The 115,343-nt window shown below is 36.2% G+C and carries 106 protein-coding genes and 2 pseudogenes (1 of these 108 only partly in view); 71 read left to right on the forward strand and 37 right to left on the reverse strand.

Translation table 11 applies throughout. The features are described 5' to 3' along the window. Window positions 1-421, reverse strand: partial view of a cation-translocating P-type ATPase gene (locus OE105_RS01000; RefSeq protein ID WP_275420884.1) — the start only. Its footprint begins 2,255 nt before the window's first position; 421 of the gene's 2,676 nt are visible here — the first part of the coding sequence; the start codon lies at window positions 419-421; its stop codon lies off the left edge, out of view. A 291-nt stretch (window positions 422-712) separates the two neighbouring features. On the opposite strand from OE105_RS01000, the gene OE105_RS01005 reads away from it, so the two are divergent. From OE105_RS01005 to OE105_RS01015, 3 genes are read left to right on the forward strand one after another with little or no spacing between them, the layout of a single operon-like run. Further along, the gene (locus OE105_RS01005) at window positions 713-937 is read left to right on the forward strand and encodes a FeoA family protein (protein WP_275420886.1); all 225 of its coding nucleotides are present in this window, start codon (window positions 713-715) and stop codon (window positions 935-937) included. Continuing rightward, entirely contained in the window at window positions 937-2,940 is a 2,004-nt protein-coding gene (gene feoB, locus OE105_RS01010) for a ferrous iron transport protein B (RefSeq protein ID WP_275420887.1), read from the forward strand. The genes OE105_RS01005 and feoB overlap by 1 nt, the downstream gene beginning before the upstream one ends. Window positions 2,941-2,999: 59 nt before the next feature. Further along, window positions 3,000-3,176 (forward strand): FeoB-associated Cys-rich membrane protein, encoded by a 177-nt coding sequence (locus OE105_RS01015; RefSeq protein ID WP_420842555.1) that lies wholly within the window; start codon window positions 3,000-3,002, stop codon window positions 3,174-3,176. A 223-nt stretch (window positions 3,177-3,399) separates the two neighbouring features. Here the strand turns inward: OE105_RS01015 and OE105_RS01020 are convergent, their stop codons facing one another. Continuing rightward, entirely contained in the window at window positions 3,400-4,836 is a 1,437-nt protein-coding gene (locus OE105_RS01020; protein ID WP_275420888.1) for an amidase, read from the reverse strand. 159 nt (window positions 4,837-4,995) lie between these two features. On the opposite strand from OE105_RS01020, the gene OE105_RS01025 reads away from it, so the two are divergent. The 5 genes from OE105_RS01025 (at window position 4,996) to OE105_RS01045 (ending at window position 10,127) form a co-directional block, all read left to right on the forward strand. Beyond that, window positions 4,996-6,180 (forward strand): M20 family metallopeptidase, encoded by a 1,185-nt coding sequence (locus OE105_RS01025; RefSeq protein WP_275420889.1) that lies wholly within the window; start codon window positions 4,996-4,998, stop codon window positions 6,178-6,180. A gap of 27 nt (window positions 6,181-6,207) precedes the next feature. Continuing rightward, window positions 6,208-6,984: a transporter substrate-binding domain-containing protein gene (locus OE105_RS01030; protein ID WP_275420890.1), complete on the forward strand. Its 777-nt coding sequence runs from the start codon at window positions 6,208-6,210 to the stop codon at window positions 6,982-6,984. Window positions 6,985-7,094: 110 nt separating this feature from the next. After that, window positions 7,095-7,763 (forward strand): amino acid ABC transporter permease, encoded by a 669-nt coding sequence (locus OE105_RS01035; RefSeq protein ID WP_275420891.1) that lies wholly within the window; start codon window positions 7,095-7,097, stop codon window positions 7,761-7,763. Further along, window positions 7,747-8,469, forward strand: coding sequence for an amino acid ABC transporter ATP-binding protein (locus OE105_RS01040; protein WP_275420892.1), 723 nt, complete (start codon window positions 7,747-7,749; stop codon window positions 8,467-8,469). The genes OE105_RS01035 and OE105_RS01040 overlap by 17 nt, the downstream gene beginning before the upstream one ends. Before the next feature lie 443 nt (window positions 8,470-8,912). Continuing rightward, the gene (locus OE105_RS01045; RefSeq protein WP_275420893.1) at window positions 8,913-10,127 is read left to right on the forward strand and encodes a DUF819 family protein; all 1,215 of its coding nucleotides are present in this window, start codon (window positions 8,913-8,915) and stop codon (window positions 10,125-10,127) included. A 107-nt stretch (window positions 10,128-10,234) separates the two neighbouring features. Here OE105_RS01045 and pflA read toward each other — a convergent pair whose 3' ends face one another. Both pflA and pflB read right to left on the reverse strand, forming a co-directional pair. Continuing rightward, on the reverse strand, window positions 10,235-10,972 hold the full coding sequence (pflA, locus tag OE105_RS01050) for a pyruvate formate-lyase-activating protein (protein WP_275420894.1): 738 nt from the start codon (window positions 10,970-10,972) through the stop codon (window positions 10,235-10,237). Between the two features lie 97 nt (window positions 10,973-11,069). Beyond that, a complete protein-coding gene (gene pflB / locus OE105_RS01055) occupies window positions 11,070-13,298 on the reverse strand; it encodes a formate C-acetyltransferase (protein ID WP_275420896.1) in 2,229 nt (742 codons plus the stop codon). 427 nt (window positions 13,299-13,725) lie between these two features. Here pflB and OE105_RS01060 point away from each other — a divergent pair, with 427 nt between their 5' ends. Next, window positions 13,726-15,066 carry an oligosaccharide flippase family protein gene (locus OE105_RS01060; protein WP_275420897.1) on the forward strand — a complete coding sequence of 447 codons (1,341 nt, stop codon included), beginning with the start codon at window positions 13,726-13,728 and terminating at the stop codon, window positions 15,064-15,066. A gap of 363 nt (window positions 15,067-15,429) precedes the next feature. On the opposite strand, the gene OE105_RS01065 is transcribed toward OE105_RS01060, so the two are convergent. After that, on the reverse strand, window positions 15,430-15,753 hold the full coding sequence (locus OE105_RS01065; protein ID WP_275420898.1) for a YbjQ family protein: 324 nt from the start codon (window positions 15,751-15,753) through the stop codon (window positions 15,430-15,432). 164 nt (window positions 15,754-15,917) lie between these two features. Further along, window positions 15,918-17,162, reverse strand: a complete 1,245-nt coding sequence (locus tag OE105_RS01070; protein WP_275420899.1) for an aminopeptidase — start codon at window positions 17,160-17,162, stop codon at window positions 15,918-15,920. A 474-nt stretch (window positions 17,163-17,636) separates the two neighbouring features. On the opposite strand from OE105_RS01070, the gene OE105_RS01075 reads away from it, so the two are divergent. From OE105_RS01075 to OE105_RS01095, 5 genes are all read left to right on the forward strand, one after another. After that, window positions 17,637-18,434 (forward strand): sugar phosphate isomerase/epimerase family protein, encoded by a 798-nt coding sequence (locus OE105_RS01075; protein ID WP_275420900.1) that lies wholly within the window; start codon window positions 17,637-17,639, stop codon window positions 18,432-18,434. Then, window positions 18,431-19,243 carry a 5'/3'-nucleotidase SurE gene (surE, locus tag OE105_RS01080; protein WP_275420901.1) on the forward strand — a complete coding sequence of 271 codons (813 nt, stop codon included), beginning with the start codon at window positions 18,431-18,433 and terminating at the stop codon, window positions 19,241-19,243. The genes OE105_RS01075 and surE overlap by 4 nt, the downstream gene beginning before the upstream one ends. After that, window positions 19,236-20,279 (forward strand): ABC transporter substrate-binding protein, encoded by a 1,044-nt coding sequence (locus OE105_RS01085; RefSeq protein ID WP_275420902.1) that lies wholly within the window; start codon window positions 19,236-19,238, stop codon window positions 20,277-20,279. Before surE ends, OE105_RS01085 begins: the two co-directional genes overlap by 8 nt. A 245-nt stretch (window positions 20,280-20,524) precedes the next feature. After that, on the forward strand, window positions 20,525-22,051 hold the full coding sequence (locus OE105_RS01090; protein WP_275420903.1) for an ABC transporter permease: 1,527 nt from the start codon (window positions 20,525-20,527) through the stop codon (window positions 22,049-22,051). Then, window positions 22,038-23,108: an ABC transporter ATP-binding protein gene (locus tag OE105_RS01095; protein WP_275420904.1), complete on the forward strand. Its 1,071-nt coding sequence runs from the start codon at window positions 22,038-22,040 to the stop codon at window positions 23,106-23,108. The genes OE105_RS01090 and OE105_RS01095 overlap by 14 nt, the downstream gene beginning before the upstream one ends. A 543-nt stretch (window positions 23,109-23,651) precedes the next feature. Here OE105_RS01095 and OE105_RS01100 read toward each other — a convergent pair. Continuing rightward, window positions 23,652-25,016, reverse strand: coding sequence for an alanine/glycine:cation symporter family protein (locus OE105_RS01100; RefSeq protein ID WP_476729661.1), 1,365 nt, complete (start codon window positions 25,014-25,016; stop codon window positions 23,652-23,654). A 560-nt stretch (window positions 25,017-25,576) separates the two neighbouring features. Further along, window positions 25,577-25,900, reverse strand: a complete 324-nt coding sequence (locus tag OE105_RS01105) for an XRE family transcriptional regulator (RefSeq protein ID WP_275420906.1) — start codon at window positions 25,898-25,900, stop codon at window positions 25,577-25,579. Between the two features lie 530 nt (window positions 25,901-26,430). Here OE105_RS01105 and OE105_RS01110 point away from each other — a divergent pair. Then, the gene (locus tag OE105_RS01110) at window positions 26,431-26,652 is read left to right on the forward strand and encodes an anti-repressor SinI family protein (RefSeq protein WP_275420907.1); all 222 of its coding nucleotides are present in this window, start codon (window positions 26,431-26,433) and stop codon (window positions 26,650-26,652) included. A gap of 29 nt (window positions 26,653-26,681) precedes the next feature. On the opposite strand, the gene OE105_RS01115 is transcribed toward OE105_RS01110, so the two are convergent. Continuing rightward, the gene (locus tag OE105_RS01115; protein ID WP_275420908.1) at window positions 26,682-27,008 is read right to left on the reverse strand and encodes a helix-turn-helix domain-containing protein; all 327 of its coding nucleotides are present in this window, start codon (window positions 27,006-27,008) and stop codon (window positions 26,682-26,684) included. Window positions 27,009-27,260: 252 nt separating this feature from the next. Between OE105_RS01115 and map the strand changes: the two genes are divergently transcribed. After that, window positions 27,261-28,019, forward strand: coding sequence for a type I methionyl aminopeptidase (gene map / locus OE105_RS01120; RefSeq protein ID WP_275420909.1), 759 nt, complete (start codon window positions 27,261-27,263; stop codon window positions 28,017-28,019). Window positions 28,020-28,276: 257 nt separating this feature from the next. Here map and OE105_RS01125 read toward each other — a convergent pair whose 3' ends face one another. Continuing rightward, window positions 28,277-28,471 carry a DUF1128 family protein gene (locus OE105_RS01125; protein ID WP_275420910.1) on the reverse strand — a complete coding sequence of 65 codons (195 nt, stop codon included), beginning with the start codon at window positions 28,469-28,471 and terminating at the stop codon, window positions 28,277-28,279. A gap of 214 nt (window positions 28,472-28,685) precedes the next feature. Between OE105_RS01125 and OE105_RS01130 the strand changes: the two genes are divergently transcribed. From OE105_RS01130 to OE105_RS01140, 3 genes are read left to right on the forward strand one after another with little or no spacing between them, the layout of a single operon-like run. After that, complete coding sequence (locus OE105_RS01130; RefSeq protein WP_275420911.1) at window positions 28,686-29,162, forward strand: low molecular weight protein-tyrosine-phosphatase; 477 nt, start codon at window positions 28,686-28,688, stop codon at window positions 29,160-29,162. Window positions 29,163-29,174: 12 nt separating this feature from the next. Further along, window positions 29,175-29,519, forward strand: a complete 345-nt coding sequence (locus OE105_RS01135; protein WP_275420912.1) for a hypothetical protein — start codon at window positions 29,175-29,177, stop codon at window positions 29,517-29,519. Next, a complete protein-coding gene (locus OE105_RS01140; protein ID WP_275420913.1) occupies window positions 29,500-30,354 on the forward strand; it encodes a YihY/virulence factor BrkB family protein in 855 nt (284 codons plus the stop codon). Before OE105_RS01135 ends, OE105_RS01140 begins: the two co-directional genes overlap by 20 nt. Window positions 30,355-30,486: 132 nt before the next feature. Here OE105_RS01140 and OE105_RS01145 read toward each other — a convergent pair whose 3' ends face one another. After that, window positions 30,487-32,364, reverse strand: a complete 1,878-nt coding sequence (locus tag OE105_RS01145) for a heavy metal translocating P-type ATPase (protein WP_275422062.1) — start codon at window positions 32,362-32,364, stop codon at window positions 30,487-30,489. 872 nt (window positions 32,365-33,236) lie between these two features. On the opposite strand from OE105_RS01145, the gene OE105_RS01150 reads away from it, so the two are divergent. From OE105_RS01150 to OE105_RS01200, 11 genes are all read left to right on the forward strand, one after another. Next, window positions 33,237-33,983 carry a YfkD family protein gene (locus tag OE105_RS01150; protein ID WP_420842583.1) on the forward strand — a complete coding sequence of 249 codons (747 nt, stop codon included), beginning with the start codon at window positions 33,237-33,239 and terminating at the stop codon, window positions 33,981-33,983. Window positions 33,984-34,078: 95 nt separating this feature from the next. After that, window positions 34,079-34,246, forward strand: coding sequence for an SE1561 family protein (locus OE105_RS01155; RefSeq protein WP_275420915.1), 168 nt, complete (start codon window positions 34,079-34,081; stop codon window positions 34,244-34,246). A 470-nt stretch (window positions 34,247-34,716) separates the two neighbouring features. Then, window positions 34,717-35,622 (forward strand): hypothetical protein, encoded by a 906-nt coding sequence (locus OE105_RS01160; RefSeq protein ID WP_275420916.1) that lies wholly within the window; start codon window positions 34,717-34,719, stop codon window positions 35,620-35,622. 77 nt (window positions 35,623-35,699) lie between these two features. Then, on the forward strand, window positions 35,700-36,500 hold the full coding sequence (pdaA, locus tag OE105_RS01165) for a delta-lactam-biosynthetic de-N-acetylase (protein WP_420842556.1): 801 nt from the start codon (window positions 35,700-35,702) through the stop codon (window positions 36,498-36,500). Between the two features lie 128 nt (window positions 36,501-36,628). Further along, entirely contained in the window at window positions 36,629-38,008 is a 1,380-nt protein-coding gene (gene rlmD / locus OE105_RS01170; RefSeq protein WP_275420917.1) for a 23S rRNA (uracil(1939)-C(5))-methyltransferase RlmD, read from the forward strand. A 276-nt stretch (window positions 38,009-38,284) separates the two neighbouring features. Then, the gene (locus tag OE105_RS01175) at window positions 38,285-38,824 is read left to right on the forward strand and encodes a hypothetical protein (RefSeq protein WP_275420918.1); all 540 of its coding nucleotides are present in this window, start codon (window positions 38,285-38,287) and stop codon (window positions 38,822-38,824) included. Window positions 38,825-39,162: 338 nt separating this feature from the next. Further along, window positions 39,163-39,984 carry a hypothetical protein gene (locus OE105_RS01180; RefSeq protein WP_275420919.1) on the forward strand — a complete coding sequence of 274 codons (822 nt, stop codon included), beginning with the start codon at window positions 39,163-39,165 and terminating at the stop codon, window positions 39,982-39,984. A gap of 121 nt (window positions 39,985-40,105) precedes the next feature. Then, window positions 40,106-40,951, forward strand: coding sequence for an Nmad3 family putative nucleotide modification protein (locus OE105_RS01185; protein ID WP_275420920.1), 846 nt, complete (start codon window positions 40,106-40,108; stop codon window positions 40,949-40,951). Between the two features lie 89 nt (window positions 40,952-41,040). After that, on the forward strand, window positions 41,041-41,187 hold the full coding sequence (locus tag OE105_RS01190; RefSeq protein WP_275420921.1) for a hypothetical protein: 147 nt from the start codon (window positions 41,041-41,043) through the stop codon (window positions 41,185-41,187). A gap of 111 nt (window positions 41,188-41,298) precedes the next feature. After that, window positions 41,299-42,048 carry a copper homeostasis protein CutC gene (locus tag OE105_RS01195; protein ID WP_275420922.1) on the forward strand — a complete coding sequence of 250 codons (750 nt, stop codon included), beginning with the start codon at window positions 41,299-41,301 and terminating at the stop codon, window positions 42,046-42,048. 730 nt (window positions 42,049-42,778) lie between these two features. Then, window positions 42,779-43,333, forward strand: coding sequence for a DUF4871 domain-containing protein (locus OE105_RS01200; protein WP_275420923.1), 555 nt, complete (start codon window positions 42,779-42,781; stop codon window positions 43,331-43,333). A 363-nt stretch (window positions 43,334-43,696) separates the two neighbouring features. Here the strand turns inward: OE105_RS01200 and OE105_RS01205 are convergent, their stop codons facing one another. From OE105_RS01205 to OE105_RS01235, 7 genes and pseudogenes are all read right to left on the reverse strand, one after another. Beyond that, entirely contained in the window at window positions 43,697-43,876 is a 180-nt protein-coding gene (locus OE105_RS01205) for a hypothetical protein (protein ID WP_275420924.1), read from the reverse strand. Window positions 43,877-44,037: 161 nt separating this feature from the next. Then, window positions 44,038-44,220 (reverse strand): annotated as a pseudogene (locus OE105_RS01210) (IS1595 family transposase); the annotation flags it as partial. A gap of 65 nt (window positions 44,221-44,285) precedes the next feature. Further along, window positions 44,286-44,975, reverse strand: a pseudogene (gene istB / locus OE105_RS01215) (IS21-like element helper ATPase IstB). A gap of 71 nt (window positions 44,976-45,046) precedes the next feature. Beyond that, window positions 45,047-45,724, reverse strand: coding sequence for a Mu transposase domain-containing protein (locus OE105_RS01220; RefSeq protein ID WP_275420925.1), 678 nt, complete (start codon window positions 45,722-45,724; stop codon window positions 45,047-45,049). A 27-nt stretch (window positions 45,725-45,751) separates the two neighbouring features. Continuing rightward, complete coding sequence (locus tag OE105_RS01225; RefSeq protein WP_275420926.1) at window positions 45,752-46,054, reverse strand: hypothetical protein; 303 nt, start codon at window positions 46,052-46,054, stop codon at window positions 45,752-45,754. A gap of 58 nt (window positions 46,055-46,112) precedes the next feature. Further along, window positions 46,113-46,622, reverse strand: a complete 510-nt coding sequence (locus tag OE105_RS01230) for a hypothetical protein (RefSeq protein ID WP_275420927.1) — start codon at window positions 46,620-46,622, stop codon at window positions 46,113-46,115. A 65-nt stretch (window positions 46,623-46,687) separates the two neighbouring features. Next, entirely contained in the window at window positions 46,688-47,239 is a 552-nt protein-coding gene (locus tag OE105_RS01235; RefSeq protein ID WP_275420928.1) for a tyrosine-type recombinase/integrase, read from the reverse strand. A 53-nt stretch (window positions 47,240-47,292) separates the two neighbouring features. On the opposite strand from OE105_RS01235, the gene OE105_RS01240 reads away from it, so the two are divergent. From OE105_RS01240 to OE105_RS01280, 9 genes are all read left to right on the forward strand, one after another. Next, the gene (locus tag OE105_RS01240; RefSeq protein WP_275420929.1) at window positions 47,293-47,487 is read left to right on the forward strand and encodes a tyrosine-type recombinase/integrase; all 195 of its coding nucleotides are present in this window, start codon (window positions 47,293-47,295) and stop codon (window positions 47,485-47,487) included. 528 nt (window positions 47,488-48,015) lie between these two features. Beyond that, window positions 48,016-48,897 (forward strand): ABC transporter ATP-binding protein, encoded by an 882-nt coding sequence (locus tag OE105_RS01245; protein ID WP_275420930.1) that lies wholly within the window; start codon window positions 48,016-48,018, stop codon window positions 48,895-48,897. Further along, window positions 48,894-49,994, forward strand: a complete 1,101-nt coding sequence (locus tag OE105_RS01250) for an ABC transporter permease (protein ID WP_275420931.1) — start codon at window positions 48,894-48,896, stop codon at window positions 49,992-49,994. Before OE105_RS01245 ends, OE105_RS01250 begins: the two co-directional genes overlap by 4 nt. Before the next feature lies 1 nt (window position 49,995). Further along, on the forward strand, window positions 49,996-51,291 hold the full coding sequence (locus tag OE105_RS01255) for an ABC-2 family transporter permease (RefSeq protein ID WP_275420932.1): 1,296 nt from the start codon (window positions 49,996-49,998) through the stop codon (window positions 51,289-51,291). Window positions 51,292-51,362: 71 nt separating this feature from the next. Next, the gene (locus tag OE105_RS01260; RefSeq protein ID WP_275420933.1) at window positions 51,363-51,680 is read left to right on the forward strand and encodes a hypothetical protein; all 318 of its coding nucleotides are present in this window, start codon (window positions 51,363-51,365) and stop codon (window positions 51,678-51,680) included. 50 nt (window positions 51,681-51,730) lie between these two features. Next, entirely contained in the window at window positions 51,731-52,633 is a 903-nt protein-coding gene (locus tag OE105_RS01265; RefSeq protein WP_275420934.1) for an ABC transporter ATP-binding protein, read from the forward strand. Continuing rightward, complete coding sequence (locus OE105_RS01270; protein WP_275420935.1) at window positions 52,623-55,169, forward strand: ABC transporter permease subunit; 2,547 nt, start codon at window positions 52,623-52,625, stop codon at window positions 55,167-55,169. The genes OE105_RS01265 and OE105_RS01270 overlap by 11 nt, the downstream gene beginning before the upstream one ends. A 656-nt stretch (window positions 55,170-55,825) precedes the next feature. Further along, window positions 55,826-56,887, forward strand: coding sequence for a GIY-YIG domain-containing protein (locus tag OE105_RS01275; protein ID WP_275420936.1), 1,062 nt, complete (start codon window positions 55,826-55,828; stop codon window positions 56,885-56,887). A gap of 155 nt (window positions 56,888-57,042) precedes the next feature. After that, window positions 57,043-57,819, forward strand: a complete 777-nt coding sequence (locus OE105_RS01280) for a helix-turn-helix domain-containing protein (protein ID WP_275420937.1) — start codon at window positions 57,043-57,045, stop codon at window positions 57,817-57,819. 367 nt (window positions 57,820-58,186) lie between these two features. On the opposite strand, the gene ahpF is transcribed toward OE105_RS01280, so the two are convergent. Both ahpF and ahpC read right to left on the reverse strand, forming a co-directional pair. Beyond that, window positions 58,187-59,719 (reverse strand): alkyl hydroperoxide reductase subunit F, encoded by a 1,533-nt coding sequence (ahpF, locus tag OE105_RS01285; RefSeq protein ID WP_275420938.1) that lies wholly within the window; start codon window positions 59,717-59,719, stop codon window positions 58,187-58,189. Between the two features lie 14 nt (window positions 59,720-59,733). Beyond that, window positions 59,734-60,297, reverse strand: a complete 564-nt coding sequence (gene ahpC / locus OE105_RS01290; protein WP_275420939.1) for an alkyl hydroperoxide reductase subunit C — start codon at window positions 60,295-60,297, stop codon at window positions 59,734-59,736. 487 nt (window positions 60,298-60,784) lie between these two features. On the opposite strand from ahpC, the gene OE105_RS01295 reads away from it, so the two are divergent. Further along, window positions 60,785-61,432 carry a hypothetical protein gene (locus OE105_RS01295; protein WP_275420940.1) on the forward strand — a complete coding sequence of 216 codons (648 nt, stop codon included), beginning with the start codon at window positions 60,785-60,787 and terminating at the stop codon, window positions 61,430-61,432. 304 nt (window positions 61,433-61,736) lie between these two features. Here OE105_RS01295 and OE105_RS01300 read toward each other — a convergent pair whose 3' ends face one another. After that, window positions 61,737-62,309, reverse strand: coding sequence for a histidine phosphatase family protein (locus OE105_RS01300; RefSeq protein ID WP_275420941.1), 573 nt, complete (start codon window positions 62,307-62,309; stop codon window positions 61,737-61,739). A gap of 637 nt (window positions 62,310-62,946) precedes the next feature. Here OE105_RS01300 and OE105_RS01305 point away from each other — a divergent pair. The 9 genes from OE105_RS01305 (at window position 62,947) to OE105_RS01345 (ending at window position 73,463) form a co-directional block, all read left to right on the forward strand. Continuing rightward, window positions 62,947-64,074 (forward strand): polysaccharide deacetylase family protein, encoded by a 1,128-nt coding sequence (locus OE105_RS01305; RefSeq protein WP_275420942.1) that lies wholly within the window; start codon window positions 62,947-62,949, stop codon window positions 64,072-64,074. 449 nt (window positions 64,075-64,523) lie between these two features. Beyond that, complete coding sequence (nfsA, locus tag OE105_RS01310) at window positions 64,524-65,258, forward strand: oxygen-insensitive NADPH nitroreductase (RefSeq protein WP_275420943.1); 735 nt, start codon at window positions 64,524-64,526, stop codon at window positions 65,256-65,258. 243 nt (window positions 65,259-65,501) lie between these two features. Then, complete coding sequence (locus tag OE105_RS01315) at window positions 65,502-65,654, forward strand: hypothetical protein (RefSeq protein ID WP_275420944.1); 153 nt, start codon at window positions 65,502-65,504, stop codon at window positions 65,652-65,654. Between the two features lie 272 nt (window positions 65,655-65,926). Beyond that, window positions 65,927-66,502, forward strand: a complete 576-nt coding sequence (locus OE105_RS01320) for a glutathione peroxidase (protein WP_275420945.1) — start codon at window positions 65,927-65,929, stop codon at window positions 66,500-66,502. Window positions 66,503-66,913: 411 nt separating this feature from the next. After that, entirely contained in the window at window positions 66,914-67,786 is an 873-nt protein-coding gene (locus OE105_RS01325; protein WP_275420946.1) for a methyl-accepting chemotaxis protein, read from the forward strand. Window positions 67,787-67,800: 14 nt separating this feature from the next. Beyond that, window positions 67,801-69,252 carry an aldehyde dehydrogenase family protein gene (locus OE105_RS01330; protein WP_275420947.1) on the forward strand — a complete coding sequence of 484 codons (1,452 nt, stop codon included), beginning with the start codon at window positions 67,801-67,803 and terminating at the stop codon, window positions 69,250-69,252. An 835-nt stretch (window positions 69,253-70,087) separates the two neighbouring features. Further along, the gene (locus tag OE105_RS01335) at window positions 70,088-71,479 is read left to right on the forward strand and encodes an MATE family efflux transporter (RefSeq protein WP_275416738.1); all 1,392 of its coding nucleotides are present in this window, start codon (window positions 70,088-70,090) and stop codon (window positions 71,477-71,479) included. 453 nt (window positions 71,480-71,932) lie between these two features. After that, window positions 71,933-72,694 (forward strand): gamma-glutamylcyclotransferase family protein, encoded by a 762-nt coding sequence (locus tag OE105_RS01340; RefSeq protein ID WP_275420948.1) that lies wholly within the window; start codon window positions 71,933-71,935, stop codon window positions 72,692-72,694. A gap of 592 nt (window positions 72,695-73,286) precedes the next feature. Continuing rightward, window positions 73,287-73,463 carry a hypothetical protein gene (locus OE105_RS01345; RefSeq protein ID WP_275420949.1) on the forward strand — a complete coding sequence of 59 codons (177 nt, stop codon included), beginning with the start codon at window positions 73,287-73,289 and terminating at the stop codon, window positions 73,461-73,463. Between the two features lie 481 nt (window positions 73,464-73,944). On the opposite strand, the gene OE105_RS01350 is transcribed toward OE105_RS01345, so the two are convergent. Together OE105_RS01350 and OE105_RS01355 are read right to left on the reverse strand one after the other, a co-directional pair. Then, on the reverse strand, window positions 73,945-74,304 hold the full coding sequence (locus OE105_RS01350; protein ID WP_275420950.1) for a type II toxin-antitoxin system RelE family toxin: 360 nt from the start codon (window positions 74,302-74,304) through the stop codon (window positions 73,945-73,947). 25 nt (window positions 74,305-74,329) lie between these two features. Next, window positions 74,330-74,719: a hypothetical protein gene (locus tag OE105_RS01355; RefSeq protein WP_275420951.1), complete on the reverse strand. Its 390-nt coding sequence runs from the start codon at window positions 74,717-74,719 to the stop codon at window positions 74,330-74,332. Between the two features lie 402 nt (window positions 74,720-75,121). Between OE105_RS01355 and OE105_RS01360 the strand changes: the two genes are divergently transcribed. The 6 genes from OE105_RS01360 to OE105_RS01385 all read left to right on the forward strand — a co-directional run bounded on the left by OE105_RS01360 (window position 75,122) and on the right by OE105_RS01385 (window position 83,332). Further along, on the forward strand, window positions 75,122-75,718 hold the full coding sequence (locus OE105_RS01360; protein ID WP_275420952.1) for a restriction endonuclease subunit S: 597 nt from the start codon (window positions 75,122-75,124) through the stop codon (window positions 75,716-75,718). Continuing rightward, on the forward strand, window positions 75,718-77,247 hold the full coding sequence (locus OE105_RS01365) for a type I restriction-modification system subunit M (RefSeq protein WP_275420953.1): 1,530 nt from the start codon (window positions 75,718-75,720) through the stop codon (window positions 77,245-77,247). Before OE105_RS01360 ends, OE105_RS01365 begins: the two co-directional genes overlap by 1 nt. 9 nt (window positions 77,248-77,256) lie before the next feature. Continuing rightward, on the forward strand, window positions 77,257-78,495 hold the full coding sequence (locus OE105_RS01370; protein ID WP_275420954.1) for a restriction endonuclease subunit S: 1,239 nt from the start codon (window positions 77,257-77,259) through the stop codon (window positions 78,493-78,495). Window positions 78,496-78,538: 43 nt separating this feature from the next. Next, window positions 78,539-81,646 (forward strand): type I restriction endonuclease subunit R, encoded by a 3,108-nt coding sequence (locus tag OE105_RS01375; RefSeq protein WP_275420955.1) that lies wholly within the window; start codon window positions 78,539-78,541, stop codon window positions 81,644-81,646. 12 nt (window positions 81,647-81,658) lie between these two features. Beyond that, window positions 81,659-82,384, forward strand: coding sequence for a M48 family metallopeptidase (locus OE105_RS01380; protein WP_275420956.1), 726 nt, complete (start codon window positions 81,659-81,661; stop codon window positions 82,382-82,384). 249 nt (window positions 82,385-82,633) lie between these two features. Further along, the gene (locus tag OE105_RS01385; RefSeq protein WP_275420957.1) at window positions 82,634-83,332 is read left to right on the forward strand and encodes a HEPN domain-containing protein; all 699 of its coding nucleotides are present in this window, start codon (window positions 82,634-82,636) and stop codon (window positions 83,330-83,332) included. A 111-nt stretch (window positions 83,333-83,443) separates the two neighbouring features. Here OE105_RS01385 and istB (OE105_RS01390) read toward each other — a convergent pair whose 3' ends face one another. After that, window positions 83,444-84,166: an IS21-like element helper ATPase IstB gene (istB, locus tag OE105_RS01390; RefSeq protein WP_275416613.1), complete on the reverse strand. Its 723-nt coding sequence runs from the start codon at window positions 84,164-84,166 to the stop codon at window positions 83,444-83,446. Continuing rightward, window positions 84,159-85,673: an IS21 family transposase gene (gene istA / locus OE105_RS01395; protein ID WP_275420958.1), complete on the reverse strand. Its 1,515-nt coding sequence runs from the start codon at window positions 85,671-85,673 to the stop codon at window positions 84,159-84,161. Before istA ends, istB (OE105_RS01390) begins: the two co-directional genes overlap by 8 nt. 469 nt (window positions 85,674-86,142) lie before the next feature. On the opposite strand from istA, the gene OE105_RS01400 reads away from it, so the two are divergent. From OE105_RS01400 to OE105_RS01425, 6 genes are all read left to right on the forward strand, one after another. Then, window positions 86,143-87,369, forward strand: coding sequence for an RNA-directed DNA polymerase (locus OE105_RS01400; RefSeq protein ID WP_275420959.1), 1,227 nt, complete (start codon window positions 86,143-86,145; stop codon window positions 87,367-87,369). A gap of 575 nt (window positions 87,370-87,944) precedes the next feature. Then, on the forward strand, window positions 87,945-88,700 hold the full coding sequence (locus OE105_RS01405; protein ID WP_275420960.1) for a helix-turn-helix domain-containing protein: 756 nt from the start codon (window positions 87,945-87,947) through the stop codon (window positions 88,698-88,700). Window positions 88,701-89,171: 471 nt separating this feature from the next. Next, window positions 89,172-89,588 (forward strand): hypothetical protein, encoded by a 417-nt coding sequence (locus OE105_RS01410; RefSeq protein ID WP_275420961.1) that lies wholly within the window; start codon window positions 89,172-89,174, stop codon window positions 89,586-89,588. 312 nt (window positions 89,589-89,900) lie between these two features. Continuing rightward, on the forward strand, window positions 89,901-90,299 hold the full coding sequence (gene tnpA / locus OE105_RS01415; RefSeq protein WP_275420962.1) for an IS200/IS605 family transposase: 399 nt from the start codon (window positions 89,901-89,903) through the stop codon (window positions 90,297-90,299). A 12-nt stretch (window positions 90,300-90,311) separates the two neighbouring features. Then, complete coding sequence (locus tag OE105_RS01420; protein ID WP_275420963.1) at window positions 90,312-91,421, forward strand: RNA-guided endonuclease InsQ/TnpB family protein; 1,110 nt, start codon at window positions 90,312-90,314, stop codon at window positions 91,419-91,421. A gap of 109 nt (window positions 91,422-91,530) precedes the next feature. After that, complete coding sequence (locus tag OE105_RS01425; RefSeq protein WP_275420964.1) at window positions 91,531-91,653, forward strand: hypothetical protein; 123 nt, start codon at window positions 91,531-91,533, stop codon at window positions 91,651-91,653. Window positions 91,654-91,842: 189 nt separating this feature from the next. Here OE105_RS01425 and OE105_RS01430 read toward each other — a convergent pair whose 3' ends face one another. Continuing rightward, entirely contained in the window at window positions 91,843-92,028 is a 186-nt protein-coding gene (locus OE105_RS01430; RefSeq protein ID WP_275420965.1) for a hypothetical protein, read from the reverse strand. Window positions 92,029-92,198: 170 nt separating this feature from the next. Between OE105_RS01430 and OE105_RS01435 the strand changes: the two genes are divergently transcribed. Together OE105_RS01435 and OE105_RS01440 are read left to right on the forward strand one after the other, a co-directional pair. Next, entirely contained in the window at window positions 92,199-93,074 is an 876-nt protein-coding gene (locus OE105_RS01435) for a YitT family protein (RefSeq protein ID WP_275420966.1), read from the forward strand. 903 nt (window positions 93,075-93,977) lie between these two features. Next, entirely contained in the window at window positions 93,978-94,421 is a 444-nt protein-coding gene (locus tag OE105_RS01440; RefSeq protein ID WP_275420967.1) for a hypothetical protein, read from the forward strand. Between the two features lie 93 nt (window positions 94,422-94,514). Here the strand turns inward: OE105_RS01440 and OE105_RS01445 are convergent, their stop codons facing one another. From OE105_RS01445 to OE105_RS01485, 9 genes are all read right to left on the reverse strand, one after another. Then, window positions 94,515-95,270, reverse strand: coding sequence for a prepilin peptidase (locus OE105_RS01445; RefSeq protein ID WP_275420968.1), 756 nt, complete (start codon window positions 95,268-95,270; stop codon window positions 94,515-94,517). Between the two features lie 104 nt (window positions 95,271-95,374). Continuing rightward, window positions 95,375-96,049 carry a hypothetical protein gene (locus tag OE105_RS01450; protein WP_275420969.1) on the reverse strand — a complete coding sequence of 225 codons (675 nt, stop codon included), beginning with the start codon at window positions 96,047-96,049 and terminating at the stop codon, window positions 95,375-95,377. Further along, window positions 96,042-96,632, reverse strand: a complete 591-nt coding sequence (locus tag OE105_RS01455) for a PilN domain-containing protein (RefSeq protein WP_275420971.1) — start codon at window positions 96,630-96,632, stop codon at window positions 96,042-96,044. The genes OE105_RS01450 and OE105_RS01455 overlap by 8 nt, the downstream gene beginning before the upstream one ends. Beyond that, window positions 96,629-97,615, reverse strand: a complete 987-nt coding sequence (pilM, locus tag OE105_RS01460; protein WP_275420972.1) for a type IV pilus biogenesis protein PilM — start codon at window positions 97,613-97,615, stop codon at window positions 96,629-96,631. Before pilM ends, OE105_RS01455 begins: the two co-directional genes overlap by 4 nt. A gap of 252 nt (window positions 97,616-97,867) precedes the next feature. Next, entirely contained in the window at window positions 97,868-98,341 is a 474-nt protein-coding gene (locus OE105_RS01465; RefSeq protein ID WP_275420973.1) for a type II secretion system protein, read from the reverse strand. A 188-nt stretch (window positions 98,342-98,529) separates the two neighbouring features. Further along, window positions 98,530-99,735, reverse strand: coding sequence for a type II secretion system F family protein (locus OE105_RS01470; protein ID WP_275420974.1), 1,206 nt, complete (start codon window positions 99,733-99,735; stop codon window positions 98,530-98,532). After that, a complete protein-coding gene (locus OE105_RS01475) occupies window positions 99,722-100,774 on the reverse strand; it encodes a type IV pilus twitching motility protein PilT (protein ID WP_275420975.1) in 1,053 nt (350 codons plus the stop codon). The genes OE105_RS01470 and OE105_RS01475 overlap by 14 nt, the downstream gene beginning before the upstream one ends. 12 nt (window positions 100,775-100,786) lie before the next feature. Further along, window positions 100,787-102,439, reverse strand: coding sequence for a GspE/PulE family protein (locus OE105_RS01480; protein ID WP_275420976.1), 1,653 nt, complete (start codon window positions 102,437-102,439; stop codon window positions 100,787-100,789). A gap of 68 nt (window positions 102,440-102,507) precedes the next feature. After that, window positions 102,508-103,809, reverse strand: a complete 1,302-nt coding sequence (locus OE105_RS01485; RefSeq protein ID WP_275420977.1) for a VanW family protein — start codon at window positions 103,807-103,809, stop codon at window positions 102,508-102,510. Between the two features lie 346 nt (window positions 103,810-104,155). On the opposite strand from OE105_RS01485, the gene OE105_RS01490 reads away from it, so the two are divergent. The 8 genes from OE105_RS01490 (at window position 104,156) to OE105_RS01525 (ending at window position 111,759) form a co-directional block, all read left to right on the forward strand. Continuing rightward, window positions 104,156-104,590, forward strand: coding sequence for a type IV pilus modification PilV family protein (locus OE105_RS01490; RefSeq protein ID WP_275420978.1), 435 nt, complete (start codon window positions 104,156-104,158; stop codon window positions 104,588-104,590). Further along, complete coding sequence (locus tag OE105_RS01495) at window positions 104,574-105,080, forward strand: PulJ/GspJ family protein (RefSeq protein WP_275420979.1); 507 nt, start codon at window positions 104,574-104,576, stop codon at window positions 105,078-105,080. Before OE105_RS01490 ends, OE105_RS01495 begins: the two co-directional genes overlap by 17 nt. Continuing rightward, window positions 105,081-106,880 carry a hypothetical protein gene (locus tag OE105_RS01500; RefSeq protein WP_275420980.1) on the forward strand — a complete coding sequence of 600 codons (1,800 nt, stop codon included), beginning with the start codon at window positions 105,081-105,083 and terminating at the stop codon, window positions 106,878-106,880. It abuts the gene before it with no gap. Between the two features lie 387 nt (window positions 106,881-107,267). Continuing rightward, window positions 107,268-107,939 (forward strand): PspA/IM30 family protein, encoded by a 672-nt coding sequence (locus OE105_RS01505; RefSeq protein ID WP_275420981.1) that lies wholly within the window; start codon window positions 107,268-107,270, stop codon window positions 107,937-107,939. 85 nt (window positions 107,940-108,024) lie between these two features. Next, a complete protein-coding gene (locus OE105_RS01510; protein ID WP_275420982.1) occupies window positions 108,025-109,050 on the forward strand; it encodes a TFIIB-type zinc ribbon-containing protein in 1,026 nt (341 codons plus the stop codon). Next, window positions 109,047-109,802 (forward strand): TPM domain-containing protein, encoded by a 756-nt coding sequence (locus OE105_RS01515; protein ID WP_275420983.1) that lies wholly within the window; start codon window positions 109,047-109,049, stop codon window positions 109,800-109,802. The genes OE105_RS01510 and OE105_RS01515 overlap by 4 nt, the downstream gene beginning before the upstream one ends. A gap of 126 nt (window positions 109,803-109,928) precedes the next feature. After that, window positions 109,929-110,918 (forward strand): SPFH domain-containing protein, encoded by a 990-nt coding sequence (locus OE105_RS01520; protein WP_275420984.1) that lies wholly within the window; start codon window positions 109,929-109,931, stop codon window positions 110,916-110,918. Window positions 110,919-111,066: 148 nt separating this feature from the next. Continuing rightward, entirely contained in the window at window positions 111,067-111,759 is a 693-nt protein-coding gene (locus OE105_RS01525) for an aspartate/glutamate racemase family protein (RefSeq protein ID WP_275420985.1), read from the forward strand. A 193-nt stretch (window positions 111,760-111,952) separates the two neighbouring features. Here OE105_RS01525 and OE105_RS01530 read toward each other — a convergent pair whose 3' ends face one another. Both OE105_RS01530 and OE105_RS01535 read right to left on the reverse strand, forming a co-directional pair. Next, window positions 111,953-114,550: an ABC transporter permease gene (locus tag OE105_RS01530; RefSeq protein ID WP_275420986.1), complete on the reverse strand. Its 2,598-nt coding sequence runs from the start codon at window positions 114,548-114,550 to the stop codon at window positions 111,953-111,955. Further along, entirely contained in the window at window positions 114,547-115,230 is a 684-nt protein-coding gene (locus OE105_RS01535; RefSeq protein ID WP_275420987.1) for an ABC transporter ATP-binding protein, read from the reverse strand. The genes OE105_RS01530 and OE105_RS01535 overlap by 4 nt, the downstream gene beginning before the upstream one ends. Window positions 115,231-115,343: the final 113 nt, after the last annotated feature.

Raw genomic sequence — 115,343 nt, forward strand, 5'->3', positions numbered from 1 at the left:
TTAAAATAATATCACCTGGAACGACTTCCTCTGATGGAATTTCTTTAATTTCTCCGTCCCTTCGAACAATCGCTTTTGGAGAGGACATTTTTTTCAGCTCTTCTAAAGCCTTTTCTGCCTTCGACTCTTGGACAACTCCAATCACGGCATTTAAGGCGACGACAAGTAAAATAATGATCGCATCCGTTACCTCACCGACAAAGGCAGAAATAACAGATGCGGCGATTAAAATCCAAATTAATAAACTGTTAATTTGTTCCCATAATTTTTTCCAAATGGAAGCTCTTTTCTGTTCTTCAAATTGATTTGGCCCGTATGTTTCCAAACGTTTCTTCGCTTCCTCGGAAGATAATCCCTTACGTAGGTCCGTTTGTAGTTCGGTTTTGATTTCGTCAATGGTTTTGGAGTACCAAAGTGACAACAGCTATCCCTATCCTTTCATGTTTTGAAATTTTCTTTAAAAACCTTACAAATACTATTAAAAAGGAAAAAAAAGGTGATTTCAAGATGTTTTCCTGATTTGTAAATGAATTCACAAAAATAGTATCTGTAGCAACAGGGTCAAATACTCATATAGGAAAGAGTTACCAGATGAAAGGGGAATGTTTCCAATTTGTTCAACTTTTTTATATAGGAAATATGATGGAAATGTATTATAATAAAATTGCTAATTGAAAATGATTATCATTAGAGAAAAAGAGGAGATTTCCCAATGGTCTTAACAGATTTAAAACAAGGACAAAGCGCAACGATTCAAAACATTTCATCACTAGATCAAGTGGTAAAAAAAAGATTAACCGATTTCGGCTTTCACGTCGGTTCAAAAATACAATATAAACGATCGATGCCCTTTGGGGGACCCTTTGTGATCGAAACGAAGGGACAATCGATCGCCATACGAAAAAAAGATGCAGGAAAGATTGAAGTGAACTTGTGATGACAAAAATCGCATTAATTGGTAATCCAAATACAGGGAAAACATCTTTGTTTAATGAATTGACCGGATCTTATGAGTATGTGGGGAATTGGAGCGGTGTAACAGTCGAACAAAAAATCGGGAGAATCCGGAACAATAAACGAATAATAATCATCGATTTACCTGGTGTATACTCCCTTTCCCCAATTTCGAAAGATGAAGAAGTGGTCAGTACCTTTTTTATAAACCAATCCTTTACAGGTGTTTTAAATATTGTGGATGCCTCCCAATTGGAGCGAAATTTGCATTTAACCATTCAACTGTTGGAATATGGAAAGCCACTGATCGTTGCTTTAAATATGATGGATGTCGCTCAAAGGCGTGGCATTCATATTGATGTTTACCAACTGTCTAAGCAATTGGGCGTTTCCGTCGTTCCGATTGTTGCAAGAACTGGGGATGGTTGCCAAGAATTAGTGGAAGAAGTCGATGGATTAAAGGGTCACAATCGACGGAATTTTACTATTGATTACGGTGAAGTTGTAGAACGGGGGATTCAAAAGATATCTGAACTGCTGGATAAAAATCCGACCCATTGTCCGTATGCCCGTTGGTTAGCTATTCAATTTTTCGAAGGAAATCCAGTGGTGAAATCCTATATCGAGCAATCCGTCGATCTGGAAGAGTTAAAGGAAATTATGGAAGAGGTTGCTGGAAAAATCGATAGCCCACTTTCGGAGTATATTTATACCGTTCGTAGTGAAAAAATCGAAAAAATCGTAAGCTCCACATTATCAAAAACTCGGAATCAAGCGGAGACCCTTTCAGAGAAAATCGATCGGTTCGTAACGAATCAATATTTAGGAATTCCCATTTTTTTGCTGTTCATGTACCTTGTGTTTATGATCACTTTCAATTGGGTCGGTTTCCCATTATCCGATCTTTTGGATGCCTTTTTCTCGGGCCCGTTAACCGATTGGCTGAAAATGACATTAACCGCTATCGGTGCGTCCCAATTCTTACACAATTTAATTTTGGAAGGCATCGTGCCTGGTGTCAGTGGGGTTCTCGTTTTTGTCCCGCAAATTTTTTTGCTCTTTTTCTTTATTTCTCTTCTGGAAGATTCGGGATATATGGCAAGGGCAGCTGTCGTTATGGACCGTCTGATGGAAAAAATTGGTTTAAATGGAAAAGCATTTATTCCGATGATTATCGGTTTCGGTTGCAATGTTCCAGGAATTATGGGGACGAGAATGATTGAACAGCCAAAGGAAAGATTATTGACGGTTCTTTTAACACCGTTAATGTCCTGTTCGGCTAGATTACCAATTTATGCCCTTTTTGCAGGAACCTTTTTTGTGAAACATCAGGCGACAGTAGTTTTCTCGTTATATGTTCTCGGAATCGTGATCGCTTTTCTTTTGGCAAAAATCTTTTCTAAAACGATTGTAAAAAATGAACCGAGCTTGTTTGTGATCGAGTTGCCTCCGTATCGTATTCCACACTTTTTGACCCTTTGGCGAAGCACATGGGATAAAGGAAAGGGATTCGTGAAAAAGGCAGGTACCTTTATCTTTGCTGGTTCCGTCGTTATATGGCTATTGACCGTAATTGGAACGAAAGGGTTTTTTGTTGAAATGGAAAATAGCTTTTTAGCGATGATCGGTGGGGTGTTTGCACCAATTTTCGCGCCTTTAGGCTTTGGTACTTGGCAGGCGGGTGCATCCCTTTTGACTGGATTTTTGGCAAAGGAATCGATCGTAGCGACGATGAATATTATCTATCATGTTCCGGATATGGATCAGTTACAAGGTATGGTTGCACAAAGTTTTACACCATTATCCGCCTATAGTTTCCTCGTTTTTGTTTTACTATATTTACCTTGTTTAGCGACCGTTGCGACGATTAAGAAGGAGACGGGCTCAGTCAAATGGACAAGTTTTGCAGTTCTTTACCCATTGGTTATTGCCTATTTCGTATCTTTCATCGTGTATCAAGGAGGAAAAATACTCGGCCTTGGTTAGCGAATGTTCGCTCAATGTATTTTCATTTCATAGATCCGTGGGTATTTTGAGAATTTAGTATGCGGAAAGTAGTGAGGGCGATGTTGATCGATTTCCTTTTAGGGGGTGCCATTTTTAGTTATGCTATTTGGGCCCTTGTTAAACATATTAAAAAAACAAAAGCGGGTAAATGTGCTTCCTGTGCCTTGAAAGATTATTGTCAATCATCATGTATTCACGATTTGAATAAGAAATAACGAAAAGCTGTTCTTTTTTCTTTTGGAACAGCTTTTTCTACTGGGTTGAAAGTGAATAAAGGATGAGTAACATCGAAAAGAAGAGTCATTTGATGTTTGTCGATGGATGGGTTGTTTTTAAAATGTATATGGTGGAAAAAAGTTAAAGGTTGGAACCACCTGTTCAAACATTTGTGAGCTTCTTTTTGCTTTATAACCGTTTTTTTGGAAAATGTGCGATAATCTATTTTAATGCCCGCTTGTATCCTCGAGTGTTTGCCTCCACCCATTTCCCAAGTTGAAATATTGCATCCTCATTTCCAACAGCACTGATGATTTGAATACCAATTGGAAGTCCTGAATCATCCTCGCTAACAGGTATGGTTAAGGAAGGAAGTCCCCAAGTATTTGCATATGCGACAAAGGGAATATATGTTAAAAATTTCTTGAAAATGGAAAACAATTCCCAATATAGTTTTCCGTGGGGTAAAGCGGTTGTATGATAAACGGGTAAAATTAATATGCGATTTTCTAAGTAGGAATCAACAACCTTTTCACCGCGGTCAATTTTTTCATTTATTTCTTCTATCTCCCTTTTATTCGGCCGGTAAAAATTTGCTCCAAAAAGAGCCCAAGAAAGGTAAGGATGGAACTCTGAGGATTTAAACAATTGCTCCTTTAAAAATTCGAGTAAAGGGCTTTTCCTTTTTCCTTCGAAGGCGATTTCTTTATTGTTTTCTCCACCGTCGATCGACATAATCAGTTGCCATAGTCGAGCTGATTCACGAAAAAAGGGCGGTTCTTCATCTAAAATAACGAGATCGTCGGAAAGGATTTTTTTCACCTGTTCTAAGGCGGCTTTTGTCATTTCATCAACGGGATAAACTAGATGATTGATCGGAATAACAGCGGAAAAACTGGATAACTCTTTAGCAGGGGACGGATTATCCCTAATAATGGAATGGATTAGTTCCGCATCCCGTACCGACTTGGCAATCGCGCCGATACCAAGCATTCGCTCTTGTTGAGGAATGGATATGTACGGAAATGATCCTATTTGGGATACTTGCCTATTTCCACTTTTAAATCCGACGGTTCCGTTGAAATGGCTAGGAAATCGGATGGAACCGCCAATGTCAGAACCAATTCCTACCGCTGCTCCGCCTGCTGCAATTAATGCGCCTTCTCCTCCACTGGATCCTCCGGCTGTTCTGTCCAAGGACCAAGGATTATTCGTCCGTCCATACAGTTTATTATCCGTTTCTTGGCAAAAACATAGTGCTGGTGTATTTGTTTTTCCGAGAATAATCGCCCCTTCCTTTTTTAACCTTTTGACTACCTCCGCATCTTCTTTTGCAATTTCATTTTTTCTCGATACGAGTCCCCCGGTCGTTTTCATCCCTTTAACGTCAAAAGATTCCTTTATACTAATCGGAACACCGAATAGTTTACCTTCAAATATTCCTTTTTGAATTTGTTCGTCCACTTGTTTTGCTTCTTGTAATGCTCGATCGAATCGTTCTTCTGTCAGACAGTTGAGGGATGGTTGAATGGCTTTTAATCGAGAAATGTATGTGCGGATAGCAAGCTGTGATGAAATTTGTTTATGTTTTATTTTTTCAGCGAGGGTAGTTGCATCCATATCTAAAATTTCATCTTGCCGAACCTCTTCAACTTCCAAAAATTACACTCCTTCCTATTCTTTTTTATCCTTTCATTTCTTCATAAAAGAGAGAAATCCTCTTTTTTTAAAAAAAATTTGACTAAAGGGTTGTATTGCGAAAGAATAAGTGGTATAAATATACATATATTTTTATAAATATACAACAAGGGTGATGGAATGAAGGATAAAATACGATTTTACTTGGAAAATATTATGGGAGAATTATTCGGATTATGCAAATATATGTATAAACATCCAGAGTTAGGTGATCGGGAATTCGAATCGTCCAAACGATTAGCCAATTTCCTTCGTGAAAACGGGTTTTCGATTGAATGGGGAATTGTCGGTCGGGATACCGCCTTTCGAGCTGAATTTTCTGGATCAAAACGAGGACCAACGATTTGTTTTTTGGCAGAATACGATGCTCTCCCTGGAGTCGGTCACGGTTGTGGTCATAATTTAATCGGTACGATCAGCACGGGGGCGGGAATTATTTTAAGTAAATTTTTGTCAGAGATAGGTGGCAAAGTAGTTGTATTGGGCACGCCTGCGGAAGAAACGAACGGAGCCAAAGTACCGATGGCAGAACAGGGAATTTTCGATGATATCGATGTGGCAATGATGGTTCATCCGAGTGATGAATCGTATATGAGTGGGGATTCTTTAGCGATGGATGCGTTGCAATTTACATTTTTCGGAAAATCCGCCCATGCAGCAGCTGCACCGGAAAAGGGGATAAACGCCTTAGATAGTGTAATCCTCCTATTTAATGGGATCAATGCTCTTCGTGAACATTTACCAGCTGATGTGAAAATTCATGGGATTATTAACGAAGGGGGAAGGGCAGCTAATATCGTTCCGGATTTAGCATCCGCTCAATTTTATATTCGTGCAAGTACACGTGCGGTTTTGAATCCGGTGGTAGAAAAAGTGAAGAATATTGCTAGAGGATCCGCGTTGATGACTGGTGCAAGACTGGAAATATCAAACTATGAATTAAGTTACGACAATATGGTGACAAATCAACATTTATCGAAGGTTTTTACAAAACATTTGTCAGAAATCAGTTCGAAACCAATCCATCCACCAAAACAGGAATACGGTTCTCTTGATATGGGAAATGTTAGTCAAGTCGTTCCTGCTATTCATCCATATATCGGATTAAATCACCCTGGCTTGGTCGCCCATACGAAAGAATTTGCTGATCGAACCGTTACAGAACATGGACGTCAAGCGTTAATGGAAGGAGCCCTTGCATTAGCATATACCGGATATGATTGCTTAACAGATTCGAAATTAATGCGTGCCATTCAAGAGGAGTTTTTAACAAACAAAAATAGATGGGAGAACAATTGTTTATAAAAAATAGAAAGTTAGGGGGAAATAAAAATGAAAAAATTGATTGGAATAATGTTTACGATACTAACGATGATGGTTATTTTAACCGGATGTGGAGGAGGAACTGAAAATAATACAGGAGATTCCTCTAAGGAGAAAAAGGTACTAAAAATGGCGACTTCCGCCGATTTTCCACCTTTCGAATCGTACAATGAAGAAGGGGAATTTGTCGGATTCGATATCGATTTAGCCCAAGCGATTGCCGATGAATTAGGATATGAATTGGAAATTCAAGATATGAAGTTTGATGGACTAATCGGTGCGTTGCAAAGTAATCGGGTCGATATCGTATTAGCTGGGATGAGTGCTACGGAAGAGCGAAAGAAAAATGTGGATTTCTCAATCGAATACCACCGTTCAGGGGAAATGTTTTTAACAAATGCAGATAAGCCAGTTACTAGTTTAGAAGAATTAGAAGGAAAATTGGTCGGTGTACAATTGGGAACGATTCAAGAAGAAGGTGCTGACGTACTGAAAGAAGAATACAGCTTTGAGGTAAAAAAGGTAGATAGTGCGGCGGTTCTCGTTCAAGAATTACTGTCTGGCAGGGTTGATGTCATTTACATGGATAAACAAGTGGCAACCGGCTATATGGAAGAACACGGTTTAGCAGGCTTTGATGATCCGACGACAAGTTCTCCAGGAATGGCCATTGCATTTCCAAAGGGAAGTGATCTTGTCGAAAAAGTAAACGACATTTTGCAAACATTCCAAGAAAACGGGAAGTTGGATGAGTTGAAAGATAAATGGGAATTAGAAGAGGGTTGAGGGGACGGTTCCTTCGTCCCACTGGGTCGAGGTTCCGGTTCTTTTTGGGTCGAGGTTCCGGTTCCTTTGTCCCACAATTAAAATAGAAAATCGAATTGAGGTGAATTGGCATGAATTTGGATTTTTCCCAAATCGTGCCTTTTATTCCTTTTTTATTAAAAGGAATTGGTGCGACTTTACAATTTGTGAGCATTTCTATATTATTAGGGTTTATTTTAGGGACGCTTCTAGCTCTCTGCAAAATTACGAATATTCGTCTGTTAAAAATATTTGCTAACGTTTATACGTCAATATTCCGGGGAACACCTTTGATTTTGCAATTATGGATTATTTATTTTGCGGTTCCTCAATTAACGGGATATGACATTCCAGAATATTTAACTGCGATTTTAGCCTTCGGACTGAATTCGGCAGCTTACGTTTCAGAAATTATTCGGGCGGGAATTATGGCTGTTGACAGAGGTCAGATGGAAGCGGCAATGGCTTTAGGAATCCCGTACAGACCGATGATGTTGAATATCATTTTACCCCAGGCGATAAAAAATATTTTACCCGCCCTTGTAAACGAGTTTATTACGTTGACGAAGGAATCGGCTATTGTTTCAACAATCGGTTATCTCGACTTAATGAGAAGGGCGCAAATTATCGGTGCTCAAATTTATCGGAACTTTGAAGCACTCTTCCTTGCAGGGGTAATCTATTGGGTCATGGTTTATATTTTGACGAAAATCGGTGAGCTGGTTGAACGGAGGCTGAGACAAAGTGATACACATTCATGATTTAACAAAAGTGTTCGGAAAAAATACGGTTTTAAATAAGGTAACGACTTCGATTGATAAAGGGGAAGTCGTGACGATCATCGGTCCATCTGGTTCAGGAAAATCAACCTTATTACGTTGTATCAATTTACTTGAAAAACCAACTTCAGGAACAATACGGATTGGCAACGTAACGATTACCGATCCGAAAACGAATATTATGGAAGTTCGAAAAAACATTGGGATGGTGTTTCAACAATTTAATTTATTCCCCCATATGACTGTTTTAGAAAATATTACCTACGCACCCCAAAAGGTGAAACATATTCAAAGGGCAGAAGCGGAACAAAAGGCGAGGGAATTATTAAATAAGGTCGGCTTATTGGACAAGGAAAAGGCGTATCCGAATCAGTTATCCGGTGGACAAAAACAAAGGGTTGCCATTGCCCGTGCACTAGCGATGGAACCGGAAATTATGCTTTTTGATGAGCCAACATCCGCCCTTGATCCGGAAATGGTTAAAGAAGTATTAGATGTAATGAAAGATTTGGTCGAACTTGGTATGACGATGGTCGTCGTTACCCATGAAATGAATTTTGCGAAAGAAGTGGCGGATCGTGTAATATTTTTAGATAACGGGGTATTGATAGAGGAAGGAAACCCACAGGATTTTTTCAATCAGCCAAAAACGGAACGGGCAAAACTTTTTTTATCAAAAATTTTATAAACGAAAGTTGCCGGTATTTTAAATATCGGCATTTTTTATATGGCAGGGTTTATTTTGTGGGAAACTGGATTTTTGACGACACGATTTAAATACTGAGAAGATTTACTTAGGGTCAAAAAAAATTTAAAATATTTTTGAACGGGTATGATCGATTGAAACAATGGATAATGCGTGAAAATTCATATTTTTATATGTATAAAAGCATTTAAATTAACCGTATAAAATCAATTTGAGATTAGTACATTTTCTTTTATTAGAGGAAAAAAAGCGGCCGGAAAAATAGTGTATATTAAGAAATTTTCAATTATAATGATAAATGATTGATCATATGGGTTGTGACCTCCACCTTTGAATTAATTATGTTTTCATCGAAGGGAACTGCTAACTTAAAATTATGATTCTATTATTTTATAAATCTTGAAAAAAGGAAGGTGATTTTAAAAATGAATACTCTCATTCAACCGGATGATACGTGGTTGTTATGGGCATTTCTCGCTGGATGGGCAGCAATAAGTATTTATTTGGAACAAAGGTACCAATGGGCAGCGAAAATATCCGGTGCAGTAATCGCTTTGTTAGGTGCTCTTGTATTGGCGAATTTACACATTATACCAACGGAGGCACCTGCATATGATGCGGTGTGGTCCTATGTCGTACCTCTAGCAATTCCGTTGTTGTTATTTCAAACGAATTTGAGGAAAATATGGGTTGAAAGTGAAAGGCTTTTAGTCCTATTTTTAATTAGCTCGATTGGTACCGTAATAGGCGTATATTTATCTTTTATTGGTTTAAAAAACGCGGTCAAATCTTTAGATAAAATTGGGGCGATTATGACAGGTTCATATATCGGAGGTGGGGTAAATTTCGCCGCTCTTTCTGCAAAGTTTGAAGTCCCCGGTGAGTTGGTATCCGCTGCAGTCGTTGCAGATAATTTAATGATGGCCCTATATTTTTTCGTTTTAATGGTCATTCCAGCAATTGGCTTTTTCCGAAATCGTTTTCAAACTCCATATATCGACGAATTGGAAAAGCGTGTAGGTGACAATCGAGAAACACAGGCGGCATCTTACTGGAAACCAAAAGAAATTTCTTTGAAAGATATTGCAGCATCATTTGGGACGGCCTTTGTTCTTGTTGCGATTTCCTTTAAACTGGCTGATATTTTTGATGAGCTTATTCCTTCGGGAGAAAATGCATCGTTTGTCTTAAATGTGTCCAATGGGATCTTCGGTGACCGGTACTTGATGCTTACGACAATAACTATTATCGTCGTATCTGTCTTTTCTCGCTTTTTCGAAAGACTGAACGGAACTCAAGAGTTTGGTACTTTTTTAATTTATTTATTTTTCGTTGTCATTGGAGTTCCAGCATCTATTCCTGAACTAATAAAAAATGCTCCTTTACTTCTCTTATTTGTGTTTATTATTGTGTTAATGAATATGATCGTCACCTTTGGGGTTGGAAAATTGTTGAAATTTGATTTAGAGGAAATGATTCTTGCTAGCAATGCAAATATCGGTGGACCGACAACTGCTGCAGCGATGGCGATTGCCAAGGGATGGACACGACTGATTGTACCGATATTACTAGTTGGAACTCTCGGATATATTATCGGCAATTATATCGGATCGATGATGGGCTATATTTTGGGTGAATAAAAGTGGGTCAAGGGACGGTTCCTTTGACCCATTGCTTTTAGTGAACCAATAAAACCGGAACCTTGACCCATTCTTCCAAAAAATGGTGGGCCAAAAGAACCGTCCCCTTAACTCAGGGCACGGTTTAGTATTATTTTTGCATTTTCCACCCGGTCGTTCGTCGGTGGTTCAACTCCTTTTAATTTGTATTCGAGTCCGAGGCTTTCCCATTTATAAACACCGAGTTTATGGTAAGGAAGTACTTCGATTTTCTTTACATTCTCTAATGTTTTAATAAAATCGGCAAGGCGGGTCAAATCTTCATCAAAGTCGGTTAAACCGGGTACGAGGACGTGACGGACCCAAACGGGAATATTTTTTTCAGACAAATAACGGGCAAAGTCGAGTATATGTTCATTAGACATGCCTGTGATCAATTTATGCTTTTCATTGTCGATATGTTTTAAATCAAGTAAAATTAAATCCGTGTATTCCAATAGTTCATCTAATTTTTCGATAAATTCCGGACGCCGATTAAACGGACCACCTGAAGAATCAATTGTCGTATGAATTCCGAGTTTTTTACATTCCTTAAACAATTCGATTAAAAAATCGATTTGTAACAAAGGCTCGCCGCCACTTACTGTAATTCCTCCCCCAGATGCTTGAAAAAAGGGAAGATAACTTTCTACATCGTGCATGATTTCCTCAACTGTCATTTCTTTTCCTTCGGTTCTTTTCCATGTATCCGGATTGTGACAATATTGACAACGTAAAAGACAACCTTGGGTAAAGAGTACGTATCGTAAACCGGGACCGTCAACGGCTCCAAATGATTCAATCGAATGAATTCGTCCTTTTACCATGTTTAACCCTCCTTGCTTTAAATAAAAACAAGGGAAAAGGGGGATTGTACCACCTTTTCCCCAATTTGTAGTAAAAATACTAGTCGATCCGTTTTATTTACATCGATTCGTGGAACGTACGATTGATTACGTCGATTTGTTGTTCACGAGTCAATTTAATGAAGTTAACAGCATATCCGGAAACACGAATTGTTAATTGAGGATATTTTTCCGGATGATCCATCGCATCTAACAATGTTTCACGGTTCAGTACGTTTACGTTAATATGATGGGCACGTTTTGCCATATAACCGTCCAACATACCAGCAAGGTTGGAAATTTGTGTATCATCTTCCCGACCTAATGCTTTAGGGGTAATCGTGAACGTGTTGGAAATACCGTCTAAAGCATATTCATACGGTAATTTTGCAACAGACGAAAGGGAAGCAAGGGCACCGTGGGTATCGCGACCATGTAATGGGTTCGCACCTGGTGCAAATGGTTCACCTGCACGACGACCGTCTGGTGTGTTACCAGTTTTCTTACCGTATACGACGTTGGAAGTAATCGTTAATACGGATTGAGTTGGCAAGGAATTACGATACGTTTTATGTTTCCTAATTTTTCTCATAAATTCTTTTACGAGATATACTGCAAGTTCATCGGCCCGGTCATCATTGTTTCCGTATTTCGGATAATCACCTTCAATTTCGTAATCGACAGCAAGACCGTTTTCATCACGAATGGTTTTTACTTTCGCATATTTAATGGCACTTAAGGAATCTGCGGCAACGGATAATCCGGCAATTCCACAAGCCATTGTGCGAAGAACTTCCCGGTCGTGTAATGCCATTTCTAATCGTTCATAAGAGTATTTATCATGCATATAGTGAATGATATTAAGGGTATTTACATATAATTCAGCAAGCCAATCCATCATCCGATCGTATTTTTCCATTACTTCATCGAAATCGAGATATTCGGAAGTGATCGGTTGATATGCTGGACCTACTTGAACTTTTAGTTTTTCGTCTACACCGCCGTTGATGGCGTACAATAAAGCTTTTGCAAGGTTGGCACGGGCTCCGAAAAATTGCATTTGTTTTCCGATTCTCATTGCCGAAACACAGCAAGCAATTCCGTAGTCATCCCCGTAAAATTCTTTCATTAAGTCGTCGTTTTCATATTGAATAGCACTGGACTTAATGGACATTTTTGCTGCATATTTCTTGAAGTTTTCCGGTAATTGGGTAGACCATAAAATCGTTAAGTTCGGTTCTGGAGCTGGTCCTAGGTTGTCTAATGTATGCAAATAACGGAAGGATGTTTTTGTTACTAATGGGCGACCATCTAACGCCATACCACCGATACATTCTGTTACCCAAGTTGGATCACCACTAAACAGTTCGTTGTATTCCGGTGTTCTTGCAAATTTCACAAGGCGTAATTTCATGATAAAATGGTCGATCAATTCTTGAGCTTCTTTTTCCGTTAATACTCCGTTTTGTAAATCCCTTTCAATGTAAATATCTAAGAAAGTAGATGTACGACCTAAGCTCATCGCCGCACCGTTTTGTTCTTTGATCGCACCTAGATAAGCGAAATAGAGCCATTGAACTGCTTCTTTTGCATTTTTCGCTGGTTTGGAAATATCGTAACCGTAAGCAGCAGCCATTTCTTTCAATTCTTGCAACGCACGAATTTGTTCTGAATGTTCTTCCCGTTCGCGGATGACATCTTCAGACATTTGCGTTCCGCCGATATATTTCAAATCTTTTTTCTTTTGTTCAATTAAAAAGTCGACACCGTATAGGGCAACGCGACGATAGTCACCGATGATTCTTCCGCGACCATAGGCATCTGGAAGTCCCGTAATAATACCTGCTTTTCTTGCAGCCCGCATTTCCGGCGTATACGCATCGAATACACCTTGGTTATGGGTTTTCCGATATTCCGTGAAAACATGTTCCACTTCTTCATCTAATTTGTATCCATAAGCTTCTAAAGAATTTTTTGCCATGCGAATTCCGCCGAATGGCATTAATGCACGTTTGAAAGGTTTATCTGTTTGGAAACCAACGATTTGTTCCAAGTCTTTATTCAAATATCCAGGACCGTGGGACGTAATGGTGGAAACAATTTTCGTATCCATATCCAAGACGCCGCCTTTATCCCGTTCTTCTTTCGATAGTTCCATGACTTGATCCCATAATTTGTTCGTAGCTTCCGTCGGTCCTTCGAGAAAACTTTCATCTCCAGTGTAAGGAGTAAAGTTTTTCATAATGAAATCACGAACGTCAATTTCTTCTTGCCATTTACCAGGTTTAAATCCATTCCAATAAGTCATTGAATAAAACCTCCTATACTTTTAATTATGCTCAACACTGAGCAAATTAATATAAAAATAAATAACATATTTAAAACAGTTTACCAATTTTTCCTGATTTTTATTAATACAGTTTTTTATCTTGCTCAATATTGAACAAACTTAATTCTACAATTAGAATACCATTTCTTGAAATAAAAGAAAAGATATTTATTGTAAAATCAATACTTTTTCAGCTGTTTTTTTAATCTGTTTCACAAAATGTTCACAAATTGGATTGGAGGAAAAAAAGGATAATTTTGTAAGCTGTATCAATACAATTAACGGAAAAATAACTACCTGTATTAATATATATGATGACTAATAATTAGACAACTCGTCTCATAAAAATAAAGATATGAATGTCATGACTGAGGGTATTCCAAATAAAAACGGGGGATTGGTGGGGATGGGTTTATTTATTAAAGGGGTTTTTGTTTTAGCCTCTACCGCATTTATTGGGGAATGTATCGAATTTCTAATCAATTTGGTGTTAGCAAGGGAACTAGGTGAATATGGATTGGGACAATATATGACGATCCTTCCCTTTGTAGCTCTGATTATGATTTTATCGAGTATGGAGTTACCCATTTCCATTTCGAAATTTATCGCCGAAAGGGAAAGGAAGTTTCATTTGCCATTATTGAAATTGGCGGTAAAACTCGTTGTTATTTTAATAATTATATTGTCAATTCTTTCCTTTTTTCTATTCACGATTTTTGATGTGTTTACATCGATCCATCCCTTTGCAAACTGGGTAGTAATCATTCTAATTCCAATCGTTTCACTAAGTTCCATTGCAAGAGGATATTTTTTAGGTGTCCAACGGATGGGGAAAATTGCAGTGGCTAATTTATTTCGGCGGGGACTCCAGTTATTTTTTCTCGTCCTCATTTTTTCCCAACTGGATTTGTCGATCGATCAATCCGTTTTAATTGCCATTTGTTCCATCGTTGTAGGCGAATTGTTCGAGTTTCTTTTTTTGTTTAGTGCATATTTTTTTCAGATCCGTGATTTGAAAAAGGAGATTCCAGGAAAGTTACCGAAAACCGTGTTAGCGAAAAGTTTATTAACCGTCTCTTTACCTACAACGGGAATGCGAATTTTTCACGCCTTTTCCCATGCGGTACAACCAATTTTAATAAAATTTTCTCTAGTGACTGGGGGGTTGTCCTTCAGTAGTGCTACAGAGCATTTTGGTAGACTTGCTGGGGTCGCATTTCCGATCGGTTTTTTCCCGGCATTTATGGCCCATTCCATTATGACGGCTTTGATTCCATCCGTTTCTAAAGCATATGCGAAAAAAGATCAGGTTCAATTATTGATGTTATTAAAAAATGTCATAAAATTAACTGCAGCTTATGGAATTCCAGTATGCATTGGACTTTATGCTTTTCCTGAAACATTTACAAAGTTGTTTGTCGAATCGAAAGAAGCGGCAGACTATTTGCGTTTATTATGGCCATACTTTTTTCTTCATTATTTTTCCATTCCACTTCAAGGTTTTTTAATCGGGTTGGGTCTTTTGAAAGATGCTTTGTTCCATCATATTTGGTCGACATGTATTACCTTTTTCCTTATGTATTTCCTCGGGTCCAATCCGTTATTTCTCATGGATGGGATTATTATTGGAATGAATACGGGAGCGGTACTTTTAATGGCTTTACATTATTTCACTATTTGTAAAAAAATCGGTGTATCTTTTACTTTAACACGTCAACATCCGTTATTATCCCATACTAGAAAATAAAATTTCCCCAATTATGTTAGGAAATGGACTGTCCGAACAATCTCGAAGTTGTTGAGTTGCTGAAAGGGAAGGTACGGACGATTCTTTAAACATTAGCACGAGCCGAAGCCCCATAGACGAGCTTGAGAGTTAAAAAGGCTGAGGTCTCGCCTGCAGGAAGCGCCACCACCGAAATGAAATCAATCGAAAAAGGGGGCTGTCTAATAAGTCGATTTCCCGGCTTATAGACGCCCCTTTAATGTTTTAGGAACGTTGATATATCAACGCTTATGATGTTTCGTTTTCAGTGGATTTTGACTTGCTGGACAGTCCCTACCTTTTTTGATCAAATTTCATATCGGAAAAAGTTGATTTGTATCCCCATTATGCTCGATCTTTAACGAGGACTGCTGTTCCAGTTGCGATACACATCATCATGCCTTCCCGTAATGTTTCAAAGTCTAAATCGACACCGATCACAGCATTGGCACCAAGTTGTCTTGCTTTATCGGACATTTCCTGAATGGCGATTTCCCGACCCTCGGCCAGTTTGTTTTCATATGCAGCAGAACGGCCCCCAATAATATCGGTTACACTCGCTAGAAAATCCCGGACAACGTTAGCACCCATAATTGCTTCACCTGAAACAATACCTTTATAATCGACGATTTCCTTATTCTCTAATACGTTTGTTGTAGATACGATCAAACATATCTCCTCCTATTTATCGTAATAATACGTATACGTAAAATATTCCCTAAGAGTTTCATGATACTCCCATATCGGATCGTTTTTTACGATAGATATGGGGACCTTATTTAAGAAGAATCCATCACAAGTTTTTTGAATTGGAAAGAAGTATTATCGCCTTTTTATTTCGAAAGGTCAAAGGCCCAATTTCCATTTCTGAAAATCGGTTCTTTCTGGCCATCCGATAAAATCCCATCGATATTCATTTTTTCTGAACCGATCATAAAATCAACATGAGTAATACTTCGGTTCACGCCATGTTTCAATAGCTCCTCTTCAGTCATCGACTTTCCACCTTCAATACAGAAGGCATACCCGCTTCCAATCGCTAAGTGATTTGAAGCATTTTCATCAAAAAGGGTATTGTAAAACAAAATATTCGATTGGGAAATGGGTGACTGATGCGGTACGAGTGCAACTTCCCCTAAATAGTGGGAACCCTCGTCAGATTCAATAAGGTTTCGTAAAATTTCTTCCCCTTTTTCCGCCTTTACATCGATGATTCTTCCTTTTTCAAAGGTTAAAGTGAAATTTTCAATTAAATTCCCCCCATAACTTAACGGTTTCGTACTCGTCACATATCCATCAACTCCATATTTATCAGGAGCAGTAAACACTTCTTCCGTCGGCATGTTTGCCATAAATGCATGTCCTTTTTCGTTTACACTACCTCCTCCAACCCAAAGGTGGTTTTTCGGTAAACGAATGATTAGGTCTGTGCCAGGTGCAGTGTAATGAAGTTTTTCATATCTTTTCCCATTTAAATACTCCACAATATTGTGTAAAAATTGATCGTGTTCTCGCCAGGCTTGGACCGGATCTTCATGGTCGATTCGGCAAGCTTTAAATATTGCGTCCCATAGTTTTTCTACCTTTTCAGAATCAGAAATATTTGGAAAAACCTTCGTTGCCCAAGATTTGGAAGAAGCACCAATGATCGTCCAGCTCACTTTATCGGATTGAATGTATTGACGATATTTGTGCATCGCTTGTCCAGCGGCTTTATTAAAGGTGGCGATTCGTTTCGGATCGACCCCTTTCAACAAATCCGGATTGGATGAAGCAATAGAAATGAATGCGGCACCTTGTTCCGCCAGTTCTTCCCTTTCCTTTGCCCGCCAATAAGGAAATTCCTCAAAAGCTTCATCGGGAGCGAGTTCGTATTTTAATTTGGCGATTTCTTCATCGGACCAGTTCACATAAACATGTTTTGCTCCTGTTTCATACGCTTTTTTCGTGAGGAGTCGAACAAATGGAGCGTCATGAAGATAAGCATTGATGACTATTGTTTGTCCTGCTTGAACATTTACACCAACTTTTACAACGAGTTCTGCATATTTGTCTAATTTTTTTTCAAAAGTATCCATATCGTCACCCTCTTTTTCATTGAATAATTTTATTTTACCAAAGGGATTGGGAAATTTTCATGCCAACCGATAAAAGAATGAAAATCAATAAAAGAATACTTTATATCAATCATTTAAATATGTACGGGTAAAAATAGGTATCATATCTCGTTTATTTTATGTTGTCTTCCCCTAATTGTTATTCAAAACGTTTCCTTTCTTCCTTTTCTATTATTTTGAGTGACACAATGTTAAATGAAAAATGTAAAAAATTTACAAAGAATTTACGAATTTATGCAAAATTTTAATCTAAATCGCTTTCTATGGATCATTTCCCATTTCAATTTTCTTTAGCCTTTACAAAATCTTTGCAAAAGGAATATATGTCTTTTAATGTTTCTTAACAATTTTTTTTTACATTTGATTCAGAGGAGGAGGTTTGGATAGGTTGGAATTTATATCTTTTTTTGCTTTGAATGGGAAGGAGGAAAAATTTTGATTAATTTACGATTCGCTTCCACACTTGCTTGGGCATTTCCAATTGATCAGGTTATTCGGATGGCAAGTGAATGTCATTTTGTCGGAGTTGAAGTATGGGCGGAGCATGTCTGGAAATATGAAACGAACACGAAAACTATTCGAGAAGTGAAAGAAGAAACAAACATGCTTTTAACGATGCATGCTGCTAGTTGGGATTTAAATATTAGTGCATTAAACAATGGGATTCGTAAACAGTCGGTTCAAGAAATAATTCGTTCTATTGAATTAGCATCACAAATTGGTGCCGATAATATCACCTTTCATCCCGGGAAGTTAACGATCTCAAATTCTGAGCGGTCTATTCATGAAGCGTTATTATTTGAATCGTTGGAGGAATTGGCTCGAAAAGCAAAGCAGGAAGGAGTCACCCTTTCTTTAGAAATGATGGAAAGGGAGAAGAAAGAGTTTATTCACCATCCAAAAGCTTTAAAGAAAGTAATCGATCCCTTTTATCCGCAAATTCAGTCGACCTTCGATGTGGCACATATTCCTTTACACGAGAACATCTTTTCCATATGGAAAGGGATGCCAACAGTAAACAAAATACATATTAGTGATGCGACAGATGAGAAACTTCATTTGCCATTAGGTGATGGGGATATTCATTTCGAGACGTTAATGAAGTTTTTATCCTTTGAAAGTATCCCGGTGATCATCGAGGGATTTGATGATTCTAACGATTTAAATGTACTTAAGAAAAATATTCAGTTTATCCAAAGGAACAAAGCTGATTTAAAGGAGGTTGTCGGTTGAATATTTTCGTAACAAATGATGACGGTATTTTCTCTCCAGGTGTAAAAGCACTTGTGGAAGTTCTTCATCATTTCGGTGATGTTTATGTCGTATGTCCTGATGGAGAAAGGAGTGCCATCGGACATTCGATTACGCTTAGAGCACCATTAAAAATGAAACCAGTGGATATTTTCCCCAATGCAAAAGGAGCCTGGTCAGTCAATGGAACTCCTGCCGATTGCGTTAAACTTGGAATGGAAGTGTTGTTAAGTACACCTCCAGATATCGTGTTTTCAGCCATTAATCTAGGTCCTAATCTGGGAAGGGATTTATATTATTCCGGTACATTAGCGGGTGCAGTGGAAGCATCCCTTTACAATGTTCCAGCTGTGTCTGTGTCATTAAACGAGTTTGATGAAACAAAGGTAAATTACAACAGTATAAAACAGCTTTTGTATAAAGTCGTTGAAGTGATTTTACAAAATCGAATTCCTAAAGGCATTTTTTTAAATATTAATTTACCAAATATTCCAGTCTATCTTTGTAAGGGAGTAAAAATCGTTCCGTTAGATTTAACCGTATCTCGTTATCGATTCGTAGGTCTAAATGATCCCCACGGTCGAAAATATTTTTGGTTAAAGGATGAAATGAATCATTTAGTAGATCTTCATGAAAACAGTGATTATTTAAAGTTAAAAGAAGGTTATATCACAGTGACTCCCGTAGAATTTCCTGTTCACCATAAACGGAAAATGGAACAGATTGAACGATGGTTTCGAAATTGTGCACCGGATTTTATAAAACATATGGAGGGGAATGGAAATGCGTAAATGGCAATCAATTTTTGTATTATTTATCTCCTTATTTTTCCTTATCGCTTGTGGGGATAATAGGGATACTACTTCAAAAAATGATGAAGGTAAAACACAGTCAGCCGAACAGGATAATTTTTCTGGAGAGTTAAGCTTTTATACTTCTCAACCAGATGAAGATGCTCAAAAATTAGTTAATGCTTTCAATAAAAAATATCCGAACATTAAAGTGAATATATTTCGTTCAGGGACAGAGGAAGTGATAGCGAAAATACATGCAGAAAAAGAAGCGGGAAAAATCCAAGCTGATGTATTGCTTGTAGCTGATGCGGTCACATTTGAGAATTTAAAAAATGACGATCTTTTACTTCCTTACAAGTCGAAAGAAACAGAGTTTATTCCAGAACAATTCATAGATCCACAAGGTATGTATACAGGGACGAAAGTGATGGCAACTGTTCTTGCAGTAAATACGAATCATGTAAAAAAAATACCAGATAGTTGGAAGGTACTAACAGAAGGTGAAGCAAGGGAAAAAGCCATTATGCCCAGCCCCTTTTATTCAGGTGCAGCCGCCTACAATCTAGGTATATTTACAAGACAGGACGATTTTACGTGGGATTTCTATGAAAAAATAAAAGAAAATGGTATGGCAGTCACGAAAGGAAATGGTGGTGTATTAAAAGCCGTTGCATCCGGTGAGAGGGCATACGGTATGGTAGTTGATTTCCTAGTGTTACGTGCCAAAAATGATGGTTCTCCGGTAGAATTTTTTTATCCAAAAGAAGGGGTCCCAGTCATAACCGAACCGATAGGGATTTTAAAAGATACAAAAAATGAACAAGCAGCAAAAGTTTTTGTCGATTTTGTTTTATCTGAAGAAGGTCAACAGTTGGCTTCACAGTTGGGATATACACCGATTCGAATAGGTGTCAATTCTCCAGAAGGATTAAAGTCGGTGGATGAATTAAATGTTTTGAATGCTAATATTTCTGAACTTTATCATTCTCGCCATCAAGATAAAGAAAAATTCGGTGAAATTTTTGGTCAATAATATTGAATGGAGAGAGCAGGATGTTTTTTATTAGTAAACAAACAAAAGAGATAACGGGGAGAAGATCCTCGTTTTCTCGTTTCTACCAATGGCAAAAAATTTGGATGATTTTAGGACTTTTCCTGATTATCATATTTTTTGTATCGCCTATTATACGTCTTTTCCTTTTAAGCTTCATGGAACAGAATACCTTTTCTCTTTCACATTATTCACAAATATTGAGTGAAGAGAAAACGTGGGTAACTGTGAAAAATACCCTTTATATTGTTAGCGGTTCTACTGTTATTTCACTAATTGTAGGAATTACTCTCGCATGGGTAATGGCTTATTTAAATATTGGAGGAAAAAAATGGATTCAATTATTTATTTTTCTCCCATTTATCATTCCTTCCTACATTACAACCCTTGCTTGGATTCAATTATTTAGCGAGAATGGACCCGTTGCATCGATATTAGAAATATTTCCAGGAGATTGGAAATTGCCAAATCTGTATAGTATGACGGGGATTATTGTTATTTTAGGTTTGTCCCATTATCCGCTCGTATACTTGCTTTCAGTGGAATTATTTAGAAAGATCCCTATCGAACTTGAACATGCTGCCCAAATATGTGGAGCGAAAAAAGGGAAAATTATGTACAAAGTCGTTCTTCCACTTGCCATTCCAGGAATTAGTAGTGGTGGTATACTCGCGTTTTTGTCAAACCTTGATAACTTTGGTATTCCTGCCATTTTAGGCATTCCTGCAAATATTCGTGTATTAAGTACGTATATTTATGAGGAAGTTGTTGGATTTGGTCCCGCTTCTTTTTCTAGAGCTGCGGTGTTGTCCATTTTATTAGGTGGAATTGCTTTCATCGGTCTGTTGATCCAATGGCTTCTTTTAAGAAAAAGTCGAGTGATTGAAACCGTAAATCGAGTGACAGAACCCCGTATTCAGTTATCCTCTATGAAAAAGCGATTCATTGAAATCATTATCTGGTCATTTTTGTTATTGACGAGTTTTGTCCCTTTTCTGTCAATGGGAATGACATCACTCATTAAAGCTTACGGACTCCCTTTTCATCTAGAAAACTTGTCATTCAAAAATTATGAATATATTTTATTTACCGATTCGAAGACAATATCGGCACTTACTAATAGTCTAAAATTAGCTTTGTTAACGACAGTTGTCTCATTAATTATTGGAACGACCATTGCATACATTCGATATAAATTACCAAATAAATGGACAAAATTAGTCGAACTGTTAATCACGATTCCGTATGCACTTCCGGGAACCGTTTTTGCACTTAGTATGATTTTTACCTGGATGCAACCAATTCCGGGATGGAACCCTGGTATTTATGGCTCCATTTGGATATTAATTATTGCATATATTACAAGATTTCTCGTATTACAAGTTAGAGGGAGTTATACTGCGTTGACTCAGATCGAATCTTCAATCGAAGAGGCGGCTCGAACATCAGGAGCGAAGTTTTTCGTTAAATGGAGAAAAATCCTTATGCCACTTCTCTTACCCGGCGTTATTAGCGGTGCTTTGTTAGTATTTTTAACTTCTTTAACAGAATTGACGGTCTCTAGCCTACTATGGTCTACAGGGGCAGAAACAGTAGGAGTTGTGATTTTTAATTTTGAACAAGCTGGTTACACCTTATATTCAACGGCATTTTCTAGCTTGATTGTATTGGCCATTTTACTTTTAGGGATTTTTCTTATATTTTTTGAAAAAATTTGGAGACGAAAGGTGTTGAAACAAGTTGATTCAGCTTAACGGCATTTCAAAATCATATGGGAATGTTTCTGCCTTGAGGGGGATTGATTTATTTATTAAAGAAGGGGAATTCATCGCAATTTTAGGACCTTCAGGTTGTGGTAAAACAACGTTGCTAAAACTGTTAGCTGGTTTCATGAAACCAACAAAAGGAACGATGACAATGAACGGTACGATTGTCGCATCTGTGGACAACGTTCTTCCTCCAGAAAAAAGAAATATCGGAATGGTGTTCCAATCCTTTGCGCTTTGGCCACATATGACTGTTTATGAGCATGTACAATTTCCATTGATTCATCATTCTTTTGCTCCAAAAGTCGATAAAAAATGGCGGGATGAAAGAGTAAAACAGGTTTTACGAATGGTTGGATTAGAATCGTTCGCTCAACGATATCCCCATGAACTATCCGGTGGTCAAAAGCAACGAGTGTCTTTAGCTCGAGCAATAGCACCGGAACCGAATCTTTTATTAATGGATGAACCTCTTAGTGCGTTAGATGCGGAACTTCGAATGGAATTGAGAAAAGAAATTCAACAGATTCATAAGCAAACAAATGCTTCAATTGTCTATGTAACCCATGATCAAAGTGAAGCATTTGCGATGGCGGACCGTATCGTTGTCATGAACCGTGGAAATATTGAACAAATCGATCGTCCAGAAATTATTTTTTCTAGACCGAAAACCGAGTTTGTTGCAACTTTTGTAGGTAAATGTAATTTTGTTAAAGGGCTTTGGAAAGATGGACGATTTATTCCAAACCAATTTCCGAATGAACGATGGCCTGATTCAGGGGTTTCCAGCCATTTTAAAAAAAGAGGTCTATATCCTGTTCGACCGGATCAATGGTCTCTTAAAAAGGCAAAGGACGGGTCAGGTCAAGGAATAATTAAATTCGTCCAGTACCAAGGGAAAGAAATCCATTACATTGTACAAGTTGGTGAAAAAGAATGGACGGTGCATGAACAGATTCAATCCTCGACCTATTTGCAAGAAGGTGATTCCGTTCATTTTGTCTTTAAAAATAAGGTTAGAAATCAAGAGGCTATCGTTATTTAACAGTAAACAAAAGTCCTTTCATATAGAATGGAACTATATTCCATGGGCCTAATATGTTTGTCAACATATTAGTGCCCCTCCATGATATGTTAGTTGTTTTCCTTCGATGGATTACGATTTTCCCTCTAACTCGACTCCTCCATAGGTCATATATTTCTCCATCTTTTTTATAAAGAAGAAACCTTTTATCTAACTATGTATAAAATATTTCTCGATATTGTGGAAAAAAGAGAAGGCTTTTTATCATAAATGTATGCTTAGCACGGCAAATACATTTTGAAAAGAGGCCTTCTCACGGAGACGATTATATTGTAACTATATCAAATAAAAAAAAAACGGAAAACTTTATTGAAATTGAGGAACAGATTCGAATTTACATGTGTGAGCTAGTGATAAAATTAGTTGGACGTGTCTTTACTTAGCCCGTTTTTGATTATTCATTCAAATTTATTTACAATGAAAGTAATGATTCTGTTGTAACGAACTTTTGTTGAATATTATGAAATAGGGAGGAGCGGGATGGATTTTTTCTGGGGACAGTCCCTAAATCCCTTTAGAACTTACTTCAATTGCTTTTTCTTCTTTCAATTTCGCCTGTATACGTTTCGTTTCCATTACAATAACACCGGATAATCCGATGAGGCCGATTAAGTTTGGAATGGCCATCAAACCATTTAGAATATCAGCTAACGCCCATATTAAATCGAGGGATGTGGTCGCACCGATGAAAATAAATAGAACAAAAATTGTCCGATAGACCCAAATTGCAGCAGGATTTTTAAATAAATATTGGAAACATTTTTCACCGTAATACCCCCAACCGAGAATGGTCGAAGATGCGAAAAAGAGAATGCCAAAGGTGATTAAATAAGGTCCGATACTTCCGATCAATGCTTCAAAAGCGCTCGATGTTAACACACCTGCTCCGATACTTTCGTCTTCCCATAGTCCAGACATGACGATTGTAATTCCCGTAATGGAACAAATGATCAACGTGTCAAAAAAAACTTGAACCATTGAAACTAATGCTTGTCTACCAGGCAAGTCGGATTTTGCTGCAGCTGCTGCGATTGGTGCAGAACCTAATCCTGCCTCATTGGAAAATAGCCCCCGAGCTACTCCATAGCGAATAACCGCACCGACTGTTCCACCTAATGCTGCTTCACCAGAAAAAGCATGAGTCATAATCGTCGCAAGGGCATTAGGTACTAATTGATAATTTGCAATGATTACGTAAAAACCTGCGATTATATAAAAAAGAGCCATAAATGGTACGAAAAAAGAAGTTACGCGACCGATCCATTTAATTCCTCCGAGGATGACAGCACCTGCAAAGAGGACGAGGACGATTCCTGTGAGCCATGCAGGGATAGAGAACGTACTTTTCATTAAATCGGCCACGGCTTTAGCTTGCGTTCCATTCCCAATTCCAAAGGCTGCCAAGGATCCAAAAAGGGCAAATAACACCCCTAACCATTTTTGCTTTAACCCGTGTTCTAAATAGTACATCGGTCCCCCGGCCATATTTCCCTTCGCATCTTTAACCCGGTATTTGACCGCTAAGATCGCCTCTCCGTATTTGGTAGCCATACCAAATAATCCTGCGACGAGCATCCAAAAAACCGCACCCGGTCCTCCTAAGGTAATGGCCGTTGCCACACCAACAATATTCCCCGTTCCAATCGTTGCAGCAGATGCTGTTGTCAAAGCTTGGAAATGGGAAATATCTCCATCCGATTGTTTGTCTTGATTTTTCGAAAAGGTTAATTTTAATGCATAGGGTAAAGAACGAATTTGCAAAAACCCTAAACGTATCGTTAAATAAATACCCGTACCTACTAATAAGACAATTAGTGGAACCCCCCAGACGAAACTACTGATTTTACTTAAAATTTGTTCCATATCCATCCCCTTCCAATTAACTTCAAATAAATCGGCTAATATTACAAAATATTTTGACTTATATTAATAATATAATATTATACGACATCGTCAAGGTATTTTTCACCAAGTTGTGGTCAAATAGATCGGTTTTCCGTTAGCGATGCCTTTTCGTATTTTAAAATCTGTAACATACCGAATAAGAGTGGTATCATAATGAATCAATAGCTTATAAAAAATGGGTCGGATTCCTACTATGTAAATGAACTTTCATTGAAATAAACGGTTATTTGGAAAATAGGGCTGGCGGAAGAAAGAGTGCCAGCTACAAAAAGATTTGTTTTGTTCTTATTACAGAACCGATGATAATCTTCGTCACGTTTCCTTGTGTAGGGAAACGATCATCACGAGAAAAAGAAAGTAGTAATGGTTTTACCACCGTTCATTCGAATAACAGACCTTTTCGTTGGGTCTGGAAGATAAAAGTTTGTCGTGTATCCACTGTTTTGTTAGAAAACATAAAAAAAGATTGGCAATATTCATATGGATGAATCTCGAAAACGGTTTGTCAATCATTTACTAGAATTTTATCGATTTTTCATTTGTTTATATTTCATAAAATCGATATACATTCGAAACTCCTCTTTCCTCATTCCTGCACGAATCCCCTCGTTCAACAACTCTACCCATTCAATATCGGTGTTCCCTTTGTCATCGGAAGGATACATGATTTCATCTAATGAAACGTCTAGAATTTTCGCGATCTTTGAGAGAATGTGAGGCGAAGGACTCGTCTGGATGCCCCGTTCTATATAACTAATATATGACTTAGATACATTCGCTAAACTTGCTAATTCATTTAGTGATAACCCCTTTTCGATACGTAAACGTTTAATCTTTTTCCCAATCATAAAATCCCCCTCTTTAAAAATTTTTCGTTTTATAGAAAAAATGACGGTTTGTTTTATTATAACGAACAATTCGTTCGATAAAAAATACAAAATAGTGAGTATTCGTGAGAAAAAATTAGAATTCGGAAGAAAAGTGGTTCTTTATAACGAATTTTTCTAAAATATAAGTTTTTTATTTTTCAGAAAAAAATACTATAATGTAGAAAACGAAGGGATTATCATATAAAAATAATTTGAATGGTACAAATAATATTTGAGATCGAATTATTTTCCTCCCAAATCGAAGAAATTCATATATATATAAAGTGGGATCGAGACGAAGTAATGAAAGTCATTCGACATAGAATAGATAAGGAACGGATGAATCCGCAAAATCCTTGAAAATCTGACGAATTTCAACAATGTAGACGGGGATGAATGTCACTTTTTGATGAAAGTTTGGGAACAAATTCCCGAAAGTTCCATACAAAATATTACAAATTTTTGAAGAAGAATTTTATATAATAGGCGTCGAGTAGAAAATTGTCCCTTTGAAAAAAGAAACGGAGGATTCAAAAAGGCGTTATTTGTCCGATGATTACCGATTGACTGAATTACGAGGAAAGATCAATATGGGAGGAATTCATGTGCGATATGTGGAATTAAATGACGAAATAGATTTGGAATGGGTGGAACTAATATTGGAAGCATTACAGATTGGGTTGACAAAGGAGGAAATTTTAAATTTTTTTAAATCAGCAAATGACTCTTAAACGATAAAAAGAAGGGTATAAAACCCTTCTTATTTTTGTTGTTTCAGACGCCACTTATTAAATTCGAGAAATTCCCGAAACTGTTCTTTTGAAACGCCAGATTTCATCGCCTCTTCGACGAGGGTTAACCATTCTGGGTCTAATTCTTCTTTCTGGTCCGGGTCATCATGAATCAAGTAATCAACGGGTACCTCTAATACATTAGTAATTTTTTCTAAAAATTGAATGGAGGGATTATTTTGTATATTTCGCTCGATCGAACTTAAATACGATTTGGCTACACCGGCCCTTTCTGCCAATTCTGATAGGGACATCTTTTTTTTCATTCGTAAATTTTTCACTCGTTCTCCAATCATGTCAATTCCACTCACTTCGCAAAAAACTGTTTGACCATATTATAGCATACCCTTATACAATTGTTCCATATGAAGAACGAAAAAAATATATTTTTTAGAATGTTCTTCAATTCAAGATACATGAATTACCGGTGGATAAAGAATGTTTTTCCAGTGATGATTAATGGAATTTTGCGTCAAATTTTCTTTGTAGAACAATCAACGGATAAGTAGTAAAATAAGATGAGAATAGTTATATAAGGAGTGCAGTAGATGATTATTTTGAAGTCTGAACGGGAAATTGAAAAGATGAAAGAAGCGGGGAAAGTGCTCGCATCTTGCCATAAAGAAATTGCCAAATTAATTAAACCGGGTATTACAACTTGGGAAATTGAAGAATTTGTGGAACAATATTTGGAAAAACACGGTGCAACCCCTGAACAAAAGGGATATAAAGGGTATAAATATGCCACATGTGCTAGTGTAAACGACGAAATTTGTCACGGTTTTCCCCGAAAAGTTCCATTAAAGGAAGGGGATATCGTTACGATCGATATGGTCGTTAATTTAAATGGAGCATTGGCAGATAGTGCGTGGACATATGCAGTCGGGAACGTATCTCAACAAACACAAAAATTACTCGATGTGACGAAAACAGCTCTATATAAAGGTATAGAACAAGCCGTTCCGGGAAATCGGATAGGAGATATCGGCCATGCCATTCAAACGTATGTTGAAGGAGAAGGATTTTCCGTTGTACGAGATTTTATCGGCCATGGGATTGGAAGTTCAATCCATGAAAAACCGGACGTCCCCCATTTTGGCTTGCCTGGAAAAGGTCCGAGGATTAAAGAAGGGATGGTCTTTACAATTGAGCCGATGGTAAATGAAGGAAAATATTTTTCGAAAATGGATGCGAATGGATGGACAGCTCGAACGATTGATGGGAAAAACTCAGCTCAATACGAACATACAATTGCCATAACAAAAGATGGTCCAATTATTTTAACCGATCAAGATCAACTCGAATAACGAAAAAAAACAGTGCTAATTTGGCACTGTTTTTTCGATTTGGAGTGACCAAGGGCTTAAAAGTCTACATAAACGTTATGAATTCTTGCGTCATCGATCTTAATTGAACCGCCGTAGACGGAACCGTACGGACGGTGTTGTGAGAGGACGGGGGTTAATCTCCCCCTCCTACTCGATTCATCCCATCATCCGTACAATATACAAAATTACCGTGGACATAGGAGGAAAGGTTTGATTCGAATGATTGCTTGTATCGATTATTTTGCCCGTAGTCTCCCTAATTCTTCGACAATTTCCTTCATTTCGTTCGGAGAAAAATGATCTTTTTTCATTACATATTCATAAATGGAAATTAAGTCTTCATATGCGGATTCATTTAAGCTACCAGGACGCACAACATCTTTATTGATAATCTTTAATTTATCCAGAATTTCTGATAAAAGTGTATCCATCTTTTTACCTTTTGTTTCCATTATTTCTTCCTTTCTAAAATTATTCTTAATAAGCATAACACAAGTAGAAGCAGATTTTGATTATTATCCCTTATTTATCTTTAAAAAATGATAAAAACATGATTGAATAAAAATAGACAGTTTTCTTTTTTGATCAAACATGTTCATTTTCATGCATTCGTAAAAAAAGATATTAAAATGGTGGAGGTAGTCGATGAAAATCCGAGTATTGTTCGTTTGTTTAGGGAATATTTGCCGTTCCCCTATGGCGGAAGCGGTATTTCGGGATATGCTAAAAAAAGAAGGAATCGATCATTTATTCGAAGTGGATTCTGCCGGTATAGGAGGTTGGCATACGGGAGAGCGTCCCCATGCTGGTACACGACAAATTTTAGACGAACATCAAATTTCGTATGAAGGTATAACCGCTCGACAAATTCAAAGGGTCGATTTTGATTCCTTCGACTATATTATCGGAATGGATTTGAGCAATTTAGAAGAACTGAAAAGAATAGCGGGGAATAATAAAAAGGTTCACATTGCAAGACTTATGGATTTTGTGCCAGAAGCAAAGGAGAAAAATATTCCAGATCCGTATTATACGGGCAATTTTGATTATGTTTATGAACTCGTAAAGGAAGGTTGTCAAAACCTTTTGGAGACAATTAAAAAGGAATATTCCATTTTATAAGGAGTGGGAACGATGGCAGCAGGAAAATTTATTAAAGGGATGGTTTACGGAGCACTGATCGGCGGTGCATTGACCTTGTTAGACCAACAAACGAGAAAAGAGGTTTTGATTAAAGGGAAAGAGGTTGGTCAAAATGTGAAAGGAATAGTGACAAACCCGAAGGAAAAATTAAAAAGGGTACAAGAAAAGATCCTCTTTTTTCGAGATACGATCCAAGATATGAACGATGATCTCCAGTTTATTATGAAACAGGCAGCAGAAATTAAAGAATTAGGCGAAGATACGGTAAAAATAATCGAAGAAACGAAGGAAGTTTTTCAGAAGGAGAAAACCGAGAGTGAAAATCAACGACATTAAAAATTGGTTTCTTGTCGAATGGGTTATCATCTTATATAAACGGCTTGTAAAGCACGATGTATTCGGCCTATCTACCCAATTGGCCTATTTTTTCCTTCTTTCCCTTTTTCCACTGTTAATTACAATTTTTTCTCTTTTGCCCTTCCTGCCGATTAGGGAGGAAGATATTTTGTTTTTTATTGAGGATTTTGCTCCAGGAGAAACGGTTGCTTTTATTCAAAACAATTTATCGGAAGTATTGGGGAATCATAGCGGAAAACTTCTTTCCTTCGGGATTGTCGCAACGATATGGTCTGCCTCTCTCGGAATGAACGCCATTATCCGGGCAGTAAATCGGGCCTATGAAGTGAAGGAAAACCGTCGTTTTTTCATCGTAAGGGGTATGTCTGCTTTACTAACCATTGCGATGATAGGGGTTTTTCTCCTCGCCCTATTGCTCCCGGTATTTGGCAAACAAATCGGCCTGTATTTATTTTCCAAGTTTGGCTTGACCGCCGGATTTCTCAAGGTTTGGAATACGTTGCGCTGGGGTTTGAGTTCTATCATTTTATTGCTTGTTTTCAGCGCATTGTATTTACTTACGCCAAATAAAAAAATGAAAGACTTGACCTTTTTTCCAGGGGCTCTATTTTCTACTGTAGGATGGATGGCAGTTTCATCAGGTTTTTCTTACTATGTAGGGAATTTTGCTAACTACTCCATGACCTACGGAAGTTTAGGAGTAATTATCGTTTTAATGATTTGGTTTAACTTGTCTGGGATCATCATTATCCTCGGGGGAGAAATCAATGCGATTTGGGATTCATTGAAAAAGAAAAAGAAGAGTAGGAAATAGATGGTGATTCTGCCTTCGTTATATCAAAAGTCAGTTTACATAAAGATTAAAAAAGGATCCGCATGTGGCATTTTTTTCGTAAAGAATAATTAACGGGTGCCCATGTTAACGGACACCCTTTTTTGTTTGAAATTAAGATTTTAAAAGACGCAAACCGTTTAATATGACAAGGATTGTGCTACCTTCATGCCCAATGACTCCAAGGGGAAGATCGATGACTTGGAAAAAGTTTGAAGCAATTAACAAAATAATTACTGCGATGGAAAAGAACAAATTTTGTTTTATAATGCGATTCATTTTTTTAGACAATTTGATCGTTTTGGCGATTTTGGATAAATCATCTTTCATTAAGATGACATCCGCCGTTTCTAAAGCGACATCCGTTCCCCTTCCCATGGCGATTCCTACACTTGCTGTTGCTAAAGCTGGTGCATCGTTAATTCCATCACCGACCATGGCTGTTGTTTCAAATTGCTCATGAATCTGGCGCATTTTGTTTACTTTTTCTTGCGGTAAACATTCTGCGTAATAGTCGTTAATTCCGATTTCTTCTGCAATAACTTTTGCTGTATGGACATTATCCCCTGTTACCATAACCGTTTGGATGCCCATTTGTTGCAATTCAGAAATAGCATTTTCCGCATTTTCACGAATGACGTCCTTTAAGGCAATGATGCCGACGACTTCTTCTTCCCTTTCGATAAATACGATCGTTTTTCCTTCCTTTGTAAAATGATCCGCCGTTTGGTTCGTAATAAACGGATTTTCTCCAGTCATGAAATCCGCCTTTCCTGCCTTCCAAACTGTATCGTCCACGACCGCTTTAATTCCTTTTCCACTAATATCTTCCACCGATTGGGGATCCTTCAACTCAATTTCCTTTTGTCTAGCATAGTTTACAATCGCTTGAGCTAGTGGATGGGTTGAATGTTTTTCGAAGGAAGCAACCGTTTGAAGGACTTCTTCCTCCGTCCATCCTTCTTTTATGATGAAATCTGTTACAATCGGTTTTCCATTTGTTAATGTCCCGGTTTTATCAAAGGCAATCGCCTTAATATTTCCTAACGTTTCTATATGGGCTCCACCTTTAAAAAGAATCCCATTTTTCGCCCCATTTGAGATTGCAGACAAGGTAGCTGGCATAATGGAAGCGACGACGGCACATGGAGATGCGACAACAAGCAAGACAAGAGCACGGTAAATTGTCTCATTCCAAGACCAGCCAAATAAATAATGGGGTAAAAACATCATGATGGCGACGATTAGTAAAACGGTATTCACATATATTCCTTCAAATCGTTCAATAAATTGTTGGGAAGGGGATTTTTCACTTTCTGCGTTTTGGACGAGTTCAATGATTTTTTGGAATAACGTTTCACTACTTGGTTTTGTGATTTCTACCTTAATCGAACCCTTTCCGTTCACTGTCCCAGCAAAAACTTCTTCTCCGATTCCTTTCGATACGGGGATTGATTCACCGGTAATAGCCGATTCGTCGATATTCGTTAACCCTTTAACGATTTTTCCGTCCGCTGGAATACGTTCACCAGGTCTGACGAGAATATAGTCGCCAACTTGTAATTGTTTAACAGGGACGATGATTTCCTTCCCATCTTTTAAAAGACATGCTTCCTCTGGTTGTAATTCCATTAAAGCTGAAATTTCTTTTCGGCTTTTACTCATCGTGTATGTTTCCAAAGCTCCACTGACAGCGAAGATGAAAATTAAAATGGCTCCTTCCGTCCAATAGCCGATAATCGCCGATCCAATGGCGGCTAAAAACATTAACAATTCTACATTCAGTCGTTTATCTTCTATCGTACTTAAAATTCCTTCCTTTGCCTTTGCATATCCACCGATGACATAAGCGGCTAAATAGGTAACAACAGAGGCGGTGGAGTAATCGAATTTTCCAAACAGCCAACCTAGAACGATCAATACTCCACTAAATAAGGCTGCAGCCAATTCGATATATGGTGCGAATTTTTCCATAAAGTCGTGCAATAACATTTTATTTGTTTTTTGTTGGGCCAATTCCAAATGTGATCCCGTACCCATTCTTATTCACCCTTTCGATTTAATTGAGAATAAATTTCATTAAAATAACGTTTCATTGAAAATTCAATTTCTAATTGAGAATAAGAATCATGTTCATTACCGTTAAAAAAAGAGGAAAGCTGTCTTTTTAAAAGACAGCAATGTAAATAATTTTTTAGGTTTCTTCTACTATTTTTATTTTAACACAATCGATGGGAAGAGGGAAGAATTAATTTAAAATTATTTTTAATTAATATTTATTATTATTTTAATTAAAAAACTGTGTAAAGTCAATAGAAAAATTGGGAAAAGCAAAACTTAAATTGATGAATTTTTTCACAAAAACTAAAAAATAAGCCGAGTCGACGATTATTCGTCCACTCGGCACTACTGTTTTATTAAGTTTCTGGAAACAGGAAAAAGTATCACCTTCTTAATCATCGGAAACTCAATGAAACTCAATTTATCGAATAGAAAGATTGAATACGTGATTTTGGTCCCTTTGTACGGGATTTTCGGAAAAGGTGTCGACAACAACGATCGGTCATTTTTTATGTTCGCTCTTTTCCATGAATCACTCCCTTTGACAGAAGATTCGGTAGGCGAAAAAATGATTTGTTCCCCTTCCCTCCTTTCGCAACCGGTTATTATTATCGTATTGATGACAATTTGTCAATATTCTGATTTTATTTCTCTTTTTCAGAAAAATACTGGATAACATTCCGCTGTTTTGAAAACAATATGAAAAAAGACTGTTGAAAGGAGTTTACTTCATGGGAAAAGTTCGCTCTTTTTTGATTCTAATCCTTTCTTTGCTTGTTGTTTTAATTGCAGCTTCTACCGTTATGGCAAACGAAAGAAGTGGACAATCGAAGGTAGGAAATTATAAAATTCCGAGTTCCGTTTTGAATGTGGCAAAGGAAAATACGTATCCGAATCCTTCTCAAGATTTGCCGAAATTACAACCGAGCGAGTTAACGAAGGAATTATTAGAAACATCGAATGTAAAAATTGAAAACCCGGATTTAATCCTCATGTTAAATGAATCGTCCATCAGTAAACCACTTTTGGCGTTTCGACATCACGCGACGATTTATTTAGGAAATTGGCCGTTAAATTACGTATCGAAGGAAACGTCTGCAAACTGGGAATACCAAAAAATTAATACGAATTTTTACGATAATCGTAGTGGAAAAGCCCCTTACAAAATTCACTACGTACAAGAAATGCAAAAAATTGTTAAGGGAGGATTAACTGCTAAAGTTCCGAATGCCAGTGACGTAAAAAAAATGATGCTTTTAAAAGCTACGGAGAAAACAGGCCTTCCCTTATCTTTTGATACGATCATCGGGGCGGGTACGAAAAAGGACCAGTATTACAATATACCTATTCGAAAGCTCGGTTATTTAGATGCTTATGCTCCTGCAATTAATGAAAAGGGGACGATTACCTATGGGGAAGTATATCTTGTATTAAAGGGCGGAAAAAAACAGATTAGTGTAAAAAATGTCACGTCCCAAGGAATCGGTGCATGGATTCCCATTCAAGATCATGTTTCATTTAAATTTAATGCAGTCGAAATGCCTAGATAAAAAGTAGGTGGGAATTTAGAAAATAATAAAAACAACGAAATAGAGAAAGGATGTGTATAATAGGGTTATATCGATTGAAAGGAGCTTTATCATTCATGAGTAATCCGGATACCCGCCTACTAACGTTGCAAGAACGATTTCAACAATTTTTACAAACCCTTGAGACGCTCGATCCAGAAAAAGTGGATGTTGACGATATTGATAGGCTGATTCAAATGATTGAAGAATTGGATGAACGGTGTCGTTTAGCAAAAAAGGAATAAAAAAATTCTCCCCATAAAGGTAGGGGAGTTTTTTATTTTCTAAAACATTCCTTCCTCATTGTTTTGAAACTGTTAAAAGGATTCGTGGTACGTCATCCAAGTTGTTATTTAAAGGGTAGAATTGACTTAAAACCGCAAAAAAAATTCGATATTAAGAACAAAAAAAGATTGAAAATTCGAGTAGAATTGATATAATATTTTTAAATGTTTCATTTAAAGAACAAATTCAGCGGGTATTTCCGTTTTATTTTTGTTAATACGTTCTTTTTAAAGTACAAAATGCAATTTTCAACAATTTTATTGAGTTTATGGACAGACGATTCGTTTTAAATCGTCTTTATTCAAACAAAAAACCTTTCCTTCCGATCGTAACATGTATTGGAAATACCCATTGTAAAAGGAGGGGGTGGGTCGTTCGACCGTTACGATTTGGAAGGGATGGGAAAGTGTGAAAAGGGGGAGGAAGTTTAATGAAAAGAAAATGGGTACTTTTATTTTTCATGGCAATTTTATTAGTGGGAGGAACGTTTGCAGCTACATGGGCTTATTTTATGAAAACCTTCAAAAGTGAAAACAATTTTGTGAACGCGGCTGTTTTTGATGTGGATGTTGTCAATAAAGATGGGGAAACAATTGGAGATGCGGATTTTCAAATTGATGAAAAGTTGTATCCGGGTATGGACACGTTGGAAGCGTACTCCTTTTCCATCAACAAAAATTTAACGGAAGTACCGATGGAATATGAAGTCAAAGTGATGCCGGACGGAGACTTATTCCCAGCAGACGGAAGTTCCCCAGTAGTGTTAACTTTACAGAGGGAAGTTGAAGGAAACTGGGAAAATATCGACTTACAAAGTACATTTATTCCGAAAGCAGACGTGGAAAATTTACGAATTTTACTCGATTGGCCCCATTCGGATCGCGATACAGCCTTCCAAGGAAAGACGGGCAATATCAATTTGGAAGTTATCGCCAGACAAATTGATGGAGACATTTCTGGACCACCGTACTATTCCGGTGTGATTGAATTCAAAGCAACCCCAAATGGAAGAACGTTTAAAACGTCTAATAAAGAAATTACCTTCTATAAAAATGAAGAAGGTTATAAAATCATCGAAGTTTCCATGGGCGATGGTGAAGGAGAATTTGAAGAAAGGGTTGGCAATTTCCGAGTTGTGGAATCAGAAGATAAAGGAAAAACCTGGTATCGAGTGTATACGGAGAACGAATATTATGCGAGTGAAAAGCAAATTTGGCGAGTAAGAAAAGAGTCTGTTGATACATCGGAATATGGAAAATTAAGGTTTAATGCTACTTTATCTCCATATTTACTCATCGAATCGGAGGAGTTGTATCGGTGGTTTATTAAAAATTAATCGCTCATGAAACATTTTCGAGGCATGTTTTCCTTCCTTTTTGAAAAACTAAAGAAAAAAGGAAAGGAAGGATCGGATTGAAAGCATTCGTATCGGTGCTTGCAACCGTCGCATGCCTCATTTTTTTTACATCCATTTCAGTAGAAGCGGTATCAAACACGCCAATCCATTGGGGGTTTAAACGAGCGAAGGGAGAAGTGCCACCGGAAGCAGGAAAAACGTATGATGCCTTGTTAGAAAAATACGGTGCCTTTTATAAAGGTGATCCGGAGAAAAAGGTCGTTTATTTAACGTTCGATAACGGTTATGAAAATGGATATACGGAAAAAATTTTAGACGTGTTGAAAAAAGAAAAAGTACCGGCTACCTTTTTTGTCACGGGTCATTACTTGCAATCGGCTCCAGACCTTGTGAAACGAATGGTTAGTGAAGGTCATATTATAGGAAATCATTCATGGAGTCATCCGGATTTTACCCGTATTCACGATGAAAAAATTGTGGAAGAGTTGGAAAAAGTAAAGAAAAAAACGATGGAACTCACCGGTCAAAAGGATATGATTTTCATGAGACCGCCCCGGGGAATTTTTAGTGAGCGAACGCTACAAGTTGCGAAAGATGCGGGCTATATCCATGTGTTATGGTCACTAGCGTATGTCGATTGGAACACTGATAATCAAAAGGGAGCGGATTATGCGTATCAAGAGGTCATGAAACAAATTCATCCCGGTGCCGTTATTCTTTTGCATTCGGTGTCTAAAGATAACGCTGATGCATTGGAGCGGATTATCCGGGATATGAAGGGGCGGGGATATCGTTTTGCCAGTTTGCACGATTACTATTTGGAAAGGCAATGGGAAAAAGATCAGCTTTTTCATTAAACGGGATTTTTATGGAGTGAAAAGCATGTCTTTTCGCTCTTTTTTATGAAATTCTTTACAACCATTCCGAATGACCATATGATACTATTGAATAAACGGTAAAATGTAGAATAGACAAGGGGACAAAAATGAAAAATTCTGGGAAAATACACATAAAAAAAGGACAAACCTTTCCATTGACAATCAAACGAATTGGTATAAACGGCGAGGGAGTCGGATACTACAAAAAACAAGTCGTTTTCGTTCCTGGTGCTCTACCCGGAGAAGAGGTACTGGTGGAAGCAACGAACATTTCTAATAAATTTGCTGAAGGGAAAATCAAAAAAATTCGAAAGAAATCCCCCCATCGCGTGAAACCGGCGTGTCCGATTTACTGGGAATGCGGTGGGTGTCAATTACAACATGTCCAATACGAGGAACAGTTGAAAGCAAAACGGGAGATCGTTATCCAAGCGTTGGAGCGACATACGAATTTTTCCGTCGAAAACATGGACATTCGCCCGACAATCGGTATGGACAATCCGTGGGGATATCGGAACAAAAGCCAGTTCCAAGTAGGAATGGACAAGGGAAAAGTCATCGCAGGACTATACTCTGTGAATTCTCATCGGCTGATTGACATCCCGAACTGTCCGGTTCAACATCCGGCAACGAATAAAGCCGTATCCGTCGTGAAACAAATTTTGTCCGATTTACGTGTACCGATTTACGATGAACGGAAACGAACCGGTGTGGTCCGAACGATCGTCGCTCGCATCGGTATCCAATCGGGGGAGTTGCAAATCGTATTAATTACCGCCACGAAGGAACTACCGCGGAAGGAATTAATCGTTAAAGAAATTCAAAAACGGTTACCGGAGACAAAATCGATTATCCAAAATATTAACGGAAAAAAGACGTCACTAATTTTTGGAGATCGGTCAGTCCTTCTTTCCGGTGAGGAAACGATCCAAGAAACACTCGGTGATCTCCATTTCGAATTATCGGCTCGAGCCTTTTTCCAACTGAATCCAGTACAAACGATTCGTTTATACGATGAAGTGAAAAGTGCAGCCCAGTTAACCGGAAAAGAAAAGGTCGTCGATGCGTATTGCGGTGTGGGAACAATCGGTCTTTGGCTTGCGAAAGATGCGGGAGAAGTCCGGGGAATGGACGTCATTCGGGAAGGTATTGACGATGCAAGGAAAAATGCAAAACGCCACGGAATAAAAAATATTCGTTTCGAAGTCGGAAAGGCGGAAGACGTTATGCCGAAATGGGTAACATCCGGTTGGCGTCCCGATGTCGTCGTCGTCGATCCTCCCCGATCCGGCTGTGACGATGCCTTGCTGGAAACGATTTTGAAAGTGGAAGCAAACCGCGTTGTCTACGTCTCCTGCAACCCATCCACATTAGCGAAGGACTTAAACACATTAAGTAAAAAATACAAAATCGAATACATCCAACCGGTGGACATGTTCCCACAAACGGCGCATGTAGAGACGGTGGTGTTGATAGAGAAAAAATAGGTTAATATCAAAGAATTTGAAGGTTTTAAATAAAAATTCATGTGTGTTTTATGTTCCCTCAGACTATAGGTTTGGGGGATTTTGTGTTTAAGGTAGTAAAGGATTTTCGTAGAAACGGATTTTTGGAAAAAGGTTTTAACTGTATAATATGAATAGAGTGAAGTTTCATATATAAAATATTTTGTAGAATCAACATTAATACAATCTAATTATAATGTATGGAAAATTAGGAATGCATGGGTAAATAGAATCTTATTTGAAGGGTCATGATGTACGATGGATTTAGATAAACTAGATAGAATGATAAAGAATGAAGAAAATTGGGATGAATTTATAGAATTTTTAAATTCTATTAATGAAGATGATTTAAAAATAATTGGTAAATATGATCTTTATAAAATTTCTTTTTATGCTTGGTATGTTTTGGCTGAATGGGGAAGGTTATCACCCAAATTAGAAAAATGTTTAGACCGAGCAGAACACATATTAATAGATTCCTTCAAAATAGCAACAGAGAAATATTCAAATGACGAAGCTTATTTGTGGTTTTATGGTTATTTAATTAGTGTTTTTCCAGAACACTTTTTATCGATATATTCTGATTATTTAAAAGCAGAAAATGCTGGAAAACAAATGATAAATGTAGCTTCATCAATGAAATATCCTTTAGCAACTATCTTTAATGAAAGGGTTTTAGAAAAAGATATTTTGAAAAGTGGGAAAGAAGACTTGGAAAACATATTTGATAAAAATACAGAAGTATATGATTATTTTATTACAATGATCGAACTGATAGAGTCTGAAAATAAAAAATAGAATTTTTCCAATCAAACTACATAAAATGCTTTTGGAGGGATTGAAGTTTTTCTTCCATCATATTGGGGGTGTTCCATGTAGAATTCTTTTTGATAACTTAACACCAGCAGTAAGGAAAATACTTTCACATGGCAAACGGATTTTAACGGAAGGTTTTCAACAATCTGCCCTTCATTACGGATTTGCTTACGAGTGTTTTAACCCTGCCTCTGGGAATGAACAAAGCTATATCGAATCTAAAGTAAAGTATATGAGGAATAATATGTTTTTTCTGTAGAAATGGTGCTTTCACTTAATAAGTAAAAAATGTCTTATTAAAAAGATGTAGAGGTGAAAGGATGCTTTCGCTAGAAGAATATATTGCTCTAAGAAAAAGAGAAGACGGAATCAATGAGTTTGATAAAGAATCAAGAATGGAGAATTTACAAACATGTGTTGGCTATGTTTTTGAGTATTTTAATCAATATTTGGACATTACAAAGATGGAGGAGCAGAGAACCTTAAATAATGAAAGGGTTGAAAAATATAGGAAGCGATTGCGTCTATATGATGAAGAGATTCAAGAATGGTTAGTCAATTTTTATGAGAATTACGGTAAACAAATCAACCGCTCAATTATTCATTTTTTAAAAAAAGATGAGCTCTTTCTTCTCTATAATACAGACGAAGAGTTTAGAAACATTTCGTACGAGTGTTATGCCCATCTGGTAAAGAAATATCCTTTTTTGGAAAATCAAACGGAAATGCTATTCATGTTTATTAAAGATTATCATCGAATTCAAAGCCAAAAAGAGCTAAATACCATTTTTATCTCCAAAGAAATAAATAAATGGATTGAGGAGACATGGTCGAAATACCAAGTGAACTTGTTGGAGTTTGCTTTTGATTGGGTTAATCGCTTTTATAACAATAAACATATGTGGCCTGCTAAACATAGGAAAAAAAGCCAAGATAATTCACAGGAGTACGAGTACGATATAAAGCAGAAACAAAATTTGTTTAACTTGGATTCCCTTTATCAGAGGATATCCAATAAGGCGTTTATCAAAGGCAAAAAGCAAGAGTTGGAAATCCTTATGATGTTCTTCTGGATTCACGACATTGAGGGCGATAGAGAGAACTATTGGCAGGAGTATCTAGATAAAACATTATCCCCTTAAAATAAATGGTATATTTTTTTTTCTGGCAGGGAGTTCAATGCTAATGTGTGTTACTACTTAAAAGAATAATTAAACAATGGCAGTAAAAATGTTTGAAATGTATTTCAAAAGGGAGAGGAATATGGGAAGGAAAGTAATTTTAAGCCGAAAAGGATTTGATGGAACAACGGGAGGAAAAGCAAGCCCAATAATAGATGGTAAGTTAGTATCTTTGCCAATTCCGAGAGCTGATTCAGATCATTTTTACAAAAAATTAGTTTTCTCGCCAACCGAGAGTTATTTAAAAGTTATGAAGGATTTAGGAATAAAGCTGTATTCCGAAGCCCATGTGGACCCTGATATAAGAAAGTCCACTATTCCACAACGTCCAGAAAATTGGCGGGGATTGTTTGGACAAAGTGGAACTTCACAAGGGACACTACATAATCGGCAAGTTGGAAAAGGTGATATTTTTTTATTTTTTGGATGGTTTAAAGAAGCAAAACGAATGAATGGTGTCTATCAATATATTCGTAATGCTCCTGATATACATGCTATTTTTGGGTACTTAGAAGTAGATCGTGTATTTGATATAAAAGAAGGAGATCCTGTTCCTGATTGGATGAAATATCATCCGCATATAAGGGACAGAGAAGAGTACGGAACTCAAAGAAATGCGATTTACATGGCAACGAAAAGTTTCTCTAAATTTCCTCAGAAACAAGGCTGGGGATGTTTTAAATATGATAAACGACTTGTTCTTACAAAAAAAGGAGCTAAAAAACGGACAATTTGGGAACTCCCATCTTGCTTTCAGGAGGAACGTGAGAATTTTAATAGTGGTATAAAAATATGGAAAGTCCTTCAGAATGGGAATGTAGAAATACAAACGAATGGAAGAGGTGATCAAGAACTTTACATTAGCGATAATCCTGAAGTGGTTGCGTGGGCGGAAAATTTAATTTCATCTTGTACGATATATGAATAGTGACAAGAACAGGATAAGAAAAAGATTTCATCTTGTTAAGAGTAAAGAATTCTAGTGCAATTTATGATATGTGAGAGGTGGAAATCATAATGTTTGGAAAACAAATCGCAAATATTTTTCGCAATTTTGACAATAAAGAGATAAAAGGGTTTGAAGATGAGAAAACGTTAGAAGGTTTTTTATTAGATGATTATGAGCAAATGGCAAAAGAGGGGGCTGAACTACTTTTTTTGTAAACGGAAGACCAAGTAATGCCATCAGACACTCTTTTTATGGAATTAAAAAGTTCGGTTATTACCCAAAATACATTTAAATACTTTGAAAACTAAAAAAAGAGGTTGAGTAAAATGAGTATAAAGATTGAAATTTGCTGTGGTAGTTTTGAAGATGTGTTGACTGCTAAGAGGGCAGGAGCGGACCGGGTGGAGATTAATTCGGCTCTGTATTTAGGTGGATTAACCCCATCCCTTGCAACTGTGGAACTAGCGACAGAACAGTGTAAGGAAATTGCCATCGTCCCTATGGTTCGCCCAAGGCCTGGTGGTTTTCATTACAATGATTTGGAATTTCAAACAATGATTCAAGATGCTACTACTTTTGCCAAGTTGCCTATTGAAGGTGTCGCTTTCGGTTGTTTAGATGAATATGGTGACATTCAAATTGAACAAACTCGTAAAATGGTTCAATTAATGAAGGATTACGGGAAGATTGCCGTTTTTCATCGTGCTTTTGATTGTGTCAAAGATCCATATAAAGCTATAGAAACCCTTATTGAATTGGGGGTTAAACGAGTACTGACGAGTGGACAGAAACCAAAAGCGATGGAAGGGATTGAACTTTTGATTGATTTACAAAAACAATATGGGGATCAGATTGAAATTTTGGTCGGAGGGGGCGTTAATGAAACGAACATACAAACTTTGATTAGAAAAACGAATATCAGACAGTATCATAGTTCCTGTAAGACATGGCGGAATGATCCAACTACGGTTGGTAATGTGTCATTTGCTTATGCACCTTCTCCCGATGAAAGTGCTTATGACATTGTCAGTTTTGAGAAGGCAATAGCCCTTGTGGAAGTAGTCAAAAAAGGATAAATCCGTTGCAACCATTCTAAAAAATACAACTGTTCGAAACGGATGTAGTTTACTTTACGTTAGAGTCGGAATTTGTAAATCTTAAATAATAATTTATGTTCCTTAGACATAAACATATTAAAACATAAATTAATCGATCTCTCGCAAAAGATCGAATCCGGTTATATTTTCCATACCAAGAAATTACCTATACATACTTTATTCAAGCACTCATTTTTGTAATTTTTTAAAAGTATCATATAATAAAAATCGAAAAATAAACAATATTTAGATATATATTGGTTTTTTATGTTAAACGGTTTAAGTTCTTTAGGCATTGTTTTTCTTATTATGATTGCCCTTTTGTTGTATGGTCTTAAAAAATTTCCGAGGATTGGGAAGGAAGTTGAACAAACAATTTAAGCATTTACAAGTGGTTTAGCGAAAACAAAAACATAAAAGAAAAAAGTTAGGAAAAAGTTGTGGAAGAAAAAGGTGGTAAAACGAGATAAAGAAGAAAGCAGAAATGAATCCAATCCCGATGAAAAGGAGGAACGTCTAAAGTACTTTTCATGGGAAGACCATACTTAGAAAATCTGCTTATTAATATAAAAGATTTCATCACTCCACCTGATTTAAGCTCTCAAATCGTTTTATCAATCCCAAATTGAGTTATAAAAGGTATTTAAAAAAAGAAGAAATATATTCAATTCATAATTTTAGATGATTAATTAAAGAAAGGGGATCCGTTATGAACATAAGCAAATATTTGTTCGTAATAGTAATCCTTTTTGCTTTATCAGCATGCAGTATATTAGAAAAGGATGGTGAAAAAATACAAGCTCAAAACCCTGAATCTACAACTGCAGGAAAAGGAATGAGCAATCTTGAAAAAGTACCTGTTAAAATTGATCAAAAAATAATAAATAATATCAATTGGGAAGTAAGTCCGATTTTTCAATCTGGAAATTTCAAAATGCGCGGAGTACCAAACAAAGTTGGTTTTATTGATGTACCGTTTATAGCAAACAAAGGTAATAAATACATGTGGCATTTTTGGGGGGACTCCATTCCAGAAGGAGAACTGACAATCGTTGCCGTGAAAAAAGGAAGTAACGATATAGCTCCTGCGTTAAAACGAAATGGAAAAAATGTTTGGACAACGGGAGTTCCAGCAGGAGGTCCGCATAATGGTGCAGATGCACATATACCATCAAGTATGACACTGAGGGAACCTGGAAAATGGGCACTACTCGTCCATCTTGGAAAAACATATTGGGACTACATTGTAATAGATGTAAAATAAAAACGTTTCATAAATAGTTTTTCTCCCGATCAGGTAGATCGAATAAAAATGTAAATGGGTCTGGCAGTTCAAAAGGGATGAATCTGCTTCTTTTTTTGCGTTTTCAGAGTGGAAAAGCGGTGAGGATTGAACGATTGGATTTACCTTTATGTCGATTCGATTAACAATACATCATTTAAATGAAAGGCTCTGTTAAATAATATTGTTGATAAAAGAATAATAAAGAAAAAAGGACCCGTAACAGGTCCTTTTTTTAGCTAATATTCTCTAATATCCACTTTTAATAATGAGTATTGCTCAACAATCGTACCCTATTCTTGCACAACTTTTATTCAGCTAAAGAGCACCCGTTAGTAATACAACTTATTCAATATCAAGTATAAAATTTCCCTCTTCGTCTATCTGGTAAAGTCCACCACCAAAATTCCATCCTTTTTCTTCGATAAATTCAATAAAAGCATTTGAAAACTCTTCTTCACTTAAATCCTTTTCATTGTTTGTATAAATACAACCATCCAGCCTAATTCCATATGGTTTTTTCAATGTCTAATCCTCCATAGTAAAAAATCTATTTAGCATCTACTCAGCAATTTGGCCCGTTTGTTGAACTGTGAGCCTCAACTTGCTTTACCAATAGTATAACAGAATTATTAGAAAAATACGATCAAATATTTAATTTCTTATTAACTGATTAACTCAAAGTTCTAATATTCATACGTTCTTAATGACTGATAGGTTTCATTAATTGGGAATAAACAGCTTTCTACTATCATTTTGCTTATCGAACCATTATCACTTCTATGCTTCACGATATCTAGGAATTGAAACCAACTCAAATAATGGTCGAGGTATTTTGTCGCTACGCCATTAAATCGTTGTATCCAGCCTTGTATTTGGCAAGAGAAAAATGTATAAAACTGCAAGCCTTTTTGTAGCCACCTGCAAACCCACTTTAGTATCGGTTAGACACTGATTCTCTTAAACGATGACTCTCACCTTTAAATAAGATTAAACGGGAATGGTGTATGAGCCGATCTACCACTGCTTCCGTTAAAATCGGATCACCAAAAACATGATTCCATTGTCCAAACTGAAGATTGGTTGTAACGATGATGCTCTTTTGTTCGTAACACAGGCTGATTACTTGAAAAAGCAATTCTGCTCCTTACTTGTGTAAGGGAATATATCCTAATTCATCTAAAATCAGTAAATCGAGCTTTTCAATCTGCTTAAATAACTTATTTAATAATCCTTTTTCATTAGCCTCTAAAAGTTGATTGACCAAAGAGGCAACGGTATAAAACTTTACTCTCATTCCATACTTGCGTATGACATTTAATCCGATCAAAGTAGATAGATAAGTCTTACCAACACCTACTCCTCCGTAGAAAATAAGATTTTCTTTTCTCTCGATAAATTTACCATCGAGAAGATCTGTTTGGGTGATTCCTTGCCCTAGTTCAATATCTTTCCAATCAAACGTTTTGCCATACTTGTTTGGCAATGTTGCCGATTTTAGTAATAAATTGATTTTCCGTTTTTCACGCTGGGCAATCTCTTGTTCGAAGAGTTTTAATAAATATTCTTCATGATTTCTGGCGTTAACTTCATGGTAATGTTCACGAATCCAACTCAGTTTCAATCATATTCGCCACCCCTTTCTGAGAACATGGCGGTATCATATTGGCTCATGCCTCTTACAACATTTGGCAGTTACGGAACCGAATGGATCATCTGTAATGTGAAACGATCGCCTTGCCCAGAAACGAACTGAATATAGGCATGTTTGATCGTTTCTACTGAAGGGTTGCCAGTAGTCATTGCCAAATCCAATGCCTCGCTTGCTTTACGAAAATCATAGTCTTTTAGAATCGTTGAAAGGAGTTGTAATGCCTTCTTTTTCTCTTCCAATGTACATGTTTCCAAATATTTTTGCCAATTGTGCGGAAGCTGCTCATAAAATGTACTATATTTCAAGGTCGTCGGTCTTTTAGCCATTAAAGCCAAATACGGCTGCCATTTCATGGACTTCATTTTTTCCCCATATATTCTTTCATGCCGAACAATGATTTCTCCATTTTCATCGATGATATCGACCTGATTATATGTAATCCGGGCCAATACGGTTTGACTAGCGAATCGGGGAGATGTTGAATATTTCTTGGCGTCGATCTGTATAAAGCCATATTTATTTGCTTTTAATGTTTCATATCGAGTACATGTGTATTCTTTTGCAGGAAGACACAGAAAACCAGCTCTTTCTTCTTCATGCAATTTTGCAATTTCTATCTTTTTTTCATAATGTTGTCGTTGATGATCGTTTTCACATTCTTCCCATAGCTGTCGATTAAAATCTTCAAGATTATATATAGTCCGTTCCGGAAGGAACATATTGTTCCTAAAATACTTGACTTTAGATTAGACATGGCCTTTTTCATTTCCAGAAGCAGGGGTACAAAACTCATAGGTAAAGCCATAATGAAGGGCAAATTGTTGAAAACCCTCCGTTAAAATCCGTTTGCTATATGGAAGAATTTTCTTTACTGCCGGTGTTAAGTTATCAAAACGGATTCTACATGGAACACCCCCAATATGATGGAAGAAACGCTTCAATCCTTCCAAAAAACATTCTTGGTTTTGAGATTCAAACACTTGCACATATGCGGCATTACTAGATGGAAAGGACATGACCAAAAAGGGGAGATCCACCACTTTTCCCATATATTTAAACGGAGCTTCCCCAAAATCAACTTGAGCGTCTTTGACCCACTTGACACATTTACTTTGAGATAATCATATTTAATAGTTCTTTAAATTCTTCTTTCACAGGTAACAAATGAGGAGTTTCTTTTCTTACAAAAATATATGTGTTCTCCCCATCTGGCGAATAAATGAAATCAAATTTTGAAATACCATCATCTTCATGAACAGGTAGCAAAGAGATTTGATCTTCTTCCACTTTATAAATGTTCATAGAATAATAAATTTCATCAATAATGAAAAATTCGATTTCATAGGCTGGATCATTTTTTAACAACTTTCTTCTTTCGAACCAGTTCAATTTAATATGGAATCCAGAGTAAATTTGTCTGAAAAAAATTGGATCTGAATTTGTGAGAGTCAGGATTTCCTTTGATGTTTTCCCGTCCTTTACGATTACTGTATTAATATCATCCACTGGATAGTCTAATGCTTTTCCTATTAGTAATAGCTCTCTTCGATCCTGCCAATCCAAAAACAAAATGATTCCCAAAATAACAATGGGAAAAATAATTTTCCATCGATTCATATGCATCCCCTTTCCTTCATGGTAAAAGTTAGTTAATAAAAAATAGAAAATTTTATTAATTATTATTATTTCCCCTTAGATCGTTTCACAAAAAGGAAATCATTCGGTCCATCTTCTGCTTTGTACCGCTCTTTCCGTACATCAAGATACCGTTGTAAATCTGCTAAAGCAGAAGGGGTTACCGTAATCGTATCTTTCTTTCCGCCTTTTCGCATAAAACTGATTTTACTTCCGGTAAAATCCACATCTTTCATCCGTAAATTAGATAACTCATTTACCCGCATCCCAGTTCCTAAAAACAAGGAAAGGATGGCAATATCTCTTTCCCGATCCCTTTTAAAATATCGAAGTTGGGAAGGAGTGAGGGAATACTGATATTCATTCTTCACATAGTCCAAAAATTGTAGATCGACATCGTCTGTAAATATCATTTGAGACAGTTTTCTTGCCCGTTCATTTAATGTTTCTTTCACCTTATACACGGGAATTTTCGCCATGACATTCCGTTCAAAATAAGGTTTTCCGTTGGTTATTTCGGTTTCTACGGTCAGATAATGAAAAAGGGATCGAAGGGCAAAGAGGTGCCGATTGACCGTTTTCTGACTGATTTTTTGCAACTCATTGCCTTTTTTCTTATGATAAGAATAACACGCAATCGTTTGATAAACGAATGTCTCCGCACAAACTAAGGCATACTTATGCTACTAATCTTGCTGAAGTGACTGACGGAGATATTCACTTAATTATGAATCAACTTGGCCATTCGGATCCGGAAACGTCATTATTGTATATTAATTCTGGGATAGAAAAGCAAATTAAGGCAGCGGAAAAACTCGATGAAAGGAAAAAATATAGGAAGAAATAAAACTAAGGGGTGATGATTCACCCCTTTTTGAATACTGTTTTTATAATTGAAACTTTTTTATACCTTTAATTAAAACTTTAAATTTTTTAGTTGCTTTAACAGTAACTTGTTTTATTATAAGTTTCAATTAGAAGGATAAAAAAGTTTTAGTGAGAGGATGAAAAAGTTTCAATAAAGTCTAAAACCCCTTGAACCCCAAGGGCGTTGCAAATCTACAAATATATAGAGAGAGAAAAAACAAAGAATAAATGACTATGGATTGATAAAATTCTCCAACATCAATTTTTAAGATATAATAGTTCACTTTCCAAATGCATATGTTCAAAAATATTTTTTCTATTAATATTTAACACATTTTTTTGATAAATGTGTATATTTGTTAAGTACTTTAATGTATCTTTTTTCAATTGACATTATAAAATTTATTATTAAAATAATAATTAAGATTATATTCAGAATAATAATTTTATTTAAATATATTATTTTAAAATGAATCGTATTTAAGAATGAAAGGAAACGATTTTTCCTATGGCTATTTTATCGGTATCTAACCTATCGAAAAGCTATAAAAAACATCTTGTATTGGACGAAATCGAATTAACGATCGACGGTCCTGGTATTTGGGCGTTAGTCGGTCCGAACGGCACGGGAAAGACTACATTCCTCAATGTCATTACAAACATCCTACCTGCCGATTCGGGAACGGTGGAGATGTTAGGAAAATCAAATAAAGATCCTTCCATATTTAAACAGGTGTCATTTCTCCAAGATAATTCGATTTTGTTCGATTATTTAACCGGTTATGATCATTTAAAATACGTGTGTGATGTCAATCAAATTCCGAAGACACGTGTACAGGAAGTGGCAGAATACGTTGGAATGGAAAATTATCTCCATAAGCTTGTCGGAAATTATTCGTTAGGAATGAAGCAGCATTTGTTACTGGCAATGTCACTCGTAAACCATCCGAAACTTCTTTTCCTCGATGAACCGTTAAACGGCTTAGACCCGACGAGTTCGATTTTGATGCGAAAAATTTTACGAGAATTGGCCGATCAAGGAACGACGATCCTTCTTTCCTCTCATAATTTGGCTGAAATCGATCGCGTCACGAAACAAATTCTCTTTTTAAAAGATGGAAAACTCATCGAAAAAGATTTATCTGAACATGAAATCACGTTTTATCATTTTATCGTCTCTAATCAAACGAAAGCAATGGAGCTTTTATCTGACAAATATGAAACAGACAACATACCGAACGGGTTGAAAGTTCAACTGTCCAATCATCAGTTAAACACGGTCATAGATTTATTTAAAGAACATCAAATCGATATTTTCGACATTGAAAAAGAAGTGACCGGTTCCGAAAAACTATACCAAGAAATCTTTGAAGTAGGGGAAGAATCATGACGCGATTGATTCAATTTGAATGGAAAAAAATGATTCGGACAAAGTTTTACATCCTTTTCCTTTTGTTATCCGTATTGTTTGTAAGTGGCCTGTTTTTACGAAATTTTCTCCTCCAAGAAGAGATTGTGAATAAAAAAATTGAAAAATTTTCTGAGTATCGAAAAGATATCCTAAGTCAAGTAGTTACATACCAGAAAATGATGGAAGATTTTCCTAGCCCTGAATTGGAGGAAAAAATCGAAGCAGGGCTGCTTGTATACCGTGCCCTTAATCAGCTGATCGAATCGATTGAGGATGGAAATTGGAAAGAAGAGTTACAGTATGAAATTCAAGTTTATGAACTGGCAATGGACTACAAAAAAATTGAAGGCCAATTCAAGCTAAGTGAGAAAGACATGCAAAAGGAGATTCAACTCAATGAGGAATTGTTAAAAAGGGGATTGGCGAAAGAAGATTTGGATTTGTCGATCAATCCGCCCATTTTTCTAAAAAAAATCGTGACGTTTTTTTTCCATACATTCGGTTTTCTCATTCTTCTCTTTTTACTTACTATATATATCACGAGGGAATTTGAAGAACATAGTATTCAAATCGCTTTTACGCTTCCTGTTTCGAAAAGTCGGTATATTATAAGTAAATTTCTTAGTTTGTTTTCTGCCGGATTCATTTGGTGGATTGCCATATTTGGTGTTTCTTATCTGCTTACTACCCTTTTTGGAACTAGCCAGGAGAATAGCTTAGTATATCCCCTTTTTACACAGTCAGGAAATTTTTTGGATATCGGTGATTATCTCTGGCAAGCGATCGGATACAGCATCCTGTTTCTTTCCTTTGCGATTAGCTTGCTCGTCTTTTTCGGCTTTCTTTTGCGAAATACGATCGTGACATCCTTACTTGTATTCGTCCTGTTGATTGGGAATCATCTCGTCTTACGGGAAGACATTACGGCACTTTTCAACCCGTTTTCGTATCAACAAATCGATTTCATCATTTTAAAAGAACCGACTTACTACTCGATGGGACTCGTTGTCATCTTCTGCGCAACGGTCATCACTCTTATTTTCACCATCCTTTTGAATAAAAGGAGGGGGATTTGACATGAACACGTTCCGATTTGAATGTAAAAAACTACGAAAAAAGAAAACAACTTGGCTCGCTTTTTTCATTACGCTCATCGGTATTATCGGATTTTATCTGTTCCATCTATCCGTTGCGGAAAAGATTCACCAAAAAAACATCGCTTGGTTGGATTATCTCTCTCAAATGTTTGCCAGTAATGCCGAAACAGCTGCCTTGGACAAGAAAAAAGCAGAGGAAGCCGGAGATACGGAAAAAGCGGAAGAATTTCATAACATGATGGTGAGCTTTCAAAAATCGAGTGAAAATGCAAAACAGGATAAAGAATATTTCGCCAATGAAGAATGGACATATTTGATTGAAGAGGATATTCGTTCTTTAGAGCCTCTTATAGAGGATTCCGCTTTTTCTGCTCACTACATCGAAGACCAACCAATTTCCATGTTTACAGTACGAGCTACTTTAGAGGAAAAACAACGATTACAAAAATACGATATCGTTCCTTTTATTCAAAATACTACATATACAAATTATCTTCCGACGATCTATGATGACTTTTCCGGAAGTACTTTGGAAGAGTGGGAGAAAATAACAGAACGGTACGGAAGATTCGGCTTTTACTTTTTGTACCAGCTCATACAATCATATTTCCTTCCCATTATTGTTCTCATCGGTGTCTTTCTTTTCGGAAATGGCATTTCGTCAGAATCGGGAAAAAAGAAAAAGGGACTACATTTTTACGCAACTTTACCCTTTTCAAAGGGACGATTATTTTTCGCAAAATATGCAAGTGGCTTACTTTATACACTCGGTTTTACGTTCATGATGTTACTTACACCGATTGTCACCAGCTTATTTTTCAAAGGTGTAGGAAGTTTAAAGTATCCGGTTCTCGTTTATGACGGTTCCGAACCGAGTCCATACGGCAGCCACTACAACGCGTTAGATCCAAAGAATGATACATTCCATTTCATTGAACTGCAAGACTATTTTTTAAAAGTACTTTTCTTTTCAATCATTCTCGTGATTTTTCTGTATTCCTGTTATTTCCTTTTATCATTATTCATTAAAAACCCTGGGATCAATATCATTCTTCTCGGTTCGATGACCTTTGTCGGAATGAAGTTTTTCCCAAAAGTGTACAATCCATTTACTTACGTAGACATTCATAAAATCATTACGAGAGAGATCGCCACGATTCAGTTTAATCCCGCGATTGAGTACCAAACAGGGATGATTTTGTTGTTCGTCGTCAGTTTGATAATCACCTTTATTAGTTATAGGTTTTTTGCACATCGGAATCGATTATTTCAATAAGAATATAGATTACACTAGTTTTGAAAGGGGATATTCTTATTAGATAAATTATTAAAAAAGGGAGTACATTAATGAAGAAACTTGGAACTTTATTACTCGCTAGTTTCATAGCAGGTGCAGGATTGGCTACACCTACCGATAATGTCCAAGCTAGTGGGTTACCTACCTATGAAGTCACATCCAGCTATTCAACACAAATAACAAAAAAGAAGTATACTTTTAGTTTGTCAACCTATCCTTATGCTCCACCCAACCGAGTTTGGTATGATGATGGCAGATTAAGAGGATGGCTACATTTGGAAAGTTATATTTTAGATGCAGGCAATGAAATATGGATTGCTTACTATTATGGAACAGTCTATAGCGGTCCAGTGCCTATAGAAAGCTAAGAAATATGTTTCTTAGCTTTTTCATCTTTTTAATTAAGGGGGAGATAATTTTGACAATTTTACAAGTGGAAAACATCACAAAATCTTATGGTAAAGAACTAGTTTTAAATAATATCTCTTTTAATATTCCATATCCCAAGATAGTCGCTCTTGTTGGTCCTAATGGTTCTGGAAAAACTTCGTTACTAAATATCATTACCAACCTATTGAAACCAGATAGTGGGAATATACAAATATTAGGGCGACCAAATACAGACCCTAATATTTTTTACGAAACTTCTTTTATGCAGGATAACTCTGTTTTATATGAATATTTAACAGGATATGATCATTTACAGTTTATAGCAGATGTACAAAATTTATCTAAGGAACAAATTCTTAAAACATCACAACTAGTAGGAAATGATGGGTACTTACATAAAAAGGTTAAAAACTATTCTTTAGGAATGAAACAACATTTACTTTTAGCTATGGCAATTTTAAACAAACCAAAGTTATTAATCTTAGATGAACCATTAAATGGATTAGATCCAACTAGCGCTATTAGAGTACGTGAGTTAATCATACAACTCCATAAAGAAGGAACAACGATTTTAATTTCATCACATAATTTAGGAGAAATCGATCGTATAACATCAAATATTATTTTCATAAAAAGCGGTCAAATCATTGAAGAGGATTTAGCTGAGTTTGAGCAAGTTACATATTATTTATCTGTTTCTAATCAACAACATGCAATCAAGATTTTAAAAGAACAACAAATTCCTGTAATACTTGAAAATGATCGTTTGAAGATTTGGATAGATGAAAAATCACTTCAAACAGTGATTTCAGTCCTATTAAATCAGGGTATTTCAATTAAAGACATAGAAAAAAAGATAACAGGTTCGGAAGAAAGATATCAACAAATTTTTGGTAAAAAGGATGAAGAGGATGAATCTTTTGAAATTTGAACTAAAAAAAAGTTGGCGTAGTAGAAAAATATTTCTTCTTTTTTTATTCACTCTTATTTTTGTTTCGGGTCTGTTTTTTAGAAACTTTCTTATGCAAGAAGAAATAAAAGAGCGTAAATTGCAACAATTATCACCTCTTGCAAAAGAAGTACATGAGATATCATCTGAATACACAAAAAAGTTATTTGATAATCCTGAAAATACTACATTTCAAGCTATAAATGATCATTTAATCGAAATGCAAACAAAGTTACAGGATTTGACGAATGCCATTAAATATGAAGATTGGGAATCCGTTCCTTTATTTGAGTTACAATTTTTAGAGTCCATTCAGAACTACCAAATACTTGGTGGTGAATTTAAAACACTACAAGGATTGGAATTAGAGAAAGCAATAGAAAAAAATAAAATTCTTGTCCATAATAATCTTCCATATGAGGATGATCAATACTCTCTATCTACGCCAAATTTTATTAAGTTAATTTCAACAACCTTCATGAGTTTACTCGGTATTGTATTTTTTATTTTCATAATTGGTGATTTGTTCGTTGAAGATTTAGAAGGGCAAACCATTCGAACCATATACACACAGCCGATCAAAAAGTGGAAAGTTATATTAAGTAAATATATAACCATGTTAATTACATCCGTTATTGCCGTGTTTTTTATATTTATCATTTCTTTCTTGTGTACATTATTAGTTAATGGTCAAGTTGGTAGTTTTCAATACCCTCAATTAATTGAATATGGAAATCTACATGAACTTGGATTTACATATATATCAACTGGGGAATACTTGTTTCAATGGTGCATTTTATTTTTATGTGTAGTTAGCTTTTCGTTTGCTATAGTGATACTTGTATCGGTGATTTTAAGTAATAGAATAGGAGTTTTGTTTACTTCAGTTTTATTGATTCTATCCGGAGTATTCATTACAAATCATTTCGATGTTTTACAAAACCATCTTAATCCGTTCTACTACTATAATTTACGGGAATGGATTGAACGTCCGAAAGAACTAAGCCAATTAAAAAATGTCTGGATCTTATTTCTGTATAGTGTTCTAATATTTTTCGTGTGTCTATTTTTACAAAAGAGAACGGCACTTCTAAATAAGCAATCAGTAAGTAAAAGACCTTTCCGGAAAGGCAACACCATTCGTTCAGCGAAAGGATTTAAAGCCATCTTTTTATTTGAATTTCGAAAGCATATAAGACAAGGTTACATAAAACCTATGATTTTTGTGATTACAATTTTTATTATAGTTGCATATATATTTATTTCACTTGAAGTTGCAGAAAGAAAAAAAGAAATGATCAGTAGTACAAAAACTAATATTGAATTTAAAGAAGACGAATTAATTTCAACCTATGAAAACAAATTAGAAGAATACGCAGAAACTATCCGTATTTTAGAAAGTAAGAAAACATTAACGGAAGATGAAAAACTCGAACTTCAAACGGCCAAAGATAGGTCTGTGTTTTACGAGGAACAACTTGAAATTGAAAAAACACTACTTCAACAAATGAAGGACATGCTACAAGCTTATGAAGAAGAATATTGGCGAACATATTATGATTATTGGATTTACCAAAATAAACTTTGGAAGGGCGAGATTATACTTCAAGATAGGACCTATGTAAGTCAATTAAGCTTTTTTACATATGCGGCTAGTATTGAAGAAAAGGAAATACTTAAAAGAAAAGGTTTGGAACCGGTTCTACCATCCGATACATTGTATACTATTTATGATTATGCTTATGAAACCAATCCAGTAAAGAGACTAGAAAGAATAAATGAATCTAGAAAGATTGACAACACGGGTTTGTTTTATGTTTATACGTTTATTAGTACGTTTGCCTATTTTGTTCCAATTTTTCTACTACTTTTCTTGTTTGGTACTGGATTTTCAAAAGAAAAAGGGAAAAAACGTCCGCTTCATTTTCTATATACCCAGCCAGTATCAAAAGGAAGAATTTATACGGCGAAATACATTGTTTCAATTGTTCTATCCATTTCTTTTTTCTTAGGGATCATATTCTTTATGACAATCATCGGAACTATCGGAAATCGTTTTGGTGATTGGGAATTTCCAATTCTCCATTATGATGCAGAGGTAGATGTGAAATCAGCGTCATATTCAGGTACAGTAACATCTGAAGGTGGTTTTCACTTTATAAATATGGGGGATTATTTAGTAGAGAACGTACTACTCATAATTACAGGGCTTATCTTCTTAATTGCATTAGCTCTATTCTTGTCGAACTTCGTTAAAAATTATGTCCATCTGATTGTATTAACTACAGTAATTTCAATAGCTGGATACTTCGTAAGTACAATGGACAAATTTTCACATTTTACTCATCTTCTACCGTTCACATATTTAAACAGCGGAAAAATCATCAATGGTGAAATTGCTACTGTACTCAATAACAATGCTATCGGGTTGAGTTCAGGTGTTATAGTACTACTATTTAGTACACTTATTTTATATTTAATCGGCGTTTTCATTTTCAAAAAACAAACACGAATATAAATCAAAAAAAATAATATAAAATATCCTATTAAATTTAAATATCCTAGATTTTAATAATGATAAATCTAGGATATTTTTTTGTTTTCTATCTCTTAAGCCCCCAAATTAACTTGGACAGCTCTAGTTATATATATTTTATAACTATTCATATCAAAGGAGCTGACATCATGAAACGTACAAGATATTCAAAAGAATTCAAAATACAAGTGGCTATTTTTTTGTCTCCCTTCAAGGAGAACCTACATAAAAGGAGTGCCAAAACCTACATTTTTATAATGCCATAAATGTGTACAATGTCGCTAACGGAGAAGATATCAGTGCAAGTACTTCTGAAATAACTGGTGGAACAAAGAGTATAAATTGATGAAATATTGGAGGATAGAAAATGGATCCAGGTGCTTGTAGATTCATGAAATATGTTGTTGTCTACTGACGGAATGGAAAAATCAAATATACTAATATAAAAATTTTTCCCGTTCCTTTTTGTTACTCTTGTAATGTGAAATTGATTTTAGAACAATCACGACCATAAAATATTAAGAGAAGAAAGTAGAATGGAACGGCAAGAATAATCAAAGCTACAGATGAATTGAAGATGATTGAAAAAATAAGTTAGAAGGAACTGAATATAACGTGATGCTCGGAAGGGTGAAAATATGAAAATTGCATTGATTCCATGTACTAGTAGAAAAATTGATTCAAATCCAGTGGTAGACGGTTATTCAGAAATCCGGTCGTTTCAACTCGCCTATACATATGCAAAGCTTGTAGCAGATCAAATATTTGTTTTTACCCCTAAATATAGTTGTGTACAGGAAGACTGCATGGGTGAAATGGAAAATCATTCAATCCATATAAAAAATGATTGTGATCAAGTCGTCTGGTGGAACAAGGAGCTAGTCCAATTACGTGAATACTGTGATTTTAAACGCGATGAATTCATTCTTTTATTCGATGAACGATATTATGAAAATCTAATACCACATTTGTCGAAATTTTGGATTCCATTAAAAGGAAAACGGAAAGAACAATGGGAGGAAGAACTAGAAAAATTGATAAAACTTGAATGGGAATCAGATCAAGCGATTGTTCTTCATATGATTTTTAATGAGCTCCCGAGACTGGATTGGACGATGATCAAACAGATTCCTTATCAAAATGGAATATACATTATGTTTGAAAAAGGTGAAGAATTTCATGGTATGGATCGAATTGTTCGTATTGGTACTCACCGAGGCCCAAATCGTCTATTAAAAAGGTTGCGGAATCATTTTGTAAGGGAGCGTTCCCGAGGTAGTATTTTCCGTAAAAATATCGGTCGTGTATTTTTAAAAATGGATTTAAACCGATCTTTGCAGCAGCAAGAAAGGGATAGTCAAAAATTTGCAAGTGAAAGTAAATACGCTAGCTTCACTAGAGAAAAGTTTACAACAGAGCTTGAAGAAAAAATTAGCCGATTTTTAAGGGACAACATCACTTTTGTTTGTTTTCCAGTTGATGAAAAAAGCGATCGATTAAGGTTAGAAGAAGGAATCATAGCATCACTGAATAAGCACCCAACATTTGGCCCAAGCAAAAATTGGTTCGGTTTGAATAGTCCAATTCCGGCAATTGTAAAAAGTGGCCTATGGAATAAACAAGGTTTACAAGGAAAGCCCTTGTCTGAAAAAGAATTGGAACGGGTTAAGTGGCTTACAAGATTTGGAAATCACTATTAATTACAAAAAGGGTACGGGAGAAAATCGTGCGTAAAACCGCATGAAATGTGCATTGCAACCTGTAGTTTACATATTGAAACTGGAAAATGGTGGATATTTTTACGATAAATAGGTACGATTCGGATAAGGGTATTATATGAAATGGAGGATAAATAATGTCATTAGGTGAAAAATTAGCAAAATTGCGTAAAGAACATCATTTTACACAAGAACAGCTGGCACAAATTCTCGGTGTATCTCGGCAAGCAGTCAGCAAATGGGAAAGTGATCTAACTTATCCAGAGACAGAAAAATTACTCAAACTTGGGGAACTGTATCAATGTTCGATGGACTATCTTTTAAAAGATGATGAAGAAGTACTGGGATTAAGTGAAAAAGAAATCCCACTTAAGTTCAAACGATTCGGGAGAAAAACATTCCAATTTGAAAGAAAAAGCCAAAGGAAAATGTTCGGATTACCACTATGGCACGTAAATATCGGATACGGTCGGACTGCAAAAGGAATCATTGCCATCGGTTTGTCTGCAAAAGGAATTGTATCGATTGGATTTTTTTCCCTTGGTATTTTTTCCCTTGGGTTTTTATCCCTTGGAGTTTTCACATTAAGTTTGATTGCGATGGGACTTTTATCGGTAGGAGTAATTTCAGGCGGATTGATTGCCTTAGGGTCCATTAGCATAGGAATTGTATCCGTTGGTGCCTTATCAATCGGTTCATTTTCCGTTGGAGCGTTGGCAATCGGAAAATATTTTGCAATGGGAGATCACGCCCATGCACTCATCGCCTTAGGAGATACGAAAGCGGTGGGGAGTGTATATGAAAAACTTGGAGATCTTACTGAACAAGATATTACCCTTATCAAACAATTACTGGATAAAAATGTACCTTCTTACCTTTCGTGGGCAAAAGACCTCATAAAGATCTTTCTTTAAAAACGAAAAATTAACATGTAAATGAAGTGTATTCAATAAAAAATGGTTTGGACATTTAGCAAAACCCATTGATCTTTGGTTCATAATCCGAATCAATGAAAAATGGATGTCGATATGAATCGTGGATGAAAGGGTTTGGAAATGTCTCAGTAGGTCAAAATTGATTGAAAACATGCTTTATAAGTATTGGTTAATCAAACGGAAAGGCCGTCTATAAGGAAAAATCCCCTTAATAGTTAGATCTTTAATAAAACCCTTGATTACTTGAACAGGAGTAATCAAGGGTTTTAAGTTTACAAACATGTGCTAATGCCTAGGGATAGTGACATTAGAAAATAAATCGATTCTCCACGAAGTGTTTGGCGAATTAATTTCGAATTAAATAATCGAACGCACCTAATGCGGCAGTGGCACCGGAGCCCATGGAAATAATGATTTGTTTATATGCACTGTCGGTACAATCACCGGCAGCAAAAACACCAGGTATATTCGTTGCACCATGTTTGTCGACGATAATTTCGCCCCTTTGATTTCGTTCGACAGCACCTTCCAACCAATCGGTGTTCGGGACAAGACCGATTTGAACAAATACACCGTCTAGTTGTATGTGACGTTCTTCTCCACTTTCCCGGTCAATATAGGTTAGTCCATCGACTTTACCAGTACCGGTGATTTCTTTCGTTTGTGCATTAGTAATGACGGTGACGTTGTCTAAACTGTTTAAACGTTTTTGCAGAATTTGATCGGCCTTTAACTCTGGCAAAAATTCCATTACAGTCACATGTTTTACGACACCTGCAAGGTCAATGGCTGCTTCAATCCCAGAATTTCCTCCACCAATGACCGCCACATGTTTCCCTTCAAAAAGGGGTCCGTCACAATGGGGGCAATAGGCGACCCCTTTCGTTTTCAATTCCTTTTCACCAGGTACACCAAGTTCACGCCAACGGGCACCAGTTGCCAAAATCACCGTCTTACTTTTTACGACCGCACCATTTTCCAATTCAATATGAACAAAGTCGTCTTTTTTCTCTAGTCGTTTTGCCCGTTGCCCAGTCATAATATCCACATTATACTGTTTTACATGTTCTTCCAAATTAGCTGCCAGTTGAGGACCTTCTGTATATTTGACACTGATTAAATTTTCAATTCCCTTCGTATCATTTACCTGACCACCAAACCGTTCAGCGATCATACCGGTACGGATTCCTTTCCGTGCTGCATAGATGGCAGCACTAGCACCTGCTGGACCACCACCGACAACGAGAACATCAAATGGATCCTTTTTATCAAATTGTGCAGGATCACTCGTTTTCCCTAGCTTTGCTAAAATTTCCTCAAGGGACATTCGACCACTGCCGAATTCTTCACCATTTAAGAAAATCGTCGGGACAGCAAAAATATTTTTACTTTCAGCTTCTTGTTTATAAGCAGCTCCATCGATCATTGTATGGGTTACATTCGGATTAAGGACGCTCATAATATTGAGCGCTTGAACAACTTCCGGGCAGTTATGGCAAGTTAAGCTAACATATGTTTCAAAATGATATTCCCCAGTTAAACTTTTCACTTGGTCAATAAGTTCTTGTTTAATCTTAGGCGGCCGACCGCTTACTTGTAAAAGGGCTAGGACGAGGGATGTAAATTCATGGCCTAAAGGAATACCGGCAAAAACGATGCCGGTATCCTCACCTACCCGATTTACACTAAAACTGGGCGTTCTTTTTAACGTTGCACGCTCAATTTTTATTTTCGTTGATAAGGATGCTAGCTCGTTAACAAGATCTAGCATATCCTTTGATACTTGGTCAGAACCCGCACTTACTTTTATAACAATATCGTTTTCCATTAAAGGAAGATATTGTTTTAATTGTGCCTTAATATCTGCATCGAGAATCATTAGTTAAGCACTCCTTAAATTTTTCCGACAAGGTCAAGACTTGGTTTCAATGTTTCACCAGTTTCTTTCCATTTCGCTGGGCAAACTTCACCTGGGTGATTGCGTACGTATTGAGCCGCTTTAATTTTATCAACTAACGTACTTGCATCTCGACCGATTCCATCCGCATTTATTTCAACGGCTTGAATAACACCGTCTGGATCAATGATAAATGTACCACGATCAGCAAGTCCTTCTTCTTCTCTTAAAACATCAAACATTTCGATTAATTTATGGGAAGGATCACCAATCATTGCATATTCGATTTTACTAATTGCTTCGGAATGGTCATGCCAAGCTTTATGGGTAAAATGTGTATCGGCAGAGCAAGCGAATACTTCAGCACCGAGTTCTTTAAACGTTGCATAATGTTCTTGTAGATCTTCTAATTCTGTCGGGCAAACGAAAGTGAAATCTGCAGGGTAGAAACATAAAATGCTCCAATGCCCTTTGAAATCTTCTTCCGTAACTTCAATAAATTCACCATTTTTGTAAGCTTGTAGCTTAAAGGGTTGTACTTCTTTTCCAACTAATGACATGTGTCATACCTCCTATGTTGTTATGTAATTTAAAAATGTATTTTGTGAACACAAAAACATTCTTTTACAATAATTATTATATAATAATTATTTTGATTGTCAAATAAAAAATGGAAAAATATTTGTTTTTTCACGTTTGATTACGTTAAACATCAATTATATATTTGATTGAACGGTAAAATCGTTGAAAATCGAAAAAGCATAATTGAAAAAAGCTGAAGTACAAAGGTCTGGCGAAAGTTGATCCATTTGTAATATTAAAGGACAAAATGAAAAGGATTGGTTCATTCGTTAAACTATAGAAATGTTCATCTCCTTTTTTATTTTGTGGAATATTATTCCCTATTAAACAGGCCTGTCCAGAAAAATTTTTTAAATGAGAATACAATTTAATTATACACCTTTCAAAGATCAAATAATTTGATAAGATAAAAAAGAAAGCAAATTTCCTATCGATTTCACAAAATGTTAAAAAGGGGAGACATGAATGATAAAAATTACGAAAATCGAGGGGATTTCCGGTGGATACCCCGATGAAATAGAAGGAACATATGAGTGGTATACAGCTTATGACGGGGGTGAATGTTATGACTTATATGATGCACAGGAGATTTTCCAAAAAAATGGCTCTTTTAAAGGAATGAATTATCATCTTATCCATTATCCGGATGGAGACGTACATTCTCCGTTTCAACTCCGGGAAAACGTCTATGTAGATAAACCGATATGGAATGATGGAGAATTTCATTTTTTAGTGGTTCATTTTGATAAACATCTCATTCAAATTACAAAATATAGTCCAGACGATCGGAAATTAGAAGTAATTACTGAACTCTCTTTATCCGAAGTGAAAGATTGCTATAATTTAAAGCTGGAAACAACGCCACTTCACCTTGGAAGAAGTGGAAATGATGGTTTTTACGAAATTGTTTGGCCGGAAAAAAAGAAAATTGCCATTGGAGAAACAGAAACTGTACTATTTCGAGATGGGGATCGTTTATATTTATCAGAATGGGAAGAGAATCCAGATTATCAAGAATATGTGATTGTTCGAGACATTCACACGGGAAAAATTTTGGAAAAAGGTAAAGGGTATTTACGGAGACTGCCGAATAATGTGTACTGGAAAAGCTAGACGAATTCAGTGATTCATTCAAATAGCATTCCATGTTTGCAAATACAGTCATATTTCTTAAAGAGAAAAGACGATATAAAACATTCGTTTTGGGGAATATATTTTTCAAAATGGCAATATGTTAAGCAATTTGTTAAAGGGACGGGTAACTATCCATTTTTTTGTGAAATGAGAAGACGCAAAGAAATCAACATTTGTTGAATTTGATTTTTTAAATGGAAGCGTACGGCAATTTTCAGCCATCCCTTCTACATGACTCCTTATGTTCGTTTTTAATATTATCAAATGATATGCCTTTTCTCCTTCATTTGTAAAATGAATCCCTGTTCCATATTCGTTTTACTTCAATTAATTTGTGTTTGTCGAAACTTAACTTGTAAATATCCGGCATATCTAACTGGTTCCAAAAGGTAAAATCAAATCTTTGGTCAAAGTATTTCATAATTAATACCATGATATTCCCGTGTGTTCCGATGACGATATTTTTCCCTTCGTATCGTTCCAATATTTTTTCGACTGCCCTGATGCCTCGTTGTTGGGCAACCATGTTCGATTCTCCCCCTTCCCAAGAAAAAGCATCGTCTTCCCACACTTTTGTAATGGCAAATTCGAAGTCATCGACTGGATTTCTTGATAACCGTCTTTCTCTAAAATCTTCTTCAATGATGATTTCGTCTCCAATCCAATCGGTTAACCCCTCAATGGTTTGAATGGCCCTTTTATACGGACTTGAGATAAGGATGTGGATATTTTTATGTTTTAACAAATTCGTAACTTTTAGAGCATCTATTTTTCCGCGTTCGGATAAAGGACGATTATATTCATCGGGGGAATAAGTTGAATGGGCATGTCGAACAAAATAAAGATTCGTAACCATCTAAAATATCACTCCAATTCATACTTCAGATTTATTTTCATATTTTAACACATGGAGGAAATATTTTAGAAAAATTTTCCATATCAAATCATTGCTAAATTAAACGAGAAGGATTAAAATGATGATAAGCGTTTATTTAAAGTCGATATTAAAGAAGGGATTTCAGATCAACCTCATCTTTTTTAAAAACAAATGAATTATTTTTTGCTCCTATGGTTTGAGAATGATTACGGGCTTTACCCCATTTTCTCCCAAATCATTTTCCTTTTTTATTCCAATAATAGCATGATAAAAAGTGTATATTTCCGCTAAACTTAAAACCTTCATTTACTGGCTTATTTTTCACTATGTTCCCAAATTATTTTTCTTTTCGAAACGATAAAACAAAGTTTTTGTAGAAAAATCCTCAATTTACCCATTATTAAAACAAAAACGACATATTGTACAAAATCCTTTTTTACATCAGATCCATGTGTAGACTTCAATCGTTTAAGAACATTGTAGTCTACAGCGATCATCCTATGGGAAAGATTATGAAAATAGCATAATACGAAACGTTACAATTAAATAAAATTAATTTGGTCGTTTTAAAAGATTAGACCGATTGATTAAAAGACAAATAGAAAGATGGATGCTCATGAAAAATCGTTTTTTTCCAATATTGATTTTCATGTTCTTAATAGTGGGTTTGACCTTCATTTGGCATTTAAAATTTTCCAATGAAGTCCCAAATGGAACGATCGAAACACATAAGACCGAGAATCGAAAAATTCAAAATCATTTGGTTGAATTAGATAAAGACAAGACCGATCAAAAATTAGAGGCTGAAGGATTGAATGATGAACGAACGGAATTTGAAAATGAAAAGGATCCATTTTCATCTCAAGAAATGGAAACCGTTGATGTACAGGAAAAAACGGTAGTGGATGAAAAGGAGAAAGAAACAAAGTACGAAGTGGAACAGAAGAAAACGGAAGCGGATGAAGTACATTATGAAGGAAAAAATGATGGGGGTCAAAACATAGCGGAAGCGGATGATGTGCAGAAAGAAACGAAAACCGATGGGGAACAAAAAAAGACAGAACCCGCTAAGGTGCAAAGCGAATCCACAAAACAGTCTAATGCCAGTAACAAAAATGAGGAAAAAATAGCCTATCTAACTTTTGATGATGGTCCCTCGAATCAAACTGGGAAAATTTTGGACATTTTAAGGCAAAAGAAAATTAAAGCCACTTTTTTTGTCAATGGACATCCCTTGAAAAAAGACTTATATAAACAAATTGTCGATGACGGCCATGCTATTGGCAATCATACATTTTCCCATAATTATGCAAAGGTGTATTCCTCTGTCGATGCATTTTGCAAAGATGTTCATAAATTAAACGATTTTCTGGAAAAGATCACAGGGGTTCGTCCGTCCATTATCCGTTTTCCCGGGGGTTCCAATAACACGATCAGCCATAAGTACGGGGGAAAGGGAATCATGAAAGAAATTGTTTCAAAGGTTGTTGAAAGTGGTTATCAATACTTTGATTGGAATGTATCGGCTAGGGATGCAGTAGTACGTACTCAAGATAAAGAAGTCATCATCCAATCCGTACTAGAAGGAGCAAAAAATAAGAACAAAATCGTTATATTGATGCATGATATGGATTCAAAGACGACGACAGTAGAAGCCCTTCCGAAAATTATCGACGAATTAACAAAACAAGGATTTGTTTTCGACATCCTTGATCAACATTCCTATGCTCCACATTTTATATAGAAAAAGGGAGCTGTGAAAGATAAGTTCCACTGAGGACGATGCAGGATTAGTTTTAAAAGAAATCATAAAGGGGCATCAGTAAGTCAGAAAAAATCGACTTATTTGGTTGCTCCATTTTTTTGTGAATGGAAACAGATTGGATGAATGGATTTTTTCACGAATAATTGAAACCAGTTCTTCTGCACAAAAATGGCATGGTGAGAAATAAGAACGGATTGCTCGAAAAACTTCCCCAACAGAATATGTAGGTAGTTGGTGTTGGCTGCGAACGTTTACCTTTGAATGGGTGTTTCTTTTAACTACGAATTCCAATGCCCCATACATTCGATTCATTCCTTGATCCCTTTGTAAACTTGGACAAAATATACTAATATAACCTTGTACACTTCTTGGATTATTCATATTTGTTTTGTAAATGTCGTTATTCATTTATATAAGGAGAGATCCAAATGGAAGTAAAGGATTTATTGCGTAGTCACACGTCCGTCCGTAAATATACGGGAGAAGAAATTTCAAGAGAGAAAGTTGTGGAATTAATCGAAACGGCACAAATGGCCGCAAGCTCCCATTTTGTTCAAGCTTATAGCGTCATTTGGGTGACTGATGAAGAAAAGAAACGAAAATTAGCGGAACTGTCAAAAAATGAGATTCAATTTCAAACAGCCGGCGCTTCCTTTTTATTTTGCGTCGATTTTAAACGTTTAGAAATGGCTTGTAAGAAACATGGGGTACAAATTGTGGCGGATACAGCGGAAAATGTGTTAGTCGGAGTAAGTGATGTTGCGATTTTCGCCCAAAATTTTGTCATCGCCGCTGAAGCTGAAGGATATGGAATTTGTTACATTGGTGGTGTTCGAAACAACCCGGCAGAAATTAGTGAACTATTCAATCTACCGGATTACGTGTTCCCGTTATTTGGAATGACCATCGGTGTTCCTGCAAAGCGAAATGAACCGAAACCAAGACTACCTGTTCAAGCTGTGCTCCATGAAAACTCGTACAATGCAGACAAGTATCCAACATTACTCGATGAATACGATGAAATAATGGAGAACTATTATGCGAGTCGCAGCTCCAATAAAAAAATGGCCACATGGACAAAACAGATGGCTGATTTCTTAATCGAACAAAGACGCCCCTTTATAAAGGAATTTCTTGCATCGAAAAAATTTACGTGGAAATAATTATTGTCTTCGATAAAAATACTCTAACATATACTCAGCTAAGCATAATGCAAGGCTGAGTTCTCTTTTTTACCGCCTCTTCGGATCTTTCCAATTCAAATGGTTTATTTCATACAAAATCATTTCATTTCAATTTCCATTGGAACGCTTAAAAAATTATTGGAACCGAGAGAATGACGAACCTTAGAACAGCTGAAATACTAATAGAAATTTGTTCTCCTTTTTACAAAAAAATGGTGGAAAATGGAAAAAAAATCAAACAATGGTGAACGACTTCGGCAATCGATGACGATTTCCAATGGTAGTTTGATGATTTTCTTTGAAAATAAAATTGCCTTTGTGTTAATTCTTCTATCATTCCTTTCTTTACCCAATCATTCAAAACGTCCGCAATAAAAAGAAAGGGACGGTCAAATAGATTCACGAAATCATTCTCATTACTTTTTCAATAATCATCCTGTTTTTATACGGGATGATTTTTTTATATAAAAATTTACAAAGGCGGTCAATCTTTTGTAAAATAAAGCAGTGACAAAAGTTTTACAGTAAAAAATGTGAAACGTTTTCAACAATATAGTTATCTTAATCAAGCAAATTTATTGGTAAGAAGACGTCAATTTATTATAATAATTATAAAATAATATTAATTATTAAGGAGGAGAGACCCTGTGAATATTTATCAATTTGATGTTGAACGGGTAAATGGGGAAACACTCTCGTTATCACAATATAAGGGAAAAGTATTATTAATTGTCAATACCGCTAGTAAATGTAAATTCACTTCACAATTTGAAGATCTACAAAAGCTGTATGAAGAATTTCGAGATCAAAATTTTGAAATATTAGGTTTTCTATGCAATCAATTTGCAGGACAAGAGCCGGGAAGTAGTATAGAAGCGGCTGAGTTTTGTCAATCAACTTATGGCGTAAGTTTCCCTATGTTTGGGAAAGTAAACGTAAATGGTGAAGATGCCCATCCCTTATTCAAATATTTAAAAGAACAACAACCGTTTCGAGGATTTAATGAAAATATTATTCAAGAGAAACTTCTAAAATTAATGGTGCTTGAAAAAACCCCTGAATGGTATATTGGTGACGAATTGAAATGGAATTTTACGAAGTTTTTAGTTGATCAAAAGGGGAATGTGGTAAGGAGATACGAACCGACAGACGATATTTTCAATATTAAGGAAGATGTTCAACGACTTATTCGGTATCAGAACGATTCGGCTATTGTTTCATAAGTAAAATGACAAGTCGGGACAAAATCTGTCGAGTAGTGGAAAATTGCTAGATGCAAAGATTTAAAAATGTATTCGATCACGATTGTGACGGCCTGAAAAAAAATAGGAGAATTGGTTTACATAGATTCAGTTCAGGGAGATCCTGGCCTGAATCTTTTTTTGTAAAAATGAAATATGTTTCCAATCCTTTGATAAATAAGGATATTTCTCCAATTTTAGTCCTTTGAAAACCATTTACAACGAATGTAAAAATGTGTCAAGTGAAACTTTATTTTTCTCTTCGTATTTCCATCGATTTGTTTAAAAATATTTATTTTAATCTATCAATTTTACTTGGAAATTAAAAGGTTCATATTTTAATCCGATAATTATAATGGGAGGAAAATTTTACCATTAAGGTGGTGTTGCAAAGTGGAAAGTGAAAAAGAAAATGAAAACAGGAATCTAGAGGATATCGAGTTGCTCGATGCATTTTTAAAAGTAGCTCCTTACCTTAACCAGTTGGTACACGAAGACATTACAGTCGGTATTTATGACACAGAAAAGTTAATTATTAATTATCCTGGTAAAACTTTTTCTTTAAATGTAAAACCGGGAGATCCTTTACAAGAAGGAGACATCATTACGAATGCAATTAAACAAAACGAAACTCTCTCTGCAACTGTACCGAAAGAACTTTTTGGGATCGATTTAATTGCCAAGGCTATGCCCATTCACGATCGTACCGGTCAAATTGTCGGAGGTATTGGAATTGGCATCAATATGGATAAGGCGATACAGTTATCAACTATTTCGACAAATCTATCAGCTGTGGTAGAAGAAGTAACGGCAACCATCTTATCTATGGCAGATTCAATCACTCAACTTTCAAATGAAATTAATACCATTACAGAAAGGGCAAGGGAAACCGCTGAAAAAGTAGGGAAAATCGAAGGGATTTCCCATTTGGTTAGAGAAATAGCAGATTCAAGTAATTTATTAGGTCTCAATGCTGCAATTGAAGCGGCAAGGGCAGGCGAACATGGGAGAGGTTTTTCCATTGTAGCAGAAGAAGTCCGGAAAATGGCAAACACTTCCAAACAGCATGCAGAGGAAATCAATGATCACACGAATCAAATACAAAATCATATTAAACAGTTAAATCACTTAATTCAATCAGTGAATGAGGAAGCTAGTTCCCAATCCGCTGCAATTGAAGAATTGACTGCTACCATGCAAGAAATAAACACGAATATTCAAGTACTTGCGGATATAGCGAAGGAAAATATTGAAGTTGAAAAATAAGGAGGCGGCGTTAGATGAAATCATTAAATAAACAATATATTGGTGGACAATGGAAAGATGGAACAAGCAGCCGGAAGCTAATCGATGTGAACCCATATAATAATGAAGAAATTGCCACATTTACTTGCGCCAGTTTAAATGATGTGGATGAAGCTTATCGTTCAGCTAATGCTGTACAAAAGAAATGGGAACAAACAAACCCTGTTGAAAAAAGGGCCGTTTTTGAAAATGCCGTAAAGTATATCGAAGAAAACAAAGAATCCATAGAAAATATCATCATCGATGAGCTCGGAGGAACGAAACTGAAAGCTGCCTTTGAAATGGATCTTGTCATTAACATATTAAAAGAAGCCGCTACATATCCTTTTCGAATGAAAGGGAAAATTTTGCCGTCTCCAGTGGATGGGAAGGAAAATCGTGTCTATCGTATTCCAGTTGGTGTTGTAGGTGTCATTAGTCCGTTTAATTTTCCCTTTTTCCTATCGATGAAATCCGTCGCCCCCGCATTAGGTGCAGGAAATGGGGTCGTGTTAAAACCCCATGAACATACTCCCATTACCGGTGGAACCCTCATTGGGAAAATTTTTGAAGAAGCTGGACTTCCAAAAGGGTTGTTGAATGTTATTGTCACAGAAATCGACGAAATCGGGGACGGCTTTATTGAACATCCGATTCCAAAGGCGATTTCCTTTACTGGATCAAGTAAAGTTGGAAAACATATCGGTGAAGTTGCTGGACGGCATTTGAAAAAAGCTTCGTTAGAACTCGGTGGAAATAGTGCATTGATCGTCCTCGATGATGCGAACATTGATTTAGCCGTAAGTGCAGCGGTCTTTAGTCGGTTTACCCATCAAGGGCAAATATGTATGTCAGCTAATCGCGTCATCGTCCATGAAAAGGTTTATGATGAATTTTTAACGAAATATGTACAAAAGGTCGGAAGTTTGAAATGCGGTGATCCGAGAGACCCGGAAACGATAATCGGGCCATTAATTAATGAAAGACAAGTTAAAACGTTAACGAACTTGATTGAGACAGGGATTCATGAAGGGGCGAAACCCATTCTTAAAGGAGAAGTAAAAGGAAATATTGTTGAGCCGGTAATCTTTACTGAAGTGACACCGGATATGACGATTGCCCAACAGGAAATGTTTGGACCGGTTGTATCCATTATGAAAGTGAAAAATGATGAAGAGGCTATTGAATATGCGAACAGTAGCGATTTTGGCTTAAGCGGTGCGATCCATACATCAAATATTGAGCGTGGGGCAGAGATGGCGAAACGAATCGAAACAGGGATGGTCCATATTAATGATGGAACGATTAATGATGAGGCAATCGTTGCCTTTGGTGGAGAGAAAAACTCGGGACTCGGTCGTCTTAACGGGCCATGGAGTTTAGATGCTTTTACGACTCTGAAATGGATTTCGATTCAACATACACCGAGGAAATATCCATACTCGTAAATCGAAATAGACAATGGGAGATGGAACGGAAAGAATCGTTCCGTTAAAAAATATAAACCGTGAAACAGATCCTGCTTTTTAAGTGGGATCTTTTTTTGATTCTTTGTCAAATCGTGTTGGTGAATTAATTCATGACTTTTTCAGAAAAATGTAATCGTATAAGAATAGAAAATGATTGAAGTTCCATTGGCGGCGACTCCAATGGGAAAAGCACGAGCGTCGAGACCCCGCAGGAACGAAGTGACGAGGAGGCTCGAGCCGTGCCCGTGGAAAGCGTCCGCCAATGGAATGAATAACTTCGAACCTATTTTGGATGAATGGATAACCAAAACCCCGTTGTTGTATTTTCATTTCAACGTGTTTTCTACATAAGAACTGTTTTCCATGTTCATATATTAGGAGACGTTTTTTCTTTCTTTGACAAAACCTTAGATGAGACATGGGACATTCTTCCTTTACATGTCGTTTGGAGATGACATTATCTCTATTTTTTTAATCAAAAAAGGTGCTTTACTTTAGTCGCCAACACGAAAAATGATAGAGCCTTTTATTAAAACCGCAAAAATCAGATGAAATTTTTTGTTTGAATAATAGTTATTGTATTTAAATAAATGAAAATATTTGGTATAGTAAAAATACTTTCGGCGTTTTTATACATTCATCGGAACCGGAACATGGAACATCCATTTGAAAAGACTTTTTATACTTTTATCCGAAGAAATTGATCAAATGGAGAAGGGAAGGCTTCCAATAAAAAAATAAAAGACGGCGAAAATCCCACAGGAGTCAAACCTTTTTTAGATATTCTTGATAATTGGAAAAGGAGTTTTCGTGAATGGGACAGTCAATCGACTTTTTAAACGATCGGATTGGACCACTCATCTACAAAACATTTATACCTGGTTTACTTGCTACATCTGTATCCATTATTACACAAGTAGCCAATACTTTTTTCATGGGTCATGATGAACCGGTGTCTCTATATGTCATCGGGTTATTTATGCCTTTATCCTTTTTTACTACCGCCATTATGGAGGGATTTTCCGCGTCAACTTCAGCGGCTGTAGCTGTTGAGAAGGGGGGAGGAAACGAAGAAAACATACGAAAAGTCATTGGGAATTTTGCCTTCAATGGAACAATTGTTTCTTTAGCAGTCGCAATTATCGTATCGCTTTCGATTCCCTTATTTGTCAATTATTTTTATGTTCATCCAAGTGCGCAGGATACGTTCGTTACATTTACACGATTGATGGTGTTTACCAACATTCTCGTTGTGCTAGACGGCATTATTTGGGCAGGAATTAGAGGTTATGGTCTCGTGAACCTTTCTGCCGCCGTTAATATCATTCTTGCATTCGGTGTGATTGGATTTGTTTTTTTATTTGTCCAATTCTTTCATATGGGGGTTTACAGTCTCATTTTAGCAAATATCATCGTCATTGGTCCTGCATTAATCGTCGGGTTATTCGTGATGGCCAAATATAACATAATGGCAATAAAAATAAGAAAAATCAATTTTTCATCATTATTGAAAATGCACCCTATTGTGAAACAAAGATTAATGAATACGGGAATTCCGGTGATGCTTTCTTACATCATCATCTTTTTTGCGACATTTTTCTATAATAAAATCATTTCTCCTTTTGGGGAAGACGTAGTGGCTGGTTTCGGTGCAGCTTATCGTGTTCAAACGATAGTTTTAGCCTTTGCGTTTTCCTTTGGAGGAGCGGTCGCCTTAATTATGAATCAAAATATTGGCGGTTCCAAATTTGATCGTTCCTATAAAACGTTCAAAAAGGGACTAATGCATATTTTCGGAATTTATATCGTCATTGGGAGTTTTATTTTTCTAGCAAATCACAAAATCGCAACGTTTTTAATTGAGGATACCGATACCGCCCAACATACGACAACCTTTTTAAAAATCGTTGGGTTATCCTTTATCATTATGGGTCCAATGATGATGACCTTATTAGTCTTAGAACAAATTGGGAAAGGAGTTCTTGCCTTTCTATTAAACGTCTTATACTTTACAGTCATTGTGCTCGTTGGCTGGATTGTTACAAGGAAATATGATCAAGTTGAATTGTTTTACTGGACCATTTGTTTCATGAATGTCTTTGCTATTGTAGGAATTGGATATGGGTTTATGATCATTAAGAAATTAATGAATAAGAAATTGAGGAAATTCCAAACGTTGGGGGAGGAACAAGAAGTGACTGGGTAACGGATGGAAATCGTTAAACGTAATTTAAGGAAAACTGTTACCGGGTACAAGTAGTTTTGTTAGGAAAGAGGTCGGAGGAGATTGATTCTCTTAATCTCAGGAGCCGGAATATCGTATTTAGGAAATTCAACCTTTTAAAAAAACAAATCGCTATGCCATTTTTTCAGTGACTACAAGATGCGATGGTGCGAAGTAGAGTTAAAAAAGTTGTGTTCTGTCATATTAAATAAAAATAGGGGGATGAATGCAATGAAGTTACAAAGGGAAAGCTCTACTAATCCGGATTTTACAAAACTTGAAGAGATGATTAAGGCTATGTAAGCATTGTTAGAAGGGAAGCAGGAAACATCTCTTACAATAGAAGAATTATGTAGTTTTCAACATGATGATGGATCGTTTGCCTTGTTAGATTCGTATAAAGTTCCTTCTGATGCGAGGTTCGACTTTTGTCATATGCCGACTTTCATAGGTACGGCTATCGTAATGAAGGTGTATTTCAATGGGGACAGGGCATATGTTGCGCAACTGGAAAAAGCATTGGAAGCATGCGTAAGAGGACGTTTTATTGGACATGGATATGATGGAGAAATAGGGCGTATCGATGTAATGAAAACGTTGATAAAAGGTGGATTGCGAACATTTCTTGAAACTGAGCGAGAAATTTGTCAGGCATTCCACAACAAAGTGCATAACATATTACACGAGTACCATTCGCGTTTAATACGCAATTTAACGAAAGGTAAGTGGGGTGAAGATTACAGAGACGATTGGCAACAAATTGTTGACGATCTTAAACTTTCGACACGTTTATATATTGCGTACGGAAGCAATATGGAACAATCACAGATGCTTAGTCGCTGTCCGAATGCGAAACGAATAGGAAAAACATATCTTAAAGACTGGGAACTTACGATTCCTTTTTATGCAAATATCGAAAAGAAGAAAGGAAAACAGACGCCCGCTTTCGTATGGGAAATTACCGACAGGGATGAAAACAGTTTAGATGTGTACGAGGGCTATCCGTATGCGTACGATAAAACGAATATCGTCATCAACGTAGAAGGGAAAACCGTATCCGCAATGGCCTATGTGATGACAGAGCAATATAAAAATAGTGACAAACAACCATATGATGGATATATAGAAGAAATTTTACGCGGATATCGGGAAGCTGGGTTTGACGAAGCGGAATTCCAACCGAGAAGTATGGAATAAAGAGCTCGAAATGATTGAAGATATTTTTGAAAACTAATGTTTTGCGATAGGAATGAAAAAATCCTTCATGGAACGTGCTTATGAAGGATTTTTTTGAATGATCATTTTTCCTCGTAACTTTTCATTAGGAATTTAAATGGAAGACTCTTTAATACATGTTGGCTTTTTATATAATTCAGGTCAAAAAAAAATACACGCAATCCTGTCATTTTTTATACTTGAATTGTCCAGAAACAAGAAAGAATAGAGTTGGGAGTATGATGAATTTTGTCATGAAAAAGAGTTGGAAGCATTTTACCACATTCTAGAAGGATCAGGAATTTCAAAGGTAATTCAAGTGATTGAAACATTTTGAAGTTGGCAGGTAAAAATTTTGAATAGCTTTCTGTATGGTCATTCCACTGGCTTTCTGAAAGGAATACATAAAAATCATTAAATGGAACGGCTATGAAGATAGTCCAGGAAAGAATTTTATTGAGACACCAGTAGAAAGGAACGGTTCCACATGAGGGTAGGGAGGACCTGTTTCTTTACCACCCCAACATTTTAGCAAACCGGTGTGGAATACAGAGAAGGAAGGGAGTAAAAACCTTTGAAAAAACACATATGGTTTATCATAACGATTTTTAATATTGCATTGACATTCTCAGTGATTTACTTTGATTATTCATTAGGAAAGGGGGCTCAAGTGTTCCTATTAGTAATCGTGACATTTTTCACGTTATCTATGGGAATAGGTGAGTACTTTAATGAAAAGAAAAAAGAGTAAATGGTTTGGTTTATCCGGATTGAATGAGTGTGGCAATGTCTAAATTTGTCCCCATTTCATGAACCTCTAATTCCAAGAGGTTTCTCAATCTCAATGGATAAATGGGTATTTGGAGAGTGTGAGGGAAGCTTTTCTCAAAAAAATTGTTCAGAGTAGTCTAACTATAAGTTTGATGACTAAATTGTAAAGTAAAATGGTGGAATACTTGCTTGAAATGAATGACCGTCATGGTGAACCTCGCTAACAATTTTGGGTTGAAAGGGGATTAAAACAGCATTTCAACCAAATTGAAAAAGAACAAAATCAAGATGAGGATTAAACCTTTGTAGAAAATCTGTTAAGGTATTATTTTAGTTTGTGAACTATTAGGAATGGTCCCCTTACCTCCCAATTCATTACATTTATCTTTTCATTAGTTGGCTTCTGACGACGATATATGAACAAGAGAAACGGCTATATAGGCCGTTGAGTATGATGAAAATTAATTCGAATTATTTTCCATTTCCATGAAAAATTTTTCCAAACGTTCGGCAGCCATTTTGTACGCTCTTTTTTTATCTCGAGGGCCTATTGCAATGATTTCCATTTTTACCGGCTGTCCTTCCACCGGGCGATAAATGATTCGAATATTTAGTGAGTTAGACTTTATTTTTGCAAAACCATGTAAATCCCCTTGTAACGATTCTGCAACTCCATTTGGCTTAAAAAGGGGACCTTGCTTTGCCCTTCTTAAGATTTCGTATAAAACAGTTTGTCGATGTCCTTTATTAATTGCCTTAAGATCTTGTTTTACATCTTCAACAAATCTCAATTCAACATTAAAATTTTCTAAAATAAACACCTGCAAATCCTCTAGTGTTTTCACATCAATCTTTCTTTAACAATTTCATTAGTTCATCTACATTAATATCTTCTTCATCAAAAACATCTGATAAGGTCTGATTTGCAGGTTTATCCTTACGTGCTTGTGCATCTTCCATAACAATTCGATCAAGTGCTGATTCGACAACTTCTTTTATTTGAAGTAATTGCTTAAAATAATCTAGATCGATGATTACAGCTAAAGCATCTTTCTTTTTTGCATTTTGAATGACGAATATTTCATCCGAAACTCCATTTGAAAAACGATCAAGGATTTCTGATAATTTCTTTGTTCTTGAAATTTCTGTGACATTAAAGACGTTCTTTTTCAAAAAATCCAATGTATTTGTATCTGCCTTAGGATATTTTTCATTTGTCAAAGTATGATCCCCCACTTTTCGTCCTCCTTTCATTAATATATGTGATTTCACTCTTATTATACACATAAAAATGCACAAAAAACAACACGTTTATTTTGCAGAGAATTGTTTATTTATTTATATTAATAAAATACTCATGTATCTCTTCACACAACTATTATTTTTTTCATTGAACAATGTACCCGTCAACATTGTGTTTGTTCGCATTCGTAATTAAAAAGCGATTCGTTAGTGATATTGAGTACAGACGTTACGCTTAGTATTGAAAATTTTCGCATATATTCATTTGTGGCCCCTTGATTAGGGTTTTTTCTATTTTTAAAAAGAGATTCCCCCCTTGACGCACATATTCAAATGTTATATATTGTATTTAACAAATGTCAAATATTCGATTTGACATTTAACAGGAGGTGTGAGATGCAACTTGGCGAGATTGCCGAAATCAAGACCGGTTTAGTGTTAAGTAGAAAGAAGGCACAAATCGATTTACAGGCAAAAGCTACATATAAACTTCTGACACTAAAAAATATTAGTGACGATGGAATGTTTATTAATGATGAATTTGAATCATTTGTTAGTAATGATCGATTAGAACAACATTATTTTACAAAAAAAGAAGATATACTAATGCGATTAAATCAACCGTATACCGCTGTGTATATCGATCAAGATCATACTGGTTTATTAATTCCATCATACTTTGTAATTATTAAAGTCGATCAAACAAAAAGGGTTTTACCCCAATATGTCGCATGGTATTTAAATACGATACCAATTAAGAAGGAATTGGAACGGACCCATGCAGGCAGTCGAATACCAAGTACGAATCAACATGCAATTCGAAAACTGCCGATTTCAATTCCCCCGATTTCAAAACAGAAGATTATAATGGAGCTTTATCGCTTACATCAAAAGGAAAAAATGTTATATAAGAAATTAATAAAGGAAAAAGATTCGCTATTCAACGAAGTGACAAGGCAAATATTAGTCGATACGAATGAGGAGGAACGTTAATGGCTGAACAAATCACCCAAGAAAAAATTAACAGCGTATTATGGCAAGCTGCCGACACATTTAGAGGAAAAATTGATTCATCAACATACAAAGATTATATTTTAACGATGTTATTCATTAAATACTTAAGTGACACCTATAAGGAGAAAGTGGAAGAATACACGAAACGATACGATGGTGATGAAAAACGAGTCCAACGGGCATTATCAAGAGAACGCTTTGTTTTAGATGAAAAATCAACCTTCGATTATCTTTATAGCAAACGAAATGATCCGGAAATTGGCGAAATTATTAATAAAGCTTTGGAACGAATTGAAAATGAAAATGCTGGAAAATTACGCGGTGTGTTTCGCAATATCGACTTTAATAGTGAAGCGATTTTAGGGAAAACCAAAGAGCGAAATGCGATGCTTCGTTCATTACTGGAAGATTTCAACCAGTTATCGTTAAGACCTTCCCAACTAGGGAATGAAGATATTGTAGGAAATTCTTATCAATATATGATTGGTCTTTTCGCATCGGATGCTGGAAAAAAAGGTGGGGAATTTTATACACCTGCGGAAGTTTCAGAACTTCTTGCTCGATTAGTGAAACCAGAAGAAAATGATCGGATTTACGACCCAACTTGTGGTTCAGGTTCCTTATTAATTAAAGTGGCCAAACAAGTACCAAGTGGAAAAGTTGCTATTTATGGGCAGGAACGAAATGGGGCGACTCACTCACTTGCTCTCATGAATATGTATTTGCATGGGATTGATGATGCGAATATCGCATGGGGCGATACATTATCGAATCCATTACATTTGGAAGATGGAAAATTAATGAAATTCCAAGTCATCGTGGCCAATCCTCCGTTTTCATTGGATAAATGGGCGATGGGATTTGCCGGTGAGGGAGCCAACGATAAAAAGTTTAAAATGGAAGCAAGCCTTGATCCACATAGGAGATTTGAATGGGGTGTTCCACCGAGTTCAAAGGGAGATTACGCTTTTGTCCAACATATGCTTTATTCCCTTGCTGAAAATGGTCGAATGGCAACGATTCTACCGCACGGTGTATTGTTCCGTGGAGCAAGTGAAGGGAAAATAAGGAAACAAATCATTGAATTGAACTTATTGGATGCGGTCATTGGACTGCCAGAAAATTTATTTTATGGTGTTGGAATTCCTGTTTGTATTATGATTTTCAAGAAAAATCGTGTTCGAAAAGATGTATTATTCATTGATGCTTCTGGAGATGAACATTATCAAAAGGGGAAAAACCAAAACAAATTACGGGAACAAGATATTCAAAAAATCGTAGAAACATATGAAAAGCGGGAAACGATCGATAAATATTCCTATGTTGCGACATTAGATGAAATCAGAGAAAACGACTACAACTTAAACATCCCCCGCTATGTCGATACGTTCGAAGAAGAAGAACCGGTCGATATGGCAGCAGTAAAGCAAAACATCGCCAACATCAAAAAAGAACTGCAAGAAGTGGAAGCACAGATGGAAAAATATTTGAAAGAGTTGGGATTGTAGGTGAGACTTTTGAAGGTTAATACTGAAAATAAAAAGTTTATTAAAACTGAAATAGGAGCAATCCCAAATGATTGGGAAGTAAAAAAAATAAATGAGGTTGCTAAAGTAAATGCATATAATTTAAACAATCAAACTTCTGATGATTATAAATTTTTTTATTATGATCTTTCATCAGTAAATAAAGGTAAAATTTCTCATCCACTTGAAATGATTAAATATAGTGATGCTCCATCAAGAGCTAAAAGATTATTTAAAAAAGATGATATTTTGATGAGTACAGTTAGACCAAATTTACAGGGGTTTGCTTATATTGACTTTGACGCTAAGAATTGCGTTTGTTCTACAGGTTTTGCTGTGATTACTGCAAAACATAAATCAGATAGAATGTATTTGTATCAAACCTTGTATTCTCATATAATTTCAAATCAAATTAATAGACTTTTAGCTGGTTCAAATTACCCAGCAATAAACGGTAAAGACGTTGAGAATCTTAAAGTGCCATATCCAAAATACGAAAATGAGAGGGACAAAATTGGAAGGATACTATACACTTGGGACAAAGCCATTGAGCTAAAAGAAAAGCTCATTGAGCAGAAAAAAGAGTTGAAAAAGGGATTGATGCAAAAATTATTGACAGGTGAAGTAAGACTGCCGGGGTTTAAAGGGGAGTGGAAACTGATTAAATTGGGAAAAATAATGATTGAAATAAATGAAAAAAGCACAGTAAATAATCAGTATCAAGTATTATCAGTTACTAAAAAAGGTATTATTGCTCAAAATAAACAATTTAAAAAACAAGTTGCTAGCAAAAATAATATTGGTTATAAGATAATCAAAAAATATAACTTAGTATTTAGTACTATGAACTTGTGGATGGGAAGTTTAGATGTATTAACAGATTATGATATAGGAATAGTTTCTCCTTCTTATAAAGTATTCGAATTTAATCAGAATTGGATAACCCCCTTTTTTGCCAAGTATTTCATGAAATCTGAACATATGATATGGATTTATAATGTACATTCTGAACAAGGTGCTAGTGTTGTTAGAAGAAATCTTGATTTAAATGGATTGTTAAACACAGATGTAAAGATACCATCAATCAAAGAACAGAATGAAATTGTAAAAGTACTTTTGTCTTTAGAAAAAAATATAGAATTACTTGAAAAAGAACTAGAATCTATAAAACTCCAAAAAAAAGGCTTAATGCAACTTTTACTAACTGGAAAGGTTCGGGTGAAGGTGTAATGGTACACCCGCTTTTCCGACTTTCTGAAACGGAGGTGTCGATGTGACGACCATAAAAAATTACGATGAACGTTACATCAGTCAAATTCCTGCAATCGAAGTGTTACGGAATCTCGGTTATCAATATATTTCTCCAGAACAAGCGGATCAATTGCGCGGTAGCCAACATGAAGTGTTATTAAAACCAGTGTTAGAAGAAAAGTTAATAGAAATGAATTCCTATGAATACAAAGGAGAAGTGTTTCAGTTTAGTGAAACAAGCATTAAGCAGGCGATTCGGGATTTGGATGAGCCGCTCACGAATGGTTTAGTCAAAACGAATGAAGCGATTTATGAAACGATCCTAAACGGGAGAAGTTATACCGAATTTTTACCCGATGGTTCGAAAAAGTCGTTTACTATCCAATACATTGATTGGAAAAATATTGAAAACAATGTGTTTCATGTTGTGGAAGAATTTGAAGTCGAGCGGATGGACGGTCGTGGTACGGTAAGACCCGATATTGTCCTCTTTGTAAACGGGATCCCTTTTGCCGTCATAGAGTGTAAAAAGGCATCCATTTCTATAACTCAAGGGATCGAACAAATGATTCGCAATCAAGGAAAAGATTACGCTCCCCATCTATTTAAGTTTGTGCAACTAGTGATGTCAACAAATAAAAATGAAACGAAATACGCTACATGTAATACCCCGAAAAAATTTTGGTCGGTTTGGAAAGAAGAAAATGAAGAGTGGTTGAATTATTGGTTAGATCAGACGGTGAAAGACAGACTAGCTACAACCCAAGACAAAAACATCATCTCCCTGTTTCAACCTAATCGACTATTAGAAATTACAAAATTCTTCACCCTGTTTGATAAAGACGTAAAAAAAGTCGCCCGCTATCAACAATATTTTGCCATAAAGGAAATTATCAAAACCATTGAAAAACGTGACGAAAATGGGAATCGTCAAAGCGGTGTGATTTGGCATACGCAAGGTTCTGGAAAATCCCTTACGATGGTGATGCTCGCTCGATATATTTTATCTGAACTCTATCAATACCATCCGAAGGTCGTTGTTGTCACAGACCGGATTGAATTGGATAAACAAATTCATAAAACCTTTAGCCATTCGAGATTAAAAGCAAGCCGGGCGATGTCAGGCAATCATTTAGTCGATTTAATTCAAGACAACAACGCAGATATTATTACTTCATTAGTTCATAAATTCGATACGGCTTCTTCCAAACAAAAACCGGTCGAGTCGAAGGACATTTTTATACTTGTTGATGAATCCCATCGAACCCAATATGGGGAACTTCATATGAAGATGAGAAAGGTGTTTCCCAATGCGTGCTATCTTGGCTTTACCGGAACACCATTGATGAAAAAGGAAAAAAGTACATTAATTAAGTTTGGGAAACTGATCCATAAGTATACGATTGCAGACGCTGTAAAAGATAAAGCCATCGTTCCCCTCTTGTATGAGGGAAAAATGGTGGAACAATCTGTGAATCGTAAAGCAATTGATCACCGCCTCGAAATGATCACGAGAAATCTTAATGAAAAGCAAAAGGAAGAAGTGAAAAAAAGATGGAGCAAATACGAAAAACTCGCTTCATCGGAACAACGGATTTATTTAATTGCCGAAGATATTAATAAACATTTTCTGGAAAACTATAAAACGCAAGGCTCTCATTTCAAAGCAATGTTTGCAACGAATAGCAAAATCGAGGCCATTAAATATTTAGAGGCATTTGAAGAATTGGGAGACTTAAATTGTGCGGTCGTCATCTCACCGCCGGATCAGCGGGAAGGTCATGAAGTTGTTGATGAAGAATCAAAGGATAAAGTACTCAATTTTTGGAAACAAATGATGAACCGGTATGGCACACCAGAAAATTATGAAGATGCCATCAAAGATGAATTTATAAACGGCGATGAGCTTGATTTGTTAATCGTTGTTGATAAATTGCTCACAGGTTTTGATGCACCTCGGGCAACGGTGATGTATATCGATAAGCCCATGAAAGAACATACCCTTCTTCAAGCAATTGCCCGCGTCAATCGGCTGTATGAAGGAAAAGATTATGGGTTAATTGTCGATTACCGTGGTTTGTTGGAAAAACTGGACGAAGCGATGCAAATGTATTCCGGTGCAGGATTAGAAAACTTTGATCCGGAAGATTTAAAAGGTGCAATTTACGATATTATTAGTATCATTGGTTCCTTGCGTCAATATTATTCAGATTTATGGCAAATATTCGCTTCCATAAAAAATAAACAGGATAGGGAAGCGTTCGAAGTTTTGTTAGAAGATGAAGAACGGCGGGAACAATTTTACAACGTTTTAAGCAATTTTGGACGAAATCTAAGCATTGCTTTACAGTCCGAACGAATTTATGAGGCGTTATCATCGGAAGAACTACAAAAGTACAAGCGAGACTTCAAATTTTTCCAAGATCTTCGTAAAAGTGTGAAGATACGGTATTCAGATACGATCGATCATAAAGAGTATGAAGCGAAAATGCAGAAATTAATGGATAGTTATATTTCCGCTGAAGAAGTGATTCGTATTACAAATCCCGTCGATATTTTAAACGCGAAGGCGTTTGAGGAAGAAATCGAGCGACTTGGTTCTAAACGGGCAAAGGCGGATGCCATTCGAACACGCCTCACGAAAAGTATTCATACGAAGTGGGATGAAAACCCGGCTTATTATAAAAAATTTTCCGAGCTTATTAAAGAAACATTTCAAATGTATAAAGATAAACGAATTTCAGAAGCCGAGTATTTGCGTCGGATGGAAGAACATAGGAAGGAATATGGAAGTGGTGAATCGACGGAATCATATCCGGCTGTTATTAAAGAAAATCGAAACGCCCAAGCATTTTACGGAAAGACAAAAGAAATTTTAAGTAAGACGATTGATAGAAGAGCTAGTTATCATGCGGATGACCTCGGGGATCTCGCGCAAAAGATGGACGAAATTATTCAGTCGCACATTAAAGTCGATTGGCATACGAACTTGGACATTCAAAAGCGCATTGAACAGGATCTGGATGATCTTCTGTATGATTTTCAAAAAGAATTCAACTTCGAATTAGACTTTGATACAAATGATAAAATCATCGAAGAAATAAAAAAGATTGCTTTAAAACGATATTAAGGCGGGAGCAACATGGAAAAATATCAAATCGAATACGCCAACAAAATTATTGATTTCGTTGTAACACGAAAAAAGGTGAAAAATGTAAATCTCCATGTAAAACCTGACATGACGATTGAAGTGACTGCCAATGAACGTGTGCCGATTGATTTTATCTCAAATTTTGTAAAATCGAAAGGATCATGGATTCTCAAACATGTGGGGAATTTTAAAGAAGTACAACCGTATAAACAGAGTGAGCGGGAATACGTCAGCGGGGAATCGTTTAAATATTTAGGAAAACAGTATCGTCTTCGGGTGCAACAGACGTCAGAAGAAGAAATGGTAAAATATTTTCGTGGGTTTATATATTTGCATGTGAAGGATCCAAACAACTTCAGTCGGAAAGCAAAACTCATGGAAGAATGGTATCGAAAAAAAGCTCGCATTATATTCAATGAATCTTTGGAAAAAGTGTACCCATTCCTCCAAAAATACGGTGTTGAAAAACCGAAAATTGACATTCGATTGATGAAAGCTCGTTGGGGTTCGGCTCAAACAGAGAAAAAAACAATCTTGCTAAATTCTGAACTTATCAAAGCACCAAAATACTGTATTGACTATGTCGTCCTCCATGAACTCATCCACTTCATGTACAACGACCATAGTGAAAACTTTTATCAAATGTTGTATACGTTAATGCCGGATTGGGAAAAACGAAAAGCGATTTTAGACGAAGAGGTGGTAAGGGATTTATAACCAAGAATTAGTATAAAATTTTTAAAAAGATTGCTATAAAGTTGTGTGAATCCTCGGTATTCATCAACTAGATTAAGCAACGGAAGGCAGTTTCACTAGACAAGACTTTGTTTGTGGAGTTGCCTTTTTATTTAAATTATTAATGGTTTAAATCTGTTCGTCTATTTTGCTAAAAGTATCTTTATCAAAAGATACCAATGTTGATCAGCAAGATTATGAAATAGAAACACATTGGAGGAGTGAAAAAAGATGAAAAATATTTTTTCATATAATGTAGATACTAGAAAAAATGCATATGTCAATTGGAGAATGGATAGAGGTGAAAATCAATTAAAAAATAAAATTAAAAATATGATTACTATTGCGGATGGCTATATGAAATCCTCCTTAATATTGGCTCGACATGCTTTAGAAGATAATATAGATAAAAAAGCAGACATATTAATTTTTCCAATACTGTGTAGTGCAAATCATGCAATTGAATTATACTTAAAATCCACAGTTTGGACTCTTAATATACTCTTAAAAAACGATGAAGTATTTCCAAAAACTCATAATATTCGTCAATTATTGAGTATTGTTAAATCCAGAGTCAATGAATATGAGCATGATAGAAAAAAGAAAAATCAATTTAAAGAAATGATAAAAAATCTAGATATTTACATAGAAGAACTCTTTTCGAAAATAGAGAAAGGCAATTACAATACAAAAAAAGATAACATGGATTTCTCTCGATATCCTTTCGATTCAAAATTAGTTCCACATTTCTATATAGAGACTTTTAATAATGTTGTTGTAGATTTAGAGAATTTTATAAATAGATTTGAAGAAATAGAATACAATTTAAGCATTATTGCAGAACATTATTTTTATGACCACTTATTACATAAAAACGACCTAAACTTAATGATGCTAAATAAAAATACAAATGATAATAAAATCTTTTGAATATCACCCATATACTAAGCTTCGTTATTGTTTGAACAATGAATAGTTGTATTTGGCAAGAGAAAAATGTATAAAATGGCAAGCCTTTTTGTAGCCACCTGCAAACCCACTTTAGTATCGATTAGACACTGATTCTCTTAAACGATGACTCTCACCTTTAAATAAGATTAAACGGGAATGGTGAATGAGCCGATCTACTACTGCTTCCGTTAAAATCGGATCACCAAAAATATGATTCCATTGTCCAAACTGAAGATTGGTGGTAACGATGATGCTTTTTTGTTCATAACACAGGCTGATTACTTGAAAAAGTAATTCTGCTCCTTGCTTGTGTAAGGGAATATATCCTAATTCATCTAAAATCAGTAAATCGAGCTTTTCAATCTGCTTAAAAAACTTATTTAATAATCCTTTCTCATTGGCCTCTAAAAGTTGATTGACCAAAGAGGCAACAGTATAAAACTTCACTCTCATTCCATACTTGCGTATGACATTTAATCCGATCAAAGTAGATAGATAAGTCTTACCAACACCTACTCCTCCGTAGAAAATAAGATTTTCTTTTCTCTCGATAAATTTACCATCGAGAAGATCTGTTTGGGTGATTCCTTGCCCGAGTTCAATATCTTTCCAATCAAACGTTTTGCCATACTTGTTTGGCAATGTTGCCGATTTTAGTAATAAATTGATTTTCCGTTTTTCACGCTGGGCAATCTCTTGTTCGAAGAGTTTTAATAAATATTCTTCATGATTTCTGGCGTTAACTTCATGGTAATGTTCACGAATCCAACTCAGTTTCAATCTTTTGGCATATTGTTGAATGAGATCATTCATATTCGCCACCCCTTTCTGAGAACATGGCGGTATCATATTGGCTCATGCCTCTTACAACATTTGGCAGTTCCGGAACCGAATGGATCATCTGTAATGTAAAACGATCGCCTTGTCCAGAAATCAATTGAATATAGGCATGTTTGATCGTTTCTATTGAAGGGTGGCCAGAAGCCATTGCCAAATCTAATGCCTCGCTTGCTTTATGAAAATCATAGTCTTTGAGAATCGCTGAAAGGAGTTGTAATGCTTTCTTTTTCTCTTCCAATGTGCATGTTTCCAAATAATTTTGCCAATTGTGCGGAAGCTGCTCATAAAATGTACTATATTTCAAGGCCGTCGGTCTTTTAGCCATTAAAGCCAAATACGGCTGCCATTTCATGGACTTCATTTTTTCCCCATATATTCTTTCATGTCGAACAATGATTTCACCATTTTCATCGATGATATCGACCCGATTATATGTAATCCCGACCAATACGGTTTGACTAGCGAATCGGGGAGATGTTGAATATTTCTTGGCGTCGATCTGTATAAAACCATATTTATCTGCTTTTACTGTTTCATATCGAGTACATGTGTATTCTTTTGCAGGAAGACATAGGAAAGTAGCTCTTTCTTCTTCATGTAATTTTGCAATTTCTATCTTTTTTTCATAATGTTGTCGTTGATGATCCCTTTCACATTCTTCCCATAGCTGTCGATTAAAATCCTCAAGATTATATATAGTCCGTTCCGGAAGGAACATATTGTTCCTAATATACTTGACTTTTGATTCGACATGACCTTTCTCATTTCCGGAGTCAGGGTTACAAAACTCGTAAGCAAATCCGTAATGAAGGGCAAATTGTTGAAAACCTTCCGTTAAAATCCGTTTGCCATGTGGAAGTATTTTCTTTACTGCTGGTGTTAAGTTATCAAAACGGATTCTACATGGAACACCCCCAATATGATGGAAGAAACGCTTCAATCCTTCCAAAAAACATTCTTGGTTTTGAGATTCAAACACTTGCACATATGCAGCATTACTAGATGGAAAGGACATGACCAAAAAGGGGAGATCCACCACTTTTCCCATATATTTAAACGGAGCTTCCCCAAAATCAACTTGAGCGTCTCCTGGCTTCGCCTCAAGTGGTAATGCAGCCTCATTGCTTTCCTCAAGTAATTCCTTCTTGCGTTTTGCCACATATGCGCGTACAGTCCGATCAGAACCTTTAAAATTTTCGTTTTCTACCAACAGTTGCCAAATACGCTTGGCAGTTCGTCGATATTTCTTTTTCTTTTTTAAATCCTCTCTCAACCATTGATCCACAATGTCTTTTACAGGATCCATAACTGGAGCCGGTTGTGATTTTTTTATCTTTTTATTTGGCTGAAATTCTTCCATGTCAGCGTATTTTTTTACTGTTCGGTAATCTACATTGGTTCGCCTTGCGACATCAGAATAACTGCACCCTTTTCTATTTACTTCTTGTCTGATATACTGTATATCGGTCACTTGTAACATCTCCTTATCTTACCTCCTGTTTTACTAGTTCATCCAACAGGAAGTGTAATGAATTTAAGGGATGTTCGCAAGTGGCTATTTTTTTGTCTCCCTTCAAGGAGAACCTACATAAAAGGAGTGCCAAAACCTACATTTTTATAATGCCATAAACAGAATAGTAATGTTTTTTACTGTAACCGAACGAAAAAGTTTTGATATCTAAAGATAATTGACAGCTCCATTAATCCGTTTTATATCTAAACTTTGTATCAGCTATTCCTGAAATATAATTGATGAAAATGATAAAAGGGATAAATATTTTCTAAGTATGATTAAATTCTTATAAAAATGGAATAGAGCCTTGGTCATTAGTCGGATATAGGATTAAGAGAAGAGATATTTTTAAAATAAGGTGGCTTGCTTAACTACTAACATGTATATATTTAAATAATTTTGGAAGTTTACTCGGAGAAGGTGGGAGGTGCATAAGTTGTCTAATTCAAATATACATGAACAATTAATTAAATATGGATACTTTTCTGAGCATATCCCTTCCTGTTTTAACTCGGAATTACTTTTTAAAAATTATAGATCTTTGGTATCAGCTATAAAGTCAGACAACTATAGTGAGCCGTTAACACTTACCATTTCAAAAAATGATAATTTTAGGAGAACTATTAAGATACCTAATCCCGAACAGCAACTTAAATTATTTGATTACATAATTAATAATATTGAAGATATAAAAAATTTCTTAGAAGGGAATAAACATACGCTTTCTAATCCTTTTAAGAACAAAATATTAAAATATGAAGAAATAGATTTTTTGGATATCCCGAAATTTAAAGATAAGCAAAATTTAGCTTCTGATTATATAGAGAATTTGATTAAAAAATTAAAAGAATCAATGGGATATAAATACGTTTATAAATTGGATTTAGCAAATTTTTATGACAGTATTTATACACATACAATTGAATGGGCAGTTATTGGAAAAGATGAAGCTAAAGAAAATTCTATAAAGAGAACATTTAAAAATAATTTAGGAGAAAAATTAGATTATTTTGTAAGAAATACTAATAATAGAGAAACATCTGGAATCCCAACAGGCCCATTTTCTTCTAGAATTATTTCCGAAATATTACTTAAAAAAATTGACGAAGAGATTGAATTATTAGTTAAAAAAGTTGATTTTAAATTTGTCCATTATGTTGATGATTATGAATTTTATTTTCGAAATGAAGCTGATTTTAATTTGGTTAAAAACAAAATTAGACGGATTTTCGAAAAATATCGATTAAGAATTAATGAAAGTAAAACTCAGCTAATTGAATATCCTTATCATCATAATACAGATCTGAAATATGAATTTAAGAACCAACTAGAAAAGTTTAAAATTAGTAAAAGAGTTCAAGATGCAGTACTAATATTTTTTAAAGCTGATGAACTATATGAATCGGGAGAGAAAGGAGCTTATAAATATTTATATAAACAAATTAGAAATGAAACCTTTTCTTCGGTTTGGAAGGAAATCGAACCATTTTTAATTGGTCATTTATTAGTGAAGCCATCTTTATCCCCATATATATTTAATTTAATCGATAATCATAAAGAGTTGGTAAGCAGTGATTTTATTAATGAATTAAAGACCAATTTAAATTCTAGTGTTGAAAATGGTCTAGATAATGAAGCAGGTGGTTATTCTGGATTTTATTAAAGTTAAAGTTTGATTTTCTCGAGCATGACATAGAGCATTTACTTAAAGAGACAGATGACGATTTATTAAGAATAATGATAATAGATTATGTAAATCAAAAACTAATTTCGTCAGAACGTATTAGGTCATGTCTGGATAATTTGCTTAGCACACTCATTGATTTTAATTTGCGTAGTGAACATTGGTTAATAATTTATGAGTGGGTTTATCATAAATGGTATGGTTATGAAAAAATACATGATAAGTTGGAAGAAATTGACTTTTTTAAAGCATTAAGAAATAGAAAAGTACATTTTTACTTTCCTTTTTCGATGTAGATTAATAGATGATATGGATTGATATCAACCACCTTAAACAACTCCGCATACAGCTCCTATAAGATTAATAGGAAGATATGATGGATGTTGGTAGGTGGTTTTATTTTTTGTGAGCTAGATTTGGAAGAAAAAGATTCTGAAATAAAAAATAATATTGACAAATTGCAGTTGATGAATTATATTGTATATAAATGAATATAAATGATTATAAATGAATATAAATAATCGAAAAGATTATCATATAAGGTGGAATGGTTTATGTATAGCGATTTGGAACATGAGATTATTTGGGTTACACAGGAAACACAAAGCAGGTATTTTAATTTGTACGATTTGATTATTCGTAAAATCCCTGTTCAAATTGAGAATGCAGATCTATACACTCTAGAAGAAGTTGCAGAAATATTATCTATGTCAATAGTGACGATTAGACAGTATGTACGTAAGGGAAAATTAAAAGCAACGAAACAATGGAAAAACTGGATGGTTTCATCCAATGAAATTGCTCGACTATTGTATATGAAAAAATATGGTGTCGAACTTGACAAAGATGAGGTAATGCTTGCCATTGTTGATGGTGAACTATATGAGGATAACAGTTACATATACCAATATCGAATTATTACAATTGATGACATTTTAAAACAGATAAAAACTCCATCAAGTATTGAAATCGATCGATATATTAGATCCATTTTTCCGAAAAAGAAAAGTTGTTGTATTTATATAGAGGCTATCTGTAATATTGAGAATTTTTTTAAAAGAACAGGAGATATTGAATTTAGTAATCTGAATAAATTAAATACTCCATTTGCTAATTTATTGCCAGATAATGAAGAAACAATCGAATTTCTTATTGAAAACGCTGGAAAATTATTGGAAGAAACTCCAAAAGATGCTTTGAACACAATAAATAAAAAATTTGGAGACCCTAATAATATAAAGACCACCTTGTCCATCTATAAAACCTTGCTTGAGGTATGTTGGGAATTGAAATTAAATAAGCAGGATTAAGAGTTCAATAAAAATATTGCAAGGATTAATAAATATCGAATTTTGATCGTTTCATCCAAAACCATTTCCAAAAAAAACAAAAATTGATCAGAATTTAGATAGGAAACGAAATGATAATAACGGATTAAATTTGAGGAGTCCCTTGCTCGACTAGTTAATGAATATTCTTTTAAAAAATTAGAAACTTCGGGAAAATTAATTTGTTTGAAAAGTACATCAAAAAATATGGGGCAGAAAGGGGGACAATATTTGGTTTAAACGCTTTTAAATGGAGAAGTAAAAAATTATAAAAACGATGTTTCTACAAATTGAGAAAAGGGGTGAAATAAGATAGCCATATTATAAAGCTTTTTTAGAAGAGGAAATTTTTTGAACTAGCAAAGGTCAATTGGAATAAAAAGGTTATGCCGTAAAACGTAAATGGATTTGTGAAAATTAATTTTTATCATATAAAGGGAGGAGAGATACTTTATGAATAGGTCTGAATTTTTACAAAAATTGAAGGGTATTTTGGAAAGTGAAGAAGGATGTACGACGAAAACAACACCGAAAAAAGGTGAAGGATTTGTTCCGTATAACAGATTTAATATTAAATGGGGTCAAGTTGATGCAAATAAAAGATATATCCGATTAGTATTTGATTTAAAACCAGGTACATTATCTGAAGAAACTTTTGCAGAAAAAACAGGTTTAACGATTACACCCCCAAGAAGAATAATCACTGGTTACAGATTGACTAGATCTCAAGATAAAGATGGACACGACATGCTTATCATCTTTTTAGAAGATTCATTTATCGAAAATGAAACCGACAAAGTACAAGCTATTCTTTCTTATGCAAAGGAATTTGTAGAACAATCAAGTTTTAAAACAAAAGCTAGTAGATAAAAGGATGATCCAGATGACGCCCAAACCATCTTACACTCTTTTCAAAGCATACTAATTTTAAAACGAATTTAACGTTTATTTCTAAAGCATCCCTCCATTTTAAAACTTCCACGTGATAAATATTGGATGGTGAGAATAAGACACTCTTTTTTCAATGAAATTTATTTAATTTTAACATCTTTCCGAAATAAGTCTCCCACTTCTAAACGAAGTGAAAGTGGGAGATGAATTTCGGTTAGGCGTAGGTATGAGTTGTCTCTTTTTTGTGTTATGATATACTCAGTATTATAAAAATGAAAGGCTGTTTTATCAATGAAATTAGACAATAATAACCATTCAGTGTTCTCATTGTATTATCATCTTGTTCTGGTTGTAAAATATCGCAGACAAGTGATTGATGATACCATATCTGACTATGCAAAAGATATGTTTGTGAGACTGGGTAAAAATTACAATATTTCCTTGGTCGAATGGAATCACGATCTTGATCATGTGCATATTTTGTTCAAAGCACATCCGAATAGCGAACTGTCAAAGTTCATCAATGCCTATAAAAGTGCAAGTTCTCGACTGATCAAAAAGCATTTTCCGCAAGTGAAAAGAAAACTGTGGAAAGAATATTTTTGGTCAAGAAGCTTTTGCCTGCTTACAACGGGTGGTGCACCCATTGAAGGAATAAAAAAATATATAGAAAATCAAGGTATGAAGTGATGTGGTGTCGATATGGCAAACAAAGCCTATCAGTTCCGTCTGTACCCAACAAAAGAACAAGAACAACTGCTCGCCAAAACCTTCGGTTGTGTCCGTTTCGTTTACAACAAAATGCTTGAAGAACGCATACAAATGTATGAAAAGTTCAAAGACGACAAAGAAGCTTTGAAAAAACAAACATTTCCGACCCCTGCCAAGTACAAAAAGGAGTTTCCTTGGCTTAAAGAAGTGGATAGCCTTGCGCTGGCAAACGCCCAATTGAATTTGCAGAAAGCATTTCAAAACTTCTTTTCTGGTCGTGCTGGATTTCCAAAGTTCAAAAACCGCAAGGCGAAACAGTCGTACACGACAAATGTGGTCAATGGCAACATTAAGCTTTCCGATGGCTATATCAAGTTACCCAAACTGAAATGGGTCAAGTTCAAGCAACATCGGGAGATTCCTGCCCACCACATTATCAAGGCTTGTACGATCACGAAAACAAAAACAGGAAAATACTATATTTCTATTCTTACAGAGTACGAACATCAACCTGTATCAAAAGAAGTGCAAACGGTTGTTGGGCTCGATTTTTCCATGAACACGTTGTATGTCGATAGCGAGGGTAAGAGAGCCAATTATCCTCGATTCTATCGACAAGCCTTAGAAAAACTAACCCGAGAGCAACGGGTGCTGTCACGCCGCAGGAAAGGTTCCAACCGTTGGCACAAACAGCGTCTAAAAGTTGCAAAGCTACATGAAAAAATTTCGAACCAACGAAAAGACTTTCTGCATAAGGAGTCGCACAAATTAGCGAAACTTTATGATTGCGTGGTCATCGAAGACCTCAACATGAAAGGGATGTCACAAGCCCTCCATTTCGGTCAAAGCGTTCATGACAACGGCTGGGGCATGTTCTCCTCTTTCCTTCAGTACAAATTGGAAGAACAGGGGAAGAAACTGATCAAAATCGACAAATGGTTTCCCTCATCCAAAACGTGTTCGTGTTGCGGTCAAGTCAGGGAGTCTCTATCGCTTTCTGAGCGTACATTCCGCTGTGAATGTGGATTCGAGAGCGACAGGGACGTCAATGCAGCAATCAATATCAAACATGAGGGCATGAAACGATTAGCGATAGCCTAACATGTTCTCGAACCGTGGGGCACACGGGGATTGCTCGGTCAACTTCCCATCATGAGATGGGATTACCCGAGAAGCCCCCACCTATAATCCAAGCGTAGGTGGTGGGAGTATGTCACCGACAAGAATGTATTTCGGTGCAATACTCATTTTACTTTCCATTATTATTTCGGAAACCGGATGGAATTTGTTCAAGAAAGAGCATTTATCGAGGGGGAAAGTGGACCAGATGTAATTTTTCCCTGTTGCACATTCCCTTTAGTCTGATTTCTTTCTAAATCGGCTGTGATGAAACGGTTTTTGCCCAGATTTGTCAATGCCATTGGGAGGAAAGCCATAATAAAATAATAAATTTGAATATTGGCTTTCCTTTAATACTGTTGACGATCTTTAATTCCCCGTATTACCACTTATGGTACAGCGGCTATCTTCGTTTCTTTTTCTTTTCGAATTCAACTTCTACATAAACGATCCGATTTTCCTGTTCTTGAATGTTTTTTATTTTTCCCTTTCTTCCTTTAATTCGAATTTCTTCATTTAATATCGGTTTGTTTTTTCGATATTGGCTTAAAATTATATGTTTGTTTTCCACAAAGTGTACGATGTACATGTTCCAAACCTCTTTCCTATTTGTTTTTTTAAACATATGAAAGTGAGAAAAAAATAATGTGAGTCGGGAGGAAAAATTCATATTTCTTGCTAAGAAAAGTCACTTTGTGAAAAAATATAAATACAACATATGAAATTTTTCACAAAATTAGAATTGAAACGGGGAATCATATGAATAACACAATGGAGAAAAAGAAAATATCGAAATGGAAGTATTTTTTTCGCGCCATTTTCGTCATTATCGGTGGTTTTATTACCGCTTATGGATTGGAGTCAGTTCTTATTCCAAATCACGTATCCGACGGAGGGATTACAGGTTTAAGTATCGTTGGAGCGGAAGTCCTGCATTTGCCTTTAGGTATTCTTATAACTATATTAAACATTCCGTTTATTTGGTTAGGATATAAACAGATCGGAAAAAGTTTTGCCATTTATTCTATCATTGGAATCATTTCCCTTGCTATCGGAACAAGTTTGATGCACCATATTCCTCAAATCGTTGAAGGAGATACGCTTCTCATTACTGTTGTCGGTGGAATTATCATCGGATTTGGAATGGGATTGGCATTAAGAAATGGGGGAGCGTTAGACGGTCTGGATATGCTAGCGGTTCTTTTATCAAAAAAATTGCCCTTTGGAACGAGTGATTTTATTTTATTTTTAAACTTGTTCGTTTTCATTGTCGTTTCTACCGTATTTGGTTTGCAAGGGGCATTTCTGTCTGGAATTGCGTATTTTATCGCCTCAAAGGTAATCCATGTTGTTGAAGAAGGTTTGTCCGGGGCGAAAACCTTTAAAATTATTACGAAAAAACCGGAAGAAATGGTGGAGACAATCCGCGACCGATTAGGAAGAAGCGCCACATATAACGAAGTATACGGTGGCTATTCCAATGAAAAATTTAAAGAAATTACGTGTGTCATTAACCGTTTGGAAGAAAGCAAGATGAAAGAAATTATTTCCGATATCGACCCGACCGCTTTTATTACCGTTTATGATATTGTGGAAGTAAGGGGAGGAAACTTTCGGAAGCATGATATTCATTAATCACCGATTAATTTCATCGTTTATTTTAAACGATCGGAATATCTTGTTGGGCTACCGCCTATAGCATGTTTTTTATAGTTGACAATTGATAAGAGCAATGAAGGGATAATATAGACGACAGATTTACGTTACTCGAGGGAAACCCGCATATTATCGTACCAATGTGATCAAACCTCGTTCAAACAAAATTGACCGTGTTCGCCTTTTCCCCTTGAATGAACATAATTGCTTGTTCATCTTCTTCCTTCTTATTGTTTTTATTCCCGCTTTTTGAGGCATCCCATAGAAATAGTGAAATTGATCAATAATCACCGCAATTCTCACCAATGGGATGTTTACGCTTTTTATGCCAAAGGAATTCTTATTTCACCATAGGAAATTTCAAGGGAAGACGACTTTGAATCTTTTAAGTGGTAATTCTAAGTAAGAGACTCTCCCTTCTATTATTGTTTAACACTTTAGTTTTTTTTCCTCTGCAAAAAAAAAGACTCCCACCTTTCATTCTGCTTAAATGATAAGTGGTGGGAATATTTCTGTTTAATATCTAACCTCTTCTCCAACATTAAGTCCTTCTTCTTTTAACCATACTTCTAAAAAAAGACTGAAATACTTTATTTATATGTTGTAAACTTTTTTAATCCTTTTTTTCGATTAACTTTTACAATAGAACTGTTGTTGAGTAAACCGTTCATCATATTTTCAAGTACAAATGCATCTGTTCGGTATTTAATTGAGTCAGATCAACAATTTGTTAATGAATAATCCATCGTTTTATTAAATTGTCTAAAGGTTTACCGGTTAATTTAAAGGTTGACAGTAGATAAAAAATGGGATAGACGGAAGGGACTTTTGACATATATGCTTAGGAAATAATATAATGTCCAATGTAGGAGGGGAAACCGAATGCAAAAAAAATGGCTGTTTTTTTTCATCATTTCATACCTCGTTGCTTTTTCCATAAATGTATTTCCATCGATGAAATTTCCGGATGTATCTGTTAACGGGTATCACATTTTAGCAACTTGTTTTTTTCTCGTAGGATTGGTCACATACATTTTAAAAGGAATGAAATCTTCGATTGAAATCAGTAGACTTAAAGGTTTTTTATTTATCGGATTTTTCTCGGGCTTTCTGATATATTTATTCCACATTTTTGAAGATATTGGGGCAGGGGGCTTTGCTGCTGATATCATCGGTTCGATTCAATATCCGTTTTACATCATTTTCACAATCCCCTTGTTCGGAGGAAATTATTTATTCCAATTAAACTATGCGATTTATTCAATCATTGCTTCTTTCATTTATTTCATCCTTTATTTATGGGTAAATCGAAGGGCGAAACAATAAAGTTGTATGAGTATGCCTTGTTTACATAGGTGGGATGGAAATTGTTGAAAAGGGAAGGTCCAGTAACCGGATCCTAATCTGAACGGAAGGGCCTTAGAACAAAAGATGGAGATACCAATGGATGATTGAGTCCGTATAAAAATACGATAGAAGTGCACCAATTGCAATAAACGGCCCGAACGGAATAGGCATCCGTTTTTTGTATCCTTTAATCAAAATAACGATGATACCAAATATTGCTCCAATTAGAGAGGAAAGGAACAACGTCATCAACGTTGCCTTTGTACCTAGAACGATTCCGATTGTGGCGAATAATTTTATATCTCCACCGCCCATACCGCCTCGACTAATAATCGCCAATATATAAAGAATGGTAAAACCGATGAACGCAGCCAAGTACGCATCCCAAAAAGGCTCCGTTGGAATTAAAATACGGAAACTAACGAACAAAAGGAAAAATATGAGCAAGATTCGGTTCGGAATTACCATATAATACAGGTCGGAAACGGTGATGATGACAAGTAAGGAAACGAATAAAAGGACAAGGATTAACTCCACATTCCAACCGATTTGAAAATAACTGAAGGTGAACAAAAAACCGGTAACCAGTTCCATAATTGGATAAATCGGTGAAATTTTTTCCCGACATACGCGACAACGTCCCCGTAAGAATACATAGGACAAAACGGGGATATTTTCATACCAACGGAGTGGATGGTTGCAATGGGGGCAATGAGAACCGGGATAGACAATCGATTCCTTTTTCGGAAGCCGAATTCCGACGACATTGAAAAAGGAACCGAATATTAGACCGAGTACAAAAAAGGTAAAACCAACAAAAATGTTCATATTTCTACCTCATCACCATTATTTCAAAATTCGATTATACGATAACGAAAAAAATTTTAAAAGAAAGTGTTCATGTTTTAATTGAGCATTTGTTTTTTGAATGATTATGAATCGTAGTAAAAGGTTGTAAGTTCTATATCCGTACGAATAAATTCGTCATCCGGTTCATCACTTAACAATTCTTCTTCCCCAGGTTTTGAAAACGATAATCGATCCACATTTACTACCCGTTCTAATTTTTCCACTTCTTCTAAAAAGGTGAAAAAATGTTCAAAATCCGGCGAAGTCACGGACAATTGCAACGTAATATATTTTACATTTTCAGGTAATCTATTCGTATATTCATCAGTTGTATTCGCCGTTTCATCCATCCCATTGTTATTTTCCGCTTCTTCTTGTTGTTTGTTTTCTTCGCTTGCTTTCGGTAAATCTAGATCAGAAAAGGAACCGTCATAATTGGTAAAATCGATGGCTTCAATTCTACTATTTGAGACGTATTCAATTCGTTGTAAATCGAGGACGAGATCATCGATTTTTCGAGAGCGAGGAAGTTTTTTTTCTAGGAAAAACGTATTTTCCAGTTCAGCCTCTTCCCGTTGGTTGAATTGACTTTGTAAAATGGTAATTTCATCTTTTAATTGTTGGACTGTTATTTCTTTTTGTTCCACTTCTTTTTTAACGGGTAAAAGCATGTACACGTATAAAAGACCAAATAGTAGAAACAAGATGATAATCAATAATAGGGCGAGTTTCTTTTTTTCATGGAGTAACTCATTCATCTATATCACCCCCAGCCGGTCGAAGGGAAGAAAGATATACTTCAATCGTAATCAGGACGTTGTATCTCGGTAAAACGTCAAAATACGTTTCCGTTTGATCTGTTTCGATAGAAGTAGTAGAAATATGATCCACTTTCACATTTTGAAACATGTCTGAATTCGTTAATTTGCTTACGTATGTAGCTACCGAATCTAATGTTTCAAATGCTGTTTCAATGGATACATTTCCTCCCGTATAAGAATAATGGGTTAAATAACTATGTTCATTTGGAAGTAAATGAAGCAATTCGGTAATTATTTTGGATGTGGGTAACGGTAAGTTGTCCACATATTCGACGGCTTCTTGAAATCGATTTGCGTCATCTGTCGGTTGTTCATTTCCTTTCGTTTCCAAAATCCTTTTATCTAACGTTAACGAGTCAATTTCTTTTTGGAGCGTTTCACGATCGCTTTTCGTTTGAAAAAATTGATAGCCAAACACAATTAGTAGGATTACCCATATACCGATTAAAAGATAAAAAACCCTTCCAAATGCATCCGCTTTTCGATCTCTTTCTGGTAATAAATTAATGTCAGGAATCATTTCACTTCCCCCCTTAACGCAAGTCCTAATGCAGGAATGAAGGATCTTGATATCGAGGGAAGGAATGGGGTAATCATTTCAATCGGTATGGAAAAATTCGTCTCCATTTTTTCAAAAATCGGTTGTAATGTTGGAAAATCACCGAGTAAAACTATTTTGTCGATCATTTTCTCTCCTTTATGAAGGGAATATCGATAAAAATTCATAATACGCTCCAATTCCATTAATTGGTCGTTGATTAAACCGAATAGTTGTTCTTCGTCTCCCGTATAGTTCCAGCGAAATTGTCCATTATCCCTTTCTAAATATGTCCATTCCTTGATAGGTACATTTAGTTCGATATAGCGTAAAAATTCCGGTGTATCGTCGGAAAAAATACTGATCATAATCGAATGCAAATTTACTTCGAAAAAAAGGATGGATGATTTTCCATCGAATTCACGATGGATTTCTTTGTAATATCGATAAATGCCGATTGGACGAATATCGGCTACAACGGGTTGCAAGCCAGCATCTTGGAATATTTGTGCATATTTTTGAATCTCATCTTCTGGTGCAGCAAACAAAATCGCTTCCCTTTTTTCACTGTCCTCCCCTTCCTTTAGGAGAGGGTGAACATCGAATATCGGCGAATCAAAGGGTAAATAAAGGGATTGCCCTAATTCCATATAAAAATGGCCTTTCAACTCTTCCTTTTTCAAATGAGCGGGATAGGATTCCTTTTTCATAATTATAAGGGAATCGGGTACGTAAAACTGAACCTTTCTCCGCTTAATGCCCCATTCTTCTGTGAGGGCTTTTATAAATTCGTAAAATTCCAATTCATGGACAATCCGCCCATGCTCGATGAGACCGGCGGGAATCGATTTTTCTTTATATTGTTTTATTTTTTCCAATCCGCCGCCTGCATACTCCACCATCCGAATGGCGTAATCATCGACAACGAAATGAATGATTTTATTGTTGGACAATAACTTGAGCATGGGGGGACCTCCTTCAACTAACTTATTAAATTCATATTATTTTCTTGATACAAATCAAAACATTAGTTCATTTAATTACACACAGAAAATTTGTTGAAATTAAATTTTAAAATTTAATTTATAGGGTATAGACAATAAGTGATTAAAAGATATTTATTAAACTTTCAGTGTAATTACAATACGATATAATTAACTCTAAAAAATCTGGATGAGCTAATCGAAAAGTTATATTTATGGATTTTATTAATTGTTTTATTCATTATTTTCAGGTGGAGTAGAAGTATCATCTTCACCTTTTAGGTACTTGCTTATTTGGGTACTGGTAATTTTTTCTTCATTTTTTATCTCATCATATTTGTTATCTTTCAGGTTTCCGAGTTCTGAATAGGAAACTGTCCATTCATTACTACTACTATCGTAAGTTACTGAATAAGTTGCATTAGAATCGATGCCGTCTACATAATTTTTCAAAGTATCTTTTTGAAATGTAATTTTATTGCTTTCCGTTGAATCTGGTGTTCCTTCACCATTAGCATAAGCTAGCTTCGCCCCGGATAAAATCATCTGTGCATCTGCTAAAATGGCTTTGTCTTTCGAGTCATTAATAATATTACCAATCATCGGCACCGCAATCGCTGCAATAATACCTAAAATAACGAGTACGGCGAGTAGTTCAACAAGCGTCATCCCTTTTTCATTTTTCAATCGTTTCTTCAACTTATTCATTTTATTTCCTCCTCATTTTTAAAAGATTTGTTACGAATCTAGCGCGTATTAATTCCTTATAACAGCAGATTATGAGTGTCAGAACCCAACGTTCATGTTTAAACTGGTAGAACAGAGATAGAACAATTAAGGCATTTCTTCAGTTTCTCCCAATCCCTTGGCACCACCTCCTAAAAGGGCATTTTTTATTAAACTTGTTGATAAATTTGGAAAATCGGTACCATAATTGATAAGACAATCGTTCCAACGACGACGGCAAGGAGTACGATCATAATTGGTTCAATTAACGATTTTAACCCATCGACTGTTCGATCCACTTCCTCCTCATAAAAATCGGCAATTTTTGAAAACATAAAGTCCAGTTGGCCTGTCTGTTCACCGACGGCTACCATTTGGGTAACCAAGGGTGGAATTACCCAACTTTTGGATAAAGGGTCGGACAATTGATCTCCCTTTTCCAAACTATCGCGGGCATCGGATATAACTTTCCCGATGACCGGATTGCCAACGACTTTTTCCGCAATCGTAAGAGCCTGTAAAATTGGAATCGCACTGGAAAAAAGGGATGATAGTGTGCGAGAAAGTCTCGCGATCGCTGATTTTTGGAGTAATTTTCCAAAAATCGGCATTTTTAATAAAAACAGATGTACCCCATATTGGAAGCGGTCGTTTTGCTTCATCCCAATTGAAAATAAAAGGATCAATAACATAAGGACTAGAAAGGCAATCCACCAATAATGTTGTACACCGGAACTTAAGTTCATCATAAATTTCGTAATAGCAGGTAGTTCCGCGTCAAACTGGGAGAACAAACTCGAAAAACTCGGTATAATCGTCACCATGAGAAAGATAACTACGGCGATAATAACGATTAAAAGGGTAATGGGATAGGCCATCGTCGACTGAATTTTTTTCTTTAAGTTATATTGCTTCTCCAAATATGTGGCAAGCCTGTCCAATGTTTCATCAAGACTTCCGGTTACTTCTCCGGCTCGAACCATATTGACAAACATCGGTGGAAAAATTTTCGGATGTTTTTCGGCTGCGTCGGAAAAGGCAATACCTGAGCGAAGATCTTCTTCAACCACTCCTAATACTTTTTTTAACATTTTACTTTCCGTTTGCTTTGCTAAAATATTCGTCGCATCAACAATCGTAATTCCAGCTCGGATCAATGTGGCGAATTGCCGAACGTATAGGACAAAATCCTGTTGTTTTACCGCATTCCCAATGGTAATTTCCTTTTGTAAAACACTTTTCGTCTCAAATATTTCCCGGGGACTGACCCCCAACTCCCTTAATTTTTTTGCTGCTTCTGTTTTATTGACGGCACTTACCGTTCCCCGCTTCATTCGACCGCTTTTATCCCGTCCGACATATTTATAAGTAGCCATTTGAATCACCTGTATTCAAATATGGTGCGGCACTTTCATAACTGATCGTTCCACTATTGACTAATTGTTTAATTGACATTTCCAACGTATGCATGCCTGCTGCCCGATTCGTTTGCAGAACGTTTTGGATTTGATGTATTTTTTCATTTCGGATTAAATTGGCAACGGATGGGGTATTGATTAATAATTCCGTCGCTGCAATTCGTCCTCTTCCTTCCTTTAATGGAAAGAGACGTTGGGAAAGGATTGCTTGCAATACATTGGCCACTTGTAAACGGACTTGTCGCTGTTGATGGGGCGGAAACACGTCGATGATGCGGTCGATCGTTTGGGCGGCACTGGTAGTATGGAGTGTCGCTAAAACTAAATGACCGGTTTCCGCTGCCGTAATGGCTGTGGCGATCGTTTCCAAATCCCGCATTTCCCCGACGAGAATAATATCCGGATCTTGTCTTAAAGAAGCTCGAAGTCCACTGGCGAAACTATCCGTATCTGTTCCGACTTCCCGTTGATTAATAATCGATTGATGATGTCTGTGAACGTATTCGATTGGATCTTCTAACGTAATAATATGTTTGGAAAAATGGTCGTTTATAAAACCGATCATGGCTGCTAAGGTCGTTGATTTTCCCGATCCGGTCGGTCCTGTGACAAGAATCAGCCCCTGCGGTTTGGCTAGTATCGTTTCCAATACTTTCGGAAGTTTTAATTCATCGATTTTCGGAATTTCATTTGGAATCCTTCGAATGGCGATACTAATTGAATTCCGTTGACGAAAGGCGTTAAGTCGAAACCGGGAGTATGTTTCCAGTTCATAGTTAAAATCTAATTCTCCCGTTTCTTGAAAGTCTGCCCAACGTTTGTCTGGGATGATTTCCCTCGCCATTTTCTCCGTCATTTCTTTCGTTAATTTTTCCGACCCAATCGGCTGTAATTTTCCGTCGATACGTAATATAGGAGGGGAGTCGACGATGATATGAAGGTCAGAAGCGTTTGTATCGCATGCTCTTTTCAGTAATTCTTTTATGGTTGTCGCCATATATCCTTCCCCCTAATCTAGTGAAGCCACTCGTAATATTTCTTCCGTTGTTGTCAATCCTTGTTTAACTTTCATTAAACCGTCATCAATTAAAAATTTCATTCGAATTTTGCGAACGTAATCACGGATTTCCGTCGTAGAAGCGGAATTTAATATAAGTTTTCGGATCGTATCATCGACCGGTAATATTTCGTGAATCGCCGTTCGTCCTCGATATCCGGTCATATTACAACTCGGACAGCCTCGACCTCTTTTTACCGTATCGATAGTAAGTCCCCGACTGGCAAAAATTTGTTTTTCCCGTTCCGTAGCGGGTACCGTTTCTTGACAGTCCCTGCAAACCTTTCGTACGAGCCGTTGGGCGACGACACCGATGACAGAAGAGGAAATGAGAAACGGTTCGATACCCATATCTTGCAGTCGGGAAATTGCCTCAACAGCACTATTCGTATGTAATGTGCTTAAGACTAAATGGCCGGTAAGGGACGCCCGCATGGCTACTTCCGCCGTTTCTGTGTCGCGAATTTCTCCAATCATAATAATGTCTGGATCTTGTCGTAAAATCGAACGTAGACCGTTAGCAAAGGTAAGACCGATTTGTTCATTGACTTGAATTTGGTTAATTCCTTCTAATTGGTATTCCACCGGATCTTCAACGGTAATAATATTGACCGTATCCGAATTCAATTCGTTTAAAGCCGCGTAAAGGGTGGAAGATTTTCCAGACCCAGTCGGACCGGTAATCAAAAGAATGCCATTTGGTTTTTTTAACATATTTTCAAACATCTGTAAATGTTCATCGGAAAAGCCGACCTTTTCCAATTTGTTCAATGCGTTCGATAAATCGAGTATTCGCATGACGATCTTTTCTCCGTAAATGGTAGGTAAACTAGATACGCGAATATCGACCGGCTTGAAATTAATCGTCGTTTTTATTCGCCCGTCTTGTGGTAGGCGGGTTTCGGTTATATTTAAATTCGCCATAATTTTAATCCGTGCGACAATAACATTTTGCATATGTTTTGGTAAGGAACGTTCCGAATGTAAAATGCCATCAACACGAATTCGAACGCGAAAATCCGTCTCTTGTGGATCGAAATGGATGTCGCTGGCACGCTGGGCGATGGCATTGGCGATAATTTGATTCACTAACCGAACGACAGGGGAATCATCATCGACAACGGATTCATCAACAGGGGTGTCAACGGTTAAATCCCCCATAATCTCTTCCATCGATTCTTGTAGATCATAGTATTTCATAATCGTTCGGTACAGTTCATCTTTTGTTGCAATGGCAGGTTCAATTTGAAATCCGGTAGCCATTCGTAGTTCTTCGATGGCGAAATAGTCCATCGGGTCGGCCATTGCAACCATTAACTTGTTTTTGTCCCGACGAATCGGCATGGCGTAATATCTTTTTGCTAACTCCTTTGGAACGAGCTGCACTGCTTCCGGATCGATCGGATATTGATAAATATTAATGTGCGGAATTCCTAATTGGAATTCTAAAACTTCAATTAATTGTTGTTCCGTAATATATCCTTCACGAAGCAGGGCATCCCCTAATTTTTCATCCGGTGATTTATTTTTTAATGTGTATTCCAATTGTTCAAGTGTGATGATTCCTGCCTCGATAAGTAAGTCACCTAACCGTTTTCGTGCCATGGGATGTACCCCTTTCATTCATCGAATATGTTTGCCATCTTCCAGGTGATGATCCGAGTTTGATGCTTTTATTTCACAATATTTGGTTGCTCATAAATGGAATCGAAATTTGACCCTTCATTCCCCTTTTGTTCATCCGTTTCATTCATTTGTTCCGTTGTTTCATCTTCAGTTTCAGGATTTGTTAAAAGTTCATCTTCCAATTTTGAATCTGTCATTTCATTTCCTTCGCCAGCAGTTATTCCCTCTATATTTCTATAACTGACCGCAACAATTTTTGGAGTTGACGGATAATAGTCTCGACTGATTCGCTCCGATTTTGAATCGTTGGATGAAGATGGAATCCGATATACTTCCACCCGCTTTCCATCGATTCCATTTTGGATAATTTTTTCTTCGTCAGGATTCAGTTGTTTGTCGTATCGTATAATCGTTGGGAACTGGACGTCGATTTTATTTATAATTTGATACGTGTACGTTTTTTCCGATTTCTGTGATACAACTTGTATCGTTAATTGATTGCCCTTTTGGGTAGCCTTCAACGTTAACGGATTCGTCCCTATATTTTTAACCATTAAATCCAATTGTTCTTGGTTATTGACCTCCGCTTCGATTCCTGCTGTCGCATAGGTAGGGATGACCCCTTGAGAATGTCTTTCAAGGATTTGAACATTTGTCTGTAAGAAAACAGAATAAAGTTGGGATGCGACGAAATTTCCTTCTTCCTCGTTGTAATGACTTAATTTTTCAACAACGTGGTTTAAAAAGGAAAAAATTTCACCCGGTTCAATCGTTATGTTATTTAATTCTTCTATAAACAAATCGATAAAATGATAATTTTCGGGAATTTGCCACGTAGATTCTACAATAACCGTTTCTTCAAGGTTTTCCAATTGGACCGCTTCGATTTCAGATTTTTTTAAATAAGAAGCGTTTTGGTGAATTTTTTCAATCGTTTGTTCAACATCCACAAGATTATTTAGTTGCTCCAATAAGTCATCGTCCAATTGAATGGAAACGTTTAAAGGAATTTGTTTTCCTTTTGTTTTTTGAAACAACTGGTACCAAGGTTTCTTTAGTTGTTCTTTCAATAAAGAGATGGAAGAATCTACATCGAACTGGATTACCTCTTTCGGTATTGGGAAAAGCCCTTTTGAAGTAATCAATTGCAAAGGCTCTTTTTTCCACTGTACGATCGTTTCGGTGATTACATATTTAGCTTCTTCTTCCGTTTTTCCTCCAACATCAACACCACCGATCGTTGAGCCTGTTGGGAAAGTCATTTGTTGATTTCGAACAAACAATAAATAAATGAGGATAAGGGCTAAAAGGAAGATAAAGGCAAGAACAAAAATTTTTCTTTTTCCCATGGGAATGTCCCCCTTTTCAAAAATTCATCCTAGTAAACGCACCGAATCATTTTAGGGGTGTTTTAGTCTAAGATAGGAAAGGTAAAGGTTGTATTGAAAAGAACGATCGTATATGCAATGATAAACATATTCAGTCTGAAATTATTTTAACTTGATAGTTTCCTCATATTGAGAATAATTGTTGAAAAAATCGTGACTATTTTGTAGATTTTTCATCATTTTTTCAAAAAACATAGTATGATATAAATAAGGACAATTGTACTATAAAAATAGGACTTTTTTACTATTTTACCATTCATTTACCCATTTGTTAAAGGTATTTTTGTGAATAATGAGGTGCAAATTGATGAAACCATCGAAAAAGGGAAGAGCGGGGTTTACGCTACTGGAAGTTGTCGTGGCAATCACGATTTTATCAATTACGATTCTAACTTTTTTTCAAATATTCATGTTCTCACAAAAAACTGCAAATTCGAATAATGAAAAAATCGTTGCCATTCATTTGGCAAAGGCGACTTTAGAGCGGGTAAAAACGAGTCCTACCTATTACTTTTCTGTAACGGATGCTGGCATTCAACTGAATGAAGGATTAGAGATCGATGAACAAAATCGAATCGTTGAAGAACAAATGATTAATGAAAAAAAATATATTGTAACTATCGATCTGACAATCGATGACGTATCAGGTTTTATTCATGTGTTAGTCGAAGTGAGACTGGACGGGGAACGTTTCGTTTCATCGAAGGTGGAGGGGTTTGTCCAAAATGAAAAGGAAAAGTAAACATCTTCATTTAGAAAAAGGTTTGACCCTCGTTGAATTATTGGCGACGATTACGATTTTTTCGATTGTTGGAACGATTGTTTATGCAGTTTTATTTAACGGTATCCATTCCTATGAAAGAACGATGGAAGAAACGAAATTACGTGATGAAGCTGACTACATTATGTCAAATTTAATCGAACAATTTTTTACATTAAAAGCAAGCGATGTAATTGAGATGCCAAATTTAGCAAAGGGACAAGGATATTTGAAAGTACGTGATAAGGGAGAAGAAAAAATTTACGGATTTAAAGAAGGAACTCTCTACATCGATAATGAGGAGGTTAAATTATTAAATCCAGATGTACAAATAACCGATGAATCGACCATGATCCCGATGAGTGAGACGGAGTTTATGGTAAAACTTGTGTTGAAAATGAAAGATTCGGAAAAATCGATGGAATTAACAAGTGTAATCAATATTATCGATGATGGAAGGGGGGAGAATTAATTGTTTTATGTAAAAAATGAGCGAGGTTATTCCCTATTACTAACGATGTTCGTCTTTATTCTATTCACCGTTTTAACATTAACGGTTATGGCTGCAACAATTACAGGTGCGAAACGAAATCAGTCGAGCGAACAAGCCATTCAAGCGAAAGAACTGGCGATGATGGGGGTTGAGCATTTAGCGGAGGATATTTACAAAGAGTTATCGGAACAAATTGGTGAAAACGGAATCTCCCGGACCGAATTTGAATCGATTTTAGTTCGTGTGTTAAACGATGCATCAATTGAGAAAAGGACGAATGAAACAGGGACATATGAGGCGGAAGTGATTGATATTCAAACGATTCCATCCGATAAAAATAGCGATGAATTAAAACGTCGGGTGACGATTTTAGGATCGGGTGTCGTTGATGGAACGGTAAAACAAGTGAAAACGACGATCGATTTTGGTGCCCAATCCACATTGGAGTCGTTAAAATATGCTGTTGGATCGAATTTATCCGATGAATGTAAAGATGGTGGAAGATGCTTTGGTGGAGAAGGAAACGTCTATTTACATGGTGGAGTTACGATTACCGGTGATTTGAAAGTCGATCGACATTTAGTTATCACCGATCGGGGATACGCCTTTTTAAATGGACGTCAATATTGGATTGAATCCACCTATCCAGCTATTTTGCCCACTGAAGCCGAAGAGACATCGAAAATGGTTTTAAAAGGAAATGTATACACCTTTGATCATACCCCTGACTATGAAACTCTTCTTTCTACATCAGATTTTGATAATGGAAGTGAGAATAATTCGTCAAACAATGGTTTTTTGTGTTGGCTTTTTCCGTGGCTATGTCAAGATGATGGACAGTCCACTAGCGACTATAGAAATGTAACGAATTCATTGGAACAAGTCTTTTTTGAAGGAAATGCTCCGGAAATTGTACAACGGGAACCGGTTCGCGATGAAATTAAAATCAATGAGACGATTAATTCCTTTAAATTTGATAAGAATACTCCTGGAGTTAAAGAGGTTACGCCTATATGGGATTGGTCTTACAATTATTTATGGAATACTGCTAATAATTATCCAAATTGGTCAAGAGAAAAAATCTATGTCAATTCCAGTAAAAATCTTTACTTAGTAGGAGAAAATCATTTTGGTTCCTTTTCAACGAATAACGATGTTGTTATTACGGAAGGATATGAGGTAAATAAAACAAGTTTCGAAAACGGTGCCTATATTGATGGGGACTTAAAAATCGATGACGGTTGGGTTGAGTTGGATGGACCAATTTATGTGGTAGGAAATGTATACATTAACAATGTAAATGCAAAAATCAATTCGATCATGTATGTGAAAGGAAATGTGGTCATCGAAAATTCTGTGATTAATGGATTAAATGGGGGATCATTGATTATCTTTGCTGATGGGGAAATCGATATTCATAATATTAGTGTACATGAAAATGAACCGAGTTATATAAAAGGCTTCTTTTATTCGAATGATGCGTTGCAAATGTTTGGTGTCGGTTCAAATATAAAAATTGAAGGCGGTGTTTCGGCAAGTCGAATTGTTTTTAACGCGATTCGAGGAAGATCAAGTTATTATAAATTCTCCGGTGCGCAAAAACATGGCGGAGAATACTTCGAGGGAAAAATCAACCAGTACAATAAAACTTCCCGATTACAAATTATTTACGATCCGGAAATTATGAATACGTACGCGGATTTAAAAGCTCGAGAGCCTATGGTCATGGCTGTGGATCCACCGCAAATAGTTGAAAGAGAAACGGTAAATGTTGAATAAAATACTTTTTAAGTGGGTTGAGCGATTGGAACCCACTTTTTTTAATGATGTATGTATTGATTGTTTCGTTGGCTAAATGTATTGATTGTTTTTAAAAGGAAGACCAATTATTAAAAAAATATTACCATAATATTTTAAAAAAGAATCGTATAAATCGTTCACAAATCTATGTTAAAATAAATAAAAATAAAAAACACCTCATTTAATCAATTGTATTGTTTCTTCCTTAGAAGTTCCATCGCTATCAATATGTTTCATTATCGATTATGTTTTTGCCTCATTTTATCAACCTACGCATTTTATTTTCATACATTCGCTTGGAAAAATGAATCTTTTATCCCCCTTCATTCGCTATATATAATAAATCTATTTTTAGGAGGAATATGGATGAGTATATTAAGAAGGTTTAAAGATATTATGGCAGCAAATATGAACGCCCTATTGGATAAAGCAGAAAATCCGGAGAAAATGATCGATCAATATTTACGAAATTTAAATCAAGATTTAGGGAAGGTAAAGGCGGAGACCGCATCGGTTATGGCGGAGGAACAACGGGCTAAACGGGAATTGGATGAATGCACTTCGGACATGAATAAGATGGAAAAATATGCGATGAAAGCGTTGGAAGCGGGAAATGAAGATGATGCGAAACGGTTTTTAGAACGGAAAGTACAGCTTGCATCCAAACAGAAGGAATTACAATCTGCCTATGATTTAGCAGCATCAAACGCCAGTCAAATGCGGCAAATGCATGATAAACTCGTTTCTGATATTAATGAATTAGAAGCGAAAAGAAGAATGTTGAAGGCAAAATGGTCTGTTGCTAAAACGCAACAACGAATCAATCAGTTCGGTTCCACAACCGGTGCAGATAGCCGTTCTTCCTTTGACAGGATGGAAGATAAAATTAATCGGGCGTTGGATGAAGCGAATGCGATGGCGGAATTAAATGCGGAACCGAAGGATGATTTAGAAGATCTTGCGGCAAAGTATGATGAACAGGTTAGTGTAGAAGATGAACTGGCAGCATTGAAAGCAAAGATGCAAAAGGAAAAATAAGTTTTATTAGAAATGAAATTGTTAAGCTGCGGCAATGAAAGGCTGCAGCTTTCTGAAATGAAAGAAAATATTTGGAGTGAAGTATATGATCATTCATTATAAATGCCCGAATTGTGGCGACGATATGTCCTTTGACAGTGAGTCGGGGACATTATCTTGTCCTTCGTGTGGGAGAGAGGATTCGATTGATCAATTTTCGGAAGATTTGATAACGACGACGATGGAAGATGAAACGAAGGAATACCATTGTGAAAATTGTGGAGCCGTTTTAATCACAGATTCAGATACGGTAGCGACCCGTTGTAGTTTTTGCGGTGCAGGGGTTGTCATTCGGGAGCGGGTTTCTGGAACCCTTGCACCAACATATGTCATTCCCTTTTCCATTAGTCGAGACGAGGCAGTAGCGACTTTCAAAAAATGGTGCAAACACGGTCTAATTACACCTAGGGATTTTATGACTGCCGATCGAATAAAAAATATTACCGGAATGTACGTGCCTTTTTGGATGTACGATTTAAATAGTCGGGTAAAAGTCTCCGGAGTTGGAACGAAGGTTCGTCAATATACGAGCGGAGATTATATTTATACGGAAACGAAATATTATCGCGTGTTTCGTGATATTAATCTCGACTATGTGAAAGTTCCTGTTGATGCATCAAAGAAAATGGACGACGAATTGATGGATCGATTAGAACCGTACCCGTATAACCAATTAAAGGACTTTAAAACGCCGTATTTGGCCGGGTTTATTGCGGAAAAATACAATTTTAATGACGATGAATTATTGCCTCGAGCGAAAACGAAGATTGAACGTTTCTTAGATTCATATATCCAATCCACCGTATCTGGATATAGTTCTTTTATGCCAGAGGAAAAGAATATTGATAGTCTTAAAAAGAAAAGTTATTACGTCCTTCTTCCAGTATGGATGGTGACATACAATTACAAACAAAAAGATTATATATTTGCAATGAACGGTCAAACGGGAAAGGTTGTCGGAAAACCACCTATTAGTACCGGGAAAATGGCAGGATGGTTTTTCGGTGTAGCAGGTGTGACCGTCCTTATACTCAGACTCGTCACCTTTTTCATGGGAGGCGGTCTATTATGAGAAAAAAATCGTTTTTAATTTACACGTTCCTTTTTTCGTTGTTCATTAGTTTTCTCTTCGCTCATCCTGCCTTTGCAATCGAACAACGAATTTATGATGATGCTGGAATTTTGTCGGATGCTGAAAAGGAAGAACTGGAGTCGTATGCCCAGTCTGTGTCAGAAAAATGGGATACGGACGTATTAATTGTAACCGTAGATGATCCGACCATTGACGTAAAAGATTATACGGAAGATTTTTATGATAGAAAAATCGAGGAACTCGGGTTAGATAAATGGAACGTGGCGATGATTACCCTCGATATGAATCATAGGGAAGTTTATCTAGCTGGATTTTATAAGGGAGAATTATATTTAAATGGCTCCCGGTTGGATCATATTCGCGAGTCGATTACACCGGATTTGAGTGCTGGAGCGTATTCTTTAGCTTTCCAACAATTCATCGATCAAGTGGATCACTACCTCGGTTCAGAACCGGCAAATATCTTTTTGCAGTGGTGGTTTCAACTTATAATTGCAGTAGTCATTGGTGGTCTCGTCGTATTCTCCCTCTTTTGGCAAAGTGGAGGGAAATCGACCGTTCACAGTTCGACGTATATGGATCACAAAACGTCACGGGTCGTTGCGAGAAAGGATGACTATTTAAGAACGACGGTTACGAAAGTACGGAAACCGCAAAATAACCAATCCAGTGGTGGTGGAGGAATCACCGGAGGAGGACATTCCCATAGCGGAAGTCGAGGAAGTTTTTAGCATTTTTTCCAAAACGTTTTCTACTACCTTCTTGATTTTCGTTATAAACGAACGTACATCTATTTTCAAATAGAAAAAGAGGTTTCATCCGTTTTTTAAATTGTTTTATAGAAAGGAATGAGTGAGATGGTTTTTTTTAGGAATCAATTTGCCAACGTCGTCGAATGGGAAGAATTTCGCGATGATATGATTTTTTGGAAATGGAGCAATCGGGAAATCAAAAAGGGGAGTAAATTGATTATCCGCCCTGGACAAGACGCGATTTTCATCTATAACGGAAAAATTGAAGGAATTTTTAAAGATGAAGGCGAGTATAACATCGAATCGGAAATCATCCCGTTTTTGTCCACATTAAAGGGTTTCAAATTCGGTTTTAATAGTGGAATGCGGGTGGAAGTATTGTTTGTCAACACGAAGGAATTTACGGTGAAATGGGGAACGAAAAATCCAATCAACATGCCTGCTCCAGGAATGCCTGGAGGAATCCCGATTCGTGCGAACGGAACGTTTCAATTTAAAGTGCATGATTACGTCGCTTTAATCGATAAAATTGCCGGTGTGAAAGATCGTTATGTCGTAGATGATGTGAAAATTCGCATTACAGCGATCTTAGATCAATTGTTGATGAAATGGATTTCCAAAGAAGGAAAGGACATGTTCAATTTACAAGCAAATGCCTATGAGATTGCTAAAGGCATCCGTGAAGATTTGGACATGGAAGTGTTGGATGATGGTCTCACGATTTCCGGCTTTCAAATTATGAGCTTCAACTATCCGAAAGAGATTCAAGATATGATTACGAAAAATGCCTCTTACGGAATGGTCGGTGATATGAAACGGTATCAACAAGTTTCCTTCGTTGATGGCATGAGTTCTGGAAAAATGTCCGGTGGTGGTGTCGCATCGGATATGGCCGGGATGATGATGGGGATGAATATGGCGAAGGAAATGATGAAAAATATGGAAGATGAAAAACCGGAAGCGAAGAGAGTCCAACCAGAAACACAAACGAGCCAGGGCGGAGAAACTCCGAAAAAGATGAACTTCTGTCCAAATTGTGGCCAAAAAAATGAAGGTACGAAATTTTGCCCGAACTGTGGTTATAAATTACAATAAGCGATTTGCACTAGGTTACAAAAAGCATTTTCATTCATTTATGCATAGTATTAATTCGTTACAAAAAAACGATGTGGAACTGTTACAGCGTCAGTAGAAAGAAATCTTTATACATTTGTATCAAACGAATGTAGATGGGGGAACGTTTATGAAAACGATCGGTCTAATTGGTGGGATGAGTTGGGAGTCATCCCTTGAATACTATCGAATCATAAATGAGGAAGTAAAAAGACGATTAGGTGGACTGCATTCAGCAAAATGTATATTATATAGTGTTGATTTTGAAGAAATTGAACGTGATCAAGCGAAGGGCGATTGGGAACGAGCAGGTCGAACATTAGGAGAGGTTGCAAGAGCGTTAGAAAAAGCCGGGGCTGAATTTATTGCCATATGTACAAATACGATGCATAAAGTAATTAACCATATCGAAGAAAACATCACCATTCCTATTTTACACATAGCCGATGCAACGGCTAATCAAATAAAAAGATCCAATATTCGAACAGTTGGACTATTAGGGACGAAATATACGATGGAACAAGATTTTTATAAATCTCGAATGGAAATGAACGGGATAAATGTAGTCGTCCCCGACAAAACGAATCGGGAAGGGATTAACAATGTTATATATGGAGAGTTATGTTTAGGTACGATTAAACAATCATCCAAAGAATACTATAAACAAGTAATCAAAAACCTAGTGGATCAAGGAGCTGAGGGGATTGTATTAGGCTGTACGGAAATTGGATTATTAATCCAGAAAGAGGATTTAGACGTTCCTGTATTCGATACAACAAAAATTCATGCCATTGAAGCGGTGAATCAAGCGTTGCAAGATTAAGGAATTTCGGTAGGATGAATTGGCTCCTCTAATGAAATGATATGAAGAAAAAGCTGTTTGAAAATCCGAATCACTTTGGTGGTAAAAAATCAGACCTAAAGAATGTTGATTTCAACGAATTCTTTAGGTCTACATTTTGCAGTCACCTCTTTTAATATGGACTTTTTTTAATATCCTTTTGCAAATTTTTCACTCAAATATTTTCCTGCTTTAACGTGTCAATAATGTTATCTTTCTTCATTTTTCCGCTTGAATATAGCATGATTAACGTCACGATGAAAAAGACGGAACCGACGACGATTCCCAAATTCATCCAAGGCAGGCGAAAGGGGAACATAAAACTTTCTATCATCGTCCGGTGCATTAGAAACATAATGGCGATGCTGATCGGCAGTCCATAGGCTAGTGCTTTCATTCCGTAAAACATACTTTCATAACGAATCATTTTATTAAAACTTTTCGGTGTCATCCCAATAGAACGTAACATGGCAAATTCCCGCCTTCTTAGGGCGATGCTTGTCGTGAGCGTGTTTATAATATTGGCGACGGAAATTAAGGTAATGAGAATAATAAACCCGTACGTAAAGACTTTGAAAATGAGGAGTAACTGATTATTATGTTGTTTTGAATAATAGTAATTATATAGGTCATAGTGCACACCGTTTTCTTCAAGTTCTTCAATGTTTTTCTCCGTTTTGATCGGATCGCTACTCTTTAAATATAGTCTTGGATTCAATGGCGTTTTTTCCAATGGTAAATTGTGAAGTAGTGTTTTCATCGTTTCCTTGGAAATAATAATATCTAAATTTCCCGGTCCAGTAGCTTGAATACCTAGGGGCAGTTTATTGGTTAAGGAGATTATTTCTATCGAACCAAGGTTTATTTTTTCACCCGATTCTACATCATCATGATAAATGTCCAATCGGTCACCAACGTTCGCTTCGATCAACGGTCTCTCTACATATCTTCTTTCTTCATCATCCCAATAGGGCATTCGGTCAATGAGGATTGCACCCATTCGTTTGTCGTCGAAAGGAAGATTTGAGTCAATTCCAATTTCCTTTGCAAAATCCACCAATTTTTCGTCTTGCATCACATAAAAGCGAACAATATATTCAAATGAATCGTTATTTGAAATCGATTCCTTTAAATAATCTGGTAACAGCTGTACATTGGCTCTAGTATATTTTGTAAAAGTTTGGATGAAATTGTATTCTGTCACTGTATCTAACGAAGTGATGGAAGAAACAAATTTTTCGTCTGTTTGATTGCCAGAAAAAGAAATAAGAATATCAGCATCTGAACCGTAGTTTGTAAAGTTCATACCTTTTTTTAATTGATCAATGAAAAATGTGACGGATAAAAATAATACGATACTAATAACAAAGGAAAAAATAGTCGCAATGTAACGACGCTTATTCCGTTTTAAATTTTTCAAGGCGATTTCCGCTTCTATGCCGAAAATTTTTCGAACGAGTTTCGATGTTTTTACAGCTTTTTTTGTTAATTTGATTTCCTGGGATAGTCGAATCGCATCGATGGCCGATATTTTCGAAGCCCTTCTTGCCGGTATATATAAAGATAGAGCGATGGTAACAGCTGAAAGAGCAATCGAAATGAGAATCGACCAAGGTGTGACAACAACCTTCAATGATTCCTCTACACCGAGGGTTCCTTGAATGAGGGAATTAATAAAATAAAATGTAATCCCAATCCCAATTAAACCGAAAAGAATGCCAAGGGGAATACTAATCATTCCGATTACGAAACCTTCAAAAAAGACGGAATTACGTTTCTGCTTTTTTGTCGCTCCAATACTGGCTAACATACCTAAATACTTTGACCGCTCGGAGACGGAAATGGCAAAGGCGTTGTAAATTAACGAAACGGAACCGATAATAATGATCGCCATAATAATGGACGACAAGGATATTAATGTCGTTCGTATTCCGTCATTTTTCATGACACCGTAATATCGTAAAAGGTTCGTATGATACGAAAGGGAGTCGGGAGATACACCAATTTTTTTCGCGAATTGTTCTGTATCGGAAAAAATCGATTGACGAACTTTTCTCAATACGACAGAAGCGTTCACTTTTTCATTTTCGGTAAGTGTCGACTTGTCTAAATAGGACAAGACGGTATATCCAGGTGCCCAAAAAGGCTCCCAAGACGGTCGCTCCATAATACCGACGATTGTGTACGTCTTAGGCATTACATTTTTTAACGTTTCCGTTTCATTTTCATCATTTATATACGGATTGTTTTGATTCAATTGCCCATTATAATGTTCGTCTGATCCTTCATATACCCGGTCTCCTACCCCAATTGTAACTGTTTCACCGATATCAAAAAGGACGCCCCCATTGCTTTCGATATGTTCGGAGATGACAATTTCATTCGGTGCTTCAGGCAATCGTCCTTCAATCAAATCGATGGAAAAATGGGAAAATGCCTCTTTATCGTATTCTTTCACAAACAAATACGGTTTATCTTCATTTTCACTTCCATCTAAACGAGCATAGCCGATATCCCGTGAAAGGAGGACGGTTTCGGTATTATCGTCTTTTTGAATCGCCTCCAACTGTTTTTGACTTACGTTTTTATAAAGAACATGCCAATTTCCTTCTTCTGTAATCGTTTGTCGTTTCATTAAATCCATAAAGGATGTTCCAAGGGTGGATACGGCGGTAATCATTGCAACGGATATAATAACACCGATGATCGTAACAAGGGTTCTTCTTTTATTCCCTTTCATCGTTTGTAGAGTAACTTTATTGATAATGTTCATGGCCGAATCACCTCGTCACTCATAATTCGACCATCTTGAATTGAAAGAATCCGATCCGCTTGCAAGGCGATTTTTTCGTCATGGGTAATAATAATCAAAGTCTGATTATACGTTTTATTAAACATTTTTAATAAATCGATAATTTCTTTACTGTTTTTACTATCGAGATTTCCGGTCGGTTCATCGGCGAGCATAATCGCAGGATTGTTCATTAACGCTCGACCGATGGATACCCGTTGTTGTTGCCCACCGGAAAGTTGGTTCGGTAAATGATTTAACCGGTTTTCCAGTTGCAAGGTGCGAACGATATTTTGGAAATGTTGTGGATTAACCTTATGTCCGTCCAAAAGTAAGGGCAATTTCATATTTTCCTCAACGGTTAGTACGGGAATTAAATTGTAAAATTGATAGATTAAACCGATTTGTCTTCTTCGAAAAATTGCTAGTTTTGTTTCATTTAGTGCATAAATGTCCGTATGATCGACAAATACTTTTCCGCTCGTCGGTCGGTCTACGCCACCGAGTAAGTGGAGTAATGTCGATTTTCCTGAACCAGATGGACCGATAATAGCGATAAATTCCCCCTTCTTCACAGTAAAAGATACGTTATCTAAAGCAACTACTTTCGTATCTCCTTTTCCGTAAACTTTCGTCAAATTTTCTATTCGTAATATTTCCATCGGTTTTTCTCCTCCTTCATTTATTCCAAGTCGATTATATCTTTGGAGCATGACATTTAAGTGACGATTTCGGTGACAAATTCGTCATTTCCAATATTCACGTCTCCATCTTG

The sequence above is a fragment of the Fervidibacillus halotolerans genome (genome assembly GCF_026547205.1).
Taxonomy (GTDB): domain Bacteria; phylum Bacillota; class Bacilli; order Bacillales; family Caldibacillaceae; genus Fervidibacillus; species Fervidibacillus halotolerans.

What these genes read in the sequence shown, in the direction of transcription:
- OE105_RS01005 (WP_275420886.1), top strand. Translation starts at nt 713, where the DNA reads ATGGTCTTAACAGATTTAAAACAAGGACAAAGCGCAACGATTCAAAAC.
- feoB (WP_275420887.1), top strand. Translation starts at nt 937, where the DNA reads ATGACAAAAATCGCATTAATTGGTAATCCAAATACAGGGAAAACATCT.
- OE105_RS01015 (WP_420842555.1), top strand. Translation starts at nt 3,000, where the DNA reads ATGCGGAAAGTAGTGAGGGCGATGTTGATCGATTTCCTTTTAGGGGGT.
- OE105_RS01025 (WP_275420889.1), top strand. Translation starts at nt 4,996, where the DNA reads ATGAAGGATAAAATACGATTTTACTTGGAAAATATTATGGGAGAATTA.
- OE105_RS01030 (WP_275420890.1), top strand. Translation starts at nt 6,208, where the DNA reads ATGAAAAAATTGATTGGAATAATGTTTACGATACTAACGATGATGGTT.
- OE105_RS01035 (WP_275420891.1), top strand. Translation starts at nt 7,095, where the DNA reads ATGAATTTGGATTTTTCCCAAATCGTGCCTTTTATTCCTTTTTTATTA.
- OE105_RS01045 (WP_275420893.1), top strand. Translation starts at nt 8,913, where the DNA reads ATGAATACTCTCATTCAACCGGATGATACGTGGTTGTTATGGGCATTT.
- pflA (WP_275420894.1), bottom strand. Translation starts at nt 10,972, where the DNA reads ATGGTAAAAGGACGAATTCATTCGATTGAATCATTTGGAGCCGTTGAC.
- pflB (WP_275420896.1), bottom strand. Translation starts at nt 13,298, where the DNA reads ATGACTTATTGGAATGGATTTAAACCTGGTAAATGGCAAGAAGAAATT.
- OE105_RS01060 (WP_275420897.1), top strand. Translation starts at nt 13,726, where the DNA reads ATGGGTTTATTTATTAAAGGGGTTTTTGTTTTAGCCTCTACCGCATTT.
- OE105_RS01070 (WP_275420899.1), bottom strand. Translation starts at nt 17,162, where the DNA reads ATGGATACTTTTGAAAAAAAATTAGACAAATATGCAGAACTCGTTGTA.
- OE105_RS01085 (WP_275420902.1), top strand. Translation starts at nt 19,236, where the DNA reads ATGCGTAAATGGCAATCAATTTTTGTATTATTTATCTCCTTATTTTTC.
- OE105_RS01100 (WP_476729661.1), bottom strand. Translation starts at nt 25,016, where the DNA reads ATGGATATGGAACAAATTTTAAGTAAAATCAGTAGTTTCGTCTGGGGG.
- OE105_RS01105 (WP_275420906.1), bottom strand. Translation starts at nt 25,900, where the DNA reads ATGATTGGGAAAAAGATTAAACGTTTACGTATCGAAAAGGGGTTATCA.
- OE105_RS01115 (WP_275420908.1), bottom strand. Translation starts at nt 27,008, where the DNA reads ATGATTGGAGAACGAGTGAAAAATTTACGAATGAAAAAAAAGATGTCC.
- map (WP_275420909.1), top strand. Translation starts at nt 27,261, where the DNA reads ATGATTATTTTGAAGTCTGAACGGGAAATTGAAAAGATGAAAGAAGCG.
- OE105_RS01125 (WP_275420910.1), bottom strand. Translation starts at nt 28,471, where the DNA reads ATGGATACACTTTTATCAGAAATTCTGGATAAATTAAAGATTATCAAT.
- OE105_RS01130 (WP_275420911.1), top strand. Translation starts at nt 28,686, where the DNA reads ATGAAAATCCGAGTATTGTTCGTTTGTTTAGGGAATATTTGCCGTTCC.
- OE105_RS01135 (WP_275420912.1), top strand. Translation starts at nt 29,175, where the DNA reads ATGGCAGCAGGAAAATTTATTAAAGGGATGGTTTACGGAGCACTGATC.
- OE105_RS01145 (WP_275422062.1), bottom strand. Translation starts at nt 32,364, where the DNA reads ATGTTATTGCACGACTTTATGGAAAAATTCGCACCATATATCGAATTG.
- OE105_RS01150 (WP_420842583.1), top strand. Translation starts at nt 33,237, where the DNA reads ATGGCAAACGAAAGAAGTGGACAATCGAAGGTAGGAAATTATAAAATT.
- OE105_RS01155 (WP_275420915.1), top strand. Translation starts at nt 34,079, where the DNA reads ATGAGTAATCCGGATACCCGCCTACTAACGTTGCAAGAACGATTTCAA.
- OE105_RS01160 (WP_275420916.1), top strand. Translation starts at nt 34,717, where the DNA reads ATGAAAAGAAAATGGGTACTTTTATTTTTCATGGCAATTTTATTAGTG.
- rlmD (WP_275420917.1), top strand. Translation starts at nt 36,629, where the DNA reads ATGAAAAATTCTGGGAAAATACACATAAAAAAAGGACAAACCTTTCCA.
- OE105_RS01175 (WP_275420918.1), top strand. Translation starts at nt 38,285, where the DNA reads ATGGATTTAGATAAACTAGATAGAATGATAAAGAATGAAGAAAATTGG.
- OE105_RS01180 (WP_275420919.1), top strand. Translation starts at nt 39,163, where the DNA reads ATGCTTTCGCTAGAAGAATATATTGCTCTAAGAAAAAGAGAAGACGGA.
- OE105_RS01185 (WP_275420920.1), top strand. Translation starts at nt 40,106, where the DNA reads ATGGGAAGGAAAGTAATTTTAAGCCGAAAAGGATTTGATGGAACAACG.
- OE105_RS01190 (WP_275420921.1), top strand. Translation starts at nt 41,041, where the DNA reads ATGTTTGGAAAACAAATCGCAAATATTTTTCGCAATTTTGACAATAAA.
- OE105_RS01195 (WP_275420922.1), top strand. Translation starts at nt 41,299, where the DNA reads ATGAGTATAAAGATTGAAATTTGCTGTGGTAGTTTTGAAGATGTGTTG.
- OE105_RS01200 (WP_275420923.1), top strand. Translation starts at nt 42,779, where the DNA reads ATGAACATAAGCAAATATTTGTTCGTAATAGTAATCCTTTTTGCTTTA.
- OE105_RS01220 (WP_275420925.1), bottom strand. Translation starts at nt 45,724, where the DNA reads ATGTTCCTTCCGGAACGGACTATATATAATCTTGAAGATTTTAATCGA.
- OE105_RS01225 (WP_275420926.1), bottom strand. Translation starts at nt 46,054, where the DNA reads ATGGGAAAAGTGGTGGATCTCCCCTTTTTGGTCATGTCCTTTCCATCT.
- OE105_RS01230 (WP_275420927.1), bottom strand. Translation starts at nt 46,622, where the DNA reads ATGAATCGATGGAAAATTATTTTTCCCATTGTTATTTTGGGAATCATT.
- OE105_RS01240 (WP_275420929.1), top strand. Translation starts at nt 47,293, where the DNA reads ATGTCTCCGCACAAACTAAGGCATACTTATGCTACTAATCTTGCTGAA.
- OE105_RS01245 (WP_275420930.1), top strand. Translation starts at nt 48,016, where the DNA reads ATGGCTATTTTATCGGTATCTAACCTATCGAAAAGCTATAAAAAACAT.
- OE105_RS01250 (WP_275420931.1), top strand. Translation starts at nt 48,894, where the DNA reads ATGACGCGATTGATTCAATTTGAATGGAAAAAAATGATTCGGACAAAG.
- OE105_RS01255 (WP_275420932.1), top strand. Translation starts at nt 49,996, where the DNA reads ATGAACACGTTCCGATTTGAATGTAAAAAACTACGAAAAAAGAAAACA.
- OE105_RS01260 (WP_275420933.1), top strand. Translation starts at nt 51,363, where the DNA reads ATGAAGAAACTTGGAACTTTATTACTCGCTAGTTTCATAGCAGGTGCA.
- OE105_RS01275 (WP_275420936.1), top strand. Translation starts at nt 55,826, where the DNA reads ATGAAAATTGCATTGATTCCATGTACTAGTAGAAAAATTGATTCAAAT.
- OE105_RS01280 (WP_275420937.1), top strand. Translation starts at nt 57,043, where the DNA reads ATGTCATTAGGTGAAAAATTAGCAAAATTGCGTAAAGAACATCATTTT.
- ahpF (WP_275420938.1), bottom strand. Translation starts at nt 59,719, where the DNA reads ATGATTCTCGATGCAGATATTAAGGCACAATTAAAACAATATCTTCCT.
- ahpC (WP_275420939.1), bottom strand. Translation starts at nt 60,297, where the DNA reads ATGTCATTAGTTGGAAAAGAAGTACAACCCTTTAAGCTACAAGCTTAC.
- OE105_RS01295 (WP_275420940.1), top strand. Translation starts at nt 60,785, where the DNA reads ATGATAAAAATTACGAAAATCGAGGGGATTTCCGGTGGATACCCCGAT.
- OE105_RS01300 (WP_275420941.1), bottom strand. Translation starts at nt 62,309, where the DNA reads ATGGTTACGAATCTTTATTTTGTTCGACATGCCCATTCAACTTATTCC.
- OE105_RS01305 (WP_275420942.1), top strand. Translation starts at nt 62,947, where the DNA reads ATGAAAAATCGTTTTTTTCCAATATTGATTTTCATGTTCTTAATAGTG.
- nfsA (WP_275420943.1), top strand. Translation starts at nt 64,524, where the DNA reads ATGGAAGTAAAGGATTTATTGCGTAGTCACACGTCCGTCCGTAAATAT.
- OE105_RS01315 (WP_275420944.1), top strand. Translation starts at nt 65,502, where the DNA reads ATGGAAAAAAAATCAAACAATGGTGAACGACTTCGGCAATCGATGACG.
- OE105_RS01330 (WP_275420947.1), top strand. Translation starts at nt 67,801, where the DNA reads ATGAAATCATTAAATAAACAATATATTGGTGGACAATGGAAAGATGGA.
- OE105_RS01335 (WP_275416738.1), top strand. Translation starts at nt 70,088, where the DNA reads ATGGGACAGTCAATCGACTTTTTAAACGATCGGATTGGACCACTCATC.
- OE105_RS01340 (WP_275420948.1), top strand. Translation starts at nt 71,933, where the DNA reads ATGCCGACTTTCATAGGTACGGCTATCGTAATGAAGGTGTATTTCAAT.
- OE105_RS01360 (WP_275420952.1), top strand. Translation starts at nt 75,122, where the DNA reads ATGCAACTTGGCGAGATTGCCGAAATCAAGACCGGTTTAGTGTTAAGT.
- OE105_RS01365 (WP_275420953.1), top strand. Translation starts at nt 75,718, where the DNA reads ATGGCTGAACAAATCACCCAAGAAAAAATTAACAGCGTATTATGGCAA.
- OE105_RS01380 (WP_275420956.1), top strand. Translation starts at nt 81,659, where the DNA reads ATGGAAAAATATCAAATCGAATACGCCAACAAAATTATTGATTTCGTT.
- OE105_RS01385 (WP_275420957.1), top strand. Translation starts at nt 82,634, where the DNA reads ATGAAAAATATTTTTTCATATAATGTAGATACTAGAAAAAATGCATAT.
- istB (WP_275416613.1), bottom strand. Translation starts at nt 84,166, where the DNA reads ATGAATGATCTCATTCAACAATATGCCAAAAGATTGAAACTGAGTTGG.
- istA (WP_275420958.1), bottom strand. Translation starts at nt 85,673, where the DNA reads ATGTTACAAGTGACCGATATACAGTATATCAGACAAGAAGTAAATAGA.
- OE105_RS01405 (WP_275420960.1), top strand. Translation starts at nt 87,945, where the DNA reads ATGTATAGCGATTTGGAACATGAGATTATTTGGGTTACACAGGAAACA.
- OE105_RS01410 (WP_275420961.1), top strand. Translation starts at nt 89,172, where the DNA reads ATGAATAGGTCTGAATTTTTACAAAAATTGAAGGGTATTTTGGAAAGT.
- tnpA (WP_275420962.1), top strand. Translation starts at nt 89,901, where the DNA reads ATGAAATTAGACAATAATAACCATTCAGTGTTCTCATTGTATTATCAT.
- OE105_RS01420 (WP_275420963.1), top strand. Translation starts at nt 90,312, where the DNA reads ATGGCAAACAAAGCCTATCAGTTCCGTCTGTACCCAACAAAAGAACAA.
- OE105_RS01425 (WP_275420964.1), top strand. Translation starts at nt 91,531, where the DNA reads ATGTCACCGACAAGAATGTATTTCGGTGCAATACTCATTTTACTTTCC.
- OE105_RS01430 (WP_275420965.1), bottom strand. Translation starts at nt 92,028, where the DNA reads ATGTACATCGTACACTTTGTGGAAAACAAACATATAATTTTAAGCCAA.
- OE105_RS01435 (WP_275420966.1), top strand. Translation starts at nt 92,199, where the DNA reads ATGAATAACACAATGGAGAAAAAGAAAATATCGAAATGGAAGTATTTT.
- OE105_RS01440 (WP_275420967.1), top strand. Translation starts at nt 93,978, where the DNA reads ATGCAAAAAAAATGGCTGTTTTTTTTCATCATTTCATACCTCGTTGCT.
- OE105_RS01445 (WP_275420968.1), bottom strand. Translation starts at nt 95,270, where the DNA reads ATGAACATTTTTGTTGGTTTTACCTTTTTTGTACTCGGTCTAATATTC.
- OE105_RS01450 (WP_275420969.1), bottom strand. Translation starts at nt 96,049, where the DNA reads ATGAATGAGTTACTCCATGAAAAAAAGAAACTCGCCCTATTATTGATT.
- OE105_RS01455 (WP_275420971.1), bottom strand. Translation starts at nt 96,632, where the DNA reads ATGATTCCTGACATTAATTTATTACCAGAAAGAGATCGAAAAGCGGAT.
- pilM (WP_275420972.1), bottom strand. Translation starts at nt 97,615, where the DNA reads ATGCTCAAGTTATTGTCCAACAATAAAATCATTCATTTCGTTGTCGAT.
- OE105_RS01465 (WP_275420973.1), bottom strand. Translation starts at nt 98,341, where the DNA reads ATGAATAAGTTGAAGAAACGATTGAAAAATGAAAAAGGGATGACGCTT.
- OE105_RS01470 (WP_275420974.1), bottom strand. Translation starts at nt 99,735, where the DNA reads ATGGCTACTTATAAATATGTCGGACGGGATAAAAGCGGTCGAATGAAG.
- OE105_RS01475 (WP_275420975.1), bottom strand. Translation starts at nt 100,774, where the DNA reads ATGGCGACAACCATAAAAGAATTACTGAAAAGAGCATGCGATACAAAC.
- OE105_RS01480 (WP_275420976.1), bottom strand. Translation starts at nt 102,439, where the DNA reads ATGGCACGAAAACGGTTAGGTGACTTACTTATCGAGGCAGGAATCATC.
- OE105_RS01485 (WP_275420977.1), bottom strand. Translation starts at nt 103,809, where the DNA reads ATGGGAAAAAGAAAAATTTTTGTTCTTGCCTTTATCTTCCTTTTAGCC.
- OE105_RS01490 (WP_275420978.1), top strand. Translation starts at nt 104,156, where the DNA reads ATGAAACCATCGAAAAAGGGAAGAGCGGGGTTTACGCTACTGGAAGTT.
- OE105_RS01495 (WP_275420979.1), top strand. Translation starts at nt 104,574, where the DNA reads ATGAAAAGGAAAAGTAAACATCTTCATTTAGAAAAAGGTTTGACCCTC.
- OE105_RS01505 (WP_275420981.1), top strand. Translation starts at nt 107,268, where the DNA reads ATGAGTATATTAAGAAGGTTTAAAGATATTATGGCAGCAAATATGAAC.
- OE105_RS01510 (WP_275420982.1), top strand. Translation starts at nt 108,025, where the DNA reads ATGATCATTCATTATAAATGCCCGAATTGTGGCGACGATATGTCCTTT.
- OE105_RS01515 (WP_275420983.1), top strand. Translation starts at nt 109,047, where the DNA reads ATGAGAAAAAAATCGTTTTTAATTTACACGTTCCTTTTTTCGTTGTTC.
- OE105_RS01520 (WP_275420984.1), top strand. Translation starts at nt 109,929, where the DNA reads ATGGTTTTTTTTAGGAATCAATTTGCCAACGTCGTCGAATGGGAAGAA.
- OE105_RS01525 (WP_275420985.1), top strand. Translation starts at nt 111,067, where the DNA reads ATGAAAACGATCGGTCTAATTGGTGGGATGAGTTGGGAGTCATCCCTT.
- OE105_RS01530 (WP_275420986.1), bottom strand. Translation starts at nt 114,550, where the DNA reads ATGAACATTATCAATAAAGTTACTCTACAAACGATGAAAGGGAATAAA.
- OE105_RS01535 (WP_275420987.1), bottom strand. Translation starts at nt 115,230, where the DNA reads ATGGAAATATTACGAATAGAAAATTTGACGAAAGTTTACGGAAAAGGA.